The sequence below is a fragment of the Lysinibacillus sp. RC46 genome, from assembly GCF_041262385.1.
Lineage (GTDB): Bacteria > Bacillota > Bacilli > Bacillales_A > Planococcaceae > Lysinibacillus.
On record NZ_JBGCCF010000007.1, the window covers coordinates 57,672 to 173,014 of the forward strand.

At 36.9% G+C, this 115,343-nt stretch carries 115 protein-coding genes and 2 pseudogenes (1 of these 117 only partly in view); 85 read left to right on the forward strand and 32 right to left on the reverse strand.

The genetic code is table 11. From position 1 onward, the window contains the following. The first annotated feature begins 40 nt into the window (after positions 1-40). On the forward strand, positions 41-1,720 hold the full coding sequence (locus ABH966_RS08355; RefSeq protein ID WP_370077418.1) for a formate--tetrahydrofolate ligase: 1,680 nt from the start codon (positions 41-43) through the stop codon (positions 1,718-1,720). A 138-nt stretch (positions 1,721-1,858) separates the two neighbouring features. On the opposite strand, the gene ABH966_RS08360 is transcribed toward ABH966_RS08355, so the two are convergent. Beyond that, complete coding sequence (locus ABH966_RS08360) at positions 1,859-2,080, reverse strand: hypothetical protein (RefSeq protein ID WP_370077419.1); 222 nt, start codon at positions 2,078-2,080, stop codon at positions 1,859-1,861. Between the two features lie 181 nt (positions 2,081-2,261). Between ABH966_RS08360 and ABH966_RS08365 the strand changes: the two are divergent. The 5 genes and pseudogenes from ABH966_RS08365 to gdh all read left to right on the forward strand — a co-directional run bounded on the left by ABH966_RS08365 (position 2,262) and on the right by gdh (position 7,624). Then, a pseudogene (locus ABH966_RS08365) lies at positions 2,262-3,047 on the forward strand (Rpn family recombination-promoting nuclease/putative transposase). 889 nt (positions 3,048-3,936) lie between these two features. Beyond that, positions 3,937-4,551 (forward strand): HD domain-containing protein, encoded by a 615-nt coding sequence (locus ABH966_RS08370; protein WP_370077420.1) that lies wholly within the window; start codon positions 3,937-3,939, stop codon positions 4,549-4,551. A 504-nt stretch (positions 4,552-5,055) separates the two neighbouring features. Continuing rightward, positions 5,056-5,655: a nitroreductase family protein gene (locus ABH966_RS08375; RefSeq protein WP_370077678.1), complete on the forward strand. Its 600-nt coding sequence runs from the start codon at positions 5,056-5,058 to the stop codon at positions 5,653-5,655. Positions 5,656-6,053: 398 nt separating this feature from the next. Further along, positions 6,054-6,509, forward strand: a complete 456-nt coding sequence (locus ABH966_RS08380; RefSeq protein WP_370077421.1) for a YoqH family protein — start codon at positions 6,054-6,056, stop codon at positions 6,507-6,509. A 329-nt stretch (positions 6,510-6,838) separates the two neighbouring features. Next, complete coding sequence (gene gdh, locus ABH966_RS08385; protein ID WP_370077422.1) at positions 6,839-7,624, forward strand: glucose 1-dehydrogenase; 786 nt, start codon at positions 6,839-6,841, stop codon at positions 7,622-7,624. Between the two features lie 290 nt (positions 7,625-7,914). Here the strand turns inward: gdh and ABH966_RS08390 are convergent, their stop codons facing one another. Then, positions 7,915-8,250, reverse strand: coding sequence for a 2Fe-2S iron-sulfur cluster-binding protein (locus ABH966_RS08390; RefSeq protein ID WP_370077423.1), 336 nt, complete (start codon positions 8,248-8,250; stop codon positions 7,915-7,917). A 494-nt stretch (positions 8,251-8,744) separates the two neighbouring features. On the opposite strand from ABH966_RS08390, the gene ABH966_RS08395 reads away from it, so the two are divergent. From ABH966_RS08395 to ABH966_RS08405, 3 genes are all read left to right on the forward strand, one after another. Continuing rightward, positions 8,745-10,166 (forward strand): anion permease, encoded by a 1,422-nt coding sequence (locus ABH966_RS08395; protein WP_370077424.1) that lies wholly within the window; start codon positions 8,745-8,747, stop codon positions 10,164-10,166. A gap of 234 nt (positions 10,167-10,400) precedes the next feature. Continuing rightward, positions 10,401-12,287, forward strand: coding sequence for an ABC-F family ATP-binding cassette domain-containing protein (locus ABH966_RS08400; protein WP_370077426.1), 1,887 nt, complete (start codon positions 10,401-10,403; stop codon positions 12,285-12,287). A gap of 12 nt (positions 12,288-12,299) precedes the next feature. Beyond that, positions 12,300-13,424, forward strand: coding sequence for a conserved virulence factor C family protein (locus ABH966_RS08405; RefSeq protein ID WP_370077427.1), 1,125 nt, complete (start codon positions 12,300-12,302; stop codon positions 13,422-13,424). A 339-nt stretch (positions 13,425-13,763) separates the two neighbouring features. Here the strand turns inward: ABH966_RS08405 and ABH966_RS27075 are convergent, their stop codons facing one another. From ABH966_RS27075 to ABH966_RS08415, 3 genes are all read right to left on the reverse strand, one after another. Beyond that, a complete protein-coding gene (locus tag ABH966_RS27075; RefSeq protein ID WP_483308137.1) occupies positions 13,764-13,970 on the reverse strand; it encodes a DUF6980 family protein in 207 nt (68 codons plus the stop codon). 322 nt (positions 13,971-14,292) lie between these two features. Further along, on the reverse strand, positions 14,293-14,739 hold the full coding sequence (locus ABH966_RS08410) for an NUDIX domain-containing protein (RefSeq protein ID WP_370077429.1): 447 nt from the start codon (positions 14,737-14,739) through the stop codon (positions 14,293-14,295). Positions 14,740-14,908: 169 nt separating this feature from the next. Continuing rightward, a complete protein-coding gene (locus ABH966_RS08415; protein ID WP_370077431.1) occupies positions 14,909-15,298 on the reverse strand; it encodes a barstar family protein in 390 nt (129 codons plus the stop codon). A gap of 839 nt (positions 15,299-16,137) precedes the next feature. Between ABH966_RS08415 and ABH966_RS08420 the strand changes: the two genes are divergently transcribed. Genes ABH966_RS08420 through ABH966_RS08465 form a run of 10 tightly spaced genes read left to right on the forward strand, consistent with a single transcriptional unit; the run spans position 16,138 to position 27,047 of the window. After that, positions 16,138-17,370, forward strand: a complete 1,233-nt coding sequence (locus ABH966_RS08420) for a M20 family metallopeptidase (RefSeq protein ID WP_370077432.1) — start codon at positions 16,138-16,140, stop codon at positions 17,368-17,370. Beyond that, the gene (locus ABH966_RS08425; protein WP_370077434.1) at positions 17,367-18,455 is read left to right on the forward strand and encodes a tartrate dehydrogenase; all 1,089 of its coding nucleotides are present in this window, start codon (positions 17,367-17,369) and stop codon (positions 18,453-18,455) included. The genes ABH966_RS08420 and ABH966_RS08425 overlap by 4 nt, the downstream gene beginning before the upstream one ends. Before the next feature lies 1 nt (position 18,456). Further along, positions 18,457-19,203, forward strand: a complete 747-nt coding sequence (locus ABH966_RS08430) for an SDR family NAD(P)-dependent oxidoreductase (RefSeq protein ID WP_370077436.1) — start codon at positions 18,457-18,459, stop codon at positions 19,201-19,203. An 11-nt stretch (positions 19,204-19,214) separates the two neighbouring features. Continuing rightward, positions 19,215-20,672, forward strand: coding sequence for an aldehyde dehydrogenase family protein (locus tag ABH966_RS08435; protein WP_370077438.1), 1,458 nt, complete (start codon positions 19,215-19,217; stop codon positions 20,670-20,672). 17 nt (positions 20,673-20,689) lie between these two features. Beyond that, a complete protein-coding gene (locus ABH966_RS08440) occupies positions 20,690-21,718 on the forward strand; it encodes an ABC transporter ATP-binding protein (RefSeq protein ID WP_370077440.1) in 1,029 nt (342 codons plus the stop codon). After that, a complete protein-coding gene (locus ABH966_RS08445; protein WP_370077442.1) occupies positions 21,693-22,670 on the forward strand; it encodes an ABC transporter ATP-binding protein in 978 nt (325 codons plus the stop codon). The genes ABH966_RS08440 and ABH966_RS08445 overlap by 26 nt, the downstream gene beginning before the upstream one ends. A 40-nt stretch (positions 22,671-22,710) precedes the next feature. Further along, positions 22,711-23,682, forward strand: a complete 972-nt coding sequence (locus ABH966_RS08450) for a P1 family peptidase (protein WP_370077443.1) — start codon at positions 22,711-22,713, stop codon at positions 23,680-23,682. A gap of 18 nt (positions 23,683-23,700) precedes the next feature. Then, the gene (locus ABH966_RS08455; RefSeq protein WP_370077445.1) at positions 23,701-25,248 is read left to right on the forward strand and encodes an ABC transporter substrate-binding protein; all 1,548 of its coding nucleotides are present in this window, start codon (positions 23,701-23,703) and stop codon (positions 25,246-25,248) included. Positions 25,249-25,265: 17 nt separating this feature from the next. Continuing rightward, entirely contained in the window at positions 25,266-26,207 is a 942-nt protein-coding gene (locus tag ABH966_RS08460; protein WP_370077447.1) for an ABC transporter permease, read from the forward strand. Positions 26,208-26,219: 12 nt separating this feature from the next. Continuing rightward, positions 26,220-27,047: an ABC transporter permease gene (locus ABH966_RS08465; protein WP_370077449.1), complete on the forward strand. Its 828-nt coding sequence runs from the start codon at positions 26,220-26,222 to the stop codon at positions 27,045-27,047. On the opposite strand, the gene ABH966_RS08470 is transcribed toward ABH966_RS08465, so the two are convergent. Next, positions 27,036-28,673 carry a PucR family transcriptional regulator gene (locus ABH966_RS08470; RefSeq protein WP_370077450.1) on the reverse strand — a complete coding sequence of 546 codons (1,638 nt, stop codon included), beginning with the start codon at positions 28,671-28,673 and terminating at the stop codon, positions 27,036-27,038. The two genes, ABH966_RS08465 and ABH966_RS08470, sit on opposite strands and share 12 nt — an antisense overlap. 273 nt (positions 28,674-28,946) lie before the next feature. Then, on the reverse strand, positions 28,947-29,399 hold the full coding sequence (locus tag ABH966_RS08475; RefSeq protein WP_370077452.1) for a MarR family winged helix-turn-helix transcriptional regulator: 453 nt from the start codon (positions 29,397-29,399) through the stop codon (positions 28,947-28,949). A 245-nt stretch (positions 29,400-29,644) separates the two neighbouring features. Here ABH966_RS08475 and ABH966_RS08480 point away from each other — a divergent pair, with 245 nt between their 5' ends. Further along, positions 29,645-30,085 carry a GNAT family N-acetyltransferase gene (locus ABH966_RS08480; protein WP_370077454.1) on the forward strand — a complete coding sequence of 147 codons (441 nt, stop codon included), beginning with the start codon at positions 29,645-29,647 and terminating at the stop codon, positions 30,083-30,085. Between the two features lie 63 nt (positions 30,086-30,148). Here ABH966_RS08480 and ABH966_RS08485 read toward each other — a convergent pair whose 3' ends face one another. The 3 genes from ABH966_RS08485 to ABH966_RS08495 form a co-directional block, all read right to left on the reverse strand. Continuing rightward, positions 30,149-30,913, reverse strand: a complete 765-nt coding sequence (locus tag ABH966_RS08485; protein ID WP_370077456.1) for an aminoglycoside 6-adenylyltransferase — start codon at positions 30,911-30,913, stop codon at positions 30,149-30,151. 61 nt (positions 30,914-30,974) lie between these two features. Beyond that, a complete protein-coding gene (locus tag ABH966_RS08490) occupies positions 30,975-31,364 on the reverse strand; it encodes an RDD family protein (protein ID WP_370077458.1) in 390 nt (129 codons plus the stop codon). Between the two features lie 33 nt (positions 31,365-31,397). Next, positions 31,398-32,372 carry a carbohydrate kinase family protein gene (locus ABH966_RS08495; RefSeq protein WP_370077460.1) on the reverse strand — a complete coding sequence of 325 codons (975 nt, stop codon included), beginning with the start codon at positions 32,370-32,372 and terminating at the stop codon, positions 31,398-31,400. Between the two features lie 62 nt (positions 32,373-32,434). Between ABH966_RS08495 and ABH966_RS08500 the strand changes: the two genes are divergently transcribed. Next, positions 32,435-32,686: a hypothetical protein gene (locus ABH966_RS08500; RefSeq protein WP_370077462.1), complete on the forward strand. Its 252-nt coding sequence runs from the start codon at positions 32,435-32,437 to the stop codon at positions 32,684-32,686. Between the two features lie 149 nt (positions 32,687-32,835). On the opposite strand, the gene ABH966_RS08505 is transcribed toward ABH966_RS08500, so the two are convergent. From ABH966_RS08505 to ABH966_RS08520, 4 genes are all read right to left on the reverse strand, one after another. Further along, a complete protein-coding gene (locus tag ABH966_RS08505) occupies positions 32,836-33,714 on the reverse strand; it encodes a DMT family transporter (protein ID WP_370077463.1) in 879 nt (292 codons plus the stop codon). A gap of 592 nt (positions 33,715-34,306) precedes the next feature. After that, complete coding sequence (locus tag ABH966_RS08510; protein ID WP_370077465.1) at positions 34,307-35,557, reverse strand: glutamate-5-semialdehyde dehydrogenase; 1,251 nt, start codon at positions 35,555-35,557, stop codon at positions 34,307-34,309. A 12-nt stretch (positions 35,558-35,569) separates the two neighbouring features. Beyond that, on the reverse strand, positions 35,570-36,664 hold the full coding sequence (proB, locus tag ABH966_RS08515) for a glutamate 5-kinase (protein WP_370077467.1): 1,095 nt from the start codon (positions 36,662-36,664) through the stop codon (positions 35,570-35,572). A 491-nt stretch (positions 36,665-37,155) separates the two neighbouring features. Then, complete coding sequence (locus ABH966_RS08520; RefSeq protein ID WP_370077471.1) at positions 37,156-37,539, reverse strand: sodium:proton antiporter; 384 nt, start codon at positions 37,537-37,539, stop codon at positions 37,156-37,158. Positions 37,540-37,825: 286 nt separating this feature from the next. Here ABH966_RS08520 and ABH966_RS08525 point away from each other — a divergent pair, with 286 nt between their 5' ends. The 3 genes and pseudogenes from ABH966_RS08525 to ABH966_RS08535 all read left to right on the forward strand — a co-directional run bounded on the left by ABH966_RS08525 (position 37,826) and on the right by ABH966_RS08535 (position 40,421). Next, on the forward strand, positions 37,826-38,449 hold the full coding sequence (locus tag ABH966_RS08525; RefSeq protein WP_370077473.1) for a LysE family translocator: 624 nt from the start codon (positions 37,826-37,828) through the stop codon (positions 38,447-38,449). A 14-nt stretch (positions 38,450-38,463) separates the two neighbouring features. Continuing rightward, a complete protein-coding gene (locus ABH966_RS08530; RefSeq protein WP_370077475.1) occupies positions 38,464-39,261 on the forward strand; it encodes a DUF1835 domain-containing protein in 798 nt (265 codons plus the stop codon). 338 nt (positions 39,262-39,599) lie between these two features. Further along, a pseudogene (locus ABH966_RS08535) lies at positions 39,600-40,421 on the forward strand (prolipoprotein diacylglyceryl transferase). A 100-nt stretch (positions 40,422-40,521) separates the two neighbouring features. Here ABH966_RS08535 and ABH966_RS08540 read toward each other — a convergent pair. Then, positions 40,522-41,406, reverse strand: a complete 885-nt coding sequence (locus ABH966_RS08540; protein WP_370077477.1) for a LysR family transcriptional regulator — start codon at positions 41,404-41,406, stop codon at positions 40,522-40,524. 449 nt (positions 41,407-41,855) lie between these two features. On the opposite strand from ABH966_RS08540, the gene ABH966_RS08545 reads away from it, so the two are divergent. The 3 genes from ABH966_RS08545 to ABH966_RS08555 all read left to right on the forward strand — a co-directional run bounded on the left by ABH966_RS08545 (position 41,856) and on the right by ABH966_RS08555 (position 45,464). Beyond that, complete coding sequence (locus ABH966_RS08545) at positions 41,856-42,608, forward strand: alpha/beta hydrolase (protein ID WP_370077479.1); 753 nt, start codon at positions 41,856-41,858, stop codon at positions 42,606-42,608. Positions 42,609-42,923: 315 nt separating this feature from the next. Then, the gene (gene brnQ / locus ABH966_RS08550; protein ID WP_370077481.1) at positions 42,924-44,261 is read left to right on the forward strand and encodes a branched-chain amino acid transport system II carrier protein; all 1,338 of its coding nucleotides are present in this window, start codon (positions 42,924-42,926) and stop codon (positions 44,259-44,261) included. A 390-nt stretch (positions 44,262-44,651) separates the two neighbouring features. Beyond that, a complete protein-coding gene (locus ABH966_RS08555) occupies positions 44,652-45,464 on the forward strand; it encodes a DUF6612 family protein (RefSeq protein WP_370077483.1) in 813 nt (270 codons plus the stop codon). 374 nt (positions 45,465-45,838) lie between these two features. On the opposite strand, the gene ABH966_RS08560 is transcribed toward ABH966_RS08555, so the two are convergent. Then, the gene (locus ABH966_RS08560) at positions 45,839-46,597 is read right to left on the reverse strand and encodes an SDR family oxidoreductase (protein WP_370077485.1); all 759 of its coding nucleotides are present in this window, start codon (positions 46,595-46,597) and stop codon (positions 45,839-45,841) included. A 197-nt stretch (positions 46,598-46,794) separates the two neighbouring features. Between ABH966_RS08560 and ABH966_RS08565 the strand changes: the two genes are divergently transcribed. Beyond that, a complete protein-coding gene (locus ABH966_RS08565) occupies positions 46,795-47,361 on the forward strand; it encodes a TetR/AcrR family transcriptional regulator (RefSeq protein ID WP_370077487.1) in 567 nt (188 codons plus the stop codon). A 340-nt stretch (positions 47,362-47,701) separates the two neighbouring features. Here ABH966_RS08565 and ABH966_RS08570 read toward each other — a convergent pair whose 3' ends face one another. Both ABH966_RS08570 and ABH966_RS08575 read right to left on the reverse strand, forming a co-directional pair. Next, on the reverse strand, positions 47,702-48,910 hold the full coding sequence (locus ABH966_RS08570; protein ID WP_370077489.1) for a YhgE/Pip domain-containing protein: 1,209 nt from the start codon (positions 48,908-48,910) through the stop codon (positions 47,702-47,704). A gap of 53 nt (positions 48,911-48,963) precedes the next feature. Beyond that, positions 48,964-49,545, reverse strand: a complete 582-nt coding sequence (locus ABH966_RS08575; RefSeq protein ID WP_370077491.1) for a TetR/AcrR family transcriptional regulator — start codon at positions 49,543-49,545, stop codon at positions 48,964-48,966. A gap of 352 nt (positions 49,546-49,897) precedes the next feature. Here ABH966_RS08575 and ABH966_RS08580 point away from each other — a divergent pair, with 352 nt between their 5' ends. The 5 genes from ABH966_RS08580 to ABH966_RS08600 all read left to right on the forward strand — a co-directional run bounded on the left by ABH966_RS08580 (position 49,898) and on the right by ABH966_RS08600 (position 53,624). Next, entirely contained in the window at positions 49,898-50,221 is a 324-nt protein-coding gene (locus ABH966_RS08580) for a PadR family transcriptional regulator (protein ID WP_370077493.1), read from the forward strand. Beyond that, on the forward strand, positions 50,214-50,750 hold the full coding sequence (locus ABH966_RS08585) for a DUF2812 domain-containing protein (RefSeq protein WP_370077495.1): 537 nt from the start codon (positions 50,214-50,216) through the stop codon (positions 50,748-50,750). Before ABH966_RS08580 ends, ABH966_RS08585 begins: the two co-directional genes overlap by 8 nt. A gap of 198 nt (positions 50,751-50,948) precedes the next feature. Next, positions 50,949-51,479, forward strand: a complete 531-nt coding sequence (locus tag ABH966_RS08590; protein ID WP_370077497.1) for a DUF2812 domain-containing protein — start codon at positions 50,949-50,951, stop codon at positions 51,477-51,479. 11 nt (positions 51,480-51,490) lie between these two features. Then, on the forward strand, positions 51,491-52,396 hold the full coding sequence (locus ABH966_RS08595; protein ID WP_370077499.1) for an ABC transporter ATP-binding protein: 906 nt from the start codon (positions 51,491-51,493) through the stop codon (positions 52,394-52,396). Continuing rightward, on the forward strand, positions 52,374-53,624 hold the full coding sequence (locus ABH966_RS08600; RefSeq protein WP_370077501.1) for an ABC transporter permease: 1,251 nt from the start codon (positions 52,374-52,376) through the stop codon (positions 53,622-53,624). The genes ABH966_RS08595 and ABH966_RS08600 overlap by 23 nt, the downstream gene beginning before the upstream one ends. Before the next feature lie 335 nt (positions 53,625-53,959). Here the strand turns inward: ABH966_RS08600 and ABH966_RS08605 are convergent, their stop codons facing one another. Beyond that, on the reverse strand, positions 53,960-54,355 hold the full coding sequence (locus ABH966_RS08605; RefSeq protein ID WP_370077502.1) for a VOC family protein: 396 nt from the start codon (positions 54,353-54,355) through the stop codon (positions 53,960-53,962). A gap of 375 nt (positions 54,356-54,730) precedes the next feature. Between ABH966_RS08605 and ABH966_RS08610 the strand changes: the two genes are divergently transcribed. The 6 genes from ABH966_RS08610 to ABH966_RS08635 all read left to right on the forward strand — a co-directional run bounded on the left by ABH966_RS08610 (position 54,731) and on the right by ABH966_RS08635 (position 60,941). Next, the gene (locus ABH966_RS08610) at positions 54,731-54,991 is read left to right on the forward strand and encodes a hypothetical protein (protein WP_370077504.1); all 261 of its coding nucleotides are present in this window, start codon (positions 54,731-54,733) and stop codon (positions 54,989-54,991) included. A gap of 67 nt (positions 54,992-55,058) precedes the next feature. Beyond that, complete coding sequence (locus ABH966_RS08615; protein WP_370077506.1) at positions 55,059-56,231, forward strand: toxic anion resistance protein; 1,173 nt, start codon at positions 55,059-55,061, stop codon at positions 56,229-56,231. Between the two features lie 168 nt (positions 56,232-56,399). After that, entirely contained in the window at positions 56,400-56,933 is a 534-nt protein-coding gene (locus tag ABH966_RS08620; protein WP_370077508.1) for a hypothetical protein, read from the forward strand. Between the two features lie 124 nt (positions 56,934-57,057). Then, positions 57,058-57,963: an EamA family transporter RarD gene (gene rarD / locus ABH966_RS08625; RefSeq protein ID WP_370077510.1), complete on the forward strand. Its 906-nt coding sequence runs from the start codon at positions 57,058-57,060 to the stop codon at positions 57,961-57,963. A gap of 131 nt (positions 57,964-58,094) precedes the next feature. Next, positions 58,095-58,484: a DUF302 domain-containing protein gene (locus ABH966_RS08630; RefSeq protein WP_370077512.1), complete on the forward strand. Its 390-nt coding sequence runs from the start codon at positions 58,095-58,097 to the stop codon at positions 58,482-58,484. Positions 58,485-59,036: 552 nt separating this feature from the next. Further along, positions 59,037-60,941, forward strand: coding sequence for an endonuclease MutS2 (locus ABH966_RS08635; RefSeq protein ID WP_370077513.1), 1,905 nt, complete (start codon positions 59,037-59,039; stop codon positions 60,939-60,941). Between the two features lie 49 nt (positions 60,942-60,990). On the opposite strand, the gene ABH966_RS08640 is transcribed toward ABH966_RS08635, so the two are convergent. Next, complete coding sequence (locus ABH966_RS08640) at positions 60,991-62,241, reverse strand: helix-turn-helix domain-containing protein (protein ID WP_370077515.1); 1,251 nt, start codon at positions 62,239-62,241, stop codon at positions 60,991-60,993. Between the two features lie 138 nt (positions 62,242-62,379). Between ABH966_RS08640 and ABH966_RS08645 the strand changes: the two genes are divergently transcribed. After that, complete coding sequence (locus ABH966_RS08645) at positions 62,380-63,669, forward strand: MFS transporter (protein ID WP_370077517.1); 1,290 nt, start codon at positions 62,380-62,382, stop codon at positions 63,667-63,669. 202 nt (positions 63,670-63,871) lie between these two features. Here the strand turns inward: ABH966_RS08645 and ABH966_RS08650 are convergent, their stop codons facing one another. From ABH966_RS08650 to ABH966_RS08665, 4 genes are all read right to left on the reverse strand, one after another. Continuing rightward, the gene (locus ABH966_RS08650) at positions 63,872-64,588 is read right to left on the reverse strand and encodes a LutC/YkgG family protein (protein ID WP_370077680.1); all 717 of its coding nucleotides are present in this window, start codon (positions 64,586-64,588) and stop codon (positions 63,872-63,874) included. After that, a complete protein-coding gene (locus tag ABH966_RS08655; protein WP_370077519.1) occupies positions 64,588-66,015 on the reverse strand; it encodes a LutB/LldF family L-lactate oxidation iron-sulfur protein in 1,428 nt (475 codons plus the stop codon). The genes ABH966_RS08650 and ABH966_RS08655 overlap by 1 nt, the downstream gene beginning before the upstream one ends. A 15-nt stretch (positions 66,016-66,030) precedes the next feature. Then, positions 66,031-66,747 carry a (Fe-S)-binding protein gene (locus ABH966_RS08660; protein ID WP_370077520.1) on the reverse strand — a complete coding sequence of 239 codons (717 nt, stop codon included), beginning with the start codon at positions 66,745-66,747 and terminating at the stop codon, positions 66,031-66,033. A 158-nt stretch (positions 66,748-66,905) separates the two neighbouring features. Continuing rightward, positions 66,906-67,634 carry a FadR/GntR family transcriptional regulator gene (locus ABH966_RS08665; RefSeq protein ID WP_370077522.1) on the reverse strand — a complete coding sequence of 243 codons (729 nt, stop codon included), beginning with the start codon at positions 67,632-67,634 and terminating at the stop codon, positions 66,906-66,908. Between the two features lie 438 nt (positions 67,635-68,072). On the opposite strand from ABH966_RS08665, the gene ABH966_RS08670 reads away from it, so the two are divergent. The 3 genes from ABH966_RS08670 to ABH966_RS08680 are packed head-to-tail and all read left to right on the forward strand — an operon-like array spanning position 68,073 to position 69,725. Beyond that, complete coding sequence (locus tag ABH966_RS08670; protein ID WP_370077524.1) at positions 68,073-68,783, forward strand: cytochrome c biogenesis CcdA family protein; 711 nt, start codon at positions 68,073-68,075, stop codon at positions 68,781-68,783. Between the two features lie 53 nt (positions 68,784-68,836). Further along, positions 68,837-69,205: a response regulator gene (locus ABH966_RS08675; protein ID WP_370077526.1), complete on the forward strand. Its 369-nt coding sequence runs from the start codon at positions 68,837-68,839 to the stop codon at positions 69,203-69,205. Positions 69,206-69,227: 22 nt separating this feature from the next. Further along, the gene (locus tag ABH966_RS08680; RefSeq protein WP_370077527.1) at positions 69,228-69,725 is read left to right on the forward strand and encodes a CcdC family protein; all 498 of its coding nucleotides are present in this window, start codon (positions 69,228-69,230) and stop codon (positions 69,723-69,725) included. Here the strand turns inward: ABH966_RS08680 and ABH966_RS08685 are convergent. From ABH966_RS08685 to ABH966_RS08700, 4 genes are read right to left on the reverse strand one after another with little or no spacing between them, the layout of a single operon-like run. Continuing rightward, a complete protein-coding gene (locus tag ABH966_RS08685; protein WP_370077529.1) occupies positions 69,711-69,986 on the reverse strand; it encodes a hypothetical protein in 276 nt (91 codons plus the stop codon). The two genes, ABH966_RS08680 and ABH966_RS08685, sit on opposite strands and share 15 nt — an antisense overlap. After that, positions 69,983-70,150: a hypothetical protein gene (locus tag ABH966_RS08690; protein WP_370077531.1), complete on the reverse strand. Its 168-nt coding sequence runs from the start codon at positions 70,148-70,150 to the stop codon at positions 69,983-69,985. Before ABH966_RS08690 ends, ABH966_RS08685 begins: the two co-directional genes overlap by 4 nt. Next, positions 70,147-70,314, reverse strand: a complete 168-nt coding sequence (locus ABH966_RS08695) for a hypothetical protein (protein ID WP_370077533.1) — start codon at positions 70,312-70,314, stop codon at positions 70,147-70,149. Before ABH966_RS08695 ends, ABH966_RS08690 begins: the two co-directional genes overlap by 4 nt. Continuing rightward, positions 70,311-70,517 (reverse strand): hypothetical protein, encoded by a 207-nt coding sequence (locus ABH966_RS08700; RefSeq protein WP_370077535.1) that lies wholly within the window; start codon positions 70,515-70,517, stop codon positions 70,311-70,313. The genes ABH966_RS08695 and ABH966_RS08700 overlap by 4 nt, the downstream gene beginning before the upstream one ends. 81 nt (positions 70,518-70,598) lie before the next feature. On the opposite strand from ABH966_RS08700, the gene ABH966_RS08705 reads away from it, so the two are divergent. Both ABH966_RS08705 and ABH966_RS08710 read left to right on the forward strand, forming a co-directional pair. After that, positions 70,599-70,955: a BlaI/MecI/CopY family transcriptional regulator gene (locus ABH966_RS08705; protein ID WP_370077537.1), complete on the forward strand. Its 357-nt coding sequence runs from the start codon at positions 70,599-70,601 to the stop codon at positions 70,953-70,955. A gap of 8 nt (positions 70,956-70,963) precedes the next feature. Continuing rightward, a complete protein-coding gene (locus ABH966_RS08710; RefSeq protein ID WP_370077539.1) occupies positions 70,964-72,130 on the forward strand; it encodes a M56 family metallopeptidase in 1,167 nt (388 codons plus the stop codon). 174 nt (positions 72,131-72,304) lie between these two features. Here the strand turns inward: ABH966_RS08710 and ABH966_RS08715 are convergent, their stop codons facing one another. Beyond that, positions 72,305-72,733: a DUF2621 domain-containing protein gene (locus tag ABH966_RS08715; protein WP_370077682.1), complete on the reverse strand. Its 429-nt coding sequence runs from the start codon at positions 72,731-72,733 to the stop codon at positions 72,305-72,307. Positions 72,734-72,851: 118 nt separating this feature from the next. Here ABH966_RS08715 and ABH966_RS08720 point away from each other — a divergent pair, with 118 nt between their 5' ends. The 7 genes from ABH966_RS08720 (at position 72,852) to ABH966_RS08750 (ending at position 76,410) form a co-directional block, all read left to right on the forward strand. Continuing rightward, a complete protein-coding gene (locus tag ABH966_RS08720) occupies positions 72,852-73,067 on the forward strand; it encodes a DUF1659 domain-containing protein (RefSeq protein ID WP_370077541.1) in 216 nt (71 codons plus the stop codon). A gap of 12 nt (positions 73,068-73,079) precedes the next feature. After that, positions 73,080-73,304, forward strand: a complete 225-nt coding sequence (locus ABH966_RS08725; protein ID WP_370077543.1) for a DUF2922 domain-containing protein — start codon at positions 73,080-73,082, stop codon at positions 73,302-73,304. A gap of 86 nt (positions 73,305-73,390) precedes the next feature. Next, a complete protein-coding gene (locus ABH966_RS08730) occupies positions 73,391-73,513 on the forward strand; it encodes a YvrJ family protein (protein ID WP_082337366.1) in 123 nt (40 codons plus the stop codon). Between the two features lie 104 nt (positions 73,514-73,617). After that, on the forward strand, positions 73,618-74,226 hold the full coding sequence (locus ABH966_RS08735) for an SCO family protein (RefSeq protein WP_370077545.1): 609 nt from the start codon (positions 73,618-73,620) through the stop codon (positions 74,224-74,226). 109 nt (positions 74,227-74,335) lie between these two features. Further along, positions 74,336-74,848, forward strand: a complete 513-nt coding sequence (locus ABH966_RS08740) for an RNA polymerase sigma factor (protein WP_370077547.1) — start codon at positions 74,336-74,338, stop codon at positions 74,846-74,848. Further along, positions 74,848-75,762: a hypothetical protein gene (locus tag ABH966_RS08745; RefSeq protein ID WP_370077549.1), complete on the forward strand. Its 915-nt coding sequence runs from the start codon at positions 74,848-74,850 to the stop codon at positions 75,760-75,762. Before ABH966_RS08740 ends, ABH966_RS08745 begins: the two co-directional genes overlap by 1 nt. 111 nt (positions 75,763-75,873) lie before the next feature. Further along, positions 75,874-76,410: a DUF1572 family protein gene (locus ABH966_RS08750; protein ID WP_370077551.1), complete on the forward strand. Its 537-nt coding sequence runs from the start codon at positions 75,874-75,876 to the stop codon at positions 76,408-76,410. A gap of 49 nt (positions 76,411-76,459) precedes the next feature. Here the strand turns inward: ABH966_RS08750 and ABH966_RS08755 are convergent, their stop codons facing one another. Then, positions 76,460-77,014: a delta-aminolevulinic acid dehydratase gene (locus ABH966_RS08755; RefSeq protein WP_370077553.1), complete on the reverse strand. Its 555-nt coding sequence runs from the start codon at positions 77,012-77,014 to the stop codon at positions 76,460-76,462. 330 nt (positions 77,015-77,344) lie between these two features. On the opposite strand from ABH966_RS08755, the gene ABH966_RS08760 reads away from it, so the two are divergent. From ABH966_RS08760 to ABH966_RS08770, 3 genes are all read left to right on the forward strand, one after another. Next, complete coding sequence (locus ABH966_RS08760) at positions 77,345-79,024, forward strand: methyl-accepting chemotaxis protein (RefSeq protein WP_370077555.1); 1,680 nt, start codon at positions 77,345-77,347, stop codon at positions 79,022-79,024. 298 nt (positions 79,025-79,322) lie between these two features. Continuing rightward, entirely contained in the window at positions 79,323-81,284 is a 1,962-nt protein-coding gene (locus ABH966_RS08765; RefSeq protein ID WP_370077557.1) for a methyl-accepting chemotaxis protein, read from the forward strand. Positions 81,285-81,866: 582 nt separating this feature from the next. Further along, positions 81,867-83,828, forward strand: a complete 1,962-nt coding sequence (locus ABH966_RS08770; protein ID WP_370077559.1) for a methyl-accepting chemotaxis protein — start codon at positions 81,867-81,869, stop codon at positions 83,826-83,828. A 52-nt stretch (positions 83,829-83,880) separates the two neighbouring features. Here the strand turns inward: ABH966_RS08770 and ABH966_RS08775 are convergent, their stop codons facing one another. Then, positions 83,881-85,275 carry an alanine/glycine:cation symporter family protein gene (locus tag ABH966_RS08775; RefSeq protein ID WP_370077561.1) on the reverse strand — a complete coding sequence of 465 codons (1,395 nt, stop codon included), beginning with the start codon at positions 85,273-85,275 and terminating at the stop codon, positions 83,881-83,883. A gap of 276 nt (positions 85,276-85,551) precedes the next feature. Between ABH966_RS08775 and ABH966_RS08780 the strand changes: the two genes are divergently transcribed. The 21 genes from ABH966_RS08780 (at position 85,552) to ABH966_RS08880 (ending at position 105,315) form a co-directional block, all read left to right on the forward strand. Next, positions 85,552-85,830: a hypothetical protein gene (locus ABH966_RS08780; protein ID WP_370077563.1), complete on the forward strand. Its 279-nt coding sequence runs from the start codon at positions 85,552-85,554 to the stop codon at positions 85,828-85,830. Between the two features lie 171 nt (positions 85,831-86,001). Then, positions 86,002-86,700 carry an aspartate/glutamate racemase family protein gene (locus ABH966_RS08785; RefSeq protein ID WP_370077565.1) on the forward strand — a complete coding sequence of 233 codons (699 nt, stop codon included), beginning with the start codon at positions 86,002-86,004 and terminating at the stop codon, positions 86,698-86,700. Between the two features lies 1 nt (position 86,701). Next, positions 86,702-87,745: a DmpA family aminopeptidase gene (locus tag ABH966_RS08790; RefSeq protein ID WP_370077567.1), complete on the forward strand. Its 1,044-nt coding sequence runs from the start codon at positions 86,702-86,704 to the stop codon at positions 87,743-87,745. A 476-nt stretch (positions 87,746-88,221) separates the two neighbouring features. Next, complete coding sequence (locus tag ABH966_RS08795; RefSeq protein ID WP_370077569.1) at positions 88,222-88,974, forward strand: GntR family transcriptional regulator; 753 nt, start codon at positions 88,222-88,224, stop codon at positions 88,972-88,974. Positions 88,975-88,992: 18 nt separating this feature from the next. Beyond that, the gene (locus tag ABH966_RS08800; RefSeq protein ID WP_370077571.1) at positions 88,993-89,433 is read left to right on the forward strand and encodes a PTS sugar transporter subunit IIA; all 441 of its coding nucleotides are present in this window, start codon (positions 88,993-88,995) and stop codon (positions 89,431-89,433) included. 1 nt (position 89,434) lies between these two features. Continuing rightward, positions 89,435-89,722, forward strand: a complete 288-nt coding sequence (locus ABH966_RS08805; RefSeq protein ID WP_370077573.1) for a PTS sugar transporter subunit IIB — start codon at positions 89,435-89,437, stop codon at positions 89,720-89,722. 3 nt (positions 89,723-89,725) lie between these two features. Then, complete coding sequence (locus tag ABH966_RS08810; RefSeq protein WP_370077575.1) at positions 89,726-90,994, forward strand: PTS ascorbate transporter subunit IIC; 1,269 nt, start codon at positions 89,726-89,728, stop codon at positions 90,992-90,994. Between the two features lie 20 nt (positions 90,995-91,014). Then, complete coding sequence (locus tag ABH966_RS08815; protein ID WP_370077577.1) at positions 91,015-91,932, forward strand: phosphotriesterase family protein; 918 nt, start codon at positions 91,015-91,017, stop codon at positions 91,930-91,932. 10 nt (positions 91,933-91,942) lie between these two features. Further along, on the forward strand, positions 91,943-92,593 hold the full coding sequence (locus tag ABH966_RS08820) for a bifunctional 4-hydroxy-2-oxoglutarate aldolase/2-dehydro-3-deoxy-phosphogluconate aldolase (protein ID WP_370077579.1): 651 nt from the start codon (positions 91,943-91,945) through the stop codon (positions 92,591-92,593). Further along, positions 92,565-93,314: a creatininase family protein gene (locus ABH966_RS08825; RefSeq protein ID WP_370077580.1), complete on the forward strand. Its 750-nt coding sequence runs from the start codon at positions 92,565-92,567 to the stop codon at positions 93,312-93,314. Before ABH966_RS08820 ends, ABH966_RS08825 begins: the two co-directional genes overlap by 29 nt. 721 nt (positions 93,315-94,035) lie before the next feature. Continuing rightward, positions 94,036-94,782, forward strand: a complete 747-nt coding sequence (locus ABH966_RS08830; RefSeq protein ID WP_370077582.1) for a M15 family metallopeptidase — start codon at positions 94,036-94,038, stop codon at positions 94,780-94,782. After that, a complete protein-coding gene (locus ABH966_RS08835; protein WP_370077584.1) occupies positions 94,779-95,573 on the forward strand; it encodes a M55 family metallopeptidase in 795 nt (264 codons plus the stop codon). The genes ABH966_RS08830 and ABH966_RS08835 overlap by 4 nt, the downstream gene beginning before the upstream one ends. Positions 95,574-95,596: 23 nt before the next feature. After that, positions 95,597-96,661 carry a dipeptide epimerase gene (locus tag ABH966_RS08840; protein WP_370077585.1) on the forward strand — a complete coding sequence of 355 codons (1,065 nt, stop codon included), beginning with the start codon at positions 95,597-95,599 and terminating at the stop codon, positions 96,659-96,661. A 165-nt stretch (positions 96,662-96,826) separates the two neighbouring features. Then, the gene (locus ABH966_RS08845; RefSeq protein WP_370077684.1) at positions 96,827-98,650 is read left to right on the forward strand and encodes a peptide ABC transporter substrate-binding protein; all 1,824 of its coding nucleotides are present in this window, start codon (positions 96,827-96,829) and stop codon (positions 98,648-98,650) included. Positions 98,651-98,808: 158 nt separating this feature from the next. Beyond that, positions 98,809-99,756: an ABC transporter permease gene (locus ABH966_RS08850; RefSeq protein WP_370077587.1), complete on the forward strand. Its 948-nt coding sequence runs from the start codon at positions 98,809-98,811 to the stop codon at positions 99,754-99,756. After that, the gene (locus ABH966_RS08855) at positions 99,756-100,730 is read left to right on the forward strand and encodes an ABC transporter permease (RefSeq protein WP_370077589.1); all 975 of its coding nucleotides are present in this window, start codon (positions 99,756-99,758) and stop codon (positions 100,728-100,730) included. The genes ABH966_RS08850 and ABH966_RS08855 overlap by 1 nt, the downstream gene beginning before the upstream one ends. A 14-nt stretch (positions 100,731-100,744) precedes the next feature. Then, a complete protein-coding gene (locus ABH966_RS08860; protein WP_370077591.1) occupies positions 100,745-101,800 on the forward strand; it encodes an ABC transporter ATP-binding protein in 1,056 nt (351 codons plus the stop codon). Beyond that, positions 101,790-102,737, forward strand: coding sequence for an ATP-binding cassette domain-containing protein (locus ABH966_RS08865; protein WP_370077593.1), 948 nt, complete (start codon positions 101,790-101,792; stop codon positions 102,735-102,737). The genes ABH966_RS08860 and ABH966_RS08865 overlap by 11 nt, the downstream gene beginning before the upstream one ends. Then, positions 102,734-103,666 (forward strand): S66 peptidase family protein, encoded by a 933-nt coding sequence (locus tag ABH966_RS08870; RefSeq protein ID WP_370077595.1) that lies wholly within the window; start codon positions 102,734-102,736, stop codon positions 103,664-103,666. Before ABH966_RS08865 ends, ABH966_RS08870 begins: the two co-directional genes overlap by 4 nt. A 9-nt stretch (positions 103,667-103,675) precedes the next feature. After that, a complete protein-coding gene (locus ABH966_RS08875) occupies positions 103,676-104,461 on the forward strand; it encodes a serine hydrolase (protein ID WP_370077597.1) in 786 nt (261 codons plus the stop codon). Next, positions 104,458-105,315, forward strand: a complete 858-nt coding sequence (locus ABH966_RS08880; RefSeq protein ID WP_370077599.1) for an NlpC/P60 family protein — start codon at positions 104,458-104,460, stop codon at positions 105,313-105,315. Before ABH966_RS08875 ends, ABH966_RS08880 begins: the two co-directional genes overlap by 4 nt. A 192-nt stretch (positions 105,316-105,507) precedes the next feature. Here ABH966_RS08880 and ABH966_RS08885 read toward each other — a convergent pair whose 3' ends face one another. After that, on the reverse strand, positions 105,508-106,254 hold the full coding sequence (locus tag ABH966_RS08885) for a glucosaminidase domain-containing protein (protein ID WP_370077601.1): 747 nt from the start codon (positions 106,252-106,254) through the stop codon (positions 105,508-105,510). Between the two features lie 313 nt (positions 106,255-106,567). On the opposite strand from ABH966_RS08885, the gene ABH966_RS08890 reads away from it, so the two are divergent. The 9 genes from ABH966_RS08890 to ABH966_RS08930 form a co-directional block, all read left to right on the forward strand. Beyond that, positions 106,568-107,626, forward strand: a complete 1,059-nt coding sequence (locus tag ABH966_RS08890) for an AAA family ATPase (RefSeq protein ID WP_370077603.1) — start codon at positions 106,568-106,570, stop codon at positions 107,624-107,626. A gap of 3 nt (positions 107,627-107,629) precedes the next feature. Further along, on the forward strand, positions 107,630-109,429 hold the full coding sequence (locus tag ABH966_RS08895) for a DUF2201 family putative metallopeptidase (RefSeq protein WP_370077605.1): 1,800 nt from the start codon (positions 107,630-107,632) through the stop codon (positions 109,427-109,429). Between the two features lie 225 nt (positions 109,430-109,654). Next, positions 109,655-110,614, forward strand: a complete 960-nt coding sequence (locus ABH966_RS08900) for an ABC transporter ATP-binding protein (protein ID WP_370077607.1) — start codon at positions 109,655-109,657, stop codon at positions 110,612-110,614. Continuing rightward, positions 110,607-112,121 (forward strand): ABC transporter permease/substrate-binding protein, encoded by a 1,515-nt coding sequence (locus ABH966_RS08905; RefSeq protein ID WP_370077609.1) that lies wholly within the window; start codon positions 110,607-110,609, stop codon positions 112,119-112,121. Before ABH966_RS08900 ends, ABH966_RS08905 begins: the two co-directional genes overlap by 8 nt. A 333-nt stretch (positions 112,122-112,454) precedes the next feature. Continuing rightward, entirely contained in the window at positions 112,455-112,985 is a 531-nt protein-coding gene (locus ABH966_RS08910; protein WP_370077611.1) for a TetR/AcrR family transcriptional regulator, read from the forward strand. A gap of 5 nt (positions 112,986-112,990) precedes the next feature. Beyond that, on the forward strand, positions 112,991-113,317 hold the full coding sequence (locus tag ABH966_RS08915) for a DMT family transporter (protein WP_370077613.1): 327 nt from the start codon (positions 112,991-112,993) through the stop codon (positions 113,315-113,317). Between the two features lie 17 nt (positions 113,318-113,334). Then, positions 113,335-113,670 (forward strand): DMT family transporter, encoded by a 336-nt coding sequence (locus ABH966_RS08920; RefSeq protein ID WP_370077615.1) that lies wholly within the window; start codon positions 113,335-113,337, stop codon positions 113,668-113,670. A 186-nt stretch (positions 113,671-113,856) separates the two neighbouring features. Continuing rightward, a complete protein-coding gene (locus tag ABH966_RS08925; RefSeq protein ID WP_370077617.1) occupies positions 113,857-114,288 on the forward strand; it encodes a hypothetical protein in 432 nt (143 codons plus the stop codon). Between the two features lie 111 nt (positions 114,289-114,399). Then, a protein-coding gene (locus ABH966_RS08930; RefSeq protein WP_370077619.1) for a YheC/YheD family protein crosses the window boundary here: on the forward strand, positions 114,400-115,343 show its beginning. 1,339 nt of this gene lie beyond the right edge of the window; 944 of the gene's 2,283 nt are visible here — the first part of the coding sequence; it begins with the start codon at positions 114,400-114,402; its stop codon lies beyond the right edge, outside the window.

Genomic DNA, 115,343 nt, shown 5'->3' on the forward strand with positions numbered 1-115,343 from the left:
GCCGAGGCATAATTGATCGACATAGAAAGTAGGATGCCAAATGACAACGAAAAAACAACCTCTAACAGATCTAGAAATCGCGAATCAAGCGGTTATGCAACCTATTACTCAAATAGCGAAAGCTGCAGGTATTCCAGAGGATGCACTTGAACAGTATGGTCGCTACAAAGCAAAAATTGATCCATTAAAAATAACAGCACATGGTGAGGATGCAAAGGTTGTATTGGTAACAGCTATTAGTCCAACTCCAGCGGGTGAAGGGAAATCAACTGTAACGGTTGGGCTTGCTGATGCACTTCATCAATTAAATAAAAATGTTGTTGTTGCTTTACGTGAGCCATCACTCGGCCCTGTAATGGGTGTAAAAGGTGGAGCAACAGGTGGTGGATATGCACAGGTTGTGCCGATGGAAGATATTAACTTGCATTTCACTGGTGACCTTCACGCGATTACGACTGCGAATAATGCATTATCAGCCTTTATTGATAATCATATCCATCAAGGAAATGCTTTAAACATTGACCCTCGCCGTATAATTTGGAAGCGTGTAATGGATTTAAATGATCGCGCCCTTCGTAAAGTTGTTGTGGGTCTCGGTGGTCCTGTTCAAGGGATGCCACGTGAGGACGGCTTTGACATTACAGTTGCATCAGAAATAATGGCAGTTTTCTGTTTAGCTACAAGTATTGAAGATTTACGTGAACGTTTAGCAAGTATCGTAATCGGTTATACATTTGACCGTGAGCCTGTATTCGTGCGTGATCTTCAAGTGGAAGGGGCATTAACATTATTATTAAAAGATGCCTTCAAACCAAACTTAGTGCAAACGCTTGAGGGGACACCTGCCATTATTCACGGTGGACCATTTGCCAACATCGCACACGGCTGTAACTCGATTATGGCGACACAAACAGCTCGTAAGCTGGCAGATATCGTTGTGACAGAAGCGGGCTTTGGTTCAGATTTAGGCGCTGAAAAATTTATGAATATTAAAGCGCGTAAAGCAGGCTTTAAACCAAGTGCAGTTGTAATCGTAGCTACAATTCGTGCATTAAAAATGCATGGCGGTGTAGCGAAAACGTCACTAGTTGGAGAAAACGTTGATGCCCTTTTACAAGGAATCGAAAATTTAGCCAAACATGTTGAGACGATTCGTACATTTGGCGTTGAGCCGATTATTGCTTTAAATCGTTTTATTACGGACACAGAGGCTGAGTTAGAAGCAGTCCTGAATTGGTGTCAAGAAAATCATGTTCGTATCGCACGTACTAATGTCTGGGAGGAAGGCGGAAAGGGTGGTCTAGGCTTAGCTGAACAAGTGCTAGCTGTTCTTGATGAAAAAAACAATTTTTCTCCATTATATGACATAACAGAATCTATTGAGGAAAAAGTACGTACAATTGTGCAAAAAGTTTATGGTGGGAAAGATGTGCAATTTACCGATCAAGCGAAAAAACAAATTGCCCAAATTGAAAAATTCGGTTGGGATTCACTACCGATTTGTATGGCGAAAACGCAATATTCTTTATCAGACCAACCAAGTCTTTTAGGACGTCCAGAAGGCTTTACAATCACTATTCGCGAAGTCATTCCTAAACTTGGTGCTGGCTTCCTAGTTTGCTTAACTGGGGATATTATGACAATGCCAGGTTTACCAAAAGCACCAGCCGCTTTGCGTATGAATGTTGATAATGAAGGACATGCGGTAGGGTTGTTCTAGAGTAAGAAGTACAAAAGAATATATAAATGCAAAAGCTGTTCCTTTAAGTTATAAAGGGCAGCTTTTTTAACTTTTGTTATCGGATGTAACTGAACAATGCCGTAGCATATTAGTTATTGTGAAAAAAGGGGAAGAAAATTAATAGCCCCTATATTCACGAAGGAGAAAACTGGCTAACCATAAAAAAATTGCAATTCGAATGATTAAATACATTGTATATTCAAAAAAAGAAAGTTTTCTTTCACGCTTTAGATTTTTTAAAAGTCTTACAGAAAAAATTGAACATAAGAGAAGGAATGCTATAGATATTTGATATATGTTTTCTAACAGGTTTACATTTTCTAATAGGCTTTTCAGCAAGATCATCCTTTCATACTAGAACGTATGAGTTGTCTTGTTTTAGTATGCTGATACTTTAGTTGATTACGAAGAAAAATTGGGAAATGTCATTCATCAGTTGAATGGGGTGCGCATTGTATCGGGTTTAGTGACTGATTACTTATTAGCAAAGGAAAATGGCTTTGATGTAGGTAAATAAGAAATTGGTGGCGAATACAAAGATGATAAGCAGTCAAGATTAGATATTGTTGTGAAAACGCAGGATCAGCAAATGATTAATATTGAAATTCAATTGTCTAATCAACACGATATGTTTAAGCGTACATTATTTTACTGGGCTCAACTTTATACATCACAATGACAAAAGGGTATGGGGTATCATAAACTGCTACCGACGATTATTATTAATATATGTAACTTCACATTGTTTCCTCAAAGTGCATATTATCACAGTACCTTCCATTTATATGAGGATAAAACATTAAAGCGATTAGTTATACAGGATGATGCTTTGGAAGTGCACTTTATTGAAATGAATAAATTCCTTGAACAATGGCATAGGGGATTTCTTAAGCCACTGGATGATATTTTAGCACGTTGGTTATTGTTATTAGGAATGGTCGATGCACGAAAGAAAAAGGTCTATAAAAAAATATATCGTGAAATGGAGGAACTAGCGATGAAGGGCGAACATTTATTACAGGCATTTAATGTTTGGGAAGAGCTAAGTTTATCACAGGAAGATGTTATAGCTTATCAATCTCGCTTAAAGTCTATCCTTGATGAAGAGGCAAAGTTGGAGGATGTAAAGCATATGGCAGAGCAACTGGGAATAGAGAAAGGAATCGAAAAAGAAAAAGAAGAAACCGCTAATAAACTTTTAGCGAATGGCATGGATATTGATTTTATTCATAAAATAACAGGCTTATCTACGGAGCGTATTGAAGAAATCAAAGAAAGGCTAATTCAAAGTCGTGAAGACAAATAACGAAAAGGTTAACAAAGCTCGTCATGACCCTAAAATCTCACGTGTTCAGAATTTCTTCCTTAGGAATATTTTAGAAGGGGAGTAAGGGATAACAAGTAGCAAGGAAAAGGGAGATAGGAGATATATGTCTTTAAAATGGAAATTGAAGAAAAAATAAAAGCTGCCATCATCTACAATAAATAAGATGGGCAGCTTTTATTTTTTCTTCAGCGGGTTGGTATTACATAACATAACTATCGTTCCTACTTCCTTCATAACTTAATACTTCAATTACGGCTTAAATAAAATTCGGAAAAATTGTTGCCAAAAAAATTCTCTAGTTTTGTTAGCACGACTCTGGATGATTAGACTTTTCGCAAAATGGCAAGAAATTGGTATGCTATTTGCCATTAATGGGAGGAGTTACGTTCATACATATTCAAGATAATGAATAGAAGAAGGTAACATCGATTAATGATAAAAATATCACACGCTTGCTACATATGCTCAAAGCTTTCTAGGTCGTGAAAAGCTTGTTTGTTCACTTATCTCGAAATGTACATTCACTATGCGGGTTAAAACAAAGAATTTCTAAGGGAAAGTGTTCACTTTTATTTGTTTAGATGATTGGTTTTCACTTTACGCACGTCATCTTGCAACACAGTATTCAATTTTAAAGCCCGCTGAAGTTGTTTAATCTGTTAAAACATAGTTCTTGTACATCACTGAAATAGTGAGCCTACAGAACAAAAATAGTTGTTCTGTACATTTATCTTACAATATTCTGAAAAATTAGTCAATTGAAATCAACTTCTCAAATTGATTTTTTTGTTAAATTTAGAGGTTACTTAATTACCAACAATTCTAAGCAATACCGTATAATAAAGGATGAAGGGACTGAACTAAGAATATGAACAATTTAATGGACAAAGTACGAGGGATTTACGAGCAATTTGATGCTAGTCATGATTTTCAACATATTGAACGTGTTTATCAAAATGCGTTAACGATATTACAAACTGAACCGGAAGCCGATGCAGAGGTCGTGGAAATTGCTGTGCTGTTGCATGATGTTAGTGATAAAAAGTATACCGATAGCAAGGAGCAAGAGAATAAGCTAATTGCCGAGCTGTCTTTAAGCGAGGAGAAGAAGCAACATATTCAAGATTGCATCGCACAAGTATCGTATAATGGTGGCAATGAGCTAGAAGCAACTTCTCTCGAAGCAAAAATAGTACGAGATGCAGATCGTTTAGATGCGATTGGAGCAATCGGTATTGCGCGCACATTTGCTTTTGGTGGAGCTAAGGGTCGAAAGCTTTACGACAAGGAAGAGAATGCACGTACGGATATGACAGAAGAGGAGTACCGCAATAAAAATACATCCTCAGTTACCCATTTTTATGAGAAGCTATTATTGCTGAAGGATTTAATGATTACTGACAAGGGCAAGCAAATGGCTGAAGAACGCCATCAATTTATGGTACAGTTTTTAGAGCAATTACAAAATGAAATAGGTGAGTAATACCTCACGCTACTAAAAAAATCCGTTGTCTATTTCAATAGACAACGGATTTTTAGGGTTAAATAATGTTGATTCATTCATTTGCTTCGGAAGGAGTATTTTTTGATTCAATTTTTTTACGTAAAATCTACTCAAATATTATTGTGTGAAAATAAGGTTACCTATATTACATAAAAAACCGTTGCATCATCCTATAGCTCTGAAAATAGTAAGTGAGATAGCGTTGTGCAAATAAGCTTGGGATTTTTTTTATATAAGACATTTTTTATTTTTGAATACTCTTTCGTTTGTTTGGATAACATATTTTTATCATAATATTATAATTAGTTTAATTTAAAATAGTAAAAGTAGTGAACATAGTCGAAAGGATTAAGGAAATTGCTCATTATGGACAGGTGTTCCTGTTGTAATTAGGCGAGGTCTTAGGAAATAAAACTAAAAATCTCTAGGCGACAGATGCAATGTGGGTAAAAACAATTTCAATAAATTTGGAGGAAGAAAATGATGACAAAAGATTTTTATACTACACTTAAAGAAAGACGTACTTACTACGGAATTAATAAAGAGGTAAAAATATCTGATGAAAGAATTAAAGAAATTGTAGAATTTGCTGTGAAATATACTCCGTCAGCATTCAATTCTCAAACTGCACGCATTGTTGTATTATCAGGTGAGGCACATAATAAATTGTGGGATATCACAACTGAAGTATTAAGAAAAGTAGTTGGAGATAGAGATTTTTCAGGCACTCAACAAAAAATGGATTCTTTTAAAGCAGGTTATGGTACAGTATTATTCTTAGAAGATGAAGCGGTAGTTAAATCACTTCAAGAGCAATTTGCCGCCTATGCTGAAAACTTTCCGATTTGGTCAAATCAAGCATCAGGTATGCACCAATTAGTTTTGTGGGCAGGATTGGAAGCAGAGGGATTAGGAGCTTCTTTACAACATTATAATCCACTAATTGATGATGAAGTGAAAAAAGAATGGAATATCCCTAATAATTGGAAGCTTATTGCGCAAATGCCCTTTGGCAATCCAACGGTAACACCAGGCGAAAAAGAATTCCAACCACTTGAAGATCGAATAAAATTTCACAAATAATTATCTGCTATGTATATGATATACCAAGCAGTACGGCACTGAGTGTCATTTTTGAGACAGTAACCTTTTTACAGCCAGTTGAAGGTATTGAACCAACGACTGGTTGTTGTTTAATTTCGGCTTTTAATCCGGATTTCTGAGCGTTGTAAATCCGCATTTTTTTGACGGTACCTCTATATGCATCATTTTGCAATTACGTTAAAATACAATCTACAAAATGTAAGAAGAGTCCATTTTGAACAAATGTTCAAATGGATTCTTCTTTATTTTAGCTGTTTTCGTAAAGATTGTTGCTCTTCAACTAACGGTGCAGGATAGTTCAACAAGGAGCGATTGAAATACAATAAATATGGAGTTTTGGGAATAATGATACTAAACAAATTTAAGGAGAATCAGAAATGAAAAAATTGCTTTTTAGCCTTATCTTCGTTTTAGTAATTCGTCCTTCACAAACACACTCTGAGAATAAAATTGAAGAGTTGCCACCTTGTTCAGCAATACTTGAACCAACAAAAAACGTACCTAAAAATGCCAGAGGAGTAGCACTGATTTATAATATTGAAAGAAAGTTTAATGATGAACGAACAAGTCTCAGTGTTCACGCACTTCATTTACCAAAGCCATCTAGTTTTGGGGGTTATGATGGTTATGAAGTATTAGCATATATTCCGAAAGAAATAAGTTGGATTTTCTCATTGTCTCCTTTAACTAAATATGGAGAAACTACTTGGGCTGGGAATTTGGATGAAGTTTCTCCTATAATGCGACCTACTCGTATCAAAGTTCGGACAGTCAATACAAAGACAAAGAAAACGGGTCCTATTGTACTTGAAAAAATACTAAAACCTTGTTGAATAAACGGGGGCTTTAGTTAAATATTCGATTTACGAAATATCAAACATAAATACAGAGTTGATTCTACACATTTTGTAGATTAACTCTTTTTTTATGCTTTAACAGCAACAATCTTTTAGAAAACAGCCTTATTTTAAAGTAACCTTTTATATATCAATGGTATAAAAGTTTTTGCTTCGTTTCATATTACTATTATGTTTTAAGCAGGTGGAAACCCGTATGGGCCGAGTTTTTTATCATAGGTGAGAAAAAGCAAAACGACAGCTTACAGCAATTTACTGTTGGAATTATGTTAGGGATGGCGAAAGTATAACGAGGAGGACCTTAAATGTATCCAGATTTAGAAGGGAAAGTTATTGTTATTACAGGTGCTTCAACAGGATTAGGAAAAGCAATGGCATTACGTTTTGGCGAGGAAAAAGCAAAAGTTATCGTGAATTTTCGCTCAAATGAAAAAGAGGCAAATGCTGTTGTTGAAGGAGTGAAAAAAGCAGGTGGGGAAGCGATAGCTGTAAAAGGAGATGTGTCAGTTGAAGGGGATGTCATCAACCTCGTCCAGACTGCCGTGAATAAGTTTGGAACTCTCGATGTAATGATTAATAACGCTGGAATAGAAAATCCAGTACCCTCACATGAAATGCCGCTTGAAGATTGGAATAAAGTAATCAATACGAATTTAACAGGTGTATTTTTAGGAAGTAGAGAAGCGATTAAGTACTTCGTCGAACATGATATTAAAGGGACAGTGATCAATATGTCCAGTGTTCACGAAGTTATTCCATGGCCTTTGTTTGTTCACTATGCGGCTAGTAAAGGAGGCATTAAACTGATGTCACAAACATTAGCATTAGAATATGCCCCAAAAGGAATTCGTATCAATAATATCGGGCCTGGTGCGATTAATACACCTATTAATGCTGAGAAATTTGCCGATCCCGAAAAACGTGCAGATGTGGAAAGTATGGTTCCAATGGGGTATATCGGAAAACCAGAGGAGATTGCAGCAACAGCAGCATGGCTTGCTTCATCCCAAGCTAGTTACGTAACAGGAATCACTCTATTTGCTGATGGTGGAATGACCTTATACCCTTCTTTTCAAGCAGGTCGTGGGTAAGTAACGGAAAATGGAAATGGGGTTATCTGCCCTGTTCAAAGTGGTTAAATTCTTATAATACTTCATTGTTGCGTTTGTTGATTTAATAAAAAATAGCATAAATAAAAACTGGCATTGGAACCTAACAGACATTTAACCCTCTTCCAATGCCTTTCTTTATTTTACATATACTGAATAAAAAATTAAGACAGCGTTTTCGAATTTCCTATATTGGATAAATTAAAGTAACTTAAATTATCACATTTTGTTAACGCATCTTTTTTAAGTTTGAATTAATAATCGATATTTGGTTAATCTGCTGGTCTTGGACCTCTTTCGCCCTGTGTATTTTCCAAGGTTAAAATAGGCCGAACTGTAATGTCTTCTATTACTCGAATTTGACAAGATAGCCGCAAACAGTCTTCATATAAATTCTCATCAATATTTTTAATAGAGAAGGCGTGTTTTTCTATTTTTGAAATATCCTTATATTCACCAGCTAATACCTCCACTCTACAAGTTGTGCATTTTGCTATTCCGCCACACTGATGAAAAATGTTTATATTATTATCTTCAAGAGCTAATACTAATTTTTTTCCTTCCTCTACTTCAAAGGTTTTTCCTCCAAATACGGTGACAAGTGGCATCTATGAATTCTCCTTTCAATTAATGGGGTTTTAACGCAGTAACTGTTACTATCAGTTTGGATTGCTCCAGCTATTCTCATACAGTTTAAAAAGTTTTACCTAGCCCAGGAAGTTTGTATGGAGGGAAGCGGTTTGAAGGATAATCATATGGTGGGTAGCCATAGGAAGGGTTCCCAAGCATGAACTTGAAGGAGCGACTTGGGTAAAACCTAAAGACTTCGTGTATCTTATCAATGGATATTGCACATGCTAATCTTAAAGTAACTTTTTTCCAATAATATTAACAAAAAGGGAAATATTTCTGAACCGAGATCATTTTTTTCTTAGTAATGAGTTAAAAATCTTTTCATTCATTATATAAAACATATATAATTACTTATGTTTTTTCGACAATGGGGATCTTGAATTAGGTCTATTTTTCTTTCGAATATTAGATCGTGGGAGAAATCTCCTTTTAAATACATTGGGGTAATCGTCAAAGGAGTTTTAACATCATGAAAGAAGCAAAAAGCGCAGTCAAATGGATTCCTTTCCTCATTTCCCTTGCTGTTGGCGTGGCTATCTGGTTTTGTCCAGCGCCTTCAGGAGTAGATGAAAAAGCGTGGCATCTGTTCGCTATTTTTGTTGCGACCATTATAGGATTTATAACGAAACCGTTGCCAATGGGAGCAATATCATTTATTGCTATGGCTATGATTGCCATAACAAATACATTAACTATTGAAGAGACATTAAGTGGTTTTGGTAATTCAACGATTTGGCTAATCGTTATTGCCTTCTTTATTTCTCGAGGATTTATTAAAACGGGACTAGGGGAACGAATTGCCTATGTATTTGTTCGTCTTTTTGGGAAAAAAACTTTGAGTCTGTCCTACTCATTACTAGCAAGTGACTTAATATTAGCACCTGCTATTCCTAGTAATACAGCTCGTGCTGGTGGTGTTATATTCCCAATCATCCAGTCATTATCTCATACCTTCGGATCTAAACCAGAAGATGGGACAGAGCGTAAGATGGGTGCCTTTCTTTTGAAGGTAGGTTTTCAAGGGAATTTAATAACATCTGCTATGTTTATGACAGCCATGGCAGCGAATCCTTTAATTGTTAAGCTAGCAAGTGATTCAGCTGGAGTAACTATTACTTGGTTTGGTTGGGCAGTAGCCATGATTGTCCCGGGGCTAACCGCTTTAATCGTTGTTCCTTATGTTATTTATAAAATTTATCCGCCTGAAATCAAGGAAACACCAGAGGCAGCAGCTATCGCTAAAAAGAAGCTGGAAGAATTCGGTCCTCTGAAAAGTTCCGAAAAACGAATGATCGTAGTATTTGTTGCTGTGTTATCGTTATGGATTGGCGGAGACTACTTAGGCATTAGTGCTACTACAGCAGCTCTTATAGGACTTTCATTGCTGTTATTGTTAGATGTATTAACATGGGCAGATATTAAAAAGGAAGAAGGAGCATGGGACACACTAATTTGGTTTGCAACGCTATTTATGATGGCATCTTTTATGAACAAACTAGGGTTGATTCCGTGGTTTAGTAATGAAGTTGGTGGACTTGTATCTGGATATAGCTGGATATGGGCGGTTGTCATATTAGCTTTAGTCTATTTCTATTCTCATTATTTCTTTGCGAGTTCCACTGCGCATATTAGTGCGATGTATGCAGCATTTTTATCTGTTATGTTGCAAGCGGGAGCACCTGCTATGTTGGCAGCTATATTATTAGCGGCATTTAGTAATTTATTTGGCGCCACTACTCATTATGGTTCTGGTCCAGCACCGGTCTTCTTTGGTGCAGGCTATATTGACCAAAAGAAATGGTGGACAGTTGGATTTGTAGTTTCCGTAGTTACTATCCTGATTTTTGTTATAGTAGGAGGACTATGGTGGAAGCTTCTTGGTTATTGGTGAGTTAGCTTCTGTATCCGGATAGAAAATATTCTATCCGGATATTTTTTTGAGATTTTTAACGCTTCTTCATTTGGATTTAATGGAGAGGCGTTTTTTAGATAGGTAAGAAGAGTTTGTTGTCCTTTGTTTACCTGTCATTTGGTGTTATGATAAAAATGGATATCAATAATAAACTACATATAAAAGTAGTATGGACACTAAACAACACCTAAATGAAAGAGATGGACAAGTGTAATGAGTCATTTAATTGTACAAAATTTAACGAAAACAGTGGGCGATAAAACGCTCTTTCAAAATATTGAATTTACAATTTATGAAGGGGAGCGAGCTGGGCTAATTGGTATTAATGGTACTGGTAAATCCACATTGCTTTCTATTTTAGCAAATGAAATCGAAGCGGATTCAATGGAAGTTGACCGCCCAAATAAATATCGTGTTGCATATTTACCACAGGAGCCTACTTTTAATGGTGGTGAAACTGTGTTACAGGCAGTGTTTGCAGGGGATTCACCTATTTTAAAACTGAATCGTGAATATGAGGAAACGGTTGCTGCACTTGCATTAAATCCGACTTCAGAAAGTTTACAAAAAACGTTATTTAGCTTGCAACATCGTATGGATGAAGAGCAGGCATGGGATGTCAATGCACTTGCTAAGACAGCCCTTACGAAGCTTGGAATTGAAATGTTTGATAAAGAAGTATTAACACTGTCAGGCGGTCAACAAAAGCGCGTTGCTTTAGCTAAAGTTTTAATTGAGCCGGCAGATCTTTATTTATTAGACGAGCCTACCAACCATTTAGATGTGCAGTCAACAGAGTGGCTGCAGGAAATGGTGTTACGATTAAAGGGAGCAGTGATATTTATTACCCATGATCGTTATTTTTTAGATGAGCTGTCTACTCATATTTACGAGCTAGCTGATCAAACATTATACCGACATACTGGGAATTATGGGGATTATTTAGAAGCACGTGCTATTCGTGAAGAAATGAAAGCAGCCTCCGCACAAAAAGACCGCAACCGCTATCGCTCAGAATTAAAATGGATTCGTCGTGGAGCAAAAGCGCGTTCTACGAAGCAAAAGGCACGTATCCAGCGCTTTGAGCAGTTAGAGGATAACTTAGAGCGTAAATCTGAGGATATTTCTCTTGAAATTGGCTTAGCAACAACTCGTCTTGGCCGGAAGGTTTTAGAGGCTGAAAATATTTCAAAGGCTTTTGGCGATCAAAAAATCCTCGAAAACTTTTCATTTTTACTGCAGCAGGGCGATCGTATTGGAATTATCGGAGCCAATGGTGTAGGAAAATCAACATTATTGAACATGTTATCAGGAGAGCTTACACCTGATGTTGGTGAAATTCTTGTTGGTTCGACAGTGAAGTTAGCGCATTTTAAACAAACTTTACCAAAAATGAATGAAAATGAGCGCATGATTGAATATATCCGCGAAGCTTCCAATGATATTACAGATGCAGAGGGTGTACGCTATTCGGCTGCTCAAATGTTGGAGCGTTTCTTATTCCCACTTCATGCACACGGTACACCTATCGGTAAATTATCGGGTGGCGAGCGTAAACGTCTGCATTTATTACGATTATTAATGGAGCAACCAAACGTACTGTTACTAGATGAGCCTACAAATGATTTGGATATTGAAACATTAGGTGTACTAGAGGATTTCATTGAGCATTTCCCTGGAGTCGTTATTACTATATCCCACGATCGCTTTTTCTTAGATCGAATTGCGAAAAAGCTGTGGATTTTAGATGGTCTTGGGCATGTTAATGAGACGCTTGATATTTACAGTGAATATTTACAAAAGTGTGAACAGGAAGCCGCTGTAAAGGTAGAGTCGCCAAAAGTCGAAAAAACTAAGACTGAAAAACCTAAATCGGACAAGAAAAAATTATCCTTTAAAGAGCAAAAAGAATGGGAAACGATTGCTGATGAAATTGAAAAGACGGAAACAGCGATTATGGTGACAGAAGAAGGTATCGCCAACGCTGGTGCTGATTTTACAAAGCTACAGGAATTAACGGCGAAGCTAGATGAGTTAAATGCACAATATGAACACCTTATTGAAAGATGGTCATATTTAGATGAAATCGTAAATGGATAAGGAGCAATAGACATGAAGATTATTACAATTGAACCGACACCAAGTCCTAATTCTATGAAGATTGTCGTTGATACAGAGTTACCTTTTGGCAAAAGCTATAATTTTACAAAGGATAATAAAAATGAAGCAACTGGTGAAGCAGCAGCGATTTTAGCAATCGAAGGTGTTAAAGGAGTTTATCATGTAGCAGACTTCTTCGCTGTTGAGCGTAACGCAAAGTATGCATGGGAAGGTATTTTAGCAAGCATTCGCCAAGTGTTAGGTGAAGACGTACAGGAAGTAAACAAAGAACAAGTAGCCAATGAATTTTATGGTGAAGTGTACGTTCATGTGCAATTTTATAAGCAAGTACCACTTCAAGTAAAGGTATTTGATAATCAACGTGAGCACCGCGTAAGCTGTGGTGAGCGCTTTGTGGAAGCTTTTAATAAAATTCTTGAGACAGCAGTTGATGAAAATTATATTTTCCAACGTAAATGGATCGACTATGGCGTACGTTATGGAGAGCTCGAGGAAATTGCGGAAGCAGTAAAACAAGAAATCGATGTGACATATTCTGAGGAACGTTTAACTGAGATTGTAGCAACAATTAATGATTCTGAGAAAACTATTAAGAAGCCAGCTAAACTAAAAATTACTGTTGAACAGTTTAAGCAACCAGAATGGGAAAAACGTTTCCAATTGCTTGACCAAATGGCAGATCCAGAGCTAGATGATTTACCGCTTTTAGATTTGGCGTTACAAGATGAGCAAATGTCTATCCGTCGACTAGCAACCGTTTATTTAGGAATGATTGAAGATGTAGCAGTCGTGCCATATTTGGAAAAGGCATTACAGGATAAAAGTGCAGCGGTCCGTCGAACTGCAGGAGATTGTATGAGTGACCTCGGCTTCGTAGAATTTGAAGACGCGATGCAACAAGCATTACAGGATAAAAACAAACTTGTTCGTTGGCGTGCAGCTATGTACTTATATGAGGTAGGCACTGAGAACTCATTAGCAGCATTAAAGGCTGCTGCAGAAGATAAAGAGTTTGAAGTAAAGCTACAAGTAAAAATGGCGATTGCCCGCATCGAACAGGGTGAGGAAGCAAAAGGTTCTGTTTGGAAACAAATGACAGAGTCTCGCCAGCAATAATGAGAAACTTTAATCAGTGACCCGATAATGTGGATAAAAGAAATAAACCAGCTCTCTGCTATGAATGTAGTTCAACAGAGACGCTGGTTTTCTTTTATTGTTGCTTTTTCTGAAAAGTAAAATCCCCCCTAAAATTCACTTTTCCAGCCGGCAAAATGTCGATAAGTCGCTTGCAAGACTACAATTCTTTAGGAAGTTCTAATTTGTCCTAAATCTTCAAATGCCGTAGCACAATGTTTTTAAAACTAGGCGGTTTTCTCAAAGTTTGTTACATCTGGTTTGGCTATCTTCTTCCTCAACTATAGCACCTCGATAGTTAAAGAAGGAAGTATTTAAAAATCAAAGTTTCGAACCACACCAAGGACAAAAATCAATGCTAATAATCGAACATCCCACCATCATGTACCCATCATGTATTATCAAACCGTAGTCATTATTTTGTTCATAAAAAATGATTATTTTATCAGGACATTCAAACGGATTCTCATGTATTTCACACTTGAAATTTGCATGAAAAGTCATATCCTCACAACAATGTTTTTTCATAATTTCATTTCCCCGTATTTAAGTAAAGCTACTCGTTAGTTGAAGCAGTTTATAATTTCTGTCTTATTTTTAAAAATGACTAACTTGTTATTATAAGGAGTTAACATTTCAAAAATTTCTGACTTACTTTTTTATTCAAAAATAGAATTATAGTTATATAAATCTTTTAAAATTTTTAATGTTGGTTTATAGTTTGCTTTTTCAATTCCGATTTTTTGCATAAAAAACCTCTTAATTATCCTAATTCTTCTTGTAGTTATATTGGTATCTAAAAAAAATACCTACTCCGTTAGTTCAAGAAGCCATTGCTCACTATCTTTGTTTAAAGATAATCAAATATATTTATATCAACTGAATCAATATAACCTATTTCCTCATTTAAATCCCAAAGTTTTATTTCTGATGTTTCCTCATTCTCTATAAATGGTTGTAGTTTTTCCATTGTAGTAAAGTACACAGGATTATATTTTATGTTGCCATCTAATGAATTTTCGGCTTTGATTAATCCTTTAAATTCTAAGTTTGTAACTAATTGTCCAGTTTCCTCGTAAAGTTCTCTAATGCCACATTCCTTTGACGTTTCGTTATTCTCTCTACCTCCAGAAGGTAGTTCCCATTGTTTACGCCAAGTGTTATAGCAAAGGAGAAACTTTCCTTCGCACTTTACTACGGCAAAAGAACCCGATAGAGGCTGGTATTTTTTTATATCTGTTTCTGGTATATTAATGAAATTTAGAAATTTAAATCCATTATTTTTCAAATAAGTCATAAGGAAGCCTCCTTTGATAAGCTTAATATTACTTCAATAAGCAGCATACAAATACCTTTATCTTAGTTTTTCTTGTTAAACTAACCTGCATCGTTACTAGAATAAGAAAAAAGAGCTGCCTGAACAGCTCTGCAATCTTGTACTAAAGCACCGTTTATTTTAATAAGGATTATTCTAATATCAATGTTACATTTTCGTGATCAAGGATTATTTCTTTTATTGAGTCAAATATAGTTGGACCCTTGTTCATTTTCGCATCCTTTATTTCTTGTAGCATATATTTTTTATTACTTGGATGGCATCTTTCCAAATTTTCATTGAGTTTAATTATTGTTTCTTCATATCCTAAATCACTTTTAGATTTATCGGAATTTGTCCAAATAATTGTATAATCTTCATTAAATTCAATTTCACCAAAGCCACCACGCAAAATATCATTAAATGCAGCGAGGGTTCCGTTCCACTCAAACTTTCCAGAAAGAACAACTCTCGAAAACTCCTTACAAAATTCCTCAAAGCTTGAAAAATTATTCCCATCTACGACAAAAACTTTATTCATTTCATTTTAACCACCTTAAATGCATAGTATGTTTGATTTTATCATACTTCCTCGCTGCACTAACCTGCTCCGTCAGTTGAATAGCAACAATCTTTTCGGAAACAGCTTAAAACTAAAAGCTATTTATATTTTTATCACCTAAAAATGAGATGACATTTTGATAAAACCTATGCCATGCGAATAAGTTGATTGTGGTGAAAATCGGACGCTCCAGAAAAGCGCCCAGCCGGAACGAAAATCAATCCCACATTATGGTAAATGTTCGATCTTTTTATATCGAAAAACAACATAAGGTAGATAATTTTGTTGTTTTTTAGCTTTTTACTACTAAACAAAACGTTAATAGCATTCTATGTATTATTAACAAAGTGTCTAATACTTGTCTAATAGGACAATGTTAAAATGATTTAACTTCTTTTAGCAGATGTCCAAACGCCTGCTAAAATAGAGGAACTCAGTCTAAGAACGCCACGTCCTGTGGCAACGACTGAGTGACCAACATCATGTTGTTGCTGCGCTTCGTTTCACTACGCTTTCGCACAGAATGAAGCCCTTTTGCTGCCGCTGCGTTAGCACTACGCTTTCGCACAAAAAACATCTGTTGGCCCAAAGTCTCCGGCGGATGTCATGGAATCGGAAAAGAGTTCTTAGAGGATGTTAGCCTAAAACCATCGCATCCATGCGATAAAGGCTAACTGACCTGCATCGGTGCTGTGTTGCTGTCGCTTCGCTTTCGCGCAAAAAACATCTGCAGGCCCAAGACAAAGCCGATTCCGGACGCAATTATGCGGAGGCATAAATGATCTCTAGAATATTCTATAAAACAAGGAGGCATTTGAATGACAGTAACAAGTTTAAAGACAACGGAATCTTATATGCGCGACCGAGAAGCAGTTATTGAGCTTACACAAAAGCTAGTACGAATAGATAGCGTTTATCGAGAAGATGATCCAAATGGCAATGAACAAGAAGTCGCGAATTTTGTCGCTCAATATTTACGTGAGATCGGGATAGAAACACATGTAGAGGAGGTTGTGCCAGGAAGGCCGAATGTTATTGGTATTATTGATTCGGGTAAGCCAGGAAAAACACTACTCTTTGAAGGACACACAGATGTCGTTACCGAAGGAAATCGTGAAGCATGGACGTACGATCCATTCGGTGCAGAAATTATTGATGGTCGAATGTATGGCCGAGGTACAAATGATACAAAAGGAAATCTTGCGTGTATGATTACAGCTTGTCAGTCGTTGTTACTGGATCAGGAGGAATTTACAGGCAAGATTATTTTATGTATTCCGTGCGATGAAGAAGGATTGATGCTTGGGATTAAACATTTTATAAAAAATGGCTGGGCAGATAATGTGGATGGGGCGATTATCTGTGAGCCAGAGGAAAACAATGTCTGTATTGCACAGCGCGGGGCAATACGTTTGAAAGTAGATATCTTCGGTAAAATGGCGCACGGTGCAATTTCTTGGAGTGGCATTAATCCGAACTGGCGCATGGCACGTTTTATTGTAGAGCTTGAAAAATTAGAAAAAGAAGAGCAAGCACGATTAGGACGTGATCCGATGCTTAATTGGCCATCTATTACACCAACGATTTTACGAGCGCCTGTAAAAGGAGATGCACAAATTAATGTCATTCCTGATCACTGTATGACAACGCTTGATATTCGTACAGTCCCTGCACAGGATCATGAGGAGCTTCTAGGTAAAATTGATGCCATTATTAAACGTCTGCAAGCAGATGATCCAGATTTTAAAGTGGAGCTAACAGTGCTTGATAACCGTCCTGCAACAGCAACAGCGAAGGAGAATCCTGTTGTACAAGCCATTTATGAGGCAGTCGCTGAAGTAACGGAAAAAGAGCCGAAATATAACGGTGTACCAGGGGCTACGGATGGAACGTTCCTTCATGTGCATGGAGTACCAATCGTTACCGTTGGAGCGGGTGATCGTGATATTCCCCATCAAATTGATGAATATGTCGATATCGAAGAATTAGCAGAAACAACAGCCATTTACCGTTTGGCGGCATTAAAGTTTTTAGCAGGTGATGCACAATGACTCACACAAAAGTCGCAGTAATTCCTGGTGATGGCATTGGAAAGGAAGTTATGGAAGAAGCACTAAAGGTACTAAGTTCTCTTCAGGAACACGATTCGTCTTTACAAATAGAAACAACAATTTTTCCTTGGAGTTCAGATTATTACCTCAAGCACGGTCAAATGATGCCAGACAATGCATTAGACATATTAAAAGAATACGATGCAATTTTATTCGGGGCTATTGGAGATGCTCGTGTTCCGGATGACGTGACAGTATGGGAATTAATTATGCCGATACGAAAAAGCTTCCAGCAATATGTTAATTTCCGTCCGATTAAATCACTACCTGGCATAGCCTCACCGCTTGCCAACGGAAGGGATATTGATTTTGTGATCTTCCGGGAAAACGCAGAGGGGGAATATTCCAATAGTGGTGGGCGAATTTATCATAATCAACCGCAGGAAATGACGATTCAAAATACGATTATGACACGGATCGGTATTGAAAAAATTGTCCAAGCGGCCTGTGATTATGCCTATAAAAATGGCAAAACAAAAATTACGAGTGCGACAAAATCGAATGCCATTATCCATTCAATGAAGTTCTGGGATGAGCATGCTAAGAGAATTCTAGCACAAAGCTCACCAGCACTAGAGTTAGAATCTATCTATATCGATGCTTTAGTAGCTTATTTTGTAGAGAGACCGCAAGATTTTCAGGTTGTAGTTGCCTCCAATTTATTCGGAGATATTTTATCAGATTTAGGGTCAGCTATTGTTGGTGGTCTTGGGTTGTCTCCATCAGCAAATTTAAATCCGGAAAAAGAATTCCCATCAATGTTTGAGCCTGTGCATGGGTCAGCACCAAATATCGCAGGAAAGGGCATAGCAAACCCAATCGCACAAATTTGGTCACTTGCTTTGTTACTTGGACATATCGGAAGACGGGATATAGAACAGCTAATTGTTCATGCGATTGAGACGGTGCTTCGAGAAGGTGTTGTGAAAACTGCAGATATTGGTGGACAGGCGACAACAGCACAAATGGGTGATGCGATTTGTCAGGAGATTATAAAACTGAATTTAGCGACAAGGGGTGTATAGCATGGCAGTAGAGCAACAGGTCGTCATCGTCACAGGTGCAGGGGGCGGTATGGGGAAAGCCATTATTCAGGAACAGCTTGCGAAGGGCAATATAGCAGTTGGGCTCGATTTATCAGTAGCTTCTTTAAGTGATTTAGTGCAGGATACCTTTCAATGCTTTGAAGTCAATGCCTTGCAAGAGGAGCGCGTGAACGATGTGTTCAAGCAGGTTTTTGACAAGTATGGACGTATTGATGGCCTTGTCAATGCACTAGGTATAGCGCAGTCAGCAACACCGCTTGAGCAAGTAACGATGGACGAGTGGAATCGATTAATGGATGTCAATGTTAAAAGTTTATTTATTACAACAAAGGCAGTCGTTCCATACATGAAAGAGCGACGCACAGGTTCAATTGTCACAATCGCTTCCATTTCTGCTGTACGTCCACGCCCAGGGTTACAAGCTTATATTGCTTCTAAAGGGGCTGCGGAGAGTTTTACACGTGCTTTGGCTATTGAACTAGCACCGTTTCAAATACGTGTTAATACGATTCACCCAGGGCCTGCCGATACACAGATGCTTGGTCAATTTACGGCACAAGGAGCAGATATCGAGCAAACAAAGCAAAGTGTCTTTGTTCAATCGGTCCCGCTTGGACGTTTAGTGAATCCATCAGACATTGCAGGAGCAGTAAGTTATTTACTCTCTGAAGTAGCTAGCGTGGTTACAGGAACGACCTTACATGTAGACGGTGGTCGCGGACTATAGGAGGGATAAGGGTGAAAAAAATTCCGATGTTTATAAATGGTGAATGGGTTTACAGTGCTATGGAAGAGGCCTTATTAGATGTTATGGACCCCTCTACTGGTGAAGTCATTGCCCAAATTACGAATGCAAGTAAAACGCATGTCGACGAAGCTGTATGTGCTGCGCGTGTAGCGTTTGAAAGTGAAGAGTGGCGGAAAATAAAGGCCTATGAACGGGGACAGCTACTTGTGGAACTTGCGCACTATATACGCAAGCATGCAGAGGAATGGAGTTTATTAGAATGTCGTGATGTAGGTAAGCCGTTAACACAAGCAAGAGCCGATATTGAAGCAGCAGCACGCTATTTTGAGTTTTATGGGGGTGCTGCTGATAAAGTGATGGGTGACACGATTCCTGTTGAAGACGGCATTTTAAATGCGGTAGTGTTAGAGCCTGTTGGAATTACCGTACATATCGTGCCTTGGAATTATCCTATTCAAATCACAGCGAGAAGTGTAGCAGCTGCAATTGCTACTGGCAATGCAGTAATTGTCAAAAGTGCGGAAGATACGCCATTGACTACTCATGCTATAACGGAATGGTTTGCGGATAAATTGCCGAGGGGTATTTTTCAGCATATTACAGGCTTAGGTCGTGATGTAGGACCCTATTTAACATCTCATCCTGATATCAATCATATTACGTTTACAGGCTCTGTTCCAACAGGCATAGCAGTGATGAAATCAGCTGCTGAAAATGTTGTACCTGTAACGTTAGAGCTTGGTGGGAAATCACCAAATATTGTTTTTGCGGACGCCAACATGGAGCAAGCACTTGATGGTGTTGTACGTGCCATTATTCAGAATGCCGGGCAAACATGCTCTGCAGGGGCTAGATTACTAATTGAAGAAAGTGCCAAAGAAAAATTCATTGCTCAATTAGTGCAGAAATTTCAAGCTTTAAGAGTTGGTCCGGGTGAAGCAGACGTTGATATGGGTCCACTTCTAAATGAACGGCAATATACGAAGATTTCAACACTGTTGCAAAAGGCGAAGGAAAATGGTTTTGTGATTACTGGTGGTGAGACACTGACGATTGCGGGTTATGAAAAAGGATATTATGTTGAACCAACAATACTTGCAGGGGTAGAAGCTAACGATACACTTGCACAGGAGGAAATTTTCGGACCGGTGTTGACGGTATTGACATTTAAGACCGTTGAGGAAGCAATTGCCTTGGCAAATAATACAGACTACGGTTTAGTTGCAGGGGTTTGGTCGAAGGATTTAGATACTGCACATTATGTCGCAAGCCGTGTAAAAGCTGGACAAGTGTTTGTTAATAACTATGGAGCAGCAGGCGGAATTCAAATGCCGTTTGGTGGCTATAAAAAGAGCGGCATTGGTCGAGAAAAAGGTTTTGTCGCGTTGAGAAATTATACGCAAATGAAAAATATCGCGATACGCTATGCACCACCAAATCAAATGTGATAAACGGAGGGATGCATATGGATCAGCCAAAAGAAAATCAAGTGCTACTAGAGGTAAATCATTTAAAAATAAAATTCCATTTAAAAAATGGTAAAGAGGCAAAAGTTGTTGATGATGTGAGCTTTACGATCCGTAAGGGAGAAACGGTTGCGCTTGTAGGTGAATCTGGTAGTGGTAAAAGTATTACATCGCTATCCATTATACGGTTACTGCCCATACCACCAGGAGAAATTTCAGCTGGTACGATTAAATTGAATGGTAAAAATCTCTTAGACTATAAAAATAAAGAGATGAGTAACATAAGAGGCAATGAAATTAGTATGATTTTTCAAGAGCCGATGACGTCATTAGATCCAGTTTTCACAATCGGTAATCAAATGATGGAAGGAATATGTAGACACCAAAAGATTTCAAAAAAAGAGGCATGGGAGAAATCTCTACAGCTGTTAAAAGAAGTTGGTATTGCCAATGCGGAAAAGGTTATTGCTGAATATCCGCACCAATTATCAGGTGGTATGCGCCAGCGTGTCATGATTGCAATAGCCATGTCTAATAACCCTCAGCTGCTGATTGCGGATGAGCCAACAACGGCACTTGATGTAACCGTACAAGCACAAATTTTAAAGCTTATGATGAAGATGAAGGAAGAACATCATTCGGCTATATTATTTATTACGCATGATATGAGCGTTGTAGCAGAAACGGCAGATCGCGTTATGGTCATGTATGCGGGACAAATCGTAGAAGAAGCACCAGTGCGAGAGCTTTTTATGAATCCAAAGCATCCATATACAACTGCTCTTTTAAAAACAATGCCTAATCTAGACACAGATGTTAAAAGGTTGCCGTCAATCCCAGGCACTGTTCCACCAGCTTATGCGTTACCAGAGGGCTGTCGCTTTGCACCGCGCTGTCCATTTGCGATGGAACAATGCCATGAGGTGCTACCAGAGGTAATCCATATTCAAGATGAACATAAAGTGCGCTGTCATTTATTTACGGAGAAGGGAGCGCTTGATCATGACGAAGAAAGAAGTTTTGCTTGAAATTAATCATTTAAAAGCCTACTTTCCTGTGAAACGTAAGTCGATGAAGGAAGAGAAAAAAGTCATTAAAGCAGTTGATGATATTTCACTTGAAATTTTCCGTGGCGAGACGCTTGGCATTGTAGGAGAATCCGGCTCCGGAAAATCGACGTTTGGCCGAACTATTTTAAAACTCGTCGAACCGACCGAGGGAGAAATTTTCTATAAAGGACAGCCCATTCAGCAGTTAAAGGGCAATAAGTTGCAAACTTTTCGCAATCAAATGCAAATGATTTTTCAGGATCCTTTTGCATCACTCAATCCTCGTATGCGCATAGGTACCATTATTGAAGAACCGATGAAGCTGCAATTAACATTAACGAAAGAGCAACGCAAAGAACGTGTGAAGGAGCTTTTACAAAAGGTAGGTCTCCCAGAAGATGCTATGCAAAAGTTCCCTCATGAATTTTCCGGCGGTCAAAGACAACGAATCGGGATTGCGCGGGCGCTTGCTATTCATCCAGAGTTCATTATTGCGGATGAGCCTGTATCTGCACTAGATGTTTCGGTGCAGTCACAGGTCTTAAACTTAATGATGGATTTACAGGATGAATTTCATTTGACCTATTTATTTATTTCACATGATTTAAGTGTTGTGAAACATATTAGTGATCGGGTGGCTGTGTTGTATTTAGGGAGGGTAGTGGAAATTGGCACAAAGAAAGAATTATATGCGAATCCTCTGCATCCATATACGCAGGCGTTGCTATCAGCGATCCCAGTTATCAATTTTGATCAACCGAAACAAGAAATATCGTTACAGGGTGAATTGCCAAGCCCTATGAATCCTCCAGTAGGCTGTGTGTTTCATACACGTTGTCCCTATGTCATGGACAGATGTCATCAGGAACGGCCTGTGCTTCAGGAAGAAAATAACCATCAACGGGTAGCATGCTTTTTATATGATAAGTAAACTGAAAATTAAGTCTTTTTTGTGGAGTGAGGTGTGTTTGATGTTTGGAAATATTACAGATGTGCCAGGAGTTAAAGTTGGGCATGCAGAAAATAGTGAAGGCATAACAGGCTGTACAGCGATTTTAGTGGAAAATGGTGCAGTTTGCGGTGTCGATGTAAGAGGCTCAGCACCAGGCACTCGAGAGACGGATGCACTTGATCCTATTAACGAAATTGATCATGTACATGGGATTTGCTTGTCCGGAGGAAGTGCTTTCGGATTGGATGCTGCGACCGGAGTCATGCAATTTTTAGAGGAACAGGGTATTGGTGTGGATGCAGGTATTGCTACCATTCCAATTGTTCCTAGTGCTGTGCTATTCGATTTATTTATCGGTGATCCAAAGACAAGACCTACTGCTCCAATGGGCTATGAAGCGGCTAAGAGTGCGGTTGTTGGTCCATTTGCAAATGGTAATACTGGAGCCGGTTATGGTGCGACTGTAGGGAAATTGGCAGGCCCTCAATTTTGTATGAAAGGGGGGCTAGGTAGTACCTCTATAGCTGGTAAAGAGGGTGTTGTAGTTGGGGCAATCGTTGCTGTCAACGCTGTTGGGGATGTAAAAGATCCAAATACGAGAGAAACGCTAGCAGGTGCAAGGAATCCGAAAACAGGGGAATGGATTGATTGCTGTACTTATTTAGAGGAGTATGTGCAATCAGAAGGGTTATCTGGTACGAATACGACAATCGGTGTCATTGCAGTGAATGCCAGGCTGACAAAAGCAGAGGCGAAAAAAATAGCCCAGCTTACACAAAATGCCCTCGCACGGACGATTTATCCTGTTCACACAATGCTGGATGGAGATACGATTTTCGTGCTGGGTACAGGAGATAAAACATATCCAGTTGACTATTTGGGCCATTTGGCTACAAGAGCTATGGAGGAAGCGATCATTGCTGGCATTAAAGCTGCTGATAAATTAGTTGAAGTAGAAAGCTATAAAAGCATTCAAATAATGAGCACATAATGAATAGGAGGAAAGGACATGAGACTGAAGAACAAGTGGTTGATGCTGTTGTTGACATTGATAGTAGTTTTACTAGTAAGTGCCTGTTCAAATGATGACAAAAAAGATGAAAGTTCTAAAGAGAAATCCGAAGCAGATTTACCTCAAGACATCGTGGTACGTATAAATGATGACCCAGATTTTTTAGATCCACATAAAGCAACAGCATCTATTTCGTACCAAATGATACTCAATATTTTTGAAGGACTAATGGCACCTGAAACAGATGGTACTTTAAAAGAAGGGTTAGCCGAAAGCTATGCAATATCTGACGATGGTTTAACATATACATTCAAAATTCGTCCGGGTGTGAAATTTCATAATGGTGAGGATTTAACTGTTGAGGATATTCAGTATTCATTTGATCGTTTAATGGGGAAAAACGGTGGCGAAAAGATGTCAAACAGTTTTGATAATGTTGCGTCAACGGAAGCACCAGATGCCAATACATTTGTGATTAAGCTAAAGGAGCCAAACTCTAACTTCTTATATTCATTAACTGCTCGACAATCAGCCATCTTACCAAAAAGCAATGATGGAAAACATAATGAAAACCCAATAGGTACTGGACCATTTGCTTATGTAAAATACTCTCCAGGCTCTAATTTAGAATTGAAGAAAAATGAACACTACTGGAAGGAAGGGTTACCATACTTGAATAAAGTGACGTTTACCTTCCAATCGGATGATCAAGCGGCGATTATGAGTTTAATGGCCAATGAAGTCGATTTAACGAGTGTACCTTGGCAGCGCGTAAGTGAAGTAGAAAATAACTATAACTTATCTCATCAAAATAATAACTCATCATTAATCGTTACATTTAATGAAACGAAAGCTCCTTTTGATAATGTAAAGGTCCGTCAAGCAATTAACTACGCTATTAATAAGTCCGATATTATCGATTCAGTATTTGCAGGCTATGCTGTACCACTTGGTTCAAATATGAGTCCGGCGATGGGGGACTATCAAAAGAAAGGCTTAGAAAATATGTATAAGCGTGATGTGGAAAAAGCCAAAGCATTATTAGCAGAAGCGGGATATCCTAATGGCTTTAAAACGAAAATTACAGTGTCTTCGCATAATGATATGTATTCAAATATCGCGCAAATCGTAGCGGCTAATTTAAAGGAAATCGGTATTGATGTGGAAATTGAAGTAGTAGAGTGGGGCATTTGGCTAGACCGAGTTTACTTTGGTCGCGACTATCAAATGACAACGATCGATTTAACAGGTCGTGCCTCTGCCTATGATATTTTAAATGATTACATTTCATCAAATGATAGTGAAAACTTCTTCAAATTTAGAAATAATGAATACGACAAAATTATGGCAAATGTTTTAAAAGAAAGAGATCAGGCAAAACAAATTGACTATTACCATCGTGCACAGGAAATTTTAGCTGAGCAGGCAGTAGCGGTTTACATCGCAGATTATCAAATTGTTTGGGGTTCTAATAAAAACGTTACTGGGTTAAAGAACTATCCATTCTGGTTCCATGATATGTCTGAGGTTAAATTTTCTAACTAGAAAGGGATGAGAGCTAGATGATGTATATATTACGTCGATTCATCCTGTTAATAACAACCATCCTTCTAGTGTCGATCATTACATTCGGTGTTTTTCAAATTTTACCTGGTGATCCGGTTCGGACAATGTTAGGCACTGAAGCGGATCCCACACAAATTGAAAATTTGCGATCAGAGCTTGGCTTGAATCGCCCCCTTTACGTGCAATATACAGATTGGATGAAGGGATTATTGACAGGGGAATTAGGAAATTCCATTCGTTTTTCAATGCCAGTAAAAGAATTACTGTTTGATAGACTACCTGTAACGATGTCATTGGCTGGGCTCACTCTCTTAATTGTGCTACTCATTTCCTTACCACTGGGTATGTTTGCAGCGAGAAGACAAAATAAGTTTAGTGATGTGTCGTTGTCGACAGTGACGCAAGTTGGCATGGCCATTCCTTCTTTCTGGCTTGGGATGATACTCATTTTGTATATTGGCATGCAGTTCAGCTTCTTTAAAATAAGTGGGTATATTCCGTGGACGCAAAGTGTAACAGGAGCGTTAAGTACACTCGTTCTGCCAGCGTTAACAATTGCGATTCCACAAATTGCGGTCAATTTCCGCTATGTGCGTACGGCTATTTTAGAGCAAGTTCAGCTCGATTATGTGCGTACGGTTCGTAGTAAAGGGATGTCTGAGCAAAATGTTATGTATAAGCATGTCTTAAAAAATTCGATGATTCCAATATTAACGGTATTTGGATTGATCATGGCTGAAGTTGTTGCAGGGACAATTATTGTGGAGCAAGTATTTTCACTACCGGGTGTCGGTCAACTCCTCATCACGGCAATTAGTAATCGTGACTTTCCATTAGTACAGGGAATCGTTATGTATATTACGGTAGCAGTGGTCATGATCAATTTTATGGTCGATATTTTATATTCTGTGTTAGATCCTAGAATCCGATTACGATGAGAGGTGGATACGATGAAGAATATACAAAGGTACATGAAAAATATCAATTTAATCATTGGTCTACTAGTCATTGTCGGTTTTCTAATCATAATGATTATCAGCTTTTTTTATACACCACATGATGTAAACTCGATGAATATACCTCAAAAATTACAAAGCCCAAGTAGTGATTATCTTTTTGGTACGGATGAATTTGGTCGTGATATTTTTAGCCGTATGATGAAAGGAACACAAACGGCCTTTGCAGTCGGTCTACTAACGGTATCTATCGGAACAATTTTTGGTATTTTAATTGGTGGTATAGCGGGGTATGTAGGTGGCTGGATCGATGAAATCTTTATGCGCATGATGGATGCACTAATGGCTTTTCCAGGAATAATATTAGCTTTAATGCTCGTAGCGGTATTTGGACCAGGGATTGTTAATACAGCTATTGCATTAGGCATTATAGCCATACCGGCCATTGCCAGGATTACACGTAGTGGTTTCGTCCAACATCGTGACAATGAATATGTCTTAGCTGCAAAGTTAATCGGCGTAAAACCTTATAGCATTATGTTTCGCCATATATTACCCAATATTTCATCGCAGATTATCGTCGCCGCAACTGTAACTTTTGCGACTGCGATGCTTGCTGAAGCGGCACTGAGTTATTTAGGGCTTGGCGTGCAGCCACCAAACCCTAGCTGGGGACGAATGTTAAAAGACTCACAAGCTTATTTAGTTGGAGCCCCTTGGTATACTTATGCGCCAGGGGGAGCCATTACAGTACTTGTATTAGGTTTGTATATGCTTAGCAATGCATTACGCGATTTTATGGATCCGCGTTCAAAAGCGTAAAATATCAGGTGCTGTTTTTTTCAATAATTCAAAGGCCTTCACCGCTATTTCTATATTGAGACGATGTGGGGCCTGTAAAAAATCAGCACCTAAAATATTTTCTAGTCGTTCAATTCGTTTATAGAGTGTTTGGCGGACAATGAATAATTGTTCAGCAGTATCATTTTTGGCACCATTGCATGCTAAATAAACACAGAGCGTTTGATAAAGGTCGTTACCATTCTTTTGATCAATCAATAGTATTTCTTGTAAATAATCTTTTACGTATTGCAAAAGGACAGCATGATCCTGATGTAATAACAATCTGTAAACACCTAAATCCTTGTAGTAAATAGAAGAAGTAAGTTCATTGTGTTGCATTTGAATGGTTGTTTTTGCCTCTTTATAGCCTTGTTGTACGCTATTTATGGATTGATAAACATTGCTTATGCCAAAGGTAAGGGTTATTTGCTCGAAAAGCTGTGGTGTTTTTCGAACAATAATCTGCTGTATAGCTTGGTTGAAAGAGTCACGATTTTCCTCCATATTATCTGCTGCAATGTAAAATGCAAGGATAATAATTTCATGCTGTCGTACAGAAACGGTAGGGAAAAAGCCAAGTTTTTTTAGGATGGAACGAACAAACATAACATTTTGTAGCTGTATTTCTTGCCAATCTTCCTCTGAAAAGGTATTGGCATAATCAAGCATATTAAACACGACTACGCGATAAAATAGGTTGCGACTTTCCAGTGGCAAATAACTTTGATAATACTGAAGATCAATAGGTTCTCCTTGTATTAAGGCGAGGATAAATTCATCCTCACGACTTTGCTGCCGCTCCTGTAGCATTCGATTACGCATCAAAATTTGGGCAATCGACATCGTTGCACGTTCAAGATTTAACAATGTATAATCACTTGGCTTCGGCAGTGCAGAATGCATACATAAATAGCCCCATACTTGTCCTAGTCCATTGACTGGAATGATAACGAAATGATCTTTGTCAATGGATAGTCGTTGGATGGGTTCTTGTAATTCTAGTTGCTGACAATGCTCCTCCATAACTTGTAAATACTTTTTGGCTTCTATTGGATAATAGAAGCTTTTTGTATCTTCGGAGACAAATAAAAATAATGCATCGGTATCTTGATGAAGCACCTGTAAAATTTTTAATATACCATTTGGCATTAACGACAATTCCATAAAAGTCTTTGATATTGCATCTAGCTGTGTTAATGCTTGTTGGTGATGATTAATAATGTACGTATGTAGATCCTGCGTAATATCGATAAATCTTACAACCTCTTCAAAAATGATGATAGGAAAATCATGAGTATTAGCCATTGTAACCAGTTCTACAGGGACATAGTCAAAATAATCACCAATTTCAATACAAAGACCTGCAGCACCGTTACGGATAAGATTTTGTAAATAAGCAATTTGTGTTTCACGCTCTAACTGTAAACCTACACCAGTTGTTAAAATGAGCTCACCACCATTTATTAAAGTATCAAAATCTTTTATTTCTAAAATATGTGTCCATAGTACTTGTCGATTTAGGCCTTGTTGTCCTGCGATTAGCTTGGCAGATTCAAAATGCTTTCGCTTTAATACATCACGTACAAGTAGAGGATGTTTCGACATAATAAGCACCTACCCTTCGAATGTACAATAATTATGTTTGATTAATCAGAAAATTTCAACATTAATAGAATAAAAGAGTTAAGTCGGTGAATAAGGGATCTCGGGGATAGGGGGCGGACGGATGTATGGCGTGAAGCGATCATACTACACTTAAAGGCACTGAACGTAGGGGGAGGGAGCTCACTTCGACATTATTTATGATCGCTGTATATAAAAGGGATTCTGATGCAAAGAAAGGCGTTTCCAAATGCTCAGAAGCGTATGGAATCACCTTTAATAATTTCGTGTATGACCTTTCTTTACATACTCCCAATCAGTTTCAATATTTTGACGAATACGAATTAATAAGTCGTGAATACTGTCAATTTCATTAGAAGAAAAACCATCTAATGCTCTAGCATTCGAATAGTCACCTTCTCGCTTTAACAATGGATAAATCTTGAGACTTTTCTCTGTCGGGAAAAGCTGTTTGTTTTTCTTATTGCCAATTTCATTACGCTTTTCTATAAAACCTTTTGTCTCCAACTTTTGAATCGCTCGGGAGGCGGTTGTGCGATCTACCTTCAATAGTTCAGCTACCTTTTCCTGAATAATACCAGGGTTTTCACAGATGCGGGTGACATACAAATATTGTCCCTTTGTTAAATCAAGTTCTTTAAACTCAATATTACTAATGGAATCAAGTGCCCTTGCAATCGCACCAATATCTCGCAAAATTTCCTTCATTGATTGCCTCCGAAAAAATTATTGTATTTGCAATAAAAAATGCTCTATACTATATATTATCATCCATGCAAGGAAATTTCACTTCTTATCTACAGGTGGAGGTTCTGCAAAGCGGTTCTAGTTGCGGAGTGGACGGCTTTAGCGGCGCAACAAGCAGATTTAGCGGCGAAGTAGACGGTTCTATCGCCGGAAAACAAAGTCTACCAACGGAGAGCACGCTCTGAAAAACAAGGAGGAATATTAAAATGAACACGAAAAAAATTACAGATGAACAAGATTTACAAACAGCATTTGCTATTCGCCAAAAAGTTTTTATAGAGGAACAAGAGGTTCCAGAGGAAGAAGAATTTGATGAATTCGATACACTAGATGCAGCATGTGATCATACTCTTGTGTACTATAACGAACAACCTGTTGGCACAGGCAGACTGCGAGTTGTTGATGGCTATGGCAAACTAGAGCGTATATGTATATTAATAGAATTCCGCAAATTTGGTTTAGGAAAAGTGATTATCCAAAGTTTAGAGGACATAGCACTTGAAAAAGGTTTAACAAAATATAAATTAAACGCACAATCCTATGCAGAAGGCTTTTATGAAAAATTAGGCTATAAGCGTGAAGGTGAAGAATTTATGGATTGTGGCATCCCACATATTTTAATGAAAAAACAATTTAATAGGGTGTAGTGGTATTTATTTTTCATTTTAAAAAATAGCAAACTAGGTTTAATGTTAGTTTGCTATTTTATTTTAATGCAATAGCGCTTTTATTTTTCCCCATAATGGCTTAATTTTTTCTTTATTCGGCACATTTTCAAAAATCCAATCTGATTCATTGTTGAAGGCGTTCACTAATTTCTTTACTGCCATCTCATGAGTTACAAGGCTCATACAATTCATGATATCTACTATTTCATGTAATGGGTCAGTGGGTAATGAATTAGACAACGTTTTAAGTCCAAGTAAAGCCCGCTCAGGACAATACTTATGCAGTAGTACTTTTGCGAAGTGTTCTAAACTATTCCGCAGTAAATGAACACTCCAAATCTCATTTCCACGTTGAGCACTCCAATAATATTGATACAAATACCAGACAGTATCATCTACAGCATCTTGAAATTCGAGTGGAGTTAATGACAAAGTAGTATTCTTTTGTTTTGCTGTAAGGATCCCATTTGGATCAAATAAAATTTTAATCGCATCGTTTTCACTTATTTCAGAGGAAGTTACTGTAAATAAATCGATATGAATCATATCTTCATATATGACTAATAGCTGAGGAGCAATAATATAGATATCATCTACAAAAATTGTTTTCTTATAAGCTTCAATATGTTGATTGCGGTTGGGCAAAAAAGCTTCGACGTTTTCTTCATTCACAACGCAATAAATATCGATATCCGAAAATTCATCATGCTCTTCTCTAGCCATCGATCCTCTTAAAAATACAGCTTCAATATAATGATCATCCTTTAGACTTTCAAGTAAAACCTCAACAACATGATCTAATTTCAAGTGTATCCTCTCCTTTTAATAAAACAGGCTACCCAAGTTATTTTTGAGTAGCCTTATTTTGCTAGATTTCCTTAACAATAGTGCCTGAGAAGCTATCGTGGGGAAGAAGTTGTCCATTTTGTTGTTCGAATGCTTTTGGATTTTTCAAGTAATCGAATGTGCTAATTGAGTCACGGTAAGCTATTCGTTTTATAATTTGGGAGGAAGTCACCCTAGTCCCAATTTTATTTTCGAGAACTAGTCCCATTTTTTTGTAGCCAACTGTTTGCCCTTTTTTACGTAATTGTGCTAATTCAAGTGACCACATAACGACTGTCGGTGTAACGATGGCATGAATCGCCTCGTTTTTTACCTTTTTTCGGAGGATATACTCCACGCCAGCTGTGACAGCCGACGAAATAGCAATATCGATTAGAAATGCTTTTGTTCGTTTTTTTGAAATAGAGTTCACCAGTTCTCCTCCTCGAAATAAGTTGCGAAATATTTAAAAAAACATATTATCTTTAAATGGCAATTCACGCTTAGTCAGGTAAGAAGCAATGGCACCATGTTTTTCGGTCGAAGCTCCTGCATATCGATTTGCGAAAGTAAGAAGGGGAATAGCCTGCTCCTTACAAAATTCGACTAGATTGATCACTGTAATCTGTTTGCTCAGGAGAATAGCTAACAATGCACCAATAAAAGCATCGCCCGCTCCAGTAGTATCAACCGCATGAACTTTGTCAGCAGGTATCTTTACATGAAGCTTTTTAGTATAAAGACTTGCACCTTCTGCGCCACAAGTAATTATAATTACTTGTACTTTCCCCTGAAATAATGAATGGACAGCTGTTTCCTCATCCTCAATCGCTGTTAAAAATAAAAGCTCCTCCTCGGACAATTTAACGATATGGGCCTTTGGTAAAAAATCCAAAATGGTTTGACGACATGCCTTCTCATCATTCCATAGTGGCAAGCGAACATTTGGATCAAAAGAAACAAGACTACCTACCTGATGGGCTTGTTCAATCAATGCCATATGTGCATGTTTCATAGGGCTTTCCACTAAATTAACTGAACAAAAATGAACAATATCGTGATCTGTTAATAAATTAGGTGGGAGTTGTTCTTTGTTGTAAAGTAAATCTGCTGCGTGGCGACGATAAAATAAGAAATCTCGGCCTCCATCACTTGTCAGGGAAACAAAAGCTAGACTCGTTTCACCCTTATCTGTTTGAACAATATAGTTCGTATCGACATCGGCTTTTTTTAACGTTTCTACGAGAAAATCTCCAAAAGCATCCTGACCTACCTGTGTAATGAGGGCAGCTTGTTGCCCGAGTTTTGCACAAACAGCTGCAACATTGGCAGGAGCCCCACCAGCATTTTTAGTAAATTGCTCAACTGTAGCAAGGGAAGCATTTTGTTCAGTAGGTGTAAAATCAATTAATAATTCACCAATTGCATAAAGTTTACTCACGGAATAATCTCCTTTAAATAAAATGTTGCTGTCGCTTTTCTTTCGCACAGAAAAATTGCCACATGACGTGGGCTTTCCATCACAAAGCGCTTTGCATCCGTCGCTCTGTTGGATCTTTCCGTCACAAAGCGCTTTACATCCGTCGCTCTGCCAGTCCGTTCCGTCACCTTCATTTCAATCCGTCGCTCTGCTGGACCTTTCCGTCACAAAGCGCTTTGTATCTGTCGTTCTGCCAGTCCGTTCCGTCGCCTTCATTTCAATCCGTCGCTTTTCTCGACCTTTCCGTCACCTTGCCCTTGGCGTTCTTAGACTGAGTTCCTCTATTCCAGTCTGTGTGAGAATATATCCACTGAAAAGGAAGCACACCCACATTCATCTCTTCACCTTTAAAGGTGGGAGTCTTCTGTAGCTGACGCGTCGCTTTCGCCACAAAAAACATCCGCTGAATGAAGATAAATAAGGATTAAGTCTGAGGCACACGCTTTTTCTTCGGTACGTAAATTGTGTAAAAAATGCCACCAAAAATTAATACAATACCAACTGTTTGCATGAAGCTTGGCATAAAATCAAGCAACAGCATATCAAGCAATATAGCCACTACTGGGTCAACAAATACTAATACTGAAACTAGAATAGTAGAGAGGCTACGAATACTATCAAAAAATAAATAATAAACAAATCCTGTATGAATAAAGCCTGTTCCTAAAATATATAGCCAGTTTGTTGTCGTTAAGCCATCAAATAACGAAAAATTAACAAATGGCAATAGTATGATAATTCCAACTGCAGTTTGGATATATGTTAAGGCATAGGAACTAAGCTTTGTGATTGTTTTACTTGTAAGCATCGTAAACGCGTAAAACAATGCAGACAGTAATGCCCAAATAAAACCTGATTTCATAAATTCAGAGAGTGTCATAAAATTATTTAAACCAATAATGAGCATACTGCCGATAAAGCAAGTAACTGTTGCTAGCAATGCTTGAATAGTCATCTTTTCTTTTAAAAACAACGCGCCAAATATTAATACGAATATTGGTGCTAAATTATAGATAGAAATGGCAATGGAAATGGACATTTCTTCAAAGGCTTTAAATAAAAATACCCAGTTTAAGACAATAAAGACACCGCATAGAAGTGTACGTAATATCTCCTTTTTATCCCATATTTCCGTTTTGTGACCACCTGTGATCAGCCACATTCCTCCTAGAAAGAGGGTAGCACAAATACATCTAACAAATACTAGCTCGGTAGCAGGTACGCCAGTATGAACGGTAAAAAATCCAATAGAGCCAAAAAGGGCCATTGAAACAGTTAGTTTGATAATCGCTGAAATGTTCATCCAAAACCTTCTTTCTATAAAATTATTATAATTTTTGTCGCTTGTGAAAATAGGGGAAACTTAACGTTATTTCGCCCCGTTCTCAAAGTTATTCGCTCAGATAGAGTAAGGAACTGCTCGGCTAAGAGAAGAAATCGTTCAGGTAAAGGCTGGAACCGCTCGGCTAAGAGAAGAACCCGCTCAGGTAAAGGCTGGAACCGCTCGACTAAGAGAAGAATTCGCTCAGGTAGAGTGAGGAACTGCTCGGCTAAGAGAAGAATCCGCTCAGGTAGAGTAAGGAACCGCTCGACTAAGAGAAGAACCCGCTCAGGTAAAGGCATGAACTGCTCGACTAAGGGAAGAATTCGCACAGGTATAGTCTCGAACTACTCAGCTTGGAGAAGAATCCACCTAAGCATAGTCTAGAACCGTTCGGCTGATGAGAAGAATTCGTTCAGGTATAGTCTGAACCCGCTGAGTTAACAGTAGAATCTACTCAGATGGAAGACGCCCCCAGCACCTTTACAAATCTATCAATCCTTAAGGTTCAAAAATAAGGAAAGAAAGCCGACAGTTGACATACGCTGTCGGCTCTTCATTAATAGTTCTACAATTATTCACGGATTTGGCCGTTACCGTGAATGTAATACTTTGTTGATGTTAATGCTGGTAAACCCATTGGTCCCCGAGCGTGTAATTTTTGCGTACTAATGCCGATTTCTGCACCGTAGCCGAATTCAAAGCCGTCTGTGAAGCGAGTGGAGGCATTGTGATAAACAGCTGCAGCATCCACACTATTTAAGAACGTATCTGCTACTAACTGATCCTCAGTCATGATGGCTTCAGAGTGGTTCGTGCCGTATTTATTAATGTGTTCGATTGCTTCATAAACGTTTTCCACAATTTTAACGCTGATCTTTAAATCTAAATATTCAGTTGCATAGTCTTCAGCTGTTGCTAGTTGAGCGAATTCAAGAGCTTGACAAACGGTTTCATCACCAATAATTGTCACACCGGCTTGATGCATAGCACTTAGTAGCTGTTTGCCGTGCTCCTTAAACCAATCAGGATGAATAAGTAAGCTTTCGGCTGCATTACAAACCGATGGGCGTTGCGTTTTCGCATTGATACAAATTTTTTCTGTTTTTATGTAATCGGCCGTATGGTCCACATAAATATGACAGTTGCCAGCACCTGTCTCTAGTACTGGTACAGTGGCTTCATTTACTACTAAATCAATAAGTGCTTTTCCGCCACGAGGAATTAATACATCTAAGTATTCTTTTAAATGGAATAATTCTTTGACAGTTTCACGATTCGTATCTTCGATTAATTGTACAGCGCCTACAGGGATAGACGTTTTGCTAAGTGCACGATGAATACTTGCCACAAGTGCTACATTAGAAAATTTGGCAGAAGAGCTACCACGTAAAATGACTGCATTACCTGTTTTCAATGATAATGTTGCCGCATCCACTGTAACATTAGGTCGCGCCTCGTAAATCATCCCGATAACGCCAATAGGCACTAGACGCTTTTCAATCAATAGTCCATTATCTTTTTCTATTCGCTCTAAAAGACTACCTACTGGATCATTTAATTCAACAAGTAACTGAATAGCACTTGACATAGCTTCCACTCGTTCTTTGTTTAGCATGATGCGATCAAGTGTAGAAGCGGGCATTCCTTGTTGCTTGCCATGAGCTAAATCCTTTGCATTTTCAGCAATAATAGTATCTTGGTCGATGATTAATTGCTCAGCAATTTTTGTGAGAGCCTCATTTTTTTCACAAGTTGTTTTAATATTTAAAATATAGCTGGCGGCTTTTGCTAGCTTTCCTTTTTGTTGAACTTCACTTGTCATGTGAATTCCTCCTTAATTTGTTTGAATTTTTAGCCATTTATCTCGGTGAATGACCTCAATAGGATAGTTCGCTAACTCATCTGTACGTTTTCCCATCGCATGTGCTAACTCTAGGGAAGAATATAAGACCTCACCACGACCAAGCAGTCCATTGTCACTGTAGACCTCGACAACGTCTCCATTTGCGAAGTCACCTTCGACACGGTATACACCAGCGGGTAACAAGCTTTTCCCATTTGCCAATAGTGCATGCTCAGCACCGCTATCTATAAAAATTTTACCAGATACTTCCGTGAGTGCAATCCACTGTTTATTATTTGTTAAAACAGCAAGCGCATCATGCTCAACATACGTACCATCACCACGGCCTTCTAGTATGTCTACAAGCTTTTTAGCACCGTGGCCAGTTCCGATAAAAACTTTGACGCCTGCATTTAAAGCTGCTCGAGCTGCAAGTAATTTAGATTCCATACCACCTGTACCGACCTTCGAGCCTGCACCATCTGCAAAACCTAGCATTTCATCAGATACCTCTGTTAATCGATCAATGCGTTTGGCCTCTGGGTTTTTATTTGGATTGGCGTTATACAAGCCATTGATATCTGTTAAGATAATGAGCTGATCGGCATGAACGAGACCACTTACAAGAGCCGATAACATGTCGTTATCTCCAAAGGTTAATTCGCTAACAGATACCGTATCGTTTTCGTTAACGATTGGCAGTATAGAGCGCTCTATTAATTCTTCAAAAGTGGCATAGGCATTTTTATAGCGCTCCTTTTTTGAAAAATCAGTACGTGTTAATAAAATTTGAGCAGGTACAATATCATAAATACTAAATAAAGCATTGTAGGTTTGAATAAGTAAACTTTGCCCAACTGCCGCTGCAGCTTGTTTACCTTTTACTGTAACGGGTCGGGAAGGGTACCCTAGCTGTTTAAAGCCTGCTGCAACTGCACCTGATGAAACAAGCAATACTTCATGACCGTCTTTTTTTAATTCAGCTATCGCTTGAACATGGTCCATTAAACGTATTTTATCAATTTCACCTTTTGCATTTGTTAAGGAGCTACTCCCAATTTTGACGACGATTCTTTTTCTTTCCATTGCAATACCTCCAATTCGCCATTACATTTGCATTATGATTTAAACTTTAGCAGCTGCTAAGATTCGCTAAAAATTAAAAATAAAAAGCCTTTTCATCCTAATAAATTAGGACGAAAAGGCCGCTTTCCGTGGTACCACCTACATTGAACGTCATTGACATTCCACTTTACCTCATAACGCTTGAGACTGCGCCTAGTTTAGCTAGGACGTTTTACGAAGTAGGTTCTTTAGTCTTTCTTGTACAATGCCTTACAGCCGATGGGCATCGCTCTCTGATCAAGCAGTTTCTAGGTACTAGTCTTCGCCGCTGTTATTTTAATAATTGAATATCTTTTTGAATGATGTCTCATTCCTCAAAAAGTAATTGAATAAAGAATGCACTACTTTAGCAAGTCTGTCAAGCTGATTAGGAATGTTAATAAAAAGTTTCGAATAAATTAGTAGGTAATACTGAACAATCGAGGGTACGTTGAGAGGAAAACACAACTTTTTTAATTGTACCACCAGATTGCGACTAATAGTGGGAGCATCGCTATAACAATTACGAAAAAGCTCCATAATATTTGTTTTCCTGAAGACATATTTTTTGGTTTTATACTCATTTGTTCATATAGTTCGTTGATGGCACGTTGTTCTTTAGCATAAAGCATGGTTTGAAATTCATCGTAATCTTGAATATAGCTTGAGGGAGGGCGAGGGCTAAAACGTAAACTTCGAATATCATCAGTAATCTCTTTTTCACCCATAAAATAAGTAATAACTGGTGCTAACCCTGAATTTTGTGCAGCTTGTACTTCGATATCATGTGTTTTCATTTTATAATAGACATTTCCTTGCTCGTCTTCATATTGCTTTACAATATCACTTACTGCCATCGACAAACACCTCTTTCTCCAAAACAATACGACTTTTACGTTATGATAATATTTATTATAATGTATTAAAGAAGAAAAGTGTTGCTTAAACGAGCATAATCGCTTAGAGATTTTTTGTAAAAATTTAGAAAAAGCAAATCACCATGTAGTATAATGGAAATAAAATCATATTATAATGGTTCTTTTCTAAAAGTAATTGTTCATTACCGAAAGTTGGGTGTGACATTTTGTAAAAACGTATGTTATGTTGATGAGCCTATTAAAAATATGGAAAGAAGGGGTAGTATTGACGTTTTCAATGTTATTGGCGTTTTTAGGGGCAGCAATTATTTTAACATTAATGCCAGGACCAGATAATTTATTTGTTCTTGCGCAAAGCATTACACAGGATAAAAAGGCGGGTATAGCGACATCACTTGGTCTCTGTACAGGCTTGCTCGTTCATATAGGAGCGGCTGTTCTAGGAATCTCAGCTATTATTTATCAATCAACAGTTATTTTTTCTATTGTTAAGTTTGCAGGAGCAGCGTATTTATTGTATTTAGCTTGGCAATCGTTTCGCGCGAAAGGTGATCCATTCACGCTGGAACAGCAAAATGAACAAGCCTATATGACGTTATATCGAAAAGGTATTTTAATGAATATTTTAAATCCAAAAGTTTCTTTATTTTTCTTAGCACTATTGCCACAGTTTGTAAATCCTTCTAATGGTCATGTAGGTTTACAGATGTTAATTTTGGGTATTGTATTTTTAGTACAAGCGCTTATACTATTTTCATTATTTAGCATTTTTGCCGGTAAAGTTAGAAAAGTAATTATTGGTAAGCCTGCAATTGCTAAACGATTAAATATGATTCAAGGCATACTTTTCACTTTTATTGGGATACAAATAGCGCTGAGTAAACAGTAAAATGGGGGATTTTCATGGCAATTTTACATATAACGTTTAGCTTATCTACACAGGGTTCGATAAAACACGCGATACGACAGCATCATTTACAACGAGATGAATCAGTGCTTAGTGTCAATGAGATTTTCTCGATTGGTCCACTAAGCAGCGCAGAAGAACGAAAAAACTGGCTAGCAGCTCATATCTTTAGGGACAATGAAGAACGTGAATTGTACGAGGATCTTCAACAAGCATGGAAGAAAAAAATTGCAGGTTTACCGTGCGATGTTGATGTCTGGGTTTGGTACAGCCAAAGTACTCATGAAGAGATTGGGTTGCGACTTGTTATGAGCGAGTTGATCAATAAATGTAGTATGGTATATGGAATTGATGCTACAGAGGGCTTAAAGCGTGTACAGCCAAACATGAAGATTCGTCAATCAGGTGAACTTGCGTCAGACTTGCTAATGAAGCTCCGTTCTGAGGCTAAGCGGTTTTCTATTGATGAGTGTCAGGAACTTGCAAAGGAATGGGAAGAGCTAAAACAAAACCCTAGTACACTACGAATTTGGCAAGATGGAATTGTACATGTAGCGGAAGACGCATTGGATCCTATCATTATGGAAAGTGCGGAAAGAGCACATGCCGAACTAAATGAAGAATGGCTTATACCGATGCGTATCATCGGTGAAACAATTGGTGCAATTGATGACTATATAAGTGAAGAATTTGTGGAAAAACGCTTGATGACCCTTGCAAAGCAGGGACTTTTTGAGATCGATGGAAATACAACAGATATGTATTCGTATCAAGTAAAATATGTAGGAAAGTAATAATAAAATGCTTTGCAGTAACCACCTTTCGTATGAAGAAGGTGGTTTTTTGAGTTGAAGAAAATTGTCTTGTAGTGTACCTCATAAAATGAGAAAGTACTCATGTTTTGAGCTCTTAAATAGGGACTGAAAGAAAGCTTGGCAAACTGAAGGAAACACCAATAATTATGCTTGCTGCGAGAGATAGCATTATGAATCGAATATTGTATAGACCCCTTATTGCTAAAAAATAAATGATAATTTTGGTTTTTATTTAGAGAAAATTTACTTTGTGGATATAATAGGTGTAATGAAAATCACCAACAATATGAAATAAATTAAGTTTAAGGAGGAAGAGTATGTATAATGAACTTCTCAAAGTAGGACCGATAACCATATATGGGTATGGATTATTGATTGCACTGGGCATATTCCTTGCATACCAACTCATTGTTTATCGTGCTAAAAACCGTCAGTTTGAATTATCACAGAATTGAGCTTCAGGAAGCCCACTGCTTTAGCTGTGGGAGTAGTCAGATGTTTATTCTTTGACAGTGTGGGGATTGATAGGTGGTTTTACTGGGGCAAAGCTTTTGTATTGGATTACTCAATTCCCAAATATCATCAAGAATCCTAGCATTATTTGGAATATCGGTGAAGGATTTGTTGTTTACGGTGGAATTATTGGCGGGATTTTGGCCGGTTTCATTTATTGTAAACTACATAATATTAAATTTTTGCAACACCTTGATCTTTTTGTCCCCTCAATTGCACTAGCTCAGGGATTTGGAAGGATTGGCTGTCTACTTGCTGGCTGCTGCTATGGAGAAGAAACACATAGTCCGTTTGGAATTACTTTTCATAACTCAGAAATTGCACCGAATGATATTAAATTAATACCTACACAAATTATGGAGAGTGTGTTTAGTTTTACATTATGTATTCTTTTGCTTCTATTAGCGAGAAAGACTAAAAAACCTGGATTAGTTTCTTGTGTGTATTTGCTTCTTTATAGTGCAGGTAGATTTGTAATTGAGTTTTACAGAGGTGATGTAATTAGGGGACAAGTAGGTATATTTTCAACTTCGCAATTTATTGCATTACTTATCGTCCTTGTGACTAGCCTAGTATTAGTTTTATCACAATACCATAAGAGTAAATATACAGGTAAAAATGCATAACCATTTGAATATTTAAAGATAAGCGAGTAACAAATACGCAGAACTGAAATTGTTACTCGCTTTTTTGCTTTAGCTCGTTTATTAATGAATGATAGGGCTGTCAATTATTTTTATCGTAAAAATCGAATACAAATTGTTGAAATTGCCGTGCTGAAGGTGGAAGATATCGATTTTCAATCCAAGCCATACCTATTATCCGTTCACAAACCATATCCTCTACACGAATTTTAGCTAATTTATTTGGATTCAAGTCTTCGTCAACAGGCAGTAACGACACGCCGAGGCCAGCACCTACAAAACCAGCTACGGTTGATACCTCATCACCTTCAAAAGTAATCTTCGGTTTGATACCTGCAGCATTTAATAATTTATCAGCTGTACGGCGCAATGCGTAACCCTTTTTCATCAGTACAAAATTCTCATGTTCAAGTTCCTTCATTTTAATGCTTGTCCGGTTAGCGAAGGGATGGTCAATCGGCACCATAATATAAAGCTCATCACGCCACAGCTCCTTCCAGCAAACAGGGGGCTCCGTGTCGATCGATGCAAGTAAACAAAGGTCTAACTCTCCCGCGAGTAATTGCTTCAATTGGGAATGTGAGTAATTTTGTGTAAAGTGAAAGCGTATATGCGGATGGTTCTGACGGAAAGCGCGAATCAGGTCAGGTACGATGCTAGTCCCAAGTGTATGTAAAAAGCCGAGTGATACATCTCCTAGCTCTGGATTATTGAGCTCCTGTAATTCTAGAACTGCTTTTTCATATTCCTTACGCATGCGTTGGACACGATACAAAAAAAGCTCGCCATATCGGTTGAGCATAATCGAACGTCCTTGTCGGTCGAACAAGGGTACTCCTAATTCCTCTTCAAGCTTTGAAATCGAACGACTTAATGCTGGTTGAGAAATTGCTAATGCTTCAGCTGCACGAGTCATATGCTCAAGCTTTGCTACTGCTACAAAATATTCTAATTGCTGCCACTCCATTTTTTCACCTCAATTCCCGTTATTTTGAGTTAACTGCATTATAACGGTAAAAGAGTAGGAAGTATAGGCACATCAAATGAAACTTTAATCAGTGGGGATTTTCCCGCTGATTATTAGTCTTCATCAATCGGATATTACGGGCAGTTCATCTCTTTACTTCGCTGAATTTTAGGTAGTACTCTTGTACCTGTCACTTCACTTTCCGTACAGATAAATTACTGACTGTTAATGCGGGATGAAAAATTTTTTTAAAAATGAAAGCACGTAAAATGAGGAATGAAAAATAAAAGTAGCAGAAAGTGTGATATAACAGCCATTAACCTCACATCATTAATGCACAAAAGACATTAATATGATAAAAACTATAAATTGTACATTATGAATAAAGGGTGTTAAGATAGACACATAAATTACACAATTACAAGTTTCCGTGAAGGGGATATTATAAAATGAATTTATCAAAGCCACAACCTCTAACAATTGAGGGAGGCAAAAAAGCCGTACTATTACTGCATGGATTCACAGGTAGCACAAAAGATGTGAAAAAGCTAGGTGAATTTTTATCAAAACGTGGTTATACAGTTCATGCACCGATTTATAGTGGGCATGGTGTAGAACCAGAAGCATTACTTGAAACAAGACCAGAAGACTGGTGGAACGATGTTGTGGAAGGTTATAACTTCCTAAAAAGTAATGGTCATGAAGAAATCGCGGTAGTAGGAATTTCACTTGGCGGCGTATTTTCGTTAAAAGTAGCAGAGACGTTTCCTGTGAAAGCATGTGTTGCCATGTGTGCACCAATAACACGCGATAACTCAAAAGGCTTATTTACACGTTTATATCATTACGCTCGTTTATATAAACATTTTGAAAATAAATCAAAAGATCAAATTATTTCAGAATTACATGAATTACGTATTACACCTAAGGATTCATTAGATGGTGTGACACGTTTAACAACAGAAACACGTGATGACTTATCTACAATCAAAGCACCTACATTAGTATTACAAGGTTCATTAGATGATGAGCTTTATCAAGAAAGTGCGCCATTCATTTTAAATACTGTGGAAACTGATGATAAAGAGATTATTTGGTATGAAAATTCTGGCCATATTATTACATTAGATAAAGAGCGCGATAAAGTGTATGAGGACGTATTTAAGTTTTTAGATCATGTAGAGTGGTCTGTCGCAAACTAAGGAGCTGTCAACAGACAGCTCTTTTAGTTTTGTCTACTTAAAGCTAAGAACTGTACAATTAACGATTATAAAAGAAAAAACTATTGTTTTTAAAATAAATGCCTGATACCATAGTGGAATTGTAGAAAGAAATCACTTCGATTTAAATTATCGCAATAGATTAATTTCGCCTGTACCTGGCGCTACGCTTTCGGTACAAAAGACATTTGTAACTGACGTTTCACTTTCGCTACCAAAACACTTGTAGCTGACTTTGCTTTCTCTACAGAAAATAATTGCAGAAAGAAGTTAAATACATCTAAGGAGTACATCAAAATGCAACAGAAAATACCTTTTTCAACATATGCAGTCATTGGTACAATGCTTTTCGGACTGTATTTTGGAGCAGGGAATCTTATTTTTCCAATACAGCTTGGACAATTAGCAGGGACCAACTTTTGGTTTGGCCTAATTGGATTTTTAGTAACAGCTATCGGTTTACCGTTTCTAGGTATTTTAGCTATTGGTTTATCAGGTAGTAACGGTTTGCGTGACTTAGCGAGCCGTGTTCACCCATTATTCGGTGTCATCTTTTCATTAGCCCTCTATTTAACGATCGGTCCTTTTTTTGCGATTCCACGTACAGCGACAGTTCCGTTTGTTGTTGGCTTTGAACCTTATATACAAGCCGAGCATACAACACTTTTACTTGCTTTATTTAGCTTCGTATTTTTTGCCATCGTTTTTTATTTCTCATTGAACCCAGCGAAAATTATGGATTATATCGGAAAATATTTAACACCAGCATTTTTGATTGTGTTATTTATTTTAATTATTATTAGTATTGTAAAACCGATGGGACATTTCCAGCAGCCAATCGGGGATTATATTGATTCAGCATTTATGACAGGCTTTAAAGAAGGCTATAACACAATGGATGCATTAGCCTCATTAGCATTTGGTATTGTCGTTATTAACGCAATTAAAAGCGCAGGAATATCAGATAGAAAGGAAATTGCTAAAGCCACGTGGAAATCTGGTATTTTTGCCATGGCATTAATGACGTTAATATATGGTTTAATAACGTATATGGGTGCATCGAGTATTGATGCTGTTGGTACATTTGATAACGGTGGCTTAATATTTGCTGCAGTGGCAGATCACTATTTTGGATCATACGGGGCTATTTTATTGGCAGTTATTATTGTCCTTGCTTGTTTAAAGACAAGTATTGGCTTAATCACATCTTGTAGTGAGTTTTTCCACGAAGTGTTCCCGAAAATAAGCTATAAATGGTTTGTTTTCTTATTGTGCGTTGTGTCATTTACAATTGCCAACTTCGGATTAACGAATATTATTAAGTTTGCCATTCCAGTGCTAATGTTCTTATATCCGTTAGCAATTGTCTTAATTGTCCTTGCATTATGTTCATCACTATTTAAAATTAAGCAAACGGTCTATGCGATTGCAATGATCTTTACAATTTTTATTAGTATCATTGATGGTTATAAAGCGTTAGTGGGTAACATTCCTGCAGCGAAACTAGGTTTTTTTGATGCGATTGCAAAAGCTTATTCGAACTTTTTACCTTTTTACGACATGGGCTTAGGATGGATATTACCAGCGTTAATTGGTGCTTTTATAGGATACTTATTCCCAGCAAGGAAAGCCTAAAAAATTAAAAAGGGGCTGGGACATAACTAAATGGTTCCTTCATAAAGCCGAATAATCTCTAAATTAACAAAACACGATAAATAGAAAAACCGAACTATTCCGAAACACTTCATGAGAGTTTCATTGGATAGTTCGGTATTTTTGTTGGCTGAAACACATTTGTCCCAGCCTCTTTTTGTTTTGAGATTTATTCACGTACTGACGTAAAGCTTGTAAAAATGCAGTTTTCTCCAATTTAGCTCCATTTGTAAATATTGAGGCATTTTAAGCAATTATAGTTGATAACTTTAACACTGATAATGATTTTTTCGGTAACAATATAATTTAATTGGTTAAATTAACCATATAAGGATGTTATTATAATTGTAGTGAATTTTGAGGAGAGATATTATGAAGAAAAAATTATTGCAATCTTTCATGTTAGTCCTAGTGCTTCTTTTGATAGCCTGTAGCAAAGAAGAATCCAAGGATTCGATTGGGGAAGTTTCGGAAGGTATTTCAAAAGCGACAGTAATTAACAATGTACTTGAACAAACCATTACAAGCTATAAAATGAAGACAGAAGCAACTATCGGAGCTAAAACTATAGGATTTAAAAATGAACAATTAGAACAAACTCACACAATGGATATGGTAGTTCAGAAGGAGCCTCTTCTTATTTATTATAATTACGTTGATCCTGAAGATGTGACTGAGGCTTATATTGATATTGATAGCGAATTTTACAATGTTAATAATAACGAACGCTGGTACAAGATATCTGTATTAGATATGGATGAAAAGCAAGAACTAGTAAGAGATGGATATTTTTTAGGCGATATTAAGAGAATGCTGGAATTTGAAGACATATTTCAACTTCAGTACAGAGAAGATGAGTACATATTGATTGCCAAAGTGACCGATTCATCAGATAAAAAGAGTCTAGCATTTGTAACAGATTATGTTGAAAATACTATGAAAAGGGAATTGGAAACAAAGCACCTAAAGACAAAGATTAATGAAGTCAAATATACACTAATATTCAATAAAGACTTTTTATTGAAATCATCTAATATTATTGCGAATATAAATTTATATGAAGAAATTGGAAATTCGAATGTGATTTTAAATTCTGATACCGTTTATTCGGATGTAAATAATGTAAAAAAATTAGTTATTCCTGAAGAAATTAGTAGGAACGCCATTAAAAAGGAAGAACTTTAAAACACACAATTCTGGAACAATCGTACTAATTATGAAAGAAGGCTGTTCTATTTTTTAATAGCTAGAAACAAGTATCATTTTGTAATCATCTACAATTTATGAAATGTTAAATATGAAAGAATAATACTTTGTTATGTTGAATTTCTTCAGCATTTATGAAATACGTGTTTATTTACCTGAAGGAATTAGAAAATATAGAGCATTTCAAACGAGAACTTAAAATATAGTTGAATACTATAATTCGAAACGGATAAAGACCAAATACAAAATGAGTTCGATACAATATCGAACTCATTTAAACATACCAACTAATGAAATAAACTTGACTAACTTTTTGAGATCACAATTTTCTTTCAGATGTGCTAAAAACGAAATTAGTAAGCTGTCCAACCACCATCAACAGCAATTACTTGTCCGTTGACAAAGCTTGCTTCATCTGAACCAAGGAATATAGCAAGCTGAGCGATTTCTTCAGGTTGTCCAGCTCGTGGGTTAATGGACAAACCTAGTGATTGGCGAGCTGCACCTGTTTGACTCACATTTGTCATGGAAGAAGCAATGTTTGTGATCACTGCACCTGGAGCGATACCATTACAGCGAATATTTTTATCTGCATACATAAATGCTGTGTTTTTAGTGAGACCAACAACAGCATGCTTAGAAGCAGTGTAGGCAGCCCCAGCACGAGCGCCATATAGGCCGCCAGCAGATATGTTGTTAATAAAGACACCATGTCCTTGAGCAAGGAAAATCTCTGTCGCCATACGCATTGAACGCATAACAGCAGTTGTATTTACCGCAAATACTTTGTCCCATCGTTCATCAGACACTTCACCTACTGGCTCCATGCCATCCATAATACCAGCATTATTCACTAAAATATCTAATTTACCATAAGCATTTTTTGTTTCATCAAATAAGCGCTGTAAGTCTTCTGTTGATGCAACATTTGTTTGAATAGCGATCGCTGAGCCACCAGCTGCTTCGATACCTTCAACAACAGCTTGTGCACCTTCTAAATTTAAGTCAGAAACTACGACCTTTGCTCCTTCTTTTGCATAGCCTTCTGCAATTGCTTTACCCATACCAGACGCTGCACCTGTTACGATGGCTACTTTACCTTCTAATCTCATCACAAAAACCTCCTATAATTTATGTTTATTCACCAGAGTTTGTCCCAGTGATTTCGAGGATATAATATGTTAAATATTGAACATGTGTTCATTAAAATAATATAATAATTTTGTAAGCGATTTCAATGCGCAAAATACTAAGAACTGTTCAGTAATCAACACATTTAGAAAAATCTGTTTAGTAAGGGGGAAAAAATTTGAGCGCTAACGATTTAAGAGTTGTCAAAACGAAGCAAGCATTACATAATGCTTTACTAACTTTATTAAGCGAGAAACCTTTAGAAAACATTACAATCGCAGAAATTTGTCGGGTGGCAAAGGTGAATAGAGGTACCTTCTACTTGCACTATGAGCAAAAGGAAGGGCTATTTGAGGAATACTTTCAGGAAATTATGGAGGATTTAAATAATTCCTATGAGGAACCGTACCGTGCAGTAACAACATTGGATAAAAACCAAATAGATCCAAATACTATTCGTATTTTTCATCATATTGAGCGCTTTAAAATGTTCTATCGTATTGTTTTTTCTAAAAATGTGCCACTGACATACTATTACATGTTATTTGATGGAATTTTCGCTCTGCTAAAAAGAGATATCACACTTCATAATAAAGTACATGATGAGATATCCATTGAGTATTATAGTGCTTATCAAGCAAACGCAATCATTGGCCTAATCATTCAATGGTATCGTCAAGATTTTGTGGATAGCGTAAGTACCTTGAATAAACAACTTGCGGCTATTTTGCGAATTGGTAAATAGTATTAAAGGACTCCTCGGCAAAGCGAGGGGGTGATTTCCGTTCCGACTGGACGCTGTGTTGCTGACGCTTCGCTGCAGGGTCTCATCTGTGACGCTAATCCCAAAGGCGTCGAATGATATAACCGAAAGTTAGTAATAGCGTCAGGACAAATGTTTACTATGCAACAATATAAGAGGAGGAGGTGGCTCGACTCTCACCCACGGGAAAGCGATAGCCTAGAACGGAAATCACCTTTATTTAAAGTGCCGCATCTTAGCGAAGGTATCTTCACTGTTTTATGATTTTACTACAAAAGCGATGTACCAACTCATCATTAGTACATCGCTTTTTTTGACAATATTATTGAGCCGTGGCAGGGGAAATTTGCTCGCTTTCACTCTTTACTTTTGATTTTTTTAAAGCAACGACCGTCGCAGAAATGCCCAGTGTTACAGCTATGATAATTCCTAACGAGCTACAATCACTCATTAAATTATCAGTACTTCCACCAAAAATAATGATGAAATAGCCGTCAGCTCCATAAGTAGCTGGGAGAAGTGACGCTAGTTTATTGTAAAAATCAGATAGCATCGCTTGTGGAACAAGAGCACCTGAAGTAACAAGCTGCATAGAAAGAGCACAAATATTAAAAATCATACCCAAGTTACCAAAAATGATGATAAAGGCTTGTGCTAGGCAGAGGAAAGCCCAGAACATTAATGCTTGAAAAAGGTATACTGTTAAAAAATTTACTTGACTTGAAATATTAAATAGATGCATTAAGCCAATCGTTAATAGCGGAAGGGCAAAGGCGACACCAATATTAATAAGCTGTCTTGCTAGGAACAATTGCCATTTGGAAACTGTATTTTGCACAAGTTGTGCAGCCTGCTGATGCTGCATAATCATTACCATTGCACCAACAAACGACGAAATAATAACCATCAATGGCACAAAATTCGCGGCAAACTCTTCAACATTATTTGTTTTAATAATAGTAGAATCTATCGCATGATCCTTTACACTCATAATTGTTGTAGCAACGGCTTCGTTAATTTGTTGTGCTGTATTCGGCTCCATTGAAAGCTGTGAGAACTTTTGAGAAAATGCCTCAATGGTTTTGCCTTGCTGTATAGGATAAATATTATGGTTAATTTCCTCAGTTACTTGCTTAGCTACTCCGTCCATCATATTTTTTGCGATACTTGCATTTGCTTGATTGATAGAGTAAATGATTTCAGCCTCTTTACCTGTTTGTAATTGACTCGTAAAATTGCTTGGAATATGAATAATCATATGGATATCACGTTGATTTAATTCTTGCTCAGCTCTGTCTAGAGAGGAGTAATTTGCTATTGTAAAAGGTAGTTTTCCTTTTATTTCATTTACTACTTGTTGCCCCATCTCAGTATCTTCGCTAATTAGTCCAATCTTTAAATTTTCTGTTCTGTCATTTACACCATCATAGGCAGTCATCCATACGGAAAAGAAAATCACCTGGAATGCAATTGTAATGACAATGCCAATATAAGTTTCTCGAATTTTAAATAAAGCTTGTAACCCTTTCATAAAAGACCTCCTATAAAGTAAGTACTTACTTGCATTGTAAGGAAAAATTTTTTCTAGGGAGTCAATCCCCTAGAAAAAATTGAAATGCTCGTTTTTAACAATTCTTCAGTAGGAATATTAGAAACAATTGTTCCTAAGCGTGCCCGTGACATGAAATGACCAAAATTAATAGCGATAAGAGATAACGCTGCTGCTTCAAAATCAATCTCTCTAATTTTTCCTCTTTCATACATTTCCTGAAAATAATGAATTAGCTCATTTTTAATATGAAGAGGGATATTAGCAATCTCTTCATTAATTTCCGGAAACTGCATCGCTTCCTTAAAGCCAATCATTACAAAGTCTTTAATAGACATTAAAAAGTTAAAATGCTTTACAGAGAAATTTAGTAAATCCGTTTCTAAATCCCATGTAACATTTTTATTAATCTCTTGCTGTAGAAGAGGGAAATAGGAAAATTGCTCAATAATGGCCTTCAAAATGCCGCGCTTGTTGCCAAAATGGCGAAAAATTGTTACTTCATTGACCCCAGCTAATTCAGCAATTGCTTTAGTTGTTGCAGCAGTATAGCCCTTCTCACTAACGAGTTGTAAAGCTGCATCTATGATTCGTTCTGCGGTACCTTTTGTAGACAATAGAATTCTTCCTTTCGTGCAAGTAATTACTTACATGCTAGCATAGAGGAATTTCGTATGCAATAAAAATATTAACAGACAATGGAAATCAGTAATGTTTGGATGATAAGAGGAAATGCTCGAATAACCAAGAGAAGAATAAGAACCTCTCGAGTAGCCAGGGAAATCTCAGATAAAACCAAAAATCACTCAAGGTGAATCAAAACAACAACATGGTGCTACACTGCTAGTATGAAAAGTTTTAATAACTTTTTATGGAAAAAATAACATTGACAACTATATCGTTGGCTGATATATTTTTAGTATATCGCATGGCGATATATTGTTAGACGATATAAAAAGGGGGATTTGTATGACTCAAGAACATCCGCCATTAACAGAAGGCGTTTATTATATTTTATTAGCTTTATTTGACACAAGACATGGTTACGGCATCATGCAACTAGTAGAGGAAATGAGTAATGGTCGTGTTCGGCTTGGAGCGGGGACGATTTATGGAGCTATCAAAACTTTACTCGAGCGAGGATGGATTGAGGCGCTAGATGGTGATGGACGAAAAAAGGAATACATCATCACAGAGAGTGGAAAAAAAGTTGTTGAATACGAAATTTTGAGATTAAGGGAACTTTTTGACAATGGCATCCGTATAACGAAGGAGGATGGAACAAATGGATAAATATCGATTGGCCGTTAACCCGTATGAGATTGAGAAATGGGTTAACGATATGGCAAGCCAAGGTTGGCATTTAAAAAAGTTCGCTTGGATACGTTTTACGTTCGAACGTGGAGAACCAGGTAGTTATATTTATCGGCATGATGAAATGGAGCGAAAGGGTGCCTCATATGAAGACGAATACTTAGATTTTCTGAGGTCCTCAGGAATTGAACGGGTAGATCGTTCTGGCAATCTCGTCTTCTTTAGGAAACCAGCAAATGATGGACCTTTTGAACTTTACTCTGATAAGAAAAATAAAATGAATAAGCTGTCCCAAAGAATTTCGCTGCTACTATCGCTTATCATTCTTAATTTGGCTATAGGACTAATTGGTCTGAGTGGGATTTATTCAGCACAGGCAATAAACTGGATTAAATTATCAATGAATATCATTAATATTCTTGTAGTCGTGTTATTTTCTATACCATTATTAAAACTTGTGCGTGTGCGCAATAAATTGAAGAAGGATTTGGATCTGTTCACAGATTAGTATAGGAGAATGTATGGCTGAAAAATGGTTGCATTTAATGCCAAAAAGAAAGCTACAGTATGGGATTTCATATTTGCTTCAAAATTATTTTCCGGGAAATCAGAAAAATCAATCAATAGTAAAACTATTATTAAGGCGTATATTTAACCAGGAGTTCGCATCAGTTTTATATGATTAATAGAATGGAGGTGGGACTTTATGAAAAAAAGAGTGTATCGTTTTTTTCTTGATTATGAAAAGGAAGAAGCATGGGTTAATGATATGGCGGAACAAGGTTGGCATCTAAAGCGTACAATGGTGGGATACTTTATTTTTGAAAAAGGGGAACCTGGTCAATACATATATCGCAATGAACTAGTTAAAGGTAAAAAGCAGGACTACTTTGATTTTTTAGAGACGATGAATATTGAGTTTGTTTCAAAATTTGGCGTATGGGCTTATTACCGCAAAAAGAAATCAGAAGGTCCATTTGAATTATTTTCAGATAGTTCTTCGAAAATAAAATATTTAACATTAATAAGCCGCCTTTTTATTGCCGCAACATTTCTTAATTTATTAATTGGATTTATCAATCTTTATATTTTACTTGGTGAATCAACAGAAAGAATCTTATACACGGGAGTACCATTTTTAAATTTTGTAGTTGTAATAATAATGTGTACACAAATTTTGAAGGTTGAAAGACGTAAAAAAGGACTACAACGAGAATTACATATATTTGAAGCGTAGGAGGAAAAAAGATGACACTACAATTAGAGCATGTCACGAAGAAATACAAAGACTTCACAGCGGTCGACAACTTAAATTTCACCATTGAAAAAGGGGAGATTTTTGGGCTGATTGGTCAAAACGGAGCCGGTAAAACAACGACATTCCGAATGATTTTAGATTTACAGGAGACAACAGCTGGTACAATTACTTGGGATGGCAAGCCGGTTAATGCTATCAACCGTGATGTACTTGGTTATTTACCAGAAGAACGAGGCATTTTTCCGACGATGAAGGTAGAGGATCAGCTTTACTTTTTCGGTGAGCTACGTGGCATGAAGAAGTCGGTGTTAAAGAAGGAGATTGACTATTGGATTAGTCGATTTGAGCTCGAAGAAAGACGGAAAGATAAGGCTGAAACTTTGTCAAAAGGGAATCAGCAAAAGGTACAATTGATTGCTAGCTTTATTCATAAGCCGCAGTTCTTAATACTAGACGAACCATTCAGTGGACTTGATCCTGTGAATAAAGATTTACTGAAGGATGCTATATTGCTTTTAAAAGAACAAGGCACTACGATTTTGTTCTCCAGTCACCAAATGGATAATGTAGAGGAACTATGCGATCATCTTTGTCTATTAAAACGTGGAGTCTCTTTATTTTCAGGTAGTCTACTAGATTTAAAGAAACAATACGGGAAAACAAGATTGGCAGTACGTACAGAGTGGTCTACAACTCAATTGATGGAACTTGAAGGTGTCAAAGATATTCGAGTAGAGAAAGAGCAAACGGTACTCACTCTAGAGGATGAGAGCTATGCGCAAAGCATTTTCGAAAAGCTTTCAAATGGTAAATATATTGAAAAGTTTAGTTTAGATTACTTATCGTTAGATGAGATCTTTAAAGATAAGGTAGGTGGCAACGTTGTCGAAGTTTAATTTATTAATGAAACAGCTATACAAATCAAAAATAAAATCAAAATCCTTTGTTGTAATGACATGCATTTATATACTTGGGATGTCTGTTGCGGTTTTCTGGTCGGATATTAAAGAGCTTTTTACGGGTGATGATCATACCCAACAAATTGCGATTATCAACGAAACAACAGCAGATTTAAGCGGCCTCTTTGTATCAAATGGCGATATGGAATTTATACAAAATGAGTCAAATATATCGGCGCTTGAGAAAAAGGTTAAGGATGAAAAGTTAGATGCAATCGTTAAAATAACAGATCAAAATGATCAGCTTCACGCTGAAATTTCCACTTTCACTCCATTGAAATTAAATGATCAAGGTGCGATAAATTCGATACTGCAACTTGCTGGCCAAAATTATGCTGTACAACAGTTATCACTAACACCAGAACAAGCAACTCAAATTATGGGTGCAAAAACGATAATCTCTAATAAAAACTTAAATAAAGAGTCTAATGGTGGTAAAAGCGAAGAAGAAAAACAATCAGGGCTAGTTGTATCTTATGCAGTTGGAATTTTAATCTATTTCTTTATTTCTACATTCCTATCTATGATTACAACGGAAATTGCTACTGAAAAAGGTTCACGTGCAATGGAAATGCTACTTGTTAGTGTAAAGCCAGCTACCCATTTTAAAGCAAAAATTGCTGGTGTGCTTTTACTCGCATTAACACAGATGGGTATTATTACAGTTGTCTTCCTAATCTATGCGAAATTTGCGAAGAACGGTTTTGTTTGGGATATGGCAGCTAGCATTGTTAAAGAATTATCGATAGGTTATGTGATATACGCCATTCTATTCTTACTATTAACAATTATTCTTTACTTAATTGTAGGAGCATTATTCGGTTCTTTAGTGTCTAAAGTGGAAGAATCAGGTCAAGTATTAATGCCAGCCATGATGATTACTATCATTGGTTTCTATGTTATGATAACGGGAATGGGTAATCCAGATACACTTATCATTAAGGTATTCTCTTATATTCCATTTACGTCTGGAATGCTCATGCCGATGCGTATTGGGGGTACTGATATAGGCTTAATTGTACCACTTTTATCGTTAGGTATTTTAATCGCAACAATTATTGTGGCTTACTTATTCAGCATTTCATTCTATAAACGCAGCGTGCTGACTTATAGTTCAGGTGGCGTTATTAAGAAAATTAAAACTGTGCTAAAAGTGACAACGTGATGATTAAAGCAGCTACACTCTTTAAGATTAAGTACAAGTAATTGTATTTTGAATTTAATTAACATTTAAAAAGCACATTACTATGAAAAAATTAGTAATGTGTTTTTTTATTTTGAATGATTTATTAAGGGGTTATACATTTTATAATGACAGATTTTCCGAACGGGAAAGCCCCATCCGTAAGGTGTGGGATGAGAGTGAGAGCGGATACGGAGTGCCACTAATAACTGGAAGGTTTAGCGAGATAAACAAAGTTAATTTCAGCGTGTTAAAAGTCCAACTATACAACAGTCGAAAGGTTAAGGAAAACATAAAAAGACCTCTAAATATAGAGGTTAGGGCGCTACTAATTCAACCTTAATTCTGTCTGGGTCTTCAAAATAAACTGCATAGTGTTCTTCCCCTCCTGCAAAGGGATGCTTATCAGTATAAAGAATTTTAATACCTTTTTCTTTTAACTTTTTTGTCATATCGTCAATTTGTTGACGTGAACTTGTATGGAACGCCAAATGATTTAGACCTACTCGACATCTATGGTAAGGTATGTCCATAAATCGTTCATCTGTTTGAACGAAAACGATGTATGTTTCTCCAATCTTCCAACTTTGTCCACGATCCCATTCCTGAAATGGCTCATATCCCAATTCTTCTAATAACCACCCCCAAAAGGTAATTGACTTCTTTAAATCTGAAACATATATTTCAATGTGGTGTATTAGTCCCTGTGACAACGGATTACCTCCTTTTTACATGTTATTTTATCAGATAATTCCAGACTTTTAATTATTTATCCAGAAAACAACAATCTTCGAGAAATCAGCATTAATAATAAAAACAGAAGCAGCCTGTTTTTTTGATGGTTCTGCACTTTTAAATGTTTTATCTATTTTATTAACTAACGACTAAGCATATTGGAAATATGTTGACTTTTAATAAAACGAAAGTAGCTACTTTTTTGCTCATCTGACGACCTAGCCGGAACGGAAATCAACCCAACATTATAGGGGAAAGCCTCTGCTAATTTTAGAAAACAATGTAAAGTATTTCATTGATTCAGTCGAATTTCCTACTGAAACAAGCTATAATTTATGTAAGAGGGTGAAGATATGTTATCACAAGCAAAGATTGAAGCATTATTAAAAAAATCACCAATTCAACGCCTTGCAACACAAGAGGAGAGAGAACAGTTCTTTGTGAAGCTTGAGCAGCAGCTACCTATGAGAAATGAATTGGCTGGAATTTTAAATAATCGTAAGCGATTAAAGCTTTTTGTCAATATTTCTAATACATCTCATTATAGCTTTCAACTAGAGCATCATGAGGCTTCATATATATTAAGTGACTCTTATTTTGTAAGACTTGATTAAAATGAAACTTTTTCAGCTTAGAATCGTATGTTAATAAAAGAGATAAATCGCAGGGGGTAAAACTTTTATGTCTGAATTCGACAACGACCTATTAAAATCAAAAGATCCATTTGCATCAGAAAATCCATTATTACAACCTAATCCATTATTACAGGTGGAGCAAGAGCCAAAAAAACCAGTACTTGTTTCTGAGCAAGAGCTATCACAAATTGCTCAAAATCAACTTGCTTTAAAGCAAGATCCTGAGGTTCATGCATTAGCACAAAAAATTGATGTCAAAGACCAAATTGCTATGCTAGAGCTTGGAAAAGAAACTGCGAATGGTATTTCTACTTTTTCAGATAAAATGCTAGCAACGATGAAAACAAGTAAACTTGAGGAATCAAGTGTATTATTAAATAATTTAAATAGAATTATGGATAAATTTGATCCTCAAGATTTTGCGGAGGATAAAAAAGGTGGCTTCCTTACTAAGCTGTTTAGTAAAGGAAAGGAACAATTAGAAAAGTTTCTATCCAAATATGACAGCATGAACAAGGAAGTGGATGTCATTTTCCGTGAGGTTCAAAAATACGAAGGTGAAATGAAACGTAATACAATTGATCTTGAAAATTTATATGATCAAAACTTAAATTACTTCCAAACTTTAAGTAAATTTATTGCGGCAATTGAAGTGAAAACAGATGAAGTACGTTCATCATTACCAGCACTTGAACAAAAAGCACAAACTGGTGATCAATTAGCGGCAATGGACTATGAAACGATGGTACGTGCCGTTGATTTACTAGAACAACGTCGTTATGATTTAGAAATGGCGCAACAAGTTTCATTCCAATCTGCTCCACAAATTCGATTAATGCAGCAAGGGAATAACCATTTAATCGCTAAAATTAACTCTGCGTTTGTGACGACAATTCCTATATTCAAGCAAGGGCTTATTCATGCGGTGACGTTAAAACGCCAAAAGCTTATTTCAGACTCAATGACTGAATTAGACCGTCGTACGAATGAAATGCTTGTACGAAATGCAGAAAATATTAGTAAAAATAGTGTTAATATCGCGCGTGCAGCTGGTAGCCCAAGTATTAAGATCGAAACCATTGAAACGACATGGCAAACAATTATGTCTGGTATTCAAGAAACGAAGCAAATTCAAGCAGAAACAGCTAAAAATCGTGAGGAAGGCCGTAAACGTATTGAACGTCTGCAGCTTGAATATGAGAAACTGAAAAAAATGTAATCGAAAAGCTTCTTGCATCTCTCTTCGCAAGAAGCTTTTTTACATTGACAAAATAGAAATTAATACGATAATTAGACCAATGAAAAATTTTTTCAAAGGAAGCGGAAAAATGTTAAACAAAGCTATGCCATTACACGAACTCATTAGTGATGGAGTGAAGAAAAATCTATGAACAAAATAAATCCAACTACATTATCGTGTGCAACGTTAAAAGATGGAACACTTTCTATTGATATAACAGAAACACTGATGCTGTTATCGCAAAGTCGCTATCAAGAATTGACACATATAGCTGAGCTATATAATGCTTTACATAAAGATTTAGATGAAAAGCATCATATTCAGGAGCTGGAGCAAAAAAATTTAAAGAGACAAAATATACAGCTTATGGATGATATGCAAAAAATGAAGCAGCAAAATGCAGTCTTGCAAAAAAAGCTAATGGAATACAATTGTATCGTAGGAGAGCTGAAGGAGATCCGTAGACAAAATACAGAGCTATTAATTGAATTAAGTAAACATACTACTTTATCTAAGGAAAACCTGTCAGGTCCGTTAAAATCTATGATACGTGATATGCGGGAGCAGGGTGTTGGTATTAAAGAAATTCAGATTCGCATTAAACGTCAAATTAACCCTGATATTAGTTATAGTATGGTGCGTAAATATATTTCTGAGCTTGAATCTGAACATAAAGAGTAATGTCGATTTGTTAAAATTCGTCATTTACAGTTTCCAATCTAAGACCTATAATTAGTCTATTCTTCAAATGGAAATATAACGCAAAAACATATAGATTCAAAATAGAGTAGGAGAGTTAGAGGCAATGTCAAATGAGAAAAAAGGCGTTTTGGCGGCATTTTTAGCCTATGCTTTTTGGGGTGCATTTCCGCTTTATTGGAAATTGCTTGAGCATGTCCCGAGTATGGAAATTTTATTATCGCGTGTCATTTGGTCTTTTGTCTTTACAGTACTAGCAGTAATAGTATTTAGAATGCGCAAAGATCTTATCGCAGACTTAAAATATTTGTGGTCACACCAAAAGCATTTTTGGCAGCTTGCGGGAGCTTCATTTGTTATTTCAATGAACTGGTATTTATATATTTGGGCAGTTACCCATAATCATTTAATTGAAACGAGCTTAGGCTATTATATTAATCCCTTACTGTCAGTTATTTTTGGGGTTATTTTCTTTAAAGAAGCACTTAGTCGTGCGCAATGGGCAGCTACAGGAATTGCCTTTATCGCTGTAATTATTTTAACGATTAATTATGGGTCAATCCCATGGGTAGCACTTCTTATTGCTTTATCCTTCGCCATTTACGGTGTTCTAAAAAAGAAAATTACGCTTGATGCGACAAGAGGTCTAGCCATTGAAACGTTATTTATTCTACCGTTTGCTTTAGGCTACTATATTTACCTTTTTACAACGAATCAAGCATCATTTTTACATGTTGATGTGAAAACAGACATCCTCATGATTGTGAGTGGTATAGTGACAGCAGTGCCATTAATTTTATTTGCGAAAGGTGCTCAAAATATTCCACTCTATTTATTAGGCTTTATTCAATACGTATCACCAACGATTGTGTTAGTTTTAGGGATCGTACTTTATAAAGAACCGTTTAGTCAAATAGAGCTATTAGCATTTAGTATTATTTGGGCAGCCTTACTACTGTTTTCAGGTTCGAAAATCATTGAAGTGAGAAGAGCTCATCATAAATCAGCCTAAAAAAGGACTTGTAGATATTTTCTACAGGTCCTTTTTGCATATTCCATAAAAATTAAGCTATTCTATCTTTAACTCAGATAAAAAATGTCACGAATGAATTTCGTTTACAATGAAAGAGGAGAAACTACTTTATGGATTTTCACTATACAGTCACATCAAATAAAACGATTGAAGAAACAATTTCAGCTATAGCATTAAATTTAAAAGAACATAAATTTGGCGTTTTATGGGAGCTCAACTTGACTGAAACGCTGCATAAAAAAGGCGTAGATAGTTTTAAAATGCCTTATAGAATTCTCGAGGTTTGTAATCCGGTAGAGGCTGCGAAGGTACTTGGTCATAATGCATTAGTTGGATACTTTCTGCCGTGTAAGATAACGGTTTATGAAGATGCAGAGAAAAAGAAAATCGGCCTTCCAAAACCAACTGCGATGATAGGTTTGTTAAATGACCCAGAATTAAAATTAGTTGCTGAAAAAATTGAAAAGATTTTAATTGATGTATTAGAGAAAAGCAAATGATGAATAGTAATAAGGAACTTTACTTTTCTGCCAGCATATAGTAATATGATGTCAATCAATTAGATAACAATGATTATAAATTATATAAATGAGAGGTGCTTTTGATGAGTGCGGTAGGTTCTAAATAGGAACAACTTAATGAAGTAAATTTAATGACGACAGGGGATTTGTGTCATAAAGTGACCCCTTATTTAGTCGTGGATTTATTTCGATACCTATGAAGATACCTACAATACTTTATAAAGCGTGTAATGGTCTGAAAATGCTTCATTTTGATTGAAGTCTTTTTCACGATGCTTTTTACACATGCCTTGTAATGTAAAAGCTGTGGGATCCCCGCAGCTTTTTTGTTTTTTAATTGAATATAAAGGTTTTCAAACTATTTGTTGAGGTGTCCCTACAAAGGGAAGGATAGTTGTCGTAACCTTGGTGAGACTTCACCTAGTGCTTCACTCCAACATTAGATGTAGAGCCAATATAAAATCATTGCTATCTATTGAGTAGGTATCTTCATGAATGATTATGGAAAAATCATAGTGAGGAGAATTTAAAATGAATCATTCTACTTTTGAGAAGTTACAATACAATGAATTGAAGGATATCGTTAAATCATACTGTGTTAGTGGATTAGGTAAACAGTTATTAGATAAATTAACGCCGAGCCCAAATTTGACAGTTGTTAAAAATCGTTTGAATGAAACGACTGAGGCACGAGCGATTTTAGATGCGGAAGGTCATGTCCCGTTTTTAGGGATATCCAATATTGACAACACGATTAAAAAACTTGAAAAAGGGATAATTTTAGACCCTAGTGAATTGGTTAGCATCTCTGACTTTTTAAGAGGCTGTAGAAAAATTAAAAAGTTTATGCTGGAGAAGGAATTTTTTGCACCAGTACTTGCATCCTATGCAAATTCGATGTCTGAATTTAAAAGTGTAGAAGAGGAGATTAACTTTGCTATTAAAGCAAATCGTGTTGATTCAGCTGCTAGTAGGGAGTTAAAGCGGATTCGCAATCATATCGAAACAACTGAGGAAAAAATTAAAGAGCGCTTAACTAAATTTTTAAATAATAGTGCCAATAAAACATATATCCAGGAATTTTTTATTAGTAAGAAGGATGATCGATACACGATTCCTATTAAGGCTTCTTATAAAAATCATGTGCAAGGGACAATAGTAGAGGTTTCATCTAAAGGTGCAACGGTCTTTATGGAGCCAAGTACAGTAGGTAAATTAAATGTGGAATTGGCCACTTTGAAAGCAGAGGAAGCGGTGGAGGAATATCAGATTTTGGCGACATTATCTGGGCTACTGATGGAAAATATCCGTGAAATCAACATCAACATGGAATTGATTAGCCAATATGATATGGTGTTTGCCAAAGCTAAGTTTAGCAAGCACATTGGAGGAGTTGAACCAAGCTTAAATGATTATGGCTATATTAAGCTCGTTAATTGTAAGCATCCACTGTTAACAGGGAAGGCGGTGCCACTTCATTTTGAAATTGGTAAAGACTATCGCAGCTTAATCATTACAGGACCGAATGCTGGTGGTAAAACCGTTGTCCTAAAAACCATTGGCTTGTTAACATTGGCTACTATGTCAGGCTTCCATATTGTTGCAGATAAAGGTACAGAAATAGCTGTATTCGATCATATTTTTGTAGACATTGGTGATAATCAAAGTATTGAAAATGCACTTAGTACGTTCTCATCCCATATGAAAAATCTCTCGGATATAATGAGGGCATCCAATAATAATACGCTTTTGCTATTTGATGAAATAGGAAGTGGTACGGAACCGAATGAAGGAGCAGCACTGGCGATTTCCATTTTAGAGGAGTTCTATCATATGGGCTGTATGACAGTGGCAACTACTCACTATGGAGAAATTAAGCGTTTCTCTGAAATGCATAGTGATTTTATGAATGCGGCTATGCGTTTCAATAGTGAAACTTTAGAACCTTTGTATAAATTAGTTATCGGAACATCTGGAGAAAGTAATGCGCTATGGATTTCTAAGAAAATGAATATACGTGAAACAGTATTGCAAAGAGCGAAGGGCTATATTGACAATAAGGATTATCATCTAGAACAAGTAAATGACAGTAAAATCAGGAAGCCTAAGATTGAGCAAGAGAGAACCAAAGCAAAGTATGACTTTAAAAAGGGAGATCGTGTGAAGCTGTTAGATCATGATGACGTTGGAATTGTTTATCAAGAAATGGATAATTTCTATAATGTTGTCGTTTTCTACGAGGGAGAATTTATAAATGTAAATGTCAAGCGTTTGGCATTAGAGCTTCCGGCAACAGAATTATACCCAGAAGGATATGATGTAGAGACATTGTTTGTGGATTATAAAGAACGAAAGCTTCAGCATGACATAGAGCGCGGTTCGAAAAAAGCCCTTCGAAAGATTCAGAAGGAAATAAAGAGAGATAAATCGAGCTAATAATATGAAGGGATTACACATAAATTATAAAATGTGCAATCCCTTTTATTTATTGAACCGAGTTAATTTGTGCTTTTATTGAATAATAAGTTTCTTCAATTTTTTGTTTATAGGGTAGATCAATTAAATACTGAGAATCCATATAGGCCATTTTGGCGATTTCGTAGGCAGTTGTTAATTCACCGAAGTGTGCATAGCAAAGAGCTTTATAAGAAAAACACTCATTAAAGCCTAATATGTCAAATGGATGTAAGATGAATGGGGGAATGTTTGTTAAATGTTCAAATGCTTCTTTAGCCTCTTCATATCGGGCTAGCAAATATAAGGATTTTCCTTTTTCCGCATAGTAAAGATTTTTATCAAATTTAATCAATCCCATATCCATAAGTGGACGAAACCGCTCTATTTCCGCTAGTGCCTTTTCATAATCATGAGTGAAATTGTTATAATAATGCGCTCGTAATGTGAAAATAAAGGCATCTACTTCCACTTGTTCCGCAAAAACTCGATACTGCTCAAGTTTTTTTATCAAATGTTCTGCTTGCTCAAAATCGTTGTCAACCATAGCACAAAACGCTGCAATACGATACATATCATCTATATAAGAGTAAAATTGATTTTTATGTGCATTGGCAATTGTCTCTTTAACGAGTTGTTTACCGGCTTCATATTCTCCGACTGCTAATTGAAAAACACTAATATAATAAGCCATTTTTCCGGCATCTCGTGAATCTAATTGATAATTTTCTTGCTCAGCTTCTTCTTTAGCTTGTAAGATACAGGAATACGCCATTTTATAGTTTCGACCTTCTGTGAATATGGCCGACTGTAATATATAGGTTTCAAACCAATGGCTCAGTAAATTAATTTCTTTAAACATGAAGCGTGCTTGTTGGAGTGGTGACTCCCATGTTGTTAATCCCATTTGATATTGTGCTGTTGCGTAAATATACAGTAAACGACCAGCTTCATAGCTAAGCGGAAGATCTTCTACATAAGGGTTAATTATCTCTATGATTTGCTGCAGATTTTCTGTATTACCTAGTTTTATTTCAGCATATATAGTCTCCACCTGCTCTAAAAGATGACGTATCGTAGAAGGTGCTATTTCTTCAAGTAATTCACTTGCTTTTACCTTTAAACGCTCCGCAATATATTCAAGACTTTCCATCGAAGGTTTGGCCTTATCATTTTCAATTTGACTTAACATACCTTTTGTTAGACGTTCACCAGCAAGTTCCTCTAATGTTAATTTTCGTTCTTTCCTTAATTTGCGAATTCGTGTGCCTAAAGAGTCCACTGCCTCGCCTCCTTTTTAAATCATGTCCTTTGTTTAATTATATTAAACTTTTTGTTGCGTGAAAAGTGGGAGGTGTGTTATATTTTGTTTAATTAAATTAAACTTTTTAATATAATTAAAAATACGGAGGGATTTTAGATGAGTGAAGAGCAAAAATATAAAAAGGCGACGTATCATTTATGGACATTCACAACCAGTAAAATGATCTCGTTGTTAGGGTCACATGTATTGTCATTTGGGATAGGGTTATATATTTTGGCACTGACAGGGTCAGCGATGAGTTTTGCGACAACTATGATATGTTCCATTTTGCCTCGTGCATTAGTCGCGCCTCTGGCAGGGTATGTAGCTGATAATTATTCAAAGAAACGCACGATTTTATTAGCACAAGCAGGAACGATCTTGACCGTTACTGGGCTACTACTTTATACAGAAATGGTCGGTCTGTCGGTTTATGCTATTTATATAGCAACTGTTTTTAATACAATATGCTCAGCCTTTTCAGGTGTAACATTTTCTTCCTCAATCGCAACACTAGTAAATCCAGAACGCCTACAGAAAGCAATGTCATTCAATCAAATGTCAGTGTCATTAGCAGCAATTGGTGGGCCAGTAATTGGGGGAATGATGTATGGATTTTTCTCCATGAAAGCATTTTTGCTTGTACATATGGTGGCCTATGTGATTGCATTTTGCTTAGAAGCAACAATGAATTTTACTCTCTATAGTACAAGAGATCAGGCTATAGAAAAGGAAAAAATGTGGGCTGGGCTTGTTAGTGGCTTTCGCTATATTAAGCTACAAAAAGTTGTTAAAACTGTAATGTGGCTTTCATTATGGATTAATTTGTTTTTCTCTGCCATTGTTGTTGGGGGGACCTATATTATTATTGAATTACTAAAAGTAAAATCAACTCATTTTGGTTTTATTGAAGCTTCAGGTGCAGTAGGTATGCTTGTTGCTTCCCTCATTTTCGCTACACGGAAAGAGGTTAAGGCGCCACTACGTTTTTCTAAAATCAGCTTATTGCTGTTGGCTAGCAGCTTAGGGCTGGCGGTTGTTCCATTAGTAACGAATTTATCCTATTTAGCTATTGTTATCTTTTATATTGTAATCTACTTTATTTTCGCTGTTTTTGAGATGGGGATTAACATGCCAATTATGGTTTATATACAAAAGCTAATTTCAGAAGAATACCGTGGACGTGTATTGGGATTAATGGAAACAATGGCAATGTCAATGATGCCGATTGGTATGGTCGTTTACGGCATCTTGTACGATACATTCCCAGCAACGGTTATTTTACTTGTCACAAGTGTCTTTATCGTGACGATATCACTAGTTATGCTACGAACATCTGTCTTAAAAGAAGCACATCCAGAGTTTTATGAACAAAAGAAGATAGTAACTGAGAGTGTTGCAAATTAATGTAACAGCGAAATGCGCAGTTTTATCAGCGATTAATGGGAGTTTATCAGCGATAATAGCGGTTTTATCGGCGATTAGTGAGACTTTATCAGCGATAATAGCAGTTTTACCAGCGGTTCGTAACCATCTATCAACGAGATTATATAGCAACATACAAAACCAGGCATTTCTTCAATGTTGAAGTATGCCTGGTTGATTGGTTTTACTGATCCTCAATCACAATATAAGTGGCTTTAATTGGTCCATGTACACCAACGATCAAAATCATTTCGATATCTGCCGAATTACTTGGTCCTGTTATAAAGTTAATGCAGGAAGCAATTTGTTCGCCATTTCTAACTTTTTCGCTAATCCAACGAGCCGCTTGTGTCATTCGTGGAACAATGGTACTTTTAGGAATTAAAATAATAGACTTCTCTGGTAAAAAGCTAACTGATCTACCTTTATCCTTATCACTAAAAAGTACAGCAGTTCCTGATTCTGCTAATGTAATTTCACTGATTGTAATGCCAATGTTAGCTTTTTCAGCTTGTCGAATATTTTCCTCTGGTTGCTCAGAATCCCATTCGTACAGTTGAATATTTTCTTGAGGCCATTGCTCGGTCATTAATTTTCCTAGGCCATAGTTTTGGAAACGCTCATCTTTCCATGTTATAACAGATTGACCTCCATAATTTCCAATTACTTTTTGGAAATCTGCAGGAAGATTAGCTGTATTTGTAATGACAATATCCGTATGAATATTTTTGCATTGTTCAACTAAAACCTCTAGTAACTCATCTTTTGTCGCTTCATTTAGGACGCGATCTTGAGGGTTATATTGCCATGTAGGTCGTACGATTTCTGTTTTTGGTGTACGTCCAAGCTGTTTCGCAATGTTTGCTAAAAATACATCTCTTTTTTCAATAGTACCTGTCATCATTCATCGCCTCCTTTTTGGCGGTGTTTAAACCAGTCACGGAAATTATCTTTATTGGGGGCAGGAAAATCCCTTGCTTCCGTCCATGCTTTTAGTGGGCCTGGGCCTTTAGAAATTTTTTGATCTTTTGTAAATGGAGCCATTGCTGGTGAAGCCATTTTTGTCGCCATTTTATATAGGGCCGGGGAGGAAGCACCTAGACCAAAGGCCTTCATTAGTAACTTTTCCGATACAGGTGCCTTTCCTTCGTTTTCGACAATTACTTGCCGATGTCTATGAATAAGCTGATGTAATGGTATTTTGACAGGACAAGCATCTGTACAGGCGCCACATAATGTGGAGGCATATGGCAACTCTTTAAAATCTTCATAGCCACCTAATAATGGTGAAAGAACGACACCTACTGGCCCAGAATAGATAGAACCATAAGCATGTCCGCCAACATGTCGATAAACAGGGCAAGCGTTAACACAAGCTGCACAGCGAATACATTGTAAAATAGGCTGGAATTCACTGCCTAAAATATCAGAACGTCCATTATCAACAATTACTAAATGGAATTCCTCTGGTCCATCTGTGTCACCTTCATCTTTGATCCCTGTTAATGTGGTAATATAGCTTGTTAGCTTTTGCCCAACTGCGCTTCTTGTTAATAAGCTTACTAGTACTTCCATCTCTTCAAATGTTGGAACAATTCTCTCCATTCCCATTACCGTAATTTGTGTTTTCGGCAAAGCTGTTACTAAATCTGCGTTCCCTTCATTTGTCACGAGCGTAATCGAGCCACTCTCTGCAATAGCAAAGTTACAGCCTGTAATGCCAATGTCTGCTGTTAAATATTCATTTCTTAATTTTTCACGTACATATAGAGCTAGTTCTTCAGGCTTTTCGGTTTTCTCATAACCTTGTTTTTCTTTAAAAACGTCACGAATCTGCTCCTTATTTTTATGCATAGCTGGAGCAATGATATGAGATGGTGGCTCATGATCATCTACTTGCAAAATGTACTCTCCAAGATCTGTTTCAATAACTTCACACCCGAGCTTTTCTAAAGCGGCGTTTAAATCAATTTCCTCCGTCACCATAGATTTTGATTTTACAATTTTAGCAGCATTCTTTTTTTTCGCGATACTTTGAATGTAGTCCGTCGCTTCTTTCGCTGTTTGCGCAAAGTAAACATGTCCACCTCTTTTAGAGACGTTTTCACTTAGCTGATATAAGTAATAATCTAAGTTCTCCAGCACATGCTTTCGAATTTCTTCGCCGTGAGAGCGCCATTCCTCCCAATGTCCGAGCTCATCAGCTTGTTTTAGCCGACGTGTTTGTAAGCGCTCCTGTGCGCTTGACACAGCTCCGCGCATAAACGTATTTTCTAATTCTTTCGTTACACGATGATTAAAGCGTTTATCACTTGTTTTCATGGACATTTCTTTTACCCCCTCTTAGTGACAATTTAATACTTCCGCAATATGCATGACTTTAATAGGCTTACCTTGTCGATTAATTCGACCACCAATATTGATTAAGCAACCTGCATCAGCTCCGATTAAAATGTCTGCACCTGTTTCTTCAACATTTTGTACTTTTTCACTAACCATTTCTCCAGAAATATTGCCCATTTTTACTGAAAATGTTCCGCCAAATCCACAGCATCTTTCTTTTCCTGGGAGTTCTACATACTGTAGTCCTTTAACTTGATTTAATAGTTTAAACGGTGCATCTGTAACTCCGAGTAGACGTGTCATATGACAGGAAGTATGATAAGTAGCCTTGCCCTCTAAATGTGCTCCTACATCCTCGACTTTTAATATATCTACGATAAACTCTGTAAATTCATATGTTTTATCTGCTAATGCTTGCGCTTTTGGCTCCCAAACAGGATCTCCCTTAAACACTTCTGGGTATTCCTTAAACATATAAGCGCAGGAACCAGAAGGGGAGACAACGTATTCGGCATGTTCAAACGCTGTAATCATTTTTTTCATAGCATTTTTAGATTCTTTTACATAGCCACTATTGTAGGCAGGCTGCCCACAGCAAATTTGATTTTCAGGAAAGTCTAGGTCACAACCGAGCCTTTCAAGAACTTCTACTACAGCTTTTCCTACATCACCTTGAAACATATCAACTAAACAAGTCGCAAAAAGTGTTACTTTCATGAGAATCGCTCCTTTTCATCTTTATTACCCGTAATTCAACAGGTCATCTGATGACTTTGTTTTTATATTACTACAATTGTACAGATGAATAAAAGGTGTTTATTATTAATTTTCAAAAAATTCGAAAACTGCCTATAGTAAAAACTAGGCAGCTGCTGTTATTTCATAGATTCAGTTGTTTCAAAATATTGCATTAAGACCTTTTCCACATTACTTAAATGTGAAGCCATAGCATGTTTTGCGAGCTCTTCATTTTGCTGTTTAATCGCGAGGAAGATTTGCATATGTTCATCATACAGCTTTTCGCTCGTAATTTTTTTAGAGTACAACCAAATTCGACGTGTCTCTTTCATCGTTTCAATCATTAAACCTGAAACCTGGTCCAATATAGTTGTAAGTAGGGGGTTTTGAGATGCTGCAGAAATGGCCGCGTGAAATTGAAAATCCACTTTCTCTCCTAGCTCTCCATCTCCTTGTACTCGTTTCATCTCATCCAAAATTTGCAACATGGACTGTATGTCTTCTTCTGTTCGATGAATAGCTGCGCTAGCCGCTGTGCCTACTTCGATAATTTTACGTACTTCTAACAAATTTGAGATATCTTGCTTATTTGTTAAAATGGCAGTAGATAAGGGGAAATCGAGTTGATTGGATTGATTACTTTTAACAAATGTACCTGAGCCTTGTTTAATTTCAATAAGTCCCATTGCTTTTAAAGCGGAAAGAGCTTCTCGGATGGCAGATCTGCTTACTTGTAATTGTTCAGCAAGTTGTTCTACTGAATCAAGTCGATCACCCGGCTTCAGTTCGCCAGCTCTAATTTTTTCATAGAGGATTTCAGATACTTCCTCATATATTTTTTTCGGTTTAATTTTTCTTAATTCCAAGGACTACACCTCATTTATCTCTATCAATTGCTCTATTGTTTTTTTATTATACATGAAGAAAGTTAATTTACTAACTAATAACAGTAAATTAAAAAGGGTACTACAACTCTGAAATAAGCGGTAGGTAACGGCTTTACAACAGCCCACCATAGCTCTGTTCTAGTGCCTTTTGGATATGCTTAGAAGGACATAACTTGAATTGCAGAATTATGGTGAATTTTGTTGACAGATAATATAAGGGGGCGCATAATGCAAAAGTACATTAGCAAATATACTTTGATTTAATAAGGTCTGAAAATTAAATAAGTATGATAATATGATGGAACTTCACTTTTTTAACACCTTTTTGCCATGAAACGTTCACAAACAAGAAGGGCGCAATTTACAGTGATTTTTGGTACGATGGAGACAGTAACTGTAAGGAGCGAGTGAGAAAATATGGGAACTGATATTAACGTATTTTTAGCTTTAGGTGCAGGGTTTTTAAGTTTTATTTCACCTTGTACTCTACCGCTGTATCCGGCATTTTTATCATACATAACAGGTATGTCATTAGATGAGCTAAAATCGGAACGAGGTATGATGCAAAAACGTGCAATTTTGCACACCCTGTTCTTTTTACTAGGATTTTCAATCATCTTTATTTTGATTGGTCTAAGTGCATCATTAGCAGCCGAGTTCTTCCTTAATTATAAAACATTATTACGTCAGGTTGGAGCCATTTTAATCGTTGTATTTGGATTAATGATTGTGGGATTACTGCAAATTGACTTTTTAATGAAGGACCGAAAATTCCAATTTAAAAACCGACCATCGGGTTATTTGGGATCGGTATTAATCGGAATAGCCTTTGCGGCTGGTTGGACGCCTTGTACAGGTCCAATTTTAGCATCGATTATTGCATTAGCAAGTGCAAATCCAACAGCAGGATTTAGCTATATGTTAGCTTATTATTTAGGTTTTGCGATTCCGTTCTTCGTGTTATCTTTCTTTATAGCACGTATGACTTGGATTCGTACACACAGCCAAAAAATCGTGAAAATCGGCGGTTATATTATGATTGTCGTTGGTGTATTGTTATTCTTTGACGGATTATCGTATTTAACACGCATTTTACAGCCTATTTTTGGTGGATTTACAGGCTTCTAATCTGCTAAACTAAAGAGGCAATACCGTACTTTAACGTGGAGGGAGATGAACATGTGCCTACAGTTTTAGTAGTGGATGATACGCTTTTTATGCGTGTTGCAATAAGTAATATGTTTACTGAATGGGGTTATGAGGTAGTTGGCAAGGCAGTGAATGGTAAAGAAGCTGTGGCGATGTATCGTGAGTTACAACCAGATCTAGTAACGATGGATGTAACAATGCCCGTTATGACAGGTATAGCAGCAGTAAAAGAAATCATCCCTGAATTTCCAGATGCAAAAATAATTATGATTACAGCTTTAGGACAACAAAAGTTAGTCGTGGAAGCAATTGAAAGTGGTGCAAAGGATTTTATGACAAAGCCTTTCGAGCCAGAAAGATTAAAAGCTGTAGTTGATCAATTACTTGGACAAAATTGTTAATGACATTAGAGGAGGAAATTTTATGTTTGACAATATCCCTTCTCAATATTATGTAATAGGTTCAACCATAATGGCCATTTTTATGGGTACCTTTGTCATGGTTATTCGTATGCGTGCATCTAAGAAACCGACAAATGAGAAGAAAATTATCATTCCACCTATTGCGATGTCTTCAGGTGCGTTAATGTTTTTATTCGAACAATTTCGAGTGCCACCCATGCAAATCCTTGAAGCGGCAGCAGTCGGCATGGTGTTCTCAACAATCTTAATTGCCACTTCTAAATTTGAAGTAAAAGGTCAAGATATTTATTTAAAACGTTCAAAAGCATTCGTTTTTATATTAATCGGACTGTTAGTATTCCGTGTAATTGCAAAAATGATATTAAGTAGCTCCATTGACGTTGGTGAATTAGCAGGAATGTTTTGGATTTTAGCGTTCGCTATGTTACTCCCTTGGCGAATCGCAATGCTTGTTCAATTTATTAAAATCAAAAAAACAGTTCCGCTAAAGAATATTTAATAGGAAGACTACACTAGAGAATTTATCTAGTGTAGTCTTTTTTGCGCGTAGTTTGGCTGATGGATAGAGCGGTCCGAGCGATAGAGAGGCTTGGCAAAGTGAAGGATAGAAATCAGAGCGACGGATAGGATTGCCGGAACGACGGATAGAAAGACAGAAACGACGGAAAGAAGAGTCAAAGTGACGGATAGAAATTTGAGCGACGGATGGAGTTGCTGGAGCGACGGAAAGAATCGACCAAGCGACGGAAAGAAGAGTCAAAGTGACGGATAGAAATTAGAGCGACGGATAGGATTGCCGGAACGACGGAAAGAAAGACAGAAACGACGGAAAGAAGAGTCAAAGTGACGGATAGAAATTAGAGCGACGGATGGAGTTGCCGGAGCGACGGAAAGAATCGACCAAACGACGGAAAGAAGAGTCAAAGTGAAGGATAGAAATCAGAGCGACGGATAAAGTTGCCGGAACGACGGATAGAAAGACAAAAGCGACGGAAAGAAGAGTCAAAGTGACGGATAGAAATTAGAACGACGGATAGGATTGCCGGAACGACGGAAAGAAAGACAGAAACGACGGAAAGAAGGGTCAAAGTGACGGATAGAAATTAGAACGACGGATAGAGTTGCCGGAACGACGGAAAGAAAGACAAAAGCGACGGAAAGATTCGACCAAGCGACGGATAGAAGAGCTAAAGCGACGGAAAGAAATCAGAGCAACTGATGAATGTGCGAGAAAATGAATATCAAAGACATTTGGAAAAATAGTATATGAATTTTGACGATTGACACACACTACACCATTGTAGTATGTTTTAATTACTACAATGGTGTAGTAATTAAAGTGAAGGGAATGACAGAGGTGGTTAATAATAAATTGTCCGAAACAGAAGAGGAATTGATGGACTTTATATGGAAACAAAATCGTAAGTTTACATCTACAGAATTATTAGATTTCTTTAATCGAGAGAAAGGGAAGCAGTGGAAGTCTCAAACCATTTCTACCTTTTTGACAAGATTGGTTGACAAGGGATTGCTGGATGTAAAAAGGGAAGGTAGATCAAATGTGTATATCCCTCTTCTTTCGCTAAAAGAGTATAAAAAGAAAGAAGCGCAAGGCCTATTAGATAAGTTGTATCAAGGTTCAGTAAAGAACTTTTTAGCAACGCTCTATGACGAAAAGGTTCCATCTGACGAGTTGAATGAACTAAAAAAATGGTTTTCTGATAAGTAGGTGTGATGATGAATGAGTGGTTAAGAATCTTGGTGACATTGTCGGTCGCTGGAAGTATCGTTCTATCACTTTCCTTTTTGATCACGTATGTGACAAAAGAGTTACTCACTGCAAAATGGAACTATTTGAGTAGAAAACTGTCTCTTTTCTTTTTTCTAGTTCCAATCTTTGTTTTCCCTGAATTACTTATCATTTTTAGGAAAACAAATAATGATATCGCTTTGGGGAATCAGACTGTAGCACTTAAAAATACATTAACTGTATCATTAACTGCTGTCCAAGTTTTATTTGCCATTTGGATTGTAGGAGTAATCGGTAAAAGTGTTTGGTCTTTCTATTCGTATCAAAGATTCAACAAGCAAATAAAAGTATCAAGTTTTTTAGTTCCAAAAGAAAGTGAAGTACACCAACTTCTTACTAAAAATATGGATCGTATGAATTGCTCGTCTGATATAGAGATTTTGTATAACAAGTGTAATATAAGTCCCATTCTAATCGGGATTTTAAAACCGACTATTGTGTTGCCGATGTATAAGATTCCAAATGATGAATTAGAGATGGTTATTAAACACGAATTGATTCATTTTAAGAAAAAAGATTTATGGATAAGAAGGTTTATGCTAATTGCAACGATTATCCATTGGTATAATCCATTAATTTATTTATTAAAAAAAGAAGTACTTATGTGGAGTGAGCTTTCTTGTGATGAAGATGTTGTTATGAAAATGTCTCATGTAGAGAGGAAAAAATATGGAGAAACAATTTTGAATATGATTGAACGATCAAATGAGCAATCTAATTCATATATCTATGGCACCACTTTTTCAACTGAACAAATGAATTTAAAAAGGAGATTGATGAAAATGTTAAAAGTTAAAAAAATGAGTAAGCCTGTTATAGCCTTATCCACTGTTGCATTATTAGCACTTGCAAGTATTGGCGTAGGAGGAGCTACATTAGCCCAAAAAAATACACCATCTATTTCAGGAGAAATTATTCAAGAAGAAAACAAAGTTGCAACATTAGTTTCTTCAAATGGAGAAAAAGAGGAATCAAAGAGAGGATTTTCCGAGTTGATTTCAGTCAAAATGTCTGATGAATCCAAGTTTACAAAAGATGAGTGGCAAAAAGTTCTCAAGCAAATTGAAAAAGGTGAAGTTCATTTAGAAGAATAATAAAAGAATCCTGTACTTTTATAATACGGGATTCTTTGCGCATGTACGTTTTTAAATTCACATTTCCCTGGCAAAGCGAATGATAGAGCAGTCAAGTATATCGCTGAAACGGCTTTTATTGAACTGTAGGAAATTTTTCTAAAAACGCTGCACATATCATTGTGCAGCGTACCATTAATCAAACAAATGTTCATATGGAGCGATGTCAATTTGCATTTCATCTAATTTTTTGCGTAAAAATTTATGGTCGCGCTTAGGTGTTGCTTGGATATAGCCACGAATAATCAAATCATGGTTTATGGCAGGTGCCTTTTCTTCTAAAGCAAGCTCGCCAATTTTTCCTGCTATTTTTTCCTTAGCTACTTGTCTAAATAGCTCAGGTACAGGACTTACAAGTTCATATAAAAGCTCCTTCTCAGGTTGTCCCCATAAATGAATGGTTTTATCTAAATAATACTCTTGCCAATCTAAATCAGATTTACCGTCCTGCTTCGGTAATGCCTTTAAAAATTTGCGGAACATGAAAAATCCGCCTATCCCCATAAATGAAATGAGTACAACTACCCAAAATAGGATAAACCATAAAAACCAACCAGTTAACAAATCGTTCACCTCTTTGCCTTCTCTTACTCTATTATAAAAGCTTGCAGAAAAAAATCCATCTTAAATGTCCCTTTTTTAGCAATAAGTCAGTATATATTGTGTAAAGGAGGTGACGCTCATGGCAAAAGTCAATTTCGTAGGTGCTACACTACGCTTAAAGTATGTCGCTGGACACAATGCACAAAACGAGCCCATGTTTACAATTAAAACGTACCGCAATTTAAACGGCTCGCATTCAGCAGAAGATTTAGTAGAGGTAGCAAAGGCTATTGCAAGTCTATCTTCACACGCACTAGATAGCATTGTAAAACAAGAAACAACAGATTTATCCTAAGGGGGGAAAGCTATGACACAAGTTTTAGAGCTGCAATTTGAGACAGCAGCAGGGAAAACGACAACGATAGCAATTGATGCGCCGAAGCCAAATGTAACAGCGGAGGAAATTCAACAGGTCATGCAAACGATCATCGCTAAAAATGTTTTTGATGGACAAGCTAGTGCTCTAGTTGCAATGACTGGGGCTCGCATCGTTGATCGACAAGTAAGAGAATTTGAATTAGAGATCGAATAGTCACAAAATGGTCTTTGCAGAATTTCCTGCAAGGACCATTTTCGACAATAATGGTTTAATAAGCTTAGTGTGAAGGAGGGGTCAACATGGAACAGTGGTTAAACATGATATCGGATATCGGTTTTCCTATCTTAGTGTCGTTTTATTTACTGCACCGAGTAGAAGTTAAATTAGATGCAATTCATGATGCACTGGTTTCCTTAAAGTGAAATCGATTTCACAAAGATGTACGAAAGCTGTCACTTGAGTGTCCTTGCCAATATTTACATCGTACGATAGGATGAGGATAGTGTAAGTAGGGAGCGTGTTAAAGATGAGAAATAAAATAATTGGGCTTGTTCTACTTTTTGCATTAGCTGCAGTGCTAAGTGCGTGTGGAAATACAAAATTTAAAGCAGATTATAGCTTGGAGTTACCAGATTTTGAACATGTCAATCAACGCGGAGAAAAAGTTTCTTTAGAGAGTTTAAAAGGAAAACCGTGGATTGGTATGTATATTTTTACAAATTGTACATCAATTTGCCCACCAATGACCTTTAATATGACGCAAGTTCAAGAAAAGCTGAAGAAAAAAGGTGTGGAAGATTATAATATTGTTGCGTTTTCAATTGATCCTGATGTAGATAAGCCAGAAATATTAGCTAATTATTTAGGCAAATATAATGTTCCAGATGAATCAAAATGGAATCTTCTTACTGGATATTCACAAAAATATATCGAACAGTTCGCAGTCAAATCAACTAAAATATGGGTAAAAGATGATCCTAACACCGACCAAGTGATACACGGAAATCAATTTTTCTTAGTTGATAAAGATGGCAAAATCGTAAAAATGTATTCTGGATTTGCAGATAATGCCGAGGATGTCCCTATTGACACAATTGCATCAGATATAGAAACATATATTGATGAAAATTTATAATGTATAGAAGGAAACCGTCTCAATATTATGAAGAGACGGTTTTTTTGTGGTTCAAATTTAATCTTTTATAACTTTAGCCTCGTTTATAGTGTAGAAGGAGGGAAAGATTTTGTCTGATACAGAATATTTAGAGCAACTAATGGAACTACATACAGAGCATTTATTTCGAATCGCTTACTACTATTCGAAAGATCTACAAATAGCTGAGGATATTGTTCAAGATGTTTTTATTAAATTTTATCATCATCAAAAGCATTATGAAGAAAGAGGAGAGATGAGGGCTTACTTAGCACGTATGACCATAAATAAAAGTAAGGATTATTTAAAAAGCTGGGCATATCGGAAAATTTCAGTTCAATCCAAGCTTTTCCCTAAGCAAAAATCCGTTCTAAAAGACACGCTTATTCAACAGGATGAACAAACGATTTTAGATGAAGCCATTTTGAAATTACCGTTAAAGCAACGAGAACCTATTGTGTATTTTTATTTAGAAGATATGTCGATTAAAGAAATTGCGAAACTACTCGAAATCCCAGAAGGTACGGTTAAATCACGTTTGAAAAAAGGTAAAGAGCTATTAAAAATTGATCTTCAGGATATCGAATGGGAGGTACTGTTTTAGTGGATAAGCATACATTAAGAGAGTTAAAGGATATATCTGTGCATAAAGAAGCAATTATTCGAAACGTAAAAATAAAAATTAATGAAGAACAATCTTCGCCAAAGAGACATCGTTGGTCCTATCGTATTGTCACATTGACCATTACCTGTTCCGTTTTATTGTTCGTCGCCTTGCAGCTAACAAAATATGATATTTTACAAATGACAACTGATACTTCGCAAATAGAAGGGAAGGAAGTGTCTAAACAATTAACAGATCTATTTAACATCGAGGTCAAAGGATCTAAGGTAACCTATAGTCAGTATTTTCAAACAGCTGATCGTCTCAATGACCGTAAAAACCCAAAATTTTACGAGCCTGTGAAAGGTTTTGAAGCAATGCAAGAGGTAGCCGCAGTATTGGGGAATAACGTTCATCCGATTGATCCTAAGAAACTACCTTTTAAGGCCAATATACAGGAAGTTTATGCTGTGACTTCAGAAATGACTGATGGTCGCTTACAACATCAATTGCAATTTACTTATTTACAAAAAGCATTAAGTGGTAAAGATCAACAATTTGCTATTTTTACAGTCACTAATGTAGATAGTAATCCATTAGCAAATTATGATATTACACATGATATTAGTGATTTTTTAGGCAATTCTATTAAGAATGAGGGTTTAATCGGAGAAAGTCCATTATTTCATCCAATCGTTACACCTGGTAGTGGTAGATTGTCTTATTTTTACTATGACTTTGATATAAAAAATAAGAAGGTTCGTCTAACTAGCAATGAAGCCAATGAGCTTTACACTTATTATAACGGTTATGTTTTCCACGTTGGATATCAATTAGAACATGCAGATCAGGAAGATATGCAAAAGAAAATGATTGAGCTTGTAAAAGAATTTATATTGGGTAACGATTTGTAAAGTAATATTTCCCTTCACAATCTTATTAAACTAGTTAAACTTAGATTTAAGGGGGAGACAATGTTTTCAGTAGCCAAGAAAGTTGATATAAAATAATGGGGGCGTTTACGAATGAGTATGGGGCAGACTTATTTAAATGTTATTCAGAAAAGGTTTAAAAGTGTGAAAGAACAAGGCGATAAAACACTCATACAATTGGATCACGAACAACTGCATTGGGCTTTTAACGAAGAATCCAATAGCATTGCCGTTATCGTAAAACATGTTAGTGGTAATATGATATCGAGATGGACGGACTTTCTAACGACAGATGGCGAGAAAGCAATGAGAAATCGTGACGGTGAATTTACCGATAGCCTTCAGACAAAAGAAGAGGTAATGATGGTATGGGAAAAGGGTTGGCAAGTATTTTTAGACGCTTTACAAGGATTAACGGAAGCTGATTTACAAGGATTTGTAACGATAAGAGGAGAGAGGCATTCAGTGATAGACGCTATCGAAAGACAAATGTCCCACTACTCAGAACATGTCGGTCAAATTGTTTACATCGCTAAGCAACTAAAGGGCTCTGATTGGGAAACATTAAGTATTCCAAAGGGGCAATCTCAGGCTTTTACAGAGTCTATGGTAAAAAAACATCAACAATAAATAAAAAAATCGTAGCATGCATATGCTACGATTTTTTTGGATTTGTCTTCTAAGCAAAATAAAGTTGATACATTGAAGTTTCTTCGTCAATTGATTTTGTGATTTCAAAGGCTTCTTGCTGTGTTCGCTCATTAGCAATAATTTCGTACATAAATCTTATAAGAAACATTAAGTTTGCATTGCCATCTATGTAATCATCCGGTCCTAAATATGAATGGCAACCACTTTTTAAAAACGCAGTTGCTAGCTGTTTTTCACCTAAAGTACAGCCAGAGGCAATAACCTTCACATCTTTTAATTTACTATATTTTAAGACCTCTTGAGGACCGAAAAATTCACCTCGTGGTTCATTTAACTCATAAATATCTGCACCTAGCTCAGGCATGCAAAAACGTCCTTCATCCCCGTGGAAGTTTAAAATTAAATAATCTACTCGATCATCTAAATCTTCTCCAGATAAAACATCAATAAAATCATTTGGTCTTCCTATTAAATGAAGTGTTACTCGAACACCAAATGATTCGAGTACTGAGCGCAATGCAAGTGATTCGATATCACAATTAGAGCCTACTACTAAACTAACATACAAATCTGGCTTACTCATTTCTAATATTCTCCTTTATTTATATTTATGGTAATAGTATATCTTAAATTGGAAGTTATAACCAAATGAATGATAAAAGCTCACTGACTATTTTTTTAAAACCGGATAGCCGTAGGAACATTTTTGGTTGAGTGACTTGCTATGTGTTCATTTTTGCAATACTATTACTGCGATATAGAATTTAGAGAAGTCAAGACATTTGGTGATGTGTTTTATTTTTGTAAAATTTTTGTGTTAATTTATGATAAAAGACGCATTTCTTGTGGGAAGGTTGGGATATTTAGTCTATACTCAAGATGATTAATGTTAAAAGGGAATAGAGGGAGTCGTATGAGATCAACGGTAGAACGAAAACTGCAATTTTCTTTTGGTATAGTTTTAGTATTTCTATTACTAATTACTAGTATTGCTATGTACTTTTTAAATGATAATAAACAAACACTTGCGGAAATCGAAAAAAAGACGGAATTAATCAACTTGTATAATGATATTTCCTTCCAAACGGTTCGGGCAAACGCTGCCATCCGGGGGTATATGTTATATGGTAAAGAAGACATGCTTAATAATCATCTCGAAATAAGAGATACTTTACATAAATCTATTCATCGTATTGAAGAACTTGGACATAAAAATATGGACTTTGAACAGTTTTTAAAGCAGTTAGAGGAATGGGAAAAACCTATAGATGAACAAATTGTACCGCTTTTTCAAAGTGGTGATAAACAGCAAGCACAGGAATTGGCATTACCGATTTTAGGGAAAGGCTCGCTAAAGCTTGTTGAGTTTGGGAAAACGATGGCAACGGCTCAGCAAGACGAAATGCAGGCGCGTATAGAGGCTACTAAGCAAAAAGGCGACAACAGTGGCAAAGAAATTGCCATACTAGCAATTGTTTCCTTACTAATAAGCATTATTATTGCGACAGTTTTTGGTCGTAGAGTCGCGAAAAATATTCAACAAACTGTAGTAGAAATGGACAAGTTCTCAAATGGCAATTTACAAACGCACCTGCAATTTAAAACAAAAGATGAGTTTGCACAGCTGGCAGCTTCGTTTAATTCGATGTCCGAAAAGCTTAGCAATACTATGAAGCATGTCGCTAATTCATCCGAGCAGGTAGCGGCAACTTCCGAGCAGCTCACAGCGAGTAGTATGGAAGTGACACAGGCAACAGAAGTTGTCTCAGAATCGATTCAAGATATTGCCCATGGTATTGAAGAACAGGATACATTAACAGGTGATGTACGTAACTTATCCTCTCACATTTTGAAAAAAATGAATGACATATCAACGAGTATTGATCATGTGAACGGTGCAACGGTAGAAACTAAAAATATGGCTAGCATAGGACGTTCCTCAGTTCGTAATGTCATTGAACAGATGAATGAAATTGCGGATAATACAGCAGAGCTAAGTACACGTGTTAAAGACTTAGACGAAAATACAGCAGCAATCGTCTCAGCAGTCAATGTTATTAAAAATATTGCTACCCAAACAAATCTATTGGCTATCAACGCCTCTATAGAAGCAGCACGAAGCGGTGAGCATGGCAAGGGCTTTGCCGTAGTAGCAGAAGAGGTACGGAAGCTAGCAGATGAATCGAACTTAGCAGCAGTAGACATTGAAAAGGTTGTTTTGCAAATTACTGAAGATACAAGAATTATCGAGGAAGATATGATCAGTAGTAATGATTCAGTAATGCTTGGCCGTGAAAAAGTAAATGTGGCAAGAGATAATTTTATACAAATTGACGATGCCATTAATGATGTACAAGCTCAAACCGAATCAGTTACATCGGCTATTCGAACGATCCATCAAGATATTGAAAAACTTGTCAAAGAAATCGATTACATTAGCGAAGTATCCATGAAATCGAGTAGCAATGTTCAAAGTGTTGCAGCATCCTCTGAGGAACAAAATGCAGCGATGGAAGAAGTAGCTACAGCCTCTACACATTTGGCAAAAATGGCGATTGACTTACAAGAATCAATTCAAGCATTTAAATACTAACAACAGGAGCCCCTATGCATCATAGCTAAAGTATGATACATAGGGGTTTTATGTTTAACTACATAATGAAGAAGTGCAAAAATAGAAGAATTTATGTTAAGAAAATCAAAAAAATGAAAAAGGGGGTTCGGATTTGAGTATTTCGTCCGATAAAAAAAGCATAGGATGAAAATTTAATCGATAGAAGAGGAGGCGATTGTGAACCAGGGAGTGGCATTCTTTTTGAGTCTAAAAAGAAACCATAAAATGGGGCAAAGCACATTTAAAGAACTAGTAAAGTCAAAAGGAGAGCTGTTGTATGAAAAAATTATTTGGAAGCTTTAAGGGTAAGCTTTACACATTATTTGCTTTTATCTTATTAATCCCAGTTATTTCTGTAGGAAGCTTATCGTATCTTTCAGCAAAAGATTCGTTAAAGGAAGAAATACTTTTTAGTGCAGATGAAAGTGTTAAAATTTTGAATACGTTGATTGATAATACCATTAGTGAAAAAATAAACGACATGAATGTGTTTAGCGAGGAAATAGATTCTTCTAAATATGAACAGCAGGGATCTGCAGTACATACAAAATTCCAACAATATATAAAGCTACATCCAGATGTTCTGAGCATTTATATTGGAACAAATGAGGGAACATTATTTCTAGAACCAAAATCGAATAGCGCCGAATATAATCTTTTGGAACGAGACTGGTATAAAGAAACTACAGCATTAAAGGGAGAAGTTTTAATTACGAATCCCTATATAGATGCTGGAACTGGAGATATGGTCGTAACAATTGCTCGTCAGTTAAAGGATCAATCTGGGGTAGTTGCAATTGATATAAAATTGACAAACCTTCAAAATATCGCAAGCTCTATTAGTATCGGAAAAAATGGATATTCTTCTATTTTTGGTGAAGATAAGATGGTCATTTCACACCCGACTTTAGAACCGGGTAGCGAGTTAAAAGAAAGCTTTCTCGATCAGCTGTATGACAGCAAATCTGGCACGTATGATTATGTCTTTGACGGTGATGACCGTATTATGTTCTTTACAACGAATGAACTGACAAATTGGAAAATCACAGGGACAATTTTTGCAAAGGAAATTGACCAATCAGCATCACCCATTTTGAAAAATACGTTTCTCGTATTAATTGCTGCGATTGTAATCAGTTCGATTGTATTCTTTTTTGTTATGAAGACCATTATAAAACCGATTAGATTACTAAAAGATAGTGCAGTAACCATTAGTAAAGGTGATTTAACAGAGAAAGTGACAATCACTTCCAATGACGAGATTGGACAGCTAGGTCAAGCTTTTAATGATATGCAAGACAGTTTAAGAACTCTTATTCAAAAAATTGAACAAAATGCCGAAGAGGTAGCTTCGTCGGCAGAAGAGCTAACAGCCAATGCTAACCAAACGAGCATTGCTACAGAAAAAGTGGCCATTTCAATTCAAGATGTTGCTTCAAGCGCAGACACGCAAACGACGAGTGCGAATAAGAATGCAGAATCGTTACAGGAGCTTTCTAAGGCTATTCTTCATATTGCGGAGATCTCTTCTACTGTGACAGATCTTTCACAGCACGCGACGCTACAAGCAGATGAAGGTGGACAGGCAGTCCAGGATACAAAAGATCAAATGCAGTCTATTCATGTATCTGTGACCGATTCGAATACGAAAATTCAAACACTACATGAACGCTCTAAGCAAATTACATCCATTTTAGATGTAATTACAAGCATTGCAGATCAAACGAACTTACTTGCACTCAATGCAGCGATAGAGGCAGCAAGAGCAGGGGAGCACGGAAAAGGCTTTGCTGTTGTTGCTGATGAAGTAAGAAAGTTAGCGGAGCAATCGCAGGAATCTGCAAAGCAAATTTTCGAGCTAATTAATAGTATTCAATTAGAAACAGAACAATCCGTAAACATCATGGCAAAAGTTACAGAAGATGTTCAAAATGGATTACAAGTATCAGATGAAGCCATTACTAAATTCCAAATGATTAAAACAAGCATGGATAAAATTACTCCTAAAATGGAAGAGGTATCTTCTGCCTCTGAACAGATGTCAGCAAGTGTACAAGAAGTAACAGCCGTTACGGAGGATTTGGCATTCTCAGCACACGGAAATGCGACTGCTTCAGAGGACGTTGCAGCGTCTACAGAGGAACAATTAGCTTCAATGGAAGAGATTAATGCTTCTGCACAAGCGCTTGCGTATATGGCAGATGAGTTAAAACAGCTCATTAGTCAATTTAAATATTAATAGATATACGAAAAAAATGCCATTCCTCATTTGAGGGGTGGCGTTCTATATTATTAAAACTATTGTGTCAATGAGATGAAGGTTTCATTTTTAATAAAGTATGGCTCTTCGGCAAAGAAAAAGAGAAATCGAAAAGTAACGATTTCTCTTTTTTCTTGTTTGACCAAGTCATTTTATGTTCTTTACCTTATTTAATAATGGTAGTCTATTTCCGGAGAATTAATGGCGTCAATACAAAGCCTATTTCGTGTTCAACCTTTTATTTACTACGGAAAGAAAATCGAATGAAACGAAAATTAGTCTTTAAGAATCCAAAAACAGATTCTACATTGATTTTTCGTTGTCGATAGATGGCACCTGGTTTTTCTTCTGAAAGCTTATAATGAAGCCTAGTTAAATCAAAAAAATGAAAAAAGTTGTTTTAAATTTAAGTATTTTGTCCGATAAAAACATAAGAAGAAAATTTAATCGATAAGAGAAGGGGAGGTTATGTGCTAGGGGCTTCTTTGAGTCTAAAAAGAAACCACAAAATTGGACAAAACACATTTTATGAACTAGTAAAGACAAAAGGGGAGCTGTTGTATGAAACGATTATTTGGAAGCTTTAAGGGTAAGCTCTACACGTTATTTGCTCTTATCTTACTAATCCCAGTTATTTCTGTAGGAAGCTTATCGTATCTTTCAGCAAAAAATTCGATAAAAGAAGAAATACTTTTTAGTGCGGATGAAAGTGTTAAAATTTTGAATACGTTAATTGATAGTGCTATTAGTACAAAAATGAATGAAATCGTTACTTTTAGCGAGGAAATAAATTCTTCTAAGTACGATCAGAAGGAAATTAAAATACTACCAAATTTTCAGGAATATATGAAGCTGAGTCCAGATGTTTTAAGCATTTATGTTGGAACAAATGACGGAACATTTATTCAAGAACCAAAAATAAATAACGCGGATTATAATCCTTTAGAAAGAGATTGGTATAAAAAGGCTAAGGAATTAAAAGGTGAGACTTTAATTACGAACCCTTACATAGATGCAGGGACTGGAGATATGGTCGTAACAGTAGCTCGCCAGGTAAAAGATCAATCTGGGGTAGTGGCTATTGATTTAAAATTGACAGACCTTCAAAAAGTTTCGGACTCTATAAAAATAGGGAAAAATGGATATTCTTCTATTTTTGGTGAAAATAACTTGGTCATTTCACATCCTACATTAGAAGCAGGTAAGGAATTAAACGAGAGCTTCCTTAATCAAATGTATGACAGCAAATCTGGCACGTATGATTATGTCTTTGACGGTGATGACCGTATTATGTTCTATACAACGAATGAACTGACAAATTGGAAAATCACAGGGACAATTTTTGCAAAGGAAATTGACCAATCAGCATCACCCATTTTGAAAAAAACGTTTCTCGTACTAATTGCTGCGATTGTAATCAGTTCGATTGTATTCTTTTTTGTCATGAAGACAATTATAAAACCGATTAGATTACTAAAGGATAGTGCAGTAACCATTAGTGAAGGTGATTTAACAGAGAAAGTGACAATCACTTCTCATGACGAAATTGGACAGTTAGGGCAAGCCTTTAACGATATGCAAGATAGTTTAAGAACTCTTATTCAAAAAATTGAACAAAATGCCGAAGAGGTAGCTTCGTCGGCAGAAGAACTAACAGCCAATGCTAACCAAACGAGCATTGCTACAGAAAAAGTGGCCATTTCGATTCAAGATGTTGCAACGAGCGCGGACACGCAAACGACGAGTGCCAATAAGAATGCAGAATCGTTACAGGAGCTTTCGAAGGCCATTCTTCATATTGCGGAGATCTCTTCTACTGTGACCGATCTTTCACAGCATGCAACGCTACAAGCAGATGAAGGTGGAAAGGCAGTCCGAGATACAAAAGATCAAATGCAGTCTATTCATGTATCGGTAACTGATTCAAACACGAAAATCCAATCACTATATGAACGCTCTAAGCAAATTACGTCCATTTTAGATGTGATTACAAGCATTGCAGATCAAACGAATTTACTTGCTCTCAATGCAGCGATTGAGGCAGCAAGAGCAGGAGAGCACGGGAAAGGCTTTGCAGTCGTGGCTGATGAAGTAAGAAAACTGGCGGAGCAATCACAGGAATCTGCAAAGCAAATTTTCGAGCTAATCCATGGCATTCAATTAGAAACAGAACAATCTGTAAACATCATGGCAACAGTTACAGAGGATGTTCAAAATGGACTACATGTATCAGATGAAGCTATCACGAAATTCCAAGTGATTAAGACAAGCATGGATAAAATTACGCCTAAAATGGAAGAGGTATCTTCTGCATCTGAACAAATGTCAGCAAGTGTACAAGAAGTGACAGCTGTTACGGAGGATTTAGCATTCTCTGCACAAGGAAATGCAGCTGCTTCAGAGGACGTTGCAGCGTCTACAGAGGAACAATTAGCTTCGATGGAAGAAATTAATGCTTCTGCACAAGCTCTTGCGCATATGGCAGATGAGCTAAAACAGCTAATTAGTCAATTTAAATATTAATACAGACATAATAAAAACGCCATTCCGCTTGAGGAATGGCGTTTTTGACTAATTATCGATCTTCTTCCCAGCAATCAGTATTTTTCAATGTTGGGATTGATTTTGCATAAAATACAGGATTTTTTCCTGCTTTCTTTTGCTTTGTAAAGTCGTCTAACACGAGGAAGGCGATTTTACCAAGTAACAGGATGATTGTTATATTGATTATAGCCATTAGTCCCATGAATAGGTCTGCTAAGTTCCAAACAAGCTCTACTTGCGCAAGAGAACCAAACATCACCATAGCAAGAACTAAAATACGGTAGCCAAACATCCAACCTTTATGAGCATTCATAAACTCAATATTAGATTCACCGTAATAGTAATTTCCGACAATAGAACTAAATGCAAAGAAAATAATAGAAATAGCGATAAAGTAAGGAGCCCAATCACCTACATGTACAGCTAAGGAATTTTGTGTAAGAATAATTCCATTACTTTCACCAGTATTATAAAGCCCAGCTAAAATAATGATAAACGCTGTTGCAGAACAAATCATAATTGTATCAAAAAATACACCTAAGCTTTGCACTAATCCTTGCTTTGCAGGATGTGAGGTATTAGCGGTAGCTGCAGCATTAGGAACACTACCCATACCGGCTTCATTAGAAAATAAACCACGACGTACACCTTGCATAATAGCAATCCCAATCGCTCCACCAGCAGCTTCCCGAAGACCAAACGCTTCTGTGAAAATCAGCTTGAAAACGGCAGGTATTTCAGAAAAATTCGTCAAAACAACAAAAAGGGCTACGGCTAAATAGAAAATAGCCATCACGGGTACAAGTACTTGCGTAACTTTTACAATTCTATGTACGCCACCAAAAATAATCAAGGCCGTTAACACAACTAACATAATACCAATGATATAGGGCTCAATATGAAATGCCTCACCAACAGATGTTGCAATCGTATTCGATTGTACAGCATTAAATATAAAGCCAAAGCTTAACGTTAAAAGAATACCAAAAATAATCCCTAATTTACGTTGACCTAACGCTTTTTCCATATAATAAGCTGGTCCACCACGGAACGTATCGCCATCTTTTACTTTGTACACCTGTGCAAGCGTACTTTCAATAAAGGCAGTCGCCATTCCTAATATGGCAATAATCCACATCCAAAATACGGCGCCAGGTCCACCTACTCCGATTGCTAATGCAACACCAGTAATGTTCCCAGTACCTACACGAGAGGCTGCGCTAATCGTAAAGGCTTGGAACGGAGAAACGCCTGACTCTCCATCTCTTTTTTCCACTATTAAACGAAACATTTCAGGGAAAAGTCGAATTTGCACAAACTTTGTGCCAAAGGAAAAATACAATCCTGCAGCTAATAACAATATAATGAGGATATATGTCCATAAAACATTATTAGCATCATTTACAATATTCGAAATCCATTCCATTTTGCATACCTCCAATCTCAATACGCTTCAGTTTACACTGTTTTTTTGTAATATATCCACTTTTTGAAAATACTGAATTTTAGAAAATGATTTTATTAATAAATATTTTTCCAATAGTTGAAATATCTAGTTTGAATGCAAGTGCAGTGAAGGACTTACTTATACATTAGAGTAGAAATAGATTATTGTGATGAACCACTTGTCGAAACTTTACAGCGAGAAAATAATATAATGATGTAATAGAAAAATGCATGTGTAATGAAAAGGAGGTTAAGTATGGCATTTTATTTTCTTTTATATTGGCATTTTCTGCTGATGGTTATGGTAATTATGATAGTTGCAGGAATTGTCACTTTTTTATTCCCCAAGTTTCCATCTATCGTTGTATTGATCATTAGTGGTTTAATGGGCTTTGTGTATTCTATATGCATTGATTTTGAGGATGGTATTTACTTTTTTATTAGTATAAATGTTGTTGTTGCTTCTATACCCATCTTATTAATTAGATATTTGCTATTTTTGAAAAGAAAAGCTGAAGAAATGGAAGTGGAATAAAGCTAGTAAAGTTTATTTTTTTTTGAAAATTCCCTTATTTGCCCTTGGATTTTTAGTATAATAATTAAAATTAAAGGCTCATCACCAAAAGGTGGGTATGACGTTTGTTAAAACATATATCAACCGTATGTAGGTATGATGATAGTCAAATAAATAAATGGGGGAATACGCGTGAAAACAATTGGCATGATTGGCGGTATGAGCTGGGAGTCTTCGGCAGAGTATTATCGTCTGATGAATGAAGAGGTAAAGCAACAATTAGGAGGCTTGCATTCAGCAAAATGTATTTTGTATAGTGTAGATTTTCAAGAAATTGAGCATTATCAAGCTGAAGGAGCATGGGAAAAGGCTGGGCAAGTTCTTGCAGAGGCAGCGCAATCTCTGGAGAGTGCAGGGGCAGATTTTATTGTTATTTGTACAAATACAATGCACAAGGTTATTGATATCATAACGGCAAAGATCACCATTCCAATTTTACATATAGCTGATGCGACAGCAAATCAAATAGAAAAAGTTAGTTTACAGAAAGTTGCCCTTCTTGGGACGAAGTACACGATGGAGCAAGATTTCTATAGAGCAAGAGTAGAGGGTTTTGGCATTGAAGTGTTTGTTCCGATTGCTGAGGAGCGCGCTGAGGTCAATCGTATCATCTATGAAGAATTATGCTTGGGTCGAATTGAACAAGCATCGAAGGACTATTATTTACAGGTGATTGGAAACCTTGTTCAATCTGGAGCACAGGGAATTATATTAGGTTGTACAGAGATTGGATTACTTATTAAACAAGAAGATGTGAACGTACCTGTTTTTGATACAACAGTTTTACATGCACAGGCTGCTGTAAATATGGCGATTCATAAGGAGGACTAATATGCCAAAAAAAGTACGAGAAATGGGGATCGTCGTTGGCACGTTATCAACTGGTGAGAAAAATTGTATTACTGATGTAGCTGGTGTGCGTGTAGGTCATATAACGCTTGATGAGAAAATGAATCAAGACGGCGCTTATGCTTGTACAGGAGTAACTGCAATTTTACCGCATGAAGGCAATTTATTTCAGCAAAAGGTTACTGCTGCAAGCTATGTGTTAAATGGTTTTGGAAAAACGACAGGGCTCGTGCAGGTGAATGAGCTTGGGGTTATTGAATCACCAATTATGTTAACGAATACATTTGGCGTTCCAGCTGTCACACAGGGAACGCTGCAATTTATGCTAGATACGAATAGTGAAATAGGTCATTCAACAGGAACTATTAATATCGTTGTTGGGGAATGTAACGATAGTTATTTAAATTCCATTCGAGAATGTCCAATCACACCTGAGCATGCTTTGGAAGCGATTCGTAAAGCATCAACTGAAACTGCAGAGGAAGGGGCAGTTGGTGCGGGAAAAGGAATGATGTGCTTTGGCTATAAAGGTGGGATTGGCTCATCTTCCCGAATCGTGACACATGGGTCAACGAACTATACGGTAGGCTGTATGGTCCTTAGTAATTTCGGGCAAAGCTCTGAGTTTTTAGCACACCAATATCTTGCTTCTAACGGTCAAAGCGAATCGACATTATCTCCAACAGATGGCTCCATTATCATCGTACTTGCCACAGATGCTCCGCTTAGTAGTCGTCAACTGACACGAGTCATTAAACGTTGTGGTATTGGACTAGGGCGTACAGGTAGTCATTTTTCACATGGCAGCGGTGATATTGTCATTGGCTTTACAACAGCACATCATATCGCCCATCTATCAGATCAGCTTGTCGAAACACGGACACAACTACGTGAGGATCATCCTCTCATGAATCAATTATTTGCAGCAGCTGCAGAAGCGACAGAGGAAGCCATTTTAAATTCACTTTCACAGGCACAGACTACAATTGGTCGAAATGGACATAAGGTTGAAGCATATCAATTTTAACTTTATATCCAGCAAGAAAGTTCTGGTTTAGCTATAATAATAAAATTATTCAATGTCATATTCGTTCTTCAGTAAATGAAACGTCATCTTTAGTACGTGAAATATTAATAAAAATACTATTTAGTTAGCCTTGTTAACTGGAGGATTTTACCTTTATTTTGATTAATATCAAAATGGAGGTTTTTTTATTGCTAATTAAATTTGATTCTTTTAACTAAGGCTCATCACCGAAAGTAGTGGATGCATTTGTTAAAACGTTTGATAAGCTGATTGAGTGGAGACTGGGTGACTCCTTGGGGAATAGCATCACAGATGAGAACTGCAGTCTAGCAATCCTGAAACAACGAAATGCTTACAAACATATTCAATAATTAATCACTCTCTCTAAAATCAAAGGTAATAACCTTTAATAAAAATTTTACTTATAGGTCATGATGTTGTATGATGTAATCAAGAAAATTGAAAGAGGTAACAAATTGAAAAAACTAAACAAACAATCTTCCGTTCCTCTGTATATTCAATTGAAAGAAGTACTTACAGAATATATAGAGAAAAATATGACAATTGGGGAAATTCTTCCAACAGAAAAGGAGCTAGAAAAACTTTATACTGTTAGCAGAATGACAGTTCGAAATGCTATAGATGAGTTACAAAGAAGTGGTGTTGTTGTTAAGCAACAAGGAAGAGGAACTTTTGTTAACAATAATAAAATGACACAAGATATTGGAACTATTTTTAGCTGGACTGAAGAAATGGCAATTAAGCAGAAAAAATCTTTAACTTTGGAAACGACTATTCAGGAAGTAGAACCTTCAAAAAAATTGCGTGACTCTTTAAAACTGGCACCAGACGAAAAAGTTGTATCTATTGCAAGGGTCCGAGCGGTTGAAAATGAGCCGGTCGTTATAATGATTAACTATTTAAAAAACAAGTATGTCCCTGGTTTGGAAAAAAGAGGTCTATCTTCTGATTCTTTATATAAGGATTTAGAGGAAATATACAATATTTTTTTAGAAAGTGCTGAGGAGGTTATAACAGCTAGGTCTGCTACCTCATATGAAGCAAGTAAATTAAGGGTTCCAGAAGGCACTGCCGTCTTACATGTTAGAAGAACTTCATTCATAAAGAACAAAATCCCTGTAGAAGTAGTAGATATGGTTGTACGTGGCGATAGATATGAGTATTTTGTTGAACTAGAAGGCAGAAGAAAAAAACACATCATTCCATAAGCTTAAAGGAGAGATACAATGTTACCAATAAAATTTGAACAAATTGCATTAGATGTAGAGCTTACATCTCCCGAAGAAGCCATTCAATTCGCTGGAAATTTACTACTTCAATCTAAAAGTGTTGAACAAAGTTATGTAGAAGAAATGATTAATGGTTATAAAAAGTTCGGTTCCTATATTGTGTTAGCACCTAACATAGCTATTCCACACGCAAGACCAGAATTCGGAGTGAACGAACAATGTATAGCTTTTGTGAGAGTCAAAACTCCTCTATCTTTTGGACATCCACAAAATGATAACGTTAAACTTATTATTCCGATTGGGGGTGTAGACAAACAATTTCATTTAAATATGTTAAGAGATTTAAGCGCCGTCTTGATGAATGAAGATAAAGTAACTAGGTTAAAAGAGTCAACTGACACAATGGAAATCTATAATATATTGAAAGGAGTTAGCTAAAATGTTTATTTTAACTGTTTGTGGTATGGGATTTGGAACAAGTTTAATGTTACTAATGGAAATTCAAGATTTAGGAAATAAAAATGGTTTTATAATTGATGGAGAAGCTACCGATTTAAGTTCTGCAAAAGGAAAAAACGCCGATTTGATAGTAGCATCAAGCGAAATAGCACAGGAGCTTGAAAATAACGATATACCTGTAGTTTCCATCATTAATTTACTGGATAAAAATGAAATTGAAGAAAAAGTACTGCCATATATTATGCAAATCCATACACGAGGAGGATAAAAAATGCTAAGTTTTATTACTGGAGTTTTATCAACCCCTGCCTTTATTTTAGGAATAATCGCAGCTATTGGACTGATAGCCCTCAAAAAATCTGGATCTGATATTATTAAAGGTACTTTAAAAACTATTTTTGGCTTCATTATGCTACAGCAAGGGGCAAACATCATTGTAAATAGCTTAGTTCCATTTAGTCAAATATTTGAAAGCGCTTTCAAATTAACTGGCGTTATAGCAGAAGATAATGCTATAGCTGCTGCTGTGCAAAATGTGCTTGGAACAGAAACTTCTTTAATTCTAGTTTTTGGTTTTATCGTCAACGTTATTCTAGCCAGAATAACAAAATGGAAATATATCTTTTTAACTGGTCATATGATGTTCTCTTTTGCTGCGACAATGGCCATCGTTTTAGATCAAATGGGTATTTACGGATGGAAAGCTATTCTACTAGGTTCAATAATTCAAGGGATTTCCAGTGTGCTATTTCCTGCATTAGCGCAACCTTTCGTAAGAAAAGTAACTAAAAACGATAATGTAGGATTTGGATTTTGGGGAAGTTCCCTTGTTTGGATAAGTGGTTGGATTGGTGGGAAATTAGGAAATAAAGAACATTCAGCTGAGAACATGAATGTTCCAAAGCAGTTAGATTTCTTAAAAGAAATGTCAATTTTAATGGGAATTGTTATGTCTGTTATTTATTTGGTCACTTCATTCTTTGTCGACACTAAACTTATGAATGAGCTTTCGGGTGGTCAAAGCATTGCTCTCTTCGCAATTATGCAAGCGTTTACATTTGTTGTCGGTATTCTTGTATTATTACAAGGAGTTAGAATGTTCCTAGGTGAGCTAGTACCTGCTTTCAAAGGAATTAGCGAAAAACTTGTTCCAGGTGCAAAACCAGCACTAGATATCCCTATTTTCTATTCTTTTGCACCAACGGCAACGACTATAGGATTTTTATTTGCCTTAGTAGGTGGATTGGGGGCAACGCTCATTTCTACTATGCTACCTGTAGTGGTCTTACCTTCTGTGATCGGTTTATTTTTTATGGGAGGAGCTGCAGGTGTATTCGGGAATGCAATGGGGGGACGTCGTGGCGCCATAATTGCTGGCGTGGTACTAGGATTTACATTTCAAATGATAGTGGCTTTAGCTTATCCAATTATTAATTTGAGCGATTATGGCATAAGCGGATTGTGGTTTGCTTCTACAGATGCTATCATCGTCACTTTACTTATTAGATTAATCGGCTCCCTGTTTGGTATTGCAATATAAAATCTAAAGGAGTGATAAATATGACTGACAAAATTAGAACTGTTTTAGGTGATATTAGCAAAGAAGCACTTGGGTTTACTTATTCCCATGAACATTTATGGTGTTGCCCTCCTCCACAACAAAAAGATCGAGATTTCGAATTAACAAATTACGAAGCTTCCCTGGAAGAATTAAAAACATTCAAAAATATCGGGGGTGAAACTTTGGTAGATGCTTCTACCCTCGACTATGGAAGAGATGGTAATAAACTTAAAAGAATGGCTGAGGAAAGTGGCATTAATGTGTTAGGGGTCACTGGTTTCAATAAACATATCTATTTTGATGATTGGGTTGAAACAGAAAGTATCGATCAAATTGTAGATAGATTAGTTCATGATATACAAGTTGGAATGGATGGATCCGATGCAAAAGCTGGAATATTAAAGGCTGGATCATGGTATAACGTTATACTTCCACTGGAAGAAAAGATAACACGAGCTGTCGGAAGAGCTCAAAAAATAACTGGTGCTCCTGTATGGTTACATACTGAATCCGGAACACTGGGAGTAGAAATGTTAGATATTTTAGAGGATGAAGGGGTAGATTTGCATTTGGTTGCTGTAGGACATAGCGATAGAAATGCTGATCCTTATTATCACTTAAATATTTTAGAACGTGGCTCCTATATCCAATTCGATGGACCCGGGAAAGTCAAATATTATCCAGATAATATTAGAATAGATTTAATTAAAAATGTTCTAGCACATGGATATGGTCATAAGTTACTCATATCAGGAGATATGGGGAGACAAAGCTATTTACACGCTTATGGTGGTGGTCCTGGTTTTAGATATATTAAACAAAAATTCATTCCTAGAATGTTGAACGAGCGAATTTCCCAACATGCTATTAATCAAATTTTCTATACAAACCCAGCTGATTGGTTAGCAAAATTTTAGGAGTGATAAAATGAAACTTGATAATTTAATGGCAATAATAAGAGATGTTTCGCCAAACGATATTGTTCCAATAGTTCAAGCCTTAATTGATGAAGGGATAAAGAATTTAGAAGTCTCATTAAGTAATCAAACATTGGGTATAGGATGTATTGAAACTCTAGTCTCTTATTTTACACCGCAACAAATTTATTTAGGGGCAGGTACTGTTCTAAATGAAGAGCAGTTGTATTCAGTAAAAAATGCTGGAGTTCAGTATATTATTACTCCTGGTTGGAATAAAGAACTAGTGAAGAAAGCTTTAGAAATAGACTTAACAGTATATCCAGGAGTATATACTCCTGGAGAAATTGCCGAAGCTTTAGAACTGAACATTGAGTATCTTAAGCTATTCCCTATTAACGGTCTCAATGAGAATTTTTTAAAAGCTATTAGAGGTCCGTTTCCCAAGGTAAATATTATGGCTGTTGGTGGCGTTACACCGGAAAATATTAAATTCTACAAAAAATTAGGTATACATCACTTTGGGATCGGCAGTGAACTAGTTCCTAGAGGAGCAACTCAAAATGATATCCCTGTTATTAAAAGTAATGCTAAATTATTTATTAGTTCAATAAAGAAAGCGGATGAAATTGATGGAAAATCAACCGAAATTAATGATTAATATGACACGAGACGAAGTTAAAAAGAGTTTAGCAGAATTTCCTGTTGTAATATTACCTCTAGGTGCAACTGAACAACACGGTCACCATTTACCATTAGGTGTAGATATTTACCTCTCCGAATATTTTTCGAAGGAAGTAGCCAAAGCAACTGGTGCTCTTGTAGCACCAACACTTCCTTTTGGCTATTCATGGGTTTGGAGGGATATTCCTGGAACTATATCGCTACAACAAGATTTAGTAGAAGCTGTTATCAAAGACGTTGCTCATAGCGTATCACGTTATGGAGGAAAGATGCTTGTTTTAATAAATGGGCATGATTCTAACAACTCATCTATGAAGTATGCAGTTAGAGAGTTGGAAGATGAGCTTGATATGCCAGTCATTTATCTCTTCTATCCTCGAATGAATGAAGTTATTAAAGAAGTATGTGAGTCTCCAACTTGGAATGGTATGATTCATGCGTGCGAGTTTGAGACCTCATTAATGCTCCATGTTAATGAAACACTAGTTGATATGAACAAAACTATTAAGGAATATCCCGAGACGCCAAATCTCTACGGAGCATCTACAATTTCACTTGGTGATTTAAGTAAAAGTGGTGTATTCGGAGATTCCACTCTTGCTACAAAAGACAAAGGAAAGAAGATGGCAAAAATATTTACTGATAAAATGATTAATCTAGTAAATGAAGGTTATAAAGAGTTTGTTATAAGAGAATAATAGTATGTATAAAAAAAGACCTCAGATAAATTTCACTTTGGCTAAAACTTACACAGTATTCTAATTAGCCATATCAACAGCAATTTAGAAGCGGAGCTAGAGCTATCTCCTATTATCCGCAATCGTCCATAATACTAGAAGCTAACAAGCGAACTATATCTACATGCTTAGGGAATTTCACATCGATATAATCTGTTAAACTAATGATCAAGTTAGGGAATAAAGGGTTCATCTCTTAAATTTATGATGAACTATATATAAGTTGATTTGAGTAGAGGCGGGTGACTCCTCGGGGATTAGTAGTAGAGGAACTAAGGAAAAAACCATCACGTCCTGTGATAACGCCTTCGTGGCCAACATTTTATTGGCTCGAGACCCTGCAGCGAAGCAGCTCATCGGACACCCCGAGGAAAGCGTTCAGTTGGAACGGAAATCAACCACATGTTATGGCGAAGAGCAAACTAAGAAAAGATGCTTATTCGCCATTTTTTATTAAGTTTCGGTAATCATCTATCCCCTTCGCGAATAAAATTCCTAAATAGGGGAAGAAACATTGTTTTTCGACTTCTTGCATCAATTATTTGGCGGATATTGTTTGAAAAACAGAAAATAGCTAGTACTCTGTAATATTTCTTTTTTTATCTAGTCAATAAATATAATGTATGATACATTCATTAAAAACTGAATTATCAAAAAATTTTATCGAAATTTGAAATTGGAGGTGTGTACTATACATGACGCTGTTTTTTATCCTATTGAAGTAAATAAAACTTCAATGGGGGACTCAACGCCGGTAATTCGCGAAAATGGCGAGCCATTCATTCAAATCGGAGAAGAACATTCGAGGATTTTTATTAAACCAATTTACTATCATCAAAAAATACCAAACAGTTTACAAGCAATTTATTTACGACAGAGTGTGTATGAACGATTAACACAAGCGCTGTTATTATTGTCTAAAAATTATAGCCTTATCTTATATGATGGCTATCGTCCGTTCCAAGTGCAGCAATTTTTGTTTAAGAGTTTTTCAAAACAAATCGCACAGCGTTTTCCCCATTTTACTGAGCAAGAGGTTGTAAAAGAAACGCGAAAGTATGTTGCGTTTCCTAGCATTGGTCATGCTCATTTTGCCCCTCATTTAACAGGTGGAGCGATTGATGTGACGCTAGGAGATTTAGAAGGTAATGCTTTAAATTTAGGTACCGCATTTGATGAAATCAGTGAAAAGTCTGCGACACGCTATTTTGAACAACATCCAGAGGAAGATTGGGAAGCCTGTGTTCATCGACGTCTTCTATATAACTGTATGACAATGGTTGGGTTTACAAATTATTCAGAGGAATGGTGGCATTACGATTTTAATAATGTTTCATGGGCAAGACGTGTTGGGGCGCAAGAAGCTAGTTATGGAGCTGTGGAAGCAATGATCCAAGACAATAAAGTAAAGGAGTTTCGATTTCTATGAAGGTCTATATTAGTGCAGATATTGAAGGGATTACTGGCACAACAGCTTGGAGCGAGACGGAGCTAAATGCGCCAGATTATCAGTTTTTCCAAAAGCAAATGACAAAGGAAGTAGAAGCCGCTATAGAGGGGGCTATTCTTGGTGGAGCAACCGAAATTTTATTAAAGGATGCTCATGATTCAGCACGTAATCTTGATATTTCTAATTTGCCAGTAAACTGCAAGGTCATTCGTGGGTGGACGTATGATCCGATGTGTATGGTTGCGGGACTTGATAAGAGCTTTGATCGCGCTATTTTTATTGGCTATCACAGTAAAGGAGGAAGTGCGCGTAATCCTTTAGCACATACGATATGTGTTTTTGCCGATGTGAAAATAAATGGTGAATACGCAAGTGAATTTTTAATTAATACGTACGCGGCTGCTTTACACGGTGTTCCCGTTTCGTTTGTCAGTGGAGATGTGGGATTAACAGAGGAAATTCAATCTATCAATAATAACATCATCACATTTGCCACGAAAGAAGGGATAGGAAATGCGACCATTAGCGTGAGTCCACAACTGACGATTAAAGAAACGAAGCGACTTGTTGAGGACTCGATGAAGGTGGCACGTGAAGATTTACAAGTGACATTACCGGAGCACTTTGTAGTGGAAATCATTTATCGTGATCATACACGAGCATATCGAAATTCTTTCTATCCGAATGCTACGTTTAAACCACATAATACAGTGGAATTCGTAACGGATGATTTTTATGAGGTGCTTCGACTTTTACAGTTCTTAACATAAGTAATTTAAAGGTAGGTGAATGGATGAAAATTAAAAATATTGTCGTGGGGAAGGTGGAGGCCCCGCTTATAACACCGTTTAAAACAGCACTGAGAACAGTGCATAACATTCACAATATTGCCGTCTATGTTCACACTGATGATGGGCAAATAGGCATTGGTGAAGCGGCACCGACTGCAGCCATTACTGGTGAAACACTCGGGTCTATTTCGCACGCTATAGAAGAGTATATAAAGCCAGCCATTATTGGGATGGATATTGAAGAATTGACAGAAATCATGGAGCGAATTGACAGCAGTATTTATCAAAACACAAGTGCAAAAGCTGCGGTAGATATGGCGATTTATGATTTATTTGCTAAGCACTATCAAACACCTCTGTATAAATTATTAGGGGGCTTTCGGAAAGAATTAATAACAGATATTACGATAAGTGTAAATGATTCTGAAGAAATGGTGAAGGATAGTATAGCCGCTGTACAACGAGGTTTTCAAATTTTAAAAATCAAGGTGGGGAAAGATCCAGGAGGTGATGTAAAGCGAGTTGTTGCCATTCGTGAAGCAGTTGGACACGCCATAACATTGCGAGTTGACGCGAATCAGGGCTGGACACCGAAGCAAGCTGTACAAATTATTAGTGCACTGGAAGATGCAGGTGCAAATGTTGAATTGGTGGAGCAGCCTGTTCATTGCCATGATTTAGTAGGAATGCAATTCGTAACGGCTAATACATTGACAAATATTTTGGCAGATGAAAGTGTTTTCTCTGCAAAAGATGCCTATGAAATTATCGAAAAGCGAGCTGCAGATTTGATTAATATTAAGCTCATGAAAACAGGAGGCATTTATCAAGCACAAAAAATTTGCCACATTGCGGAGGCAAACGACATACGATGCATGATTGGCTGTATGCTAGAGACAAAAATTAGCGTAAGTGCCGCTGCACATTTTGCCGCATCACAGAAAAATATCACGATGGTAGATTTAGACGGTCCTAGTTTATGTTTGAAAGATCCTATTGATGGTGGTCCAATATTTGAAAATGATCGAATTAGGATGACGGATGCAGTTGGAATAGGATTTTCATAATAAATTGTTGCTTTACCCAGGGTGGGGGTTCGTCACCCTTACTGACTGTAAATAGAACAAATCTGGCTTTATGGATAGTTGATCTCTCACTTTTTTTTTCGCTATAGTTGGGTTTTTAACTGTCACTTTATGTAGATAACTAAGATTACTAGGGGGATGCTTATGATGAAAAGGTATTGGTTGCTTTTCGTGTGTCTTGTTGTAATGCTTTGTGCAGCCTGTAGCGATGATTCTTCAAGTGAAAAAAAATCAGAGTATCGCGTGGTTTATTCAGGGGAAATAAAAACGTTAAATTACTTAAAGACCTCTGAAACGAATGAGTTTGCTATGGCTGCGAACTTGGTCGATGGATTAATTGAGTATGATAAGTATGGTGTTGTACAACCAAGCATAGCCAAAGAATGGTCATCAAATGACGATGCTACAGTTTGGACGTTCAAGCTACGTGACGATGCAAAATGGGTTACTCATGATGGGAAAGAGTATGGGGATGTTGTTGCTCAAGATTTTGTAGATGGCTTACATTATGTACTTGATGCAAAAAATGAATCATCAACAGCTTGGATTGCTACGGTCGTAAAAAATGGGGAAGCCTTCTATAACGGTGATATGACAGATTTTACGAAGGTTGGCATAAAGGCAATAGATGAACATACAGTAGAATATACTTTAGAAAAGCCAACACCTTACTTCCTATCTATGTTGAACTATGTCTGTTTCTTCCCTGTTAATGGTAAGTTTATAGCGGAAAAAGGTGATAGTTTCGGTACAACTAATGATAATTTCCTTTATAACGGATCTTATATTTTAGATAAATTTGAACCGCAAAATGAGCGAGTACTTGTGAAAAATGATAAGTATTGGGATAAAAACAATGTTCTGATTGATCGTATTCGTTATAAATACAATAAAGAAGCGGCTACAGTTGAACCTGAATTATTTTTACGAGGAGAAGTCGATTCAGCGATTATTCCAACTTCTATTATTGATGAGTGGTTTAAAGATGAAAAGAAAAAATCACAAATTCGTCAAACACAAAATAACTTCTATACGTATTTCTATGCATTAAACTTTAACCCGCAATTTGATGCAGAATATGAGCCTGATAATTGGAAGAAAGCGGTCAATAATAAAGATTTCCGAAAATCATTGTTCCATGCATTCGACCGTGAATCTGCAATGCTAACTTTAGAACCTTATAATCCAAAAGATTTGCTTAGCAACACGATTACTCCGAAAAACTTTGTCAATGTGGAGGGGGTTGACTATACACAGTTAGCACCATTAGCTGATATTACAAAGAACGATTCCTTCAACAAAGAGAAGGCATTGGAATTCAAGGAAAAAGCGAAAAAAGCGCTAGAAGGAAAAGTAACTTTCCCAGTAAAAGTGTTGATGCCTTATAACTCCGGTATGCCAGATTGGGCAAATCGTTCACAAGTAGTGAAACAGCAGATTGAAAGATTATTAGGTACTGATTATGTGGATATTATCATAGAGGCCGGACCATCTACAGGCTTTTTATCAGAGGTTCGTAAACCTGGTAAATTTGCATTGCTCGAAGCAAACTGGGGTCCAGACTATGCCGACCCATCAACGTATACGGATCCATTCACTGCAGAAGGTACTTATAATAAACCGGAGCTAGCTGAAGGCTATACCGAAGCAAACGGAAAATCAAAATATCAAAGCTTAGTGGACGAAGCAAATGCGACGATTGATACAGCAAAACGTTACGAACTGTTTGCCAAAGCGGAAGCTTTTTTAATTGATGAGGCATTTGTTATTCCTTATTCAGTAGGGGGTAGCGGCTATGTTGCTTCTAAATTAAATCCTTTTGAAGGTCAATATTCTCCATTTGGTGTGACTTCCGAGAAATTTAAAGGTCAGCAAATTTTAGACAAACCAATGAGTAACGATGAGTTTAAAGCAGCTTTAGCGAAGTGGGAGCAAGAACGTGCGGATGCGTTAGCTAAAGCAGCGAAATGATAGTTGAAACAATCGGGCATTAGGGCAGTTAATGCTGGAATAAATATTAGGATCATTGCTACATTCAAGAAACAGTCAAAAGCGGTGAGTATTGATGAAGGAGATACCGAAAAAACAAGTCGGCATCTCCTTCTGTCTTTCTGAAGAAGGAGGATGAAATGATGCTGAGGTATATAGGGAAACGTTTATTACAATCAGTTTTAACACTATTTATTATTATTACGATTGTTTTTTCATTACTACGTTTAATGCCAGAAGAAGGTTATTTAGGAGCAGCAGCGAATAAAATGTCACCTGCACAACAAGAAATATATTTAACGAATTTAGGTTTGCGTGACCCGTTACTTGTACAATTGGGGAATTTTTACGCTAAGCTGTTTCATGGTGATTTAGGTAAATCCGTTACATATCGGACAGATGTACCAGTCGTTACGATTATTGCAGATAAGATCATGTATTCCTTGCTATTTGGTTTAGGTGCAGTTGTGCTATCTCTTCTAATTGGAGTTCCGCTCGGCATATTGATGGCCCAGATGAAGGGACGTTGGCTAGACCGTTTAGGGACTGGCTATATTGTCATTGTCGTTGCAGTGCCAGCCGCCGTCTATTATTTAGTCATTCAAATGTATATTACAGAAATTTTTCATTTACCAATGCTTTTTGATGAGTACAATCCTATTACTTGGATTTTACCACTGATTTCAATGGCGTTAGCACCGACTGCTTCCTATGCCATGTGGATGCGTCGTTACATGGTGGATGAACTAAACAAAGATTATATTAAGCTAGCGAGAGCAAAAGGGGTTAAAGAGCGTACATTAATGTTTAAACATGTACTACGAAACGCTTTTATTCCGATGGCACAGTATTTACCAGCAACTATTCTTTTTACCATTACAGGTTCCATCTACATTGAATCCTTATATTCCATTCCTGGTATGGGGGGCTTACTCGTAGATGCTATACAGCGACAAGATAATACGATTGTACAAGGCTTAGTGCTTGTGTTCTCTTCACTTGGAATTATCGGACTAATTTTAGGTGATATTGCAATGGCCCTTGTTGATCCGCGCATTAAATTAGGGAAAGGGGAGAGTGTACGTTAATGGGAATGTATTCAGAAGAAATAAACAATATTTCAAACAAATCACGTGAAACATTGTTCGATTTTGCGGAAGTAGATGAACGTCAAGCTGAAGAAACAGCCTATTCTAATTATTCCTATTGGCGTTCAACGTGGAAATCCTTTTTGAAAAATCGCATCGCTGTCTTTTTATTAGTTGGCGTGCTAATTATCGTAGCTTTTACCATTTTACAGCCGTATTTACCAGCGCAAAAATCACCAACTGAAATATATTTAGATGAGCAGACAGGTTTCCAAGCGCGTAATGTTGCACCAAACGCTGAATTTTGGTTTGGGACAAATTCCATTGGGCAGGATTTATGGTCACGTATTTGGGCAGGGACAAGGACCTCGTTATTTATCGGCTGTGTGGTTGCTTTAGTAGAGGCTATCGTCGGTATTACGATAGGTACGCTTTGGGGCTTTTCACGGAAATTAGAGGTGCCTATCACACAGCTTTACAACGTCGTGGATAACATACCGACAACGATTGTACTTATTTTAATGTCCTATATTTTGCGCCCAAGTATTTCAACCATTATTATTGCCATGTGTATTACGGGCTGGGTAGAAATGGCAAGATTTATACGCAATCAAATTGTTATTTTGCGTGATCGTGAGTATAACTTAGCCTCAAAATGTTTAGGAACACCTGATTATCGAATTATTTTAAAAAACCTATTACCCTATCTCATTTCCGTCATTATGTTACGAATGAGTCTAGCCATCCCATTTGCTATTGGCTCAGAAGTATTTTTAACATATATCGGATTAGGACTACCGATTAGTGAGCCGTCTTTAGGAAATTTAATTAATGAAGGTCGAGTACTCATGATGTCTCCAGAATTAAGATATCAGCTCATTTTCCCAAGTATTGTATTAAGTATCATTACGATTGCATTTTATATTATAGGAAATTCATTTGCAGACGCAGCAGATCCGAAAAATCACGTATAAGGGGGATGATGGAAATGACACAAAATAAATCACCTATTTTAACCATCCAAAACCTTGTCATAAAATTTACACTTCGTGGCAGAGTACTAACGGCCATTCGTAATATTTCCCTTGATTTATACAAAGGTGAAAGTCTAGCAATCGTTGGCGAGTCAGGTTCAGGAAAATCTGTTCTAATGAAATCAATCATGGGCTTGCTCGATAAAAATGGCTACATCGATCAGGGGGAAATTATCTACAAAGATCGGGATTTAGCGCAGTTTAAAACCGAGCGGGAGTGGCTAAGCATTCGTGGAAAAGAAGTGGCAATGGTTACACAGGATCCAATGACATCATTAAATCCACTGAAAACGATTGGTAAGCAAATTGAGGAATGTGTTATTTTACATCAGAATTTAAAGGGCAAGGCAGCATACGAAGAAACTTTAAAATTGTTAAAAGATGTTGGCATTCACGATGTTGAAAAGCGTTATAAGCAATATCCTCATGAATTTTCAGGTGGCATGCGTCAACGAATTGTAATAGCTATTGCGCTAGCGTGTAAGCCTAAGATCTTAATATGTGATGAGCCGACAACTGCATTAGACGTAACAATTCAAGCACAAATTTTGCAGCTTTTAAAAAATCTACAACAAAAATATGGACTAACGACCGTTTATATAACGCATGATTTAGGCGTTGTCGCGAAGGTTGCTGACCGTATTGCAGTGATGTATGCAGGTGATGTCATCGAAATAGGGAAGACGCATGAAATTTTCTTTAATGGCAAGCATCCTTATACATGGGCACTCATTTCTTCTTTACCGCAACTAGGCTCAAAAGGGCAGCAGCTTTATTCTATCAAAGGTACTCCACCAAATCTTTTTCAAGAAATTAAAGGAGATGCCTTTGCTCCTCGCAATCAATATGCGTTAAAGATTGATTTTGTGGAACGTCCACCATTTTTTCAGGTCAGTGACACGCATTATGCTCGTACATGGCTATTAGATCCACTTGCGCCGAAAGTAGAGCCTCCTAAAGCGCTACAAGCCTTTTTCGAAGAAGGGAGACGATACGCGCATGAGTCATAAAGAAGTAGTAGTTGAGGTGAAAAATTTAAAGGTTGTTTTTGGGAAAGGCAAACATAAATTTATAGCGATTGATGATGTCAGCTTCGATATTTTTAAAGGTGAAACATTTGGTTTAGTAGGTGAATCAGGCTCTGGAAAAACAACAATCGGCAGAGCTATTATGCGTATCAATGAAGTCACTGAAGGACAAATACTGTATCACGGTAAAAAACTAAATGGCAAAATATCGAAAGAGTGGGATCGAGAAATTACACAGAAAATCCAAATGATTTTTCAAGATCCTATGGCTTCGCTAAATGAACGCGCAAAGGTAGACTATATTATTTCAGAGGGACTTATTAATACAAAAAACTTTAAAAATGAGGCCGATCGTCAACAGAAGGTACGTAATGCCTTATTAAATGTAGGATTATTACCGGAGTTTTCTAGTCGCTTCCCACATGAATTTTCAGGAGGACAGCGTCAGCGTATCGGCATTGCGCGTGCACTCGTAATGGAGCCAGAGTTTATTATTGCGGATGAACCAATTTCAGCATTAGACGTATCTATTCGTGCACAAGTATTAAATTTACTAGCAAACCTACAGCAGCAAAATGATTTAACCTATTTATTCATAGCGCATGACTTATCTGTAGTCCGATTTATTACGGACCGAACAGCTGTTATTTATAAAGGGAACATTGTTGAGCTAGCAGAGACAGAAAAGCTGTTTGCTAATCCCCTTCATCCTTATACAAGGGCGTTATTATCGGCAGTACCGGAGCCAAATCCTTATAAGGAGCGTGATAAAGTCGTAGAAATCTATGATCCGTCACAGCATAACTATGATATTCAGCCACCATCATTTACCGAAATAGAAGAAGGTCATTTTGTATTGGCTAATGAAGAGGAATTGGAGAAATATCGAACTTCACTAAAAATGGAGGTAAGTAAATGATTCGTCCAAAGGCATTAAAAAAAGGTGACACAATTGGTCTAATAAGTGCTTCGGGTGCAACCCCAACTGAAAAATTTCTCCCAGCCGTTCAAAGTATTGAAAAGCTAGGTTTTAATGTTGTAGCTGGGGAAACATGTCGGGCAAGGCATGGCTACTTAGCGGGCTCTGATGAATTAAGAGCTTCTGAAGTTAATCAAATGTTTAGGGACTCTAATATTGACGGCATCTTCTGCATACGTGGAGGTTACGGGGCGACGAAAATTTTACCGCTTCTGGATTTCGATATGATAAAGGCCAACCCAAAAGTATTTGCTGGCTATAGCGATGTAACGGCATTACATATCGCTTTTAACCAACAATGTGGCTTCGTCACGTATCATACACCAATGCCCTCTACAGAATTTATTCGGCCGGAGATGGATCAGTATACTTGGAAATCCTTTATCGAAAGTGTGACAGCAACAGAACGTACGGACTATTGTCTAGTAAATCCACCAGGACGTACAATGACGACGCTTGTAGCTGGAAAAGCGACAGGGCCACTTATTGGAGGGAACTTAACACTGGTGACGGCTTCTCTTGGGACACCTTATGAAATAGATACAAGGGGCAAAATTTTATTTTTAGAGGATGTAGATGAGAGTGAGCAACGTGTGGATCGGATGCTTACACAGCTAAAATTGGCAGGCAAACTAGATGAAGTGGCAGGTATCTTATTAGGAGCTTGGACAAATTGTGGTCCTGAAAATCCAAAACATCCCGAACACAGCCTATCACTACAAACAATTTTTCAAGAAATTTTAGGTCCACTTAATATACCTATCATTAAGGACATTACTTGTGGCCACTGTTTACCAACGATGTCCCTGCCATTAGGCCGAACGATCACAATGGACACGGAGAATCAGTTGATAAAAGTCATAGAGTAGGTGTGAAATATGAAGCAAACGATTACACACATTCTTCAAAAAGCTCCCTATAAAGTGCATATGTTTGTGAAAGATTGTAAGACTGAGCATTTTTTCATTAGCGAAAAACTAGAAGACACATTTTCCAGTGCAAGTTTAATTAAGGTGCCTATATTGCTTGCTGTTCTAAATTATGTAGAAAGCAACAACCTATCATTAGAGCAAGAGATTAAGATAGCACCCGAAGAATGGGTTGATTTTAGTGTTATTAGTGAACAGCGTCTAGAGCAAAGTACTATATATGAGCTTTTAGTTTGGATGATTATTACGAGTGATAATACAGCAACAAATGTATTAATCGATTATCTAGGGATGGAGGCACTCAATCAATATTGTCGTAAAATTGGGCTGCTGCAAACTACCATTCAACGCAAGATGATGGATTTCGAAGGGCTAGCAAAAGGCTTTGATAATACAACGACGGCAAGAGATATGGCACTGCTATTTTCAAGAATTTACCGCGGGGACTTGTTATCATCAGCATTTAGTGAGCTAACGATAGATATTTTATGTCGTCAACGTGTACACGAATCACTAAAGCGTTATTTAGTAGATGATGTGAAACTTGCTCATAAAACAGGTGGTCTTGATACGGTAGATCATGATGTTGGGATTGTCTACAGCAACTCGGGGGATTATCTTATTGGCGTTTTCATAACAGAGGTTACTAATAATGATCAAGCGAGACAGCTAATTGGTCGTCTTTCCAAAGTTGTTTACGATTACTTGGTGAAGCGGAAGGAGATGATAGAATGAATGCCATTGTGACGTCAATGATTGCAAATTTACATGCAAAGCCAGATGCGGCCTCAGAATTAGTGGATGAGGTACTATTCGGAATGACGGTTCAAATCACGGAAGAAATAGACGAGAGCTGGGTACGTATAGAAACTGCTTATCGCTATGGAGGTTATTGCCAAAAGGATAACCTATTAATTGATGAAGCCAAAACGGATACTTGGTTACAAGAAGCAAATCATTTTATTAGCCAAAGTTTCGCCGATGTTTTGCAGGAGCCTCGAATTCAGAGTAGCAAAATGATGACAATCGTTAAAGGCTCAATCATCTGTTCGATAACTATTGATGAGCTAGATCCTGAATGGGCAGCAGTGCAATTAGTATCGGGCAAGATCGGTTATGTACGTAGGCAATGGCTACAAGAAAAAATTCCAGAAAACAGCTTATCTGAGCAACTATTACGAGAAAATGTTGTTCAAACGGCGCTTAGCTATTTAGCAACACCCTATCGCTGGGGAGGTAAATCGCCGCTAGGTATTGATTGCTCAGGTCTATGTTCGATGGCATATATGCTAAACGGGGTAAATATTTATCGCGATGCCAAAATCGTTGAAGGATTTCCTATCAAGGAAATATCTCTAGAGCACATAAAAAAGGGAGACTTATTATACTTCCCAGGACATATGGCTTTATATATAGGCGATAATCTTTATGTACATTCATCACTTGGCGGGAACGAAGTTAATATAAACAGTCTGGACGAACAGCATCAGCAATATCGAAAAGATTTGGCAACATCTATTACCGCTATTGGTAGCTTGTTCTGTAGCGAAAGCAAAGGAACAACTAGCATTACCCCAAGGTTAAATTGATATAAGTTGATTGGAGTGGAGACTGGACGCCCCCAGGAAAGCGCCCTGTCGGAACAGAAATCAACCACACGTTATGGTGTTAAGCATGAAAAGTTTAGAGAAGCTTGACTTGGCTTCTCTTTTTTAATTTTTGAGATGAATCGGGAAATAAAAAAATCTCCATGTCAAATTTATACATGGAGATTTTTTGCATTAATATTTATAAATATTTAATTGTTGACCGGCTTCAAGTCTATCAGATCGAAGCTGATTCCATTGTTTAATGGATGTAACTTTAACATTATGAGCCTCTGCAATATGCATAAGAGAGTCACCGTCAGCTACGGTAATTGTTTTTTTATCTTTGACTGGACTGTCATACTGTTGTAAATCATACTTTGCTATCACGGCATTAAGCTTTTCATTGTATTGTGAATCTGTTGCATAGGAGCCTGTTAAAAACTTCGTAGCATCTGTATAGGACTTTGCATTGCTTTTAAAAACTCCTGCATAGAAATTTTTGTTCCAGGAAACCCCATTACGCATTAATTTCACATAATCTTGTATGGAAGCTTCATAGGAAGGGTATTTACGAAATGCAGCCATCACCCTCGTCATATTACCTGAACCATCATCCTCAGATGTTTCCAATGTTACGGAGTTATTTTGGTAACTGCCTTTCATACCAAATAAATTGTTATTTGGAGCGGATCCAAGGCCACTTTGTCCATGCTCACTTTCTAACACCGCTTGCGCAATGATAACCGATGCATACAAGTCATTATCGGAACCTTGTTTCCGAGCAATTTCAGCAATAGAGCCAATAAACTCTTCTACACTAGGACTATTATCGACAACTACAGGCTCGTCAGTTTCATGAGTATTGAAAAATTGTGTCACCATAAAAAACGAAATACAGATAACAATAACAGTAATCAGAAGACCTTTGAAAAAATTCATGAAGTATTTCATTGTTCATTGATGTTGGTAGATTACCACATCTCCCTCCTTTCTTTTCAATAACGAGTTTCATATATTTCTCATTATACAGAGTCATAAATAGAAATAAAGACATGTATATTTTTTTTTCTTCATTCAGCAAATTTTTTGTAAGCATAGAGTACATCATTCATAGAACGAAAAAAGCTTTCGTTTTGTTCCTCGATTACCAGCTATTTTTGAAATGAGAAGAAGTTTACAATAGTTCCATGAAAAAATAAAAAATGATATTATTAACCTTTCATAAGCTATTAATCTCGAAAGGAAGTCTTTATTGAATACTATTTTTAACGTTACTCAAAAACAATTATACGATTTTTTATTAAATATCGCGCCGGTTAGACCAGTTTTTATTTGGGGAGCTCCAGGTATTGGAAAGTCAGCGATTGTAGAAAATTTTGCAGCAGAATTAGGCATGAATTGTGTTTCTTTATTAGGCAGTCAACTGGCGCCAGAAGATATTATTGGTGTGCCTCAAATAAAGGACGGTTACAGCGTATTTTGTCCACCAAAAATGATTGCACGCAATGAACCATTTTGTTTATTTTTAGATGAATTAAATGCTTGTTCACAAGAGGTTCAAAAAGCCTTTTATAGTTTGATTCATGATCGAAGAATCGGAGAATTTATACTACCAGAGGGAACAATTGTGATTGGTGCAGGAAACCGGGCACAAGATAGTGCCATCGTAAAGCCAATGTCATCAGCTTTAATCAACCGTATGGTTCACGTACAGCTAAGAGCATCTCATAAAGATTGGCTTGAATGGGCGTATGAACATGAAATTCATCCGTATGTCATCGAATATATTCAGATGCGCCCCGACCATTTATGGAGTGAGCCTCCTAAAACCGAGGAGCCCTTTTCAACACCGAGATCATGGCATATGCTCAGCGATTGCTTATATGCATATGGTAAGAGCCTACAAGAAAAAGATATTGAAATACTAGCAAGTAGTTGCCTTTCTCCACATGTTGCAGGTCAGTTTAAAGCATTTATTAAACAAGTTCAAAGTAAATACGATTTAGCCAAAATAATGAATGGTGAGTTGCGTTGGCCAGACCAACCTGAAGAAAGAGATCTGTTATATTTTATGGCCCAATCTTTCCGGGCACAGCTTATAAAGGAACTTCCAAAAGAAAATACAATGCTGAAGGGCAATCAAAGAGAACTGGCATTCCGTTCTAAGGATCTCATTAAAGAATTATCCTCAATAAGTCTAGAAATAGCTCAAATGGTTGTCTCTGAGCAAAAAGGTGAGGTATTACCTGCATGGTTTATGCTTGAGGTTATAAGAGATTTACCACGTTTAGTAGCTAAAAAGGGTGATTAGCAAATGGCGAAAAAAAAGAGTAAATCGAATATTGAACATAAAAATGAAAAGAATATTGCTCGAGGAAAAGCGATCGTAAGCGAGCATCCTTTATTTGAAGCATTATTTGAAGCTGTTTATGTTCAGTACAAAGAAATGCCATTAAAAGATTGGGCGTATGTAACAAGCTCTGGCAATATATATATTAATAATGAGAAAAATGGCCAGCCAAATGAATGGGCTTATGTTATAGCTCATTGCTTATTGCATTTAGGTTTAAACCATAAGCAACCAAAAGAACATCAGGAACTTTGGAATATTGCCTGTGATTGTTACATTACAAAATTTCTTGCAGAATTAAAATTTGGGCAGGCACCACGAGAAATGAATGAACCTATTTTTGATTCTTTCGCCAATGAAGAGAAATTGTATGAAAGATTTATAAGAGATGGGGTTCCAGAACATTTAAGGAACTATAGTACATCACCAGGAGAAGCTGATTTTTTTATTTCTCAGGAAAAAAAAGAATACTACTTTTATAGAGGGAATAGCAATTTCTCTGTATTATTTGCGGAAGGATTATCCAGAGCAGTTCAAAGTGCCATTCGAGTAGCAGGAGGGGTAGACAGCTCTCTTTCTGGCTCTGCCATTAAAACACAAGCAGAGAAGGCTAAAGCTTGGTTTATGAGCTCATATCCACTTTTTGGTGCGCTTGCTTCTGATTTTAACATTATTGACGATCCACTTGTCTGTACAAGAATGGATATTTCTGTTGCTGCCATTTCGGTTGATACAAAGGAAATTTATATTAATTCCTCGGTACCTATGACGGATGAAGAAATGAGATTTTTAATAGCCCACGAACTTCTTCATGCGGGTTTAAGCCATGCTACTCGAAGACAAGGGCGTGATCCCTATTTGTGGAATGTTGCTTGTGATTATGTCATCAATGGCTGGCTTATCGAAATGAAAATTGGAGACATGCCAGAAATTGGAGGATTATATGATCCAGAGCTAAAAGGGTTATCCACAGAATCTATCTACGATCGAATTGTGACGGACATCAGGATGTATAGAAAATTACGCACCTTTAGAGGGCAAGGGGCAGTGGATCTCATTGAAACAAAAAAAACAGACTTTTGGCAAGGGAAAGTGGGAATTGACCTTGATACCTTTTATAGAAGAGCCTTAAGTCAAGGATTAAGCTATCATATCTCTCAAGAACGAGGATATCTACCTCAAGGTTTAATTGAAGAAATTCGAAGTCTCTCCCAGCCGCCTATTGCATGGGATGTAGAGTTGGCGAAATGGTTTGATCGTATGTTTCAGCCTTTAGAAAAAATTAGGACCTACGCGCGTCCAAGTAGAAGACAAGCTTCAACACCTGATATTGCAAGGCCAAGATGGATTCAACAAAGTGGGGAAGAGGACGGGCGTACTTTTGCTGTAATCATTGATACTTCTGGTTCGATGGATCGTGTATTATTAGGAAAAGCACTAGGAACAATTGCGAGCTATAGCATTGCAAGAGATGTTCCGTTAGTACGAGTCATATTTTGCGATGCGATCGCCTATGATGCTGGATACTTGCCTCCTGAAGACCTTTTGACAAAAGTGAAAGTCAGAGGTAGAGGTGGAACCGTGTTACAGCCTGGAATACGGTTGATTGAAGAAGCACCTGATTTCCCGAAAAATGGCCCGATTCTTATCATTACGGATGGGGAATGTGATCGGTTATCTATTAAAAGAGAGCATGCATTTGTTATCCCTCAAGGTGCAAAACTTCCTTTTGTACCTAAAGGTGAGGTTTTTAGAATGAAATAAAATCTTAAATGAAAATCCATAATGATTTTAAAACAATCATTATGGATTTTTTTGAAAGAGGGGCTAGGTAGTTAATTGGCGGGAAGAGAGGCATACTGACGGGATAGACACCCCAGGAAAGCGCCCGGCCGGAACGGAAATCAACCACACATTATGGTGATGAGCCCTTTAGTTGGTGAATAATAATAAGTAAAATAATGTCTCTTTAAAAAAGGAGCTTATACAATGATAGCATTTGAAAATGTTACAAAAAAAAATGTAAATGATCAAGTCGCAGTAAAAGCTATTAATTTAGAGATCCATAAGGGAGAATTTTTTGTTCTTATTGGACCTAGTGGTTGTGGAAAAACAACATTATTAAAGATGATTAATCGATTAATTCACTTAACAGAAGGAACCATCCGAATTAATGGTAAAAGAATTAGTGATTACAATATTCATGAATTGCGATGGAATATCGGCTATGTCCTTCAACAAATTGCACTTTTCCCCCATATGACGATTGAAGAAAATATAGCTGTTGTACCTGAATTGAAGAAATGGAGTAAACCGCAAATTCAGCAACGAGTTCGTGAATTATTGGATATGGTTGGACTCGAACCAGATAAATATAGTCAGCGTAAGCCAACAGAGCTTTCTGGTGGTGAGCAACAAAGGGTCGGTGTTATTCGTGCATTAGCAGCTGATCCCGAAATCATTTTAATGGATGAGCCTTTTAGTGCTTTAGATCCGATTAGCCGCACGAAATTACAAGATGATCTTCTTGAGCTTCAGCAAACGATACAAAAAACAATCGTCTTTGTTTCGCATGATATGCAAGAGGCCTTAAAACTTGGTGATCGCATATGTGTCATGAAGGATGGAGAGATTGTACAGATTGGTACCCCACATGAAATCATACAAAATCCTGTTAATGATTTTGTTCGAGAATTTGTTGGGATAAAAGAGTATGGGACTTTCCGTATCCAGACTGTAATTGAACCAATTGCTGATGAGGTTCATCCAAGAAATCGAGAGAACACCATTTCTTCCGATGATTCTTTGCATACCATTCTTCAAAAACTAGCTCAATATGAATGTTTAGGTGTGGAAGAAAACGGTGAAATCATTGGCATTATCACGAGAGCAACCATGCTTCGGTATTTAGCACAGGATTCCTTAGAAAGAGGTAATTTAAATGGCTAATTTTTTTGATGTGTTTAGCGAACGTAAAGGCCAACTATGGGCATCTTTATTAGAGCATATTCAAATTTCATTCATTGCATTGTTTCTTGCGGTAGTGATTGCTATCCCTCTAGGAATCTATTTAACGAATAAAAAGAAAATAGCAGAAAGTATTATCGGTATTAGTGCAGTTTTGCAAACGATTCCTTCATTAGCGTTATTAGGATTATTGATCCCGTTGTTTGGTATCGGAAAGGTTCCTGCAATTATAGCTTTAGTTGTTTATGCACTTCTTCCGATTTTACGTAATACATTTACTGGGATAAATGAAGTAGATCCTTCTTTAAAGGAGGCGGCGATGGCGATGGGGATGAATACTCGAAAGAGATTAGTGAAAGTAGAATTACCTCTTGCTATGCCTGTTATCATGGCAGGGATTCGAACAGCTATGGTATTAATCGTCGGAACGGCAACTTTAGCGGCATTAATTGGAGCTGGGGGATTAGGGGATATCATTTTGCTTGGAATTGACCGAAATAATACCGCACTTATTATTTTAGGGGCTGTCCCTGCGGCGATTTTAGCATTAGTGTTCGATTTCTTACTAAAAAAACTAGAATCACTGTCGTTTAAAAAAACAATGACATCATTGAGCATTATTAGTGTAGTGGCATTAATAATGTTTTTCTTTCCGCTACTAAACTTCAAAGAGAAAGAAGAAATTGTCATTGCAGGTAAGCTTGGATCTGAGCCAGAGCTTCTTATTAATATGTATAAATTGCTTATTGAAAATGAAACAGACTTAAAGGTGCAATTAAAACCTGGACTTGGTAAAACTTCCTTTGTATTTAATGCCCTTAAATCTGGCAGTATCGATATCTATCCAGAATTTACTGGAACGGCAATTTCAGAGTTTTTAAAAGAGGAAGCCATCAACAATAATCAGGAAGATGTGTATCATCAGGCAGAAGAAGGCATGATGAATAAATTTGACATGGTGATGCTTAGTCCGATGAAATATAACAATACGTATGCATTGGCAGTATCAAAACAAATGGCTGATACTTATCATTTGCAAACAATTTCTGACATTAAGCCCATTCAAGAAATGATAAAAGCCGGTTTCACATTGGAATTTAATGATCGAGAAGATGGTTATTTGGGCATTCAAAAGCGTTATGGTATTACACTTTCTAACATAGCAACAATGGAGCCAAAGCTTAGATATCAAGCGATCGAATCAGGAAATATAGATTTATTAGATGCGTACTCGACGGATAGTGAAATACGTCAATATCATCTGCAAGTTTTAGCAGATGATCAGCAACTATTTCCACCTTATCAAGGAGCTCCTTTACTAAGGAAAGAGACGCTAGAGAAATATCCTGAGATTGAAACAGCTTTAAAGAAGCTGGCAAATCAAATAACAGATGATGAGATGCGCGAAATGAATTATCGAGTAAATGTAGAAGGCCAAAACATAGAAAAAGTGGCACGCGACTATTTAACAAAGGCAGGATTGTTGTAAGATGAAAATCATAGTACAAGTAGCTAGAAAAGAGATGCTTCCGCGGGCTTGACTTCAATATTCTCATCAATAGTATAAGAAGATAAACTGAGCCCCTTTTAGTATCAGGGCTTTCACGTGTGAGCAGTACGTTTTTCTAAGTTAAAGCGAGTGTAAGGTATTAGGCTCTCAACCTGGAAATAGTATAGAGGATGAAGAATAATTGAGACTCGAAAAGTAAATGCTAATCGGGTCTCGAAATTTTTTGACAATATAATTGACGATGTGAATTAAGAGTTATAAAATGAAAAAGACCGTCCAGACGGTTTTTTACTTTAAAAGGGGGGCAATTTTATGTCATCAAAAGCAGATTTAAAACGTTCACTTATTATCCAAACGGCGATCGATTATTTAAAGGACAATGATTTAAGTACTTTAACTTTAGATAAAATTGCCAGTAAGGCGAACATTAGCAAAGGTGGATTATTGTATCATTTTAATACGAAGGATGCGCTTCAAACAGCAATCGCTGAAACGATTTTGAACGAGGTTGTACAATCCTATGAACATTTAGCAAGCCTTGAGCAAGGGACAGGGGGTTTGACGAGAGCATTTATCTTAGCGTCTCAAAAAGATCTTGCGAATGGGGCATCCTTAAATATTGCGATTCAAATTATGCAAAATGACCATTCAGCTATCTCAACAGTTTATGACTGTTTACTTGACGAATTGTTCCAAGATGGTTTGGAGGATTCCGTTGTTCATCTGATTCGGTTAACGATTGATGGACTGTATTATTCGAAACTATTAAATATTGCACCGATTTCGGCTAAGGCAGCAGACGGTGTCTTTGAACAATTAATGCACGTGACAAGGAAGGACTAACATACATGAGTGTTTTTGGTTTTTTATTCATTTCAATTATCTCAGAAGTTTTTGCAAGCTCGATGCTGAAACTTACAAATGGCTTTAAACGACTATTCCCTTCAATTGGTGTAGTGGTTGGATATGGAACGGCTTTTTATTTCTTTTCTCTAACATTACAATCTTTAGCAATTGGCACTGCTTACGCGATATGGGCAGGAATAGGAACGGCGCTAACGGCGATCATCGGTGTAGTCTTGTATAAGGAATTACTCAATCTAAAAAAAATGATGGGTATTCTCTTAATTATTGTCGGTGTGGTTATGCTTAACCTTGCTGGTAGCGGACATTAAGGGGGGGATTTGTAAAAATGAAGGGTTATTTATTTTTAGCGTTATCCATTGTCAGCGAGGTAATTGCAACAACGATGCTTAAGTTTTCAGAAGCATTTACAATTCTGGGACCATCCATAGCTGTCGCAGTAGGATATGGCATTTCGTTTTATTCATTGTCCCTATGCTTAAAAACGTTACCATTAAGTCTTGCATACGCCATTTGGTCTGGCGTAGGTACAGCATTAACAGTTATTGTCGGTATCGTTGTATGGGGAGATATTTTTAATCTTTACTCTGCGATCGGAATTACTATGATTATTGGTGGGGTTATTCTGCTAAATCAGGGAGACCATCATAATGCGACAACATAATATTAATAAAAAGAAAACGTCCCAAATAAAATGGACGTTTTCTTTTTTTGTAGAATCCTTGCTTCTTTTACGAAAAAAGTCGTCATATTCCTAAGTGCTACATATTATAGCGAGAAGGTGTTAAATATGTTTGGAATTGTTTCAATGTTTATGGATAGCTCATTAAGACTTAGGAGGGCTGGGGAAATGAATAATGAAAACAAAAAAAACCATTTTCTATGTGAAGCGCTCTACGACATAAAAGCACTCCAGGATGTGATAAAGGATTTTCATTCTAAATATTTTGGTCAGCTGCTTGTGAAAATAGTGGGAAGCGATACGATTCCCTTTTTTTTATTAACACACAACGGTACTCACTTAAGGCTTATGGATACTGTAAAGCAGTTTGAAACAGAGTTTTTTCGCATAGAGGCTATTGATAGAGAACGGTGTCGTGGAACTGTTTCGCTTTTGCGAGGCTATGATTATGAAGGGCATGATACGAATTTGATGGCTGAGGTTGTCCGATTAGAGCGAACATCCTCAGAAAAATCCATTGATTTAAGTGGTATTTCTGCGATTCAGTTATTAAAGCCTGACATGTTAAAAGGGAAATTTATCATTGAGCCCAAATGGTGATTAAATTTTTAACTATTAAAATAACATAAAAATTAGAGCATCTGTCTAGGTGCACGTTGTAGTCATTGAATTTATTAGAGAGAGAATCCTATGAAGGGAAGAGATTAATGGATGACAATTATAGGAATGTTGCATCATCGGCTAGATCCTAGAACTGTTCTTAAGTCATATGCATTTGCGGCCGTTGCACAAGCAGAAGGAGCTCAATTTTTTTACTTTACACCAAAAAGCGTTGACTTTGATAAACGTTCCATTAGAGGAAAGGTATATGAAAATGGTGATTGGCATGAAAAAATGATGCCCTTTCCGGATGTTATATACAATGCAGGAAGTCCAGAAAAATTATCTGTATCAAAGGACATTATTGAGAAATTGAAAAAGGAAATACCTTTTACAACTCATTCTATAGGTAATAAATGGAATGTTATGAAGCGACTTAAAGAAGCAAAGGAATTTGATAAGTATTTAATTCCATCTGAGGTTGTTGAAAATGTTGATTTACTGCATAAATTTATGGCTTTTTATAAAAAAGTCGTATTTAAACCGATAGATGGCCGGAAGGGAAAAGGGATTTATTTTATTTCAAAAGTAGGAAGAACTAACTTTGAGGTAAAGAAGGATAGGGAAACTACTTTCTGTACACAGTCACAGCTAGATGAGTTAATTAGAGGTCAACTTTCTACAGGCATCTTTATCGTGCAGCCCTATATTCAATCAAAAACAAAATCAGGTCAAATTTATGATTTTCGTCTACATGTTCAAAAAAACGGTGAGGGTGAATGGGTTATAACGACGGTTTATCCGCGAATTGCACCAAATGGCTCGATTATACCGAATATTAACAATGGTGGTTTTACGAATTATTTAGATCCTTTTTTAGAGCAGGAATTTAAAGAAGATGCTTATGATATTCGACGTATGTTAGAGCATTTTTCCTTGTCATTGGCTCGCCATTTAGATGAAATTCAGATGGCGCAATTTGGAGAAGTTATTGATGAAATTGGCATTGATGTAGGCTTAGATGAACAAAGAAAAATTTGGATGTATGAAGTGAA

Coding starts and splice junctions, on each gene's coding strand:
- gdh (WP_370077422.1), top strand. CDS start 6,839: ATGTATCCAGATTTAGAAGGGAAAGTTATTGTTATTACAGGTGCTTCA.
- ABH966_RS08560 (WP_370077485.1), bottom strand. CDS start 46,597: ATGAGATTAGAAGGTAAAGTAGCCATCGTAACAGGTGCAGCGTCTGGT.
- ABH966_RS08710 (WP_370077539.1), top strand. CDS start 70,964: ATGAATGAGTGGTTAAGAATCTTGGTGACATTGTCGGTCGCTGGAAGT.
- ABH966_RS08780 (WP_370077563.1), top strand. CDS start 85,552: ATGGCATTTTATTTTCTTTTATATTGGCATTTTCTGCTGATGGTTATG.
- ABH966_RS08845 (WP_370077684.1), top strand. CDS start 96,827: ATGAAAAGGTATTGGTTGCTTTTCGTGTGTCTTGTTGTAATGCTTTGT.
- ABH966_RS08880 (WP_370077599.1), top strand. CDS start 104,458: ATGAATGCCATTGTGACGTCAATGATTGCAAATTTACATGCAAAGCCA.
- ABH966_RS08420 (WP_370077432.1), top strand. CDS start 16,138: ATGACAGTAACAAGTTTAAAGACAACGGAATCTTATATGCGCGACCGA.
- ABH966_RS08630 (WP_370077512.1), top strand. CDS start 58,095: ATGGATTTTCACTATACAGTCACATCAAATAAAACGATTGAAGAAACA.
- ABH966_RS08850 (WP_370077587.1), top strand. CDS start 98,809: ATGATGCTGAGGTATATAGGGAAACGTTTATTACAATCAGTTTTAACA.
- ABH966_RS08720 (WP_370077541.1), top strand. CDS start 72,852: ATGGCAAAAGTCAATTTCGTAGGTGCTACACTACGCTTAAAGTATGTC.
- ABH966_RS08910 (WP_370077611.1), top strand. CDS start 112,455: ATGTCATCAAAAGCAGATTTAAAACGTTCACTTATTATCCAAACGGCG.
- ABH966_RS08425 (WP_370077434.1), top strand. CDS start 17,367: ATGACTCACACAAAAGTCGCAGTAATTCCTGGTGATGGCATTGGAAAG.
- ABH966_RS08920 (WP_370077615.1), top strand. CDS start 113,335: ATGAAGGGTTATTTATTTTTAGCGTTATCCATTGTCAGCGAGGTAATT.
- ABH966_RS08500 (WP_370077462.1), top strand. CDS start 32,435: ATGACGTGGGCTTTCCATCACAAAGCGCTTTGCATCCGTCGCTCTGTT.
- ABH966_RS08455 (WP_370077445.1), top strand. CDS start 23,701: ATGAGACTGAAGAACAAGTGGTTGATGCTGTTGTTGACATTGATAGTA.
- ABH966_RS08730 (WP_082337366.1), top strand. CDS start 73,391: ATGGAACAGTGGTTAAACATGATATCGGATATCGGTTTTCCTATCTTA.
- ABH966_RS08460 (WP_370077447.1), top strand. CDS start 25,266: ATGATGTATATATTACGTCGATTCATCCTGTTAATAACAACCATCCTT.
- ABH966_RS08725 (WP_370077543.1), top strand. CDS start 73,080: ATGACACAAGTTTTAGAGCTGCAATTTGAGACAGCAGCAGGGAAAACG.
- ABH966_RS08470 (WP_370077450.1), bottom strand. CDS start 28,673: ATGTCGAAACATCCTCTACTTGTACGTGATGTATTAAAGCGAAAGCAT.
- ABH966_RS08380 (WP_370077421.1), top strand. CDS start 6,054: ATGAAAAAATTGCTTTTTAGCCTTATCTTCGTTTTAGTAATTCGTCCT.
- ABH966_RS08540 (WP_370077477.1), bottom strand. CDS start 41,406: ATGGAGTGGCAGCAATTAGAATATTTTGTAGCAGTAGCAAAGCTTGAG.
- ABH966_RS08750 (WP_370077551.1), top strand. CDS start 75,874: ATGAGTATGGGGCAGACTTATTTAAATGTTATTCAGAAAAGGTTTAAA.
- ABH966_RS08450 (WP_370077443.1), top strand. CDS start 22,711: ATGTTTGGAAATATTACAGATGTGCCAGGAGTTAAAGTTGGGCATGCA.
- ABH966_RS08570 (WP_370077489.1), bottom strand. CDS start 48,910: ATGAAAGGGTTACAAGCTTTATTTAAAATTCGAGAAACTTATATTGGC.
- ABH966_RS08660 (WP_370077520.1), bottom strand. CDS start 66,747: ATGAAAGTAACACTTTTTGCGACTTGTTTAGTTGATATGTTTCAAGGT.
- ABH966_RS08430 (WP_370077436.1), top strand. CDS start 18,457: ATGGCAGTAGAGCAACAGGTCGTCATCGTCACAGGTGCAGGGGGCGGT.
- ABH966_RS08810 (WP_370077575.1), top strand. CDS start 89,726: ATGCTAAGTTTTATTACTGGAGTTTTATCAACCCCTGCCTTTATTTTA.
- ABH966_RS08735 (WP_370077545.1), top strand. CDS start 73,618: ATGAGAAATAAAATAATTGGGCTTGTTCTACTTTTTGCATTAGCTGCA.
- ABH966_RS08655 (WP_370077519.1), bottom strand. CDS start 66,015: ATGTCCATGAAAACAAGTGATAAACGCTTTAATCATCGTGTAACGAAA.
- ABH966_RS08585 (WP_370077495.1), top strand. CDS start 50,214: ATGGATAAATATCGATTGGCCGTTAACCCGTATGAGATTGAGAAATGG.
- ABH966_RS08865 (WP_370077593.1), top strand. CDS start 101,790: ATGAGTCATAAAGAAGTAGTAGTTGAGGTGAAAAATTTAAAGGTTGTT.
- ABH966_RS08545 (WP_370077479.1), top strand. CDS start 41,856: ATGAATTTATCAAAGCCACAACCTCTAACAATTGAGGGAGGCAAAAAA.
- ABH966_RS08870 (WP_370077595.1), top strand. CDS start 102,734: ATGATTCGTCCAAAGGCATTAAAAAAAGGTGACACAATTGGTCTAATA.
- ABH966_RS08595 (WP_370077499.1), top strand. CDS start 51,491: ATGACACTACAATTAGAGCATGTCACGAAGAAATACAAAGACTTCACA.
- ABH966_RS08415 (WP_370077431.1), bottom strand. CDS start 15,298: ATGAATAAAGTTTTTGTCGTAGATGGGAATAATTTTTCAAGCTTTGAG.
- ABH966_RS08475 (WP_370077452.1), bottom strand. CDS start 29,399: ATGAAGGAAATTTTGCGAGATATTGGTGCGATTGCAAGGGCACTTGAT.
- rarD (WP_370077510.1), top strand. CDS start 57,058: ATGTCAAATGAGAAAAAAGGCGTTTTGGCGGCATTTTTAGCCTATGCT.
- ABH966_RS08645 (WP_370077517.1), top strand. CDS start 62,380: ATGAGTGAAGAGCAAAAATATAAAAAGGCGACGTATCATTTATGGACA.
- ABH966_RS08615 (WP_370077506.1), top strand. CDS start 55,059: ATGTCTGAATTCGACAACGACCTATTAAAATCAAAAGATCCATTTGCA.
- ABH966_RS08610 (WP_370077504.1), top strand. CDS start 54,731: ATGTTATCACAAGCAAAGATTGAAGCATTATTAAAAAAATCACCAATT.
- ABH966_RS08445 (WP_370077442.1), top strand. CDS start 21,693: ATGACGAAGAAAGAAGTTTTGCTTGAAATTAATCATTTAAAAGCCTAC.
- ABH966_RS08590 (WP_370077497.1), top strand. CDS start 50,949: ATGAAAAAAAGAGTGTATCGTTTTTTTCTTGATTATGAAAAGGAAGAA.
- ABH966_RS08775 (WP_370077561.1), bottom strand. CDS start 85,275: ATGGAATGGATTTCGAATATTGTAAATGATGCTAATAATGTTTTATGG.
- ABH966_RS08620 (WP_370077508.1), top strand. CDS start 56,400: ATGAACAAAATAAATCCAACTACATTATCGTGTGCAACGTTAAAAGAT.
- ABH966_RS08800 (WP_370077571.1), top strand. CDS start 88,993: ATGTTACCAATAAAATTTGAACAAATTGCATTAGATGTAGAGCTTACA.
- ABH966_RS08520 (WP_370077471.1), bottom strand. CDS start 37,539: ATGGCAGTAAGTGATATTGTAAAGCAATATGAAGACGAGCAAGGAAAT.
- ABH966_RS08370 (WP_370077420.1), top strand. CDS start 3,937: ATGAACAATTTAATGGACAAAGTACGAGGGATTTACGAGCAATTTGAT.
- ABH966_RS08825 (WP_370077580.1), top strand. CDS start 92,565: ATGGAAAATCAACCGAAATTAATGATTAATATGACACGAGACGAAGTT.
- ABH966_RS08410 (WP_370077429.1), bottom strand. CDS start 14,739: ATGACTTATTTGAAAAATAATGGATTTAAATTTCTAAATTTCATTAAT.
- ABH966_RS08395 (WP_370077424.1), top strand. CDS start 8,745: ATGAAAGAAGCAAAAAGCGCAGTCAAATGGATTCCTTTCCTCATTTCC.
- proB (WP_370077467.1), bottom strand. CDS start 36,664: ATGGAAAGAAAAAGAATCGTCGTCAAAATTGGGAGTAGCTCCTTAACA.
- ABH966_RS08855 (WP_370077589.1), top strand. CDS start 99,756: ATGGGAATGTATTCAGAAGAAATAAACAATATTTCAAACAAATCACGT.
- ABH966_RS08755 (WP_370077553.1), bottom strand. CDS start 77,014: ATGAGTAAGCCAGATTTGTATGTTAGTTTAGTAGTAGGCTCTAATTGT.
- ABH966_RS08765 (WP_370077557.1), top strand. CDS start 79,323: ATGAAAAAATTATTTGGAAGCTTTAAGGGTAAGCTTTACACATTATTT.
- ABH966_RS08510 (WP_370077465.1), bottom strand. CDS start 35,557: ATGACAAGTGAAGTTCAACAAAAAGGAAAGCTAGCAAAAGCCGCCAGC.
- ABH966_RS08805 (WP_370077573.1), top strand. CDS start 89,435: ATGTTTATTTTAACTGTTTGTGGTATGGGATTTGGAACAAGTTTAATG.
- ABH966_RS08355 (WP_370077418.1), top strand. CDS start 41: ATGACAACGAAAAAACAACCTCTAACAGATCTAGAAATCGCGAATCAA.
- ABH966_RS08925 (WP_370077617.1), top strand. CDS start 113,857: ATGAATAATGAAAACAAAAAAAACCATTTTCTATGTGAAGCGCTCTAC.
- ABH966_RS08835 (WP_370077584.1), top strand. CDS start 94,779: ATGAAGGTCTATATTAGTGCAGATATTGAAGGGATTACTGGCACAACA.
- ABH966_RS08650 (WP_370077680.1), bottom strand. CDS start 64,588: ATGACAGGTACTATTGAAAAAAGAGATGTATTTTTAGCAAACATTGCG.
- ABH966_RS08790 (WP_370077567.1), top strand. CDS start 86,702: ATGCCAAAAAAAGTACGAGAAATGGGGATCGTCGTTGGCACGTTATCA.
- ABH966_RS27075 (WP_483308137.1), bottom strand. CDS start 13,970: ATGAAAAAACATTGTTGTGAGGATATGACTTTTCATGCAAATTTCAAG.
- ABH966_RS08390 (WP_370077423.1), bottom strand. CDS start 8,250: ATGCCACTTGTCACCGTATTTGGAGGAAAAACCTTTGAAGTAGAGGAA.
- ABH966_RS08905 (WP_370077609.1), top strand. CDS start 110,607: ATGGCTAATTTTTTTGATGTGTTTAGCGAACGTAAAGGCCAACTATGG.
- ABH966_RS08375 (WP_370077678.1), top strand. CDS start 5,056: ATGACAAAAGATTTTTATACTACACTTAAAGAAAGACGTACTTACTAC.
- ABH966_RS08895 (WP_370077605.1), top strand. CDS start 107,630: ATGGCGAAAAAAAAGAGTAAATCGAATATTGAACATAAAAATGAAAAG.
- ABH966_RS08840 (WP_370077585.1), top strand. CDS start 95,597: ATGAAAATTAAAAATATTGTCGTGGGGAAGGTGGAGGCCCCGCTTATA.
- ABH966_RS08555 (WP_370077483.1), top strand. CDS start 44,652: ATGAAGAAAAAATTATTGCAATCTTTCATGTTAGTCCTAGTGCTTCTT.
- ABH966_RS08465 (WP_370077449.1), top strand. CDS start 26,220: ATGAAGAATATACAAAGGTACATGAAAAATATCAATTTAATCATTGGT.
- ABH966_RS08885 (WP_370077601.1), bottom strand. CDS start 106,254: ATGAATTTTTTCAAAGGTCTTCTGATTACTGTTATTGTTATCTGTATT.
- ABH966_RS08860 (WP_370077591.1), top strand. CDS start 100,745: ATGACACAAAATAAATCACCTATTTTAACCATCCAAAACCTTGTCATA.
- brnQ (WP_370077481.1), top strand. CDS start 42,924: ATGCAACAGAAAATACCTTTTTCAACATATGCAGTCATTGGTACAATG.
- ABH966_RS08635 (WP_370077513.1), top strand. CDS start 59,037: ATGAATCATTCTACTTTTGAGAAGTTACAATACAATGAATTGAAGGAT.
- ABH966_RS08770 (WP_370077559.1), top strand. CDS start 81,867: ATGAAACGATTATTTGGAAGCTTTAAGGGTAAGCTCTACACGTTATTT.
- ABH966_RS08400 (WP_370077426.1), top strand. CDS start 10,401: ATGAGTCATTTAATTGTACAAAATTTAACGAAAACAGTGGGCGATAAA.
- ABH966_RS08900 (WP_370077607.1), top strand. CDS start 109,655: ATGATAGCATTTGAAAATGTTACAAAAAAAAATGTAAATGATCAAGTC.
- ABH966_RS08915 (WP_370077613.1), top strand. CDS start 112,991: ATGAGTGTTTTTGGTTTTTTATTCATTTCAATTATCTCAGAAGTTTTT.
- ABH966_RS08820 (WP_370077579.1), top strand. CDS start 91,943: ATGAAACTTGATAATTTAATGGCAATAATAAGAGATGTTTCGCCAAAC.
- ABH966_RS08815 (WP_370077577.1), top strand. CDS start 91,015: ATGACTGACAAAATTAGAACTGTTTTAGGTGATATTAGCAAAGAAGCA.
- ABH966_RS08670 (WP_370077524.1), top strand. CDS start 68,073: ATGGGAACTGATATTAACGTATTTTTAGCTTTAGGTGCAGGGTTTTTA.
- ABH966_RS08580 (WP_370077493.1), top strand. CDS start 49,898: ATGACTCAAGAACATCCGCCATTAACAGAAGGCGTTTATTATATTTTA.
- ABH966_RS08760 (WP_370077555.1), top strand. CDS start 77,345: ATGAGATCAACGGTAGAACGAAAACTGCAATTTTCTTTTGGTATAGTT.
- ABH966_RS08530 (WP_370077475.1), top strand. CDS start 38,464: ATGGCAATTTTACATATAACGTTTAGCTTATCTACACAGGGTTCGATA.
- ABH966_RS08680 (WP_370077527.1), top strand. CDS start 69,228: ATGTTTGACAATATCCCTTCTCAATATTATGTAATAGGTTCAACCATA.
- ABH966_RS08875 (WP_370077597.1), top strand. CDS start 103,676: ATGAAGCAAACGATTACACACATTCTTCAAAAAGCTCCCTATAAAGTG.
- ABH966_RS08405 (WP_370077427.1), top strand. CDS start 12,300: ATGAAGATTATTACAATTGAACCGACACCAAGTCCTAATTCTATGAAG.
- ABH966_RS08480 (WP_370077454.1), top strand. CDS start 29,645: ATGAACACGAAAAAAATTACAGATGAACAAGATTTACAAACAGCATTT.
- ABH966_RS08505 (WP_370077463.1), bottom strand. CDS start 33,714: ATGAACATTTCAGCGATTATCAAACTAACTGTTTCAATGGCCCTTTTT.
- ABH966_RS08440 (WP_370077440.1), top strand. CDS start 20,690: ATGGATCAGCCAAAAGAAAATCAAGTGCTACTAGAGGTAAATCATTTA.